This window comes from Pseudoalteromonas neustonica (genome assembly GCF_001653135.1).
Taxonomy (GTDB): domain Bacteria; phylum Pseudomonadota; class Gammaproteobacteria; order Enterobacterales; family Alteromonadaceae; genus Pseudoalteromonas; species Pseudoalteromonas neustonica.
This window is the reverse complement of record NZ_BDDS01000005.1, coordinates 57,672-173,014: the sequence shown is the minus strand read 5'-3', so window position 1 is coordinate 173,014 and position 115,343 is coordinate 57,672. Positions and strand designations below refer to the sequence as shown.

The following is a 115,343-nucleotide window of genomic DNA, read 5'->3' as shown; positions in this document are numbered from 1 at the left end:
GATGGTGTTATTAATTCATTGTCGCGCTCAGCACACTCCACTGAAAAAGAAATAATTCGTTTTGCCAGCCAAGTGAGTGACTGCGTTCATTCACTTGATGAAAATAACGTTAAGCAAAGCCGCTTAGCATTAGAGACGCTAAGCAAACAGACTGCCCATTTACTCACACAGCATAAGCAATTTAAGCGAGAGCTTATCAAAGCTAAACGATTACAAGAAAGAACCCAGCAACAACTCCTACAATTACGTAAACAACACATCACTGATCACCAAACTGGTCTGTATAAGCGCCACTACTTAAACCAGCAAACACAATTATGGTTAGGTAAAAACAAATCAGTATGTGCAATCGCCATTCAAATTGATAATTTAGATCACTTTATTGATAACTACGGCGATATGATTGGTGAAGTTATTTTAAATAAAGTTGCTAAACAAATTCAAAAGTACGTATTTGAAAGCGGTTTACCCGGACGTACAGGTAAAGATGCATTTACCATTTTACTTGCTGATATTGACCCAGAAACAGCCAATGTTATAGCTGAAAAAGTCCGCAATGGAGTCGAGAAGTTACGCTTTGTAAGCTCAAAAAATGGTATTAAACTTCCACCAATTAGTTTATCCCTTGGTATTGCTAAGCATCACGACGAGAAAGATTTTAATAAATTAGCGCGCAAAGCATCGAATGCTGCATATAAAGCAAAATCTCTTGGTCAAAGCAGCTTTATCGCTGGTCAATAAACCATATAAAGTTGTTACCTGCGAACAATTTAACCATATTCAAATTGCACCTCACGGTCACAATCAAGTACACTAGTCTTTATTGCCACGATAGAGATTAATCATGAACGAGAATCCAGAAAAGACCGCGCATTTTGGCTATAAAACTGTTGCCGAAACCGAAAAAGCTTCCATGGTCGCCGATGTATTTCACTCCGTTGCGACTAAATATGACGTAATGAATGATCTTATGTCTTTTGGTATTCATCGTTTATGGAAACGCCAAACTATTGCCAGCTCTGGTGTACGTAAAGGTCATTATGTACTTGATTTAGCCGGCGGCACGGGTGATTTAACAGCTAAATTTAGCCAACTCGTTGGTGATACAGGCCAAGTGGTATTAGGTGACATTAACTCATCGATGCTCAAAGTAGGCCGTGAAAAACTGCACAACTTAGGTCTTGTAGGAAATATCGACTACGTGCAAATGAATGCCGAAGCACTGCCTTTCCCTGATAATAGCTTTGATTTAATTACTATCGCATTTGGTTTGCGTAATGTGACCGATCAAAATAAAGCGCTGCGCTCAATGTACCGCATTTTAAAGCCAGGTGGTCGGTTGTTGGTATTAGAGTTTTCTAAACCAGAACATGAGTTGCTCAATAAAGCCTATGATTTTTACTCATTCAACCTGCTACCAAAAATGGGTGAATTGGTTGCTAACGACGGCGAATCATACAAATATTTGGCTGAATCAATTCGCATGCATCCAGATCAAGAAACACTCAAAACCATGATGAATGATGCTGGCTTTGAACAAACAACGTATCAAAATCTAACTGGTGGCATTGTCGCGTTACATCGTGGTTTTAAATATTAAGCGCTAGCTTGGACACTGAAAAAGGTAAAGGTGCTGTTATGTTAACGAATTTTCTAGTCGCTGTAGTTGAGCGTATTTTAAATACAGCGCTAGTGCTTGATAGTACTTTAATAGCCAAGCTAAAACCTGTCACTCAACAGCGTTTATTAATTGATATACGTGACTGGCAACAACAATTTGTAGTGGTGTTCACCGGCCAAAATTTACATTTATACAATACCAAAGAAACACTGTATGACTGCATGATCAGCGCTAATATCGATACCTTAATGGCATTACAAAATCCAGCGATGTTGACGCAGCTGATCCGCCAGGACAAACTCGATCTCCAAGGTGATTTAAATATTGCTCAAGGCTACAGTAATGCTTTTGCTGCAATGGATATTGACTGGCCTGAACACCTTTCTCGTTATATTGGTGATGTCCCTGCACAACAAGTTTGGCAGCTTATTACGCAATTGAAAAGCCAAGGCGATAAAACACAGCTTAAGCTTAACAATACGATTACTCATTTATGCCAAGATGAGTTAGCGGTCACCATTCACCCGATAGAGCTTGAACAATTTAAACAACACACCCGCCAATTAAAAGGCCAAGTTGCTCAGCTTGAAATGCGTATAAACCAATTACTTCAATCTAACTAAATCTGTAAGGATTATTTGTGTCAGCTGCTCGGTTATATTACATCACCCAAACCCTACTCAACTATGGTTTAGATGAACTGATCCCTGCCAATAAAATACCTTGGTATGCTAAAGCTGGCCGCTCATGCTTGTTCTGGCTTAAAAACAAACACACAGATAAACCAGCTGGATTACGACTGCGCTTGGCGCTGCAACAGTTAGGCCCTGTATGGATTAAGTTTGGCCAAATGCTCTCTACGCGTCGCGATTTATTACCGCTCGATATAGCAATAGAGCTTGCGCACCTACAAGATCAAGTACTCCCTTTTGAAAGTGCATTAGCACAAAAGCTCATTGAAGAAGCATTAGAGATCAATGACATTAGTGAATGCTTTAGTGACTTTGAACAAACTCCTTTAGCCTCTGCATCTATTGCACAAGTTCACACAGCGACCTTAATCGATGAACATCAACAACCGCAAGATGTGGTGATAAAAGTAATTCGCCCAGATATAAAAGGCCAAATTGATGCCGACCTAGCCTTGATGGAGCAATTTGCTAAAGTCGTGGCTAAATTAGTAAATGAAGCAAAAAGATTACGCCCTGTAGAAGTGGTTAAAGAGTATAAAAAAACCTTACTCGATGAACTAGATTTAATGCGTGAAGGCGCTAATGCTATTCAATTAAAGCGTAACTTTGAAGGTTCAGATTCGCTTTATATCCCTTATGTTTACAGTGACTACAGTCGTGTTAATGTACTCGTAATGGAGCGTATTTACGGTATTCCAGTTTCGGATACTGACGCATTAGTTGCGCAAAACACCAATATGAAATTGCTAGCTGAACGAGGCGTGGAAGTGTTTTTCACCCAAGTATTCCGTGATAGCTTTTTTCATGCTGACATGCATCCAGGGAACGTGTTTGTATCATACGACACGCCTGAAAACCCCAAATTTATTGGGATCGACTGCGGGATTGTTGGCACCTTAAACAAAGAAGATAAACGTTACCTTGCAGAGAACTTTATTGCCTTTTTTAATCGTGACTACCGTCAAGTCGCCCAGCTGCATGTTGACTCAGGGTGGGTTCCAAAGGATACCAGCGTTGAAGAGTTTGAGTTTGCGATTCGTACAGTGTGCGAGCCGATTTTTAATAAGCCATTAGCTGAAATCTCATTTGGTCACGTTTTAGTCAACTTGTTTAATACAGCTCGTCGCTTTAATATGCAAGTTCAACCCCAATTAGTTCTACTGCAAAAAACCTTACTGTATGTTGAAGGATTAGGGCGTCAGTTATATCCACAATTAGATTTATGGAAAACAGCAAAACCCTTCTTAGAAGACTGGGTAAAGCAACAAGTCGGCCCTTGGTCGGTACTTAAGCAGGTATATGCAAATTTACCTTTTTGGGCAGAAAAAATGCCCGAATTGCCTGATTTAATTTACCATAATTTAAAGCAGCAACAGCAGTATCAAGTACAGACTCCAATCACTCAGCCGTCGCACAAGCCATTATTACTTGGTGTATTTGCGGGAGCTGCAATGATAGTGTCGGGACTATGCTATTTACAGCACGATATGATAGCAGCAAGTATTGCAGCAGTTTGCTCGCTAAGTGGCTTTATCCTCGCTTGGCGCAATGCGTCATAAACTAAGTGCTATTTAGTGCTCGGTGAGTATAATCAATACAATAACTTTAATTCACAGTATTTAATTAAGTGGAGAACATCATGGGTTTTGGCGGTATTAGTATTTGGCAATTACTGATTGTTTTGGCAATCATTGTGTTACTTTTTGGTACAAAAAAATTACGCGGAATTGGTGGTGATTTAGGGAATGCTGTAAAAGGGTTTAAAAAAGCAGTATCTGAAGAAGAACAACCTAAACCTACTGATAACATAGAACAAAGTAATAGTCCCATTCAAAATAAAGAGTCTATTGATAAAAGCAAAGAAGACCATAAGGCTTAATTAAAATGGGCATGTGGGAACTTGTTGTTGTTTTAATCGTTGGGCTCGTTGTACTGGGGCCTGAACGCTTGCCCGTTGCTATTCGCACAGTAAGTCGCTGGATAAAAACTATAAAATCATTAGCTAACTCAGTCAAAGCTGAAGTTAACGAAGAGCTTCGCGTACACGAACTGCATCAAAATTTAAAAAAAGCAGAGCAACAAAGTATGCAAGATTTAAGTCCTGCGCTCAAAAGTTCTGTTGATGAACTGCAAAAAGCGGCCGATTCTGTCACTCATAGTTATAAAAAAGAATCTTCAGATCAAAACAATAAAGTGAGTAACGATGAACAAAAGTGAATTATTTTTGTTGTCTTTGGTCTACTCATTGGTAGCGAGTTAAGTTATGGCTGAACAAACACAATCTGGCTTCGTGAGTCATTTAATTGAGTTACGAAATCGTCTAATGAAAGCTTTATTAACTATTTTATTATTTTTTATTGCTCTCGTTTACTTTGCCAATGATATTTATAGCTTTGTTGCTGCACCATTAGTTGCTCACTTACCAAGTACAGCAACAATGATCGCAACAGATGTAACGGCACCATTTTTTGCACCATTTAAATTAACTTTATTTGTTGCTTTATTTGCTTCTATACCACTGATATTACATCAAATCTGGGGGTTCATTGCACCAGGTTTGTATCAACATGAAAAACGTATGCTGATGCCTATTTTAGCATCAAGCATTATACTTTTTTATGGTGGTATCGCATTTTGTTATTTTATCGTATTGCCGATTATTCTTGGTTTTTTTACCAGTGCCGGTCCCGAAATGATGACACTTGCACCCGATATCAGCAGTTACTTGAGCTTTGCATTAAAGTTATTCTTTGCTTTTGGCGTCGCCTTTGAAATCCCAGTAGCTATTATGCTGCTATGCTGGAGTGGTGCGACAACCACGCAAAGTTTAAAAGAAAAACGACCGTATATTGTCGTTGGTGTATTTGTCGTTGCTATGTTTTTAACGCCACCTGACGTACTCTCGCAATCATTATTAGCGCTTCCGATGCTAGTATTATTTGAAATTGGTTTAATTTTAGCGACTTTTTACACCGCTAAACCTGAACAACATGAGTCTAAGGAATAAAATGAAAAAACAACTACTACCATTATTAGCTCTGTTAAGTGTCCCTATCGCTAATGCTAATGAAGTTAACCTACAAGCATTGCAAGCGTGTACTTTTGTTGAAAATGACTTTAATCGTTTACTTTGCTACGACAATATCATGGCTGGTAAACCATTGAGTAAACCAGTAACAACGTCACAATCGTTAAAAGACGCAGCACCCGCCTCAATAGCTGAGTCTAAAAATACGGCAAAAGCAAAAAATGAAGATTTTGGCTTAGAGCACAAAGAAGCGGCTAAAGACAATGATGATGAAATTACCGCAGTGATTAGCAGCATAGAAGAAGCGCCGTATGGTGAATTAATCATTAACTTGGAAAATGGCCAGCAATGGCGTCAAGTGGGCTCTGATAGCATACGCCTGAGGGCTAACGATACAGTCGAAATCACACGCGGTATGTTCAATTCATTCCTATTGAAAAAAGCAGGTTATAATCGTTCAATTCGCGTTAAACGAACAAATTAATGTCAACAATGCTTATTGATGCGGGTGTAAACCTCACAAATCACCAATTTGATGCTCAGCATGAAGCTATCATCACACGCGCGAAAGCGCATGATGTTGGCCAAATGCTGTTAATTGGATGCGATGTTAGCACCAGCCAACAAGCACTTACGTTAGCTCAAGATTATGATCTGCTTGCTACCGCGGGCGTTCACCCGCATGATGCTAAATCTGTCGATGAGCAGCTAGAGACTCAACTTCGTCATTTAGCAGCAAACTCGAAAGTCGTTGCTATTGGCGAGTGTGGTTTAGATTATAATCGTGATTTTTCACCTCGGGATGTTCAGCGTTCAGTTTTACATCGTCAATTAACGCTAGCAGAACAACTTGATTTACCTGTTTACCTACATGAACGTGATGCTAGCGAGGATATGCTCGCTATTTTAAAAATGTATTCTGTTCGTGGTGTACTCCATTGCTTTACCGGTGATCAGCAGGCATTAGAGCAATACTTAGCACTAGGCTTACACATAGGGATCACTGGTTGGGTATGTGATGAAAGAAGAGGCAAAGAGTTACAGCAGCTAGTGCCATTGATACCACTTGATAAATTATTAATTGAAACAGATGCACCTTTTCTTATACCGCGCACTATTACACCTAAACCCAAATCTCGACGTAATGAGCCCTGTTTTTTACCTTATATTTGCCAAACTATTGCGTCACTGAAAAACATTGAATTTACAGCCGTTGCAGAGCAAACTACACTTAATTTTCAACAATTGTTCAACCGCAAGGGCTAGCAATGAAGTGTGCTTGGTTGTTTTTTGGTGGTTTTACGCTGCTGTTAATATCAGTTGCTTCTCACGCTAAAGGCATCACTTTAGATAAACACTTTAAACACCTTCAAGACATTTCTTTTGCTTACACACAGCAGCCTCTCACGCCTGAGCAAGCTAAACTATTACCCGCTAAATCATGGCAACAACTTAATCAACAGAGCCTAAACCTTGGCATTGCTAATCACGCTGTTTGGATTAAGTTTATAATGACTAACGCTGAGAGTTATGAATTACCAGCTTTGCTCTCTATTGATAACCCATTACTTGATAAAGTAACTGTGTTTCATTATCACAAAGGTAGCACCCTATTATTTAAAGAAATTGGTGATGCACTGCCGCTGGATAATCGCCAAATTAAGAACGAATCTTTACTGGTTAAATTAAGCTTGCCACCATTAAGCAGCAGTGAAGTATTTCTTCGGGTTGAAACTAAAGGCGGTGTTCGCGTTCCAATTAGCGTATGGCAGCACGATGAATATCTAAAATATAAAAGTAAATTTAACCTGTTGTATGGGTTGTTAATTGGTTTTGTTCTATCTCTGGCTATTACATGTTTTGTATTATTTGGTTTTTCTCGAAAAAGCTATTTTGCCTTGAGTGGCTGTATATTAATTACTTTATGGTTGCAACTCGTTTACTTGTATGGCTTTGGTTATCGCTATTTTCACCCATCAATACCGAGCTTACAACAACTTGCTATTCCTTGCATGCTCATAATTACAACAGGTTTGTTCCAACCTTTATTTAATCGCATGCGCCAATCTAACAAGTCTCCTATACAGTCTCTGCAACGATGGAGCAATCACTTATTATTAAGCAGCCTACTGGTTATCTGGCTACTACCAACAAGTTTATTAGTAAGTTACACCCTAATAGCTAGCTCTTTAATCATGTTAATCCATTGCACCGCAATCGTATATGACGTAAAGCAAAGCCGCAGCCATCCAACTAGTGCCCTATTATGTGGTGCCATCTCATTTTTTGCCGCACTGGTTTATCTCAATATTGTGGTTTTTGGTTTGTTTGATTTTAATACCCGCGGCCTGCCCTTCATGTTTATCAGCTTTTTAGTGTGCGCTTTGAGTTTAAGCTTTGCGACCATTAAATACTTTTTAATTGAACGTGATGCACAAATTGCTTCTCAGCAAGCACGTATTGCCCAAAGCGAGGCGCAAGATGCCTTATTACAAGAGCGTATTGAGCTGCAAGAACAGGCTCATTTAGATCTTGAAGCAAACATAGAAGAACGTACTTTTGAATTACAAGTTACCCTGCGAGAGCTAGAAGAAAAAAACCGCGCATTAGAACAGATGAATATGGAAGATGCACTCACGCAAGTAAAAAACCGCCGCTACTTCGATAAAAAACTGGTCATGGATTTACGCCGCTCACGCAGAGAACAAACCCCACTGAGCGTGATAATGTTCGATATAGATCACTTTAAAAAAATCAATGACACATACGGACATTTAACCGGCGATCAGGCCATACAAGCCGTTGCACAAATAATCAAAAGCCATTTAAAGCGTCCGCTTGATGAAGTCGCCCGCTATGGTGGTGAAGAATTTGTTGTATTACTGCCAAACACACCTCTCGATGGTGCCCTTGAGATAGCGCAGAATATACGCCAAGCAATCATGGATGCTGCGATAAAAGTGGCAAGCACAGAGATAAAATTTACCATTAGTGCGGGGGTATACTGTGCCGTCGCTGAAGATATAAATAACCCGGGATTATTCACTGATTGTGCAGATAAAGCGCTTTATCACGCAAAACAAAGTGGCAGAAATCGCGTGGTTAGCTTTCCAATTTTAGACTAGGAGCAAACAATGGCCCAATCAGGTCTCGACCTTTTCCCTTATACACGCATGCGTAGAATGCGCCGTAGTGATTTTTCTCGTCGTCTTATGGCTGAAAATCAACTCAGCGTCAATGATTTAATTTACCCTGTCTTTGTGCTTGAGGGTGAGAACCGCCGCGAAGCAATTGAGTCAATGCCAGGCATTGAACGCCTATCTATCGATTTACTTCTAGACGAAGCAAAAGAGTTGGTTGAATTAGGCATTCCTGCTGTCGCCATTTTTCCCGTTACACCTGTAGACAAAAAATCATTGCTCGCAGAAGAAGCCTACAGCGATGATGGCCTTGCACAACGCACTGTACGCGCACTTAAAGCTGCGTTCCCTGAGCTTGGTGTGATCACCGATGTAGCGCTTGACCCATTCACTGTGCATGGCCAAGACGGCATCATTGATGATGAAGGCTATGTCATTAACGATGTCACAACTGAAATACTTGTTAAGCAAGCACTTTCACATGCAGAAGCTGGCGCCGATGTAGTTGCACCTTCAGACATGATGGATGGCCGTATTGCCGCTATTCGTGAAGCACTCGAAGCGGATGGCTTTATTCATACCCGTATTATGGCTTACTCTGCAAAATATGCGTCTAGCTACTACGGCCCATTTCGTGATGCAGTTGGCTCAGCAGGGAATTTAAAAGGAGCAGATAAAAAAACCTATCAAATGGACCCTGCAAATTCAGATGAAGCTATCCGTGAAGTTGCCCTTGATCTGCAAGAAGGCGCTGATATGGTCATGGTAAAACCTGGTATGCCGTATTTAGACATTGTGCGCCGCGTAAAAGATGAGTTTGGTGTGCCAACTTTTGCTTATCAAGTAAGTGGTGAGTACGCGATGCACAAAGCAGCGATTGATAACGGCTGGCTCGCTGAAGAGGCAACCATAATGGAATCATTACTGGCATTTAAACGTGCTGGTGCTGATGGTATTTTGACCTACTTCGCAAAACAAGCAGCCCAGTGGCTTAAAAAATAAGCTTTCCCTTTGAAAAGAGTGAGCCCTCGCTCTTTTCACTTTCATTTTATTAACATTTTGTATTTTATTTGTCATAAAAAATCCCTAAACTAGTTCCCCCAATTGGGATCCACACACACGGGAATAAAATGATAAATACAAAAATAACACCTCTGGCACTTGTTATTGCAAGTCTCAGTGCACCAGCATCCGCTAATCTAATCATTTCAGAATATGTTGAAGGTGGCTCTAACAATAAAGCTATTGAGCTTTATAACAACTCAGGCGCTGAATTATCTCTTAACGGCTATAACATCTCTCTTTATTCAAATGGGAACGGCGATCTAACCAGTCCAAATAATACACTTGACCTATCTGGTAGTTTAGCTGCAAATAGCACCTATGTAATTGTTAACGCAGGCTCTGTAGACGAACTTAAAGCGAAAGCTGATATTGAAGCAACTGTTACCTATTTTAATGGTGATGATGCTTTAATACTTACTAAAGATGGCACTATCGTTGATAGTTTTGGTCAACTAGGCGTTGATCCTGGCCAAGAGTGGTCTGCCGGCGGTGTTGCCACTAAAGATAAATCACTGCGTCGCAATCTCAGTATTACAATAGGCCGTACAGATGCCACGGCAGAATTTGATCCAAGTGCACAATGGGTGCAGTTTGATAAAGATGACTTTTCAGGCATTGGTTTTCATGGCGAAAGCACAGAACCAACACCAGACCCTGATCCAGAACCGGTTACTCCATTAGAGTGCGGCGCTGCTAAAACTACGATTAACGCCATTCAAGGTGCCAGTGATGAAAGCCCATTGATCAATACCATCGTTGAGCTTGAAGGTATTGTAACGGCGGATCTACAGGCCGACGATCAACTCAATGGCTTTTTTATCACCTCGCTTGATGCTGATATTGACAACAACCCACTGACCTCTGAAGGTGTATTTATTTACGCTAATACTACTGACGTTAATGTGGGTGATCACGTTCGTGTTAAGGGCAGTGTCGCTGAATACTTCAACGCAACACAAATTGGCGACGTTAGCCAAATTAAAGTCTGTGCAGCAGACTTAACATCTACAGCAACAAAAATATCTTTACCTGTTGCTGATACGAATGATTTTGAAGCCTTTGAAGGTATGTTGGTCACATTAGAGCAACCTTTAGTGGTCACCAATAACTATGCGCTAGGTCGTTTCGGTGAAGTTGAACTCGCCACGGAACGTCTATATCAGGGTACGCAAGTTGCCTTACCTGGTGATGCAGCCAATGCCCACGAAGCTGAGAACCTTAAAAAACAAATTTTAGTCGATGACGGCTCAACGAAGCAAAACCGCGATCCAATCGCTTACCCGGGTGTTGGGCTTGATGCTTATAATACGTTACGTTTAGGTGACTCTGTTAATACGATTACCGGAGTATTGGGCTACAGCTTTAATCGCTACCGTCTTCACCCAACGATTGCACCAACATTTATTGCTACCAACCCTCGCCCAGATGCACCTGCATTAAACGAGCAAGCCGACTTACGTATTGCCAGCTTCAACGTACTTAATTACTTTAATGGTGATGGTCAAGGCGGTGGTTTTCCAACAAGTCGCGGTGCAGATAACGAAGCAGAATTTGTTCGCCAACAAGCAAAATTAGTCAGTGCAATTACAGCGCTTAAAGCCGATGTTATTGGTTTAATGGAAATTGAAAACGATGGTTTTGGTGAATTTAGCGCCATTGCCAGCCTAGTTAAAGCACTCAATGATGAAGATGCTGAAAACCAATACGCTTTTGTTGATTTTGCTGTAAATCAAATTGGTACAGATCAAATCACTACCGCATTAATTTACCGCGCTAATAAAGTAGAAGAAGTAGGCACTGCGGCCATAACAACGCAAACACCATTTGATTACAGTAACCGTGCGCCTATTGCGCAAAGCTTTAAATCACTTAGTACCGAAGAAGTATTTACAGTTGCTGTCGCCCATTTAAAATCAAAAGGCGGCTGTCGTAGCGCAGAAGGTAACAACGCTGATTTAGGTGATGGTCAAGCTTGCTGGAATGAAATTCGCGTTGCGGGTGCAAATGCTTATGCTGACTGGTTAAACAGTAAACCTACCGGTATCGATGATGAAGATATTATCCTTGTCGGTGATATGAACGCATATGCAATGGAAGATCCAATTCGCGCATTTGCTGATAAAGGGTATAAGAATGTTGTCGCCGAACTTAATGGCAACACTTTTAGTTACTCTTATAGCTTCTCAGGACGATTAGGTAGCTTAGATCACGCTGTAGCAAGCCCAACCCTGCTTGCAAAAGTAGTCGCTGCGACAGATTGGCATATCAATGCTGATGAGCCTATTAGCTTAGATTACAACCTCGAATCAAAATCAGACACACAGCAAGCAAGCTTATACGCAGACAACGCATACCGTGCATCAGATCATGATCCTGTCATTATCGATATAAAATCTGAGCCACCAGTTGAGCCAATCCCAGAACCACAAGCGCCTGTTTTAGCGCCTGAACAAACCTTTAGCATTGCAGAGAATAGTGCGGTAGGTGCCGTAATAGGCACGCTTAATTTTAGTGATGCAGATGAAGCATACACACCTGTAGTTAGCTTTGTTGTATCAGGTAATGATGCCGTTACAATTGATGCACAAGGTCAGCTTATTCTCGCTACAGAACTGGATTACGACCTTGAACGTAAAATTACCTTAATGGTACAAGCTCAAGATAGTGCCGGGAATTTATCAGCAGCACAGTTGGTATTTATTAATATAGATAAAGTGGATGAAAAGAAGAGTAACTCTGGCTCATTAGGTTGGTTAAGTTTGCTCGCTTTACCATTATTAGCAAGAAGGCGTATTAAAAAGTAACTTACTAAATCTACATAACGAAATAGACCGCTAAAAAGCGGTCTATTTAATCTCAAGAATCATCATCTTTACTTAAGCATTACAGCGTTGATTGCTTTCTTTTTTACTGCAAGCCAAACTACGCGCATACAAATCCAGAATGCCCTTCATTTGCTCTTCATTAAATTGCCAATTGTAGAAAGACTCAACCTTTCCAGATGCCAACTGAACTTTAAACTCAGTAATAATGCTATGTCGCTTAAAAGTAATGGCTGTTATTTCATCCGCATTAATATATTGCCGACCTAAAATACCAGAATAATAAATACCCGCTTTGTAGCAATGCAAAAATCGTAATTTCATTACATTAAACAAAGTAAGCACAAGAAAAGTGGGAATAATTACCATAGTAACTATTTTCAAATCCATTACAGCTACAACACTGTATGTTGTAACGAGGGCAAAAATAATTTTAATTGCTTGCAACATCCAGTTCGGACTTAATTTTACTATATTCATATTAAGGCTCTTTTGTTTGCACCCTCTTCTGAGGAAGGTTTCCTTTTTTATTAATAGTTAAAAACTATAAATCAGAAGAGAATTTTACCCTTATAGAAACAGGTACACAAGAGCATTTACACTACCTTTTACCTAGACCTAAAGTATTTATTCTAAGCCGTTAATAAGCCACAAGTTAATTAATTATCTTTTTTAAAAGCGAATCTCTAAAAATGAACTAGCTCAATCCTTTTAGTTGAACATATTAAAAACTATTAAACTAAAGTTCCAATAATCAACAAGTGAAGAAAAAAAATCAAGAAAAAGAGTTTCTCAAAAAAAAGTTGTACCAATCGTGTTAAGTTAATGACCATTTATAGCGAAAGATAAATACAGTGATAACAAGGCAGAAATTTTGACATGGTGTTGTTCTCGGCCATTGCTCCTGCATTGCTGTACCTCCTGCATCCATGCAGTCGTACATGAAAAACTTATAACGCTGTTAGCGCTTTATTTAGCCCGCTAGAATGGTTAAATATTTTTAGTGTTAGGCAATAAAAAACCCGCAACAAGTGCGGGTTTTTTCAAAGATTTAAAAGGCTAATTACTTAGCAGCTTTTTTCTCTTTTTCTGCAGCGATTACTGTATCAGCTACGCTTTGTGGACACGGTGCATAGTGTGAGAACTCCATAGAGAACTGACCACGACCTGATGTCATTGTACGTAGTGTACCGATGTAACCGAACATTTCTGATAACGGAACATCAGCTTTAATACGGATACCAGTTAAACCAGCTTCTTGGTCTTTCATCATACCACGACGACGGTTAAGGTCACCGATTACGTCACCAACGTGATCTTCTGGTGTGAACACGTCAACTTTCATGATTGGCTCAAGAAGTTGTGCGCCCGCTTTAGGGATCGATTGACGGAAAGCGCCTTTAGCAGCGATTTCGAACGCGATTGCAGATGAATCCACGGCATGGAAACCACCGTCGAAAAGTTCAACTTCAACGTCAAGTACTGGGAAGCCAGCTAGAACACCTTCGTTCATCATTGACTTAAAGCCTTTCTCAACTGCAGGCCAGAATTCTTTAGGTACGTTACCACCAACAACTGATGATTTAAACGTGAAGCCTGAAGCAATTTCACCTGGCTTGATGCGGTAGTCGATTTTACCGAACTGACCAGAACCACCAGATTGTTTCTTATGCGTGTAGCTATCTTCGATTTCACGAGTGATAGTTTCACGGTAAGCAACCTGTGGTTGACCAACGATAAGGTCTACGCCGTAAGTACGCTTAAGGATATCAACTTTGATATCTAAGTGAAGCTCACCCATACCTTTAAGGATAGTTTCGCCTGAATCTTCATCAGTCTCAACTTGGAAAGATGGATCTTCTGCAACCATTTTACCGATAGCAACACCCATTTTCTCATTACCGCCTTTATCTTTAGGCTGTACAGCAATCGAGATTACTGGAGTTGGGAATACCATTGGCTCAAGTGTTACTGGGTGCTTAGGATCACATAAAGTGTGACCAGTTTGCACGTTTTTCATGCCTACGATAGCAATGATGTCACCAGCTTGTGCGCTAGTTAATTCGTTACGGTCATCTGCTTGCATCTCAACCATACGGCCAACACGCTCAGTTTTACCAGTAAACGCGTTAAGGATAGTGTCACCCTTATTTAGTTTACCAGAGTAGATACGTACGAATGTTAATGCACCAAAACGGTCATCCATGATTTTGAATGCTAACGCTTTGAATGGTTCATCAGTAGATACTACTGCGAACTCGCCATTTTCATTACCTTCTTCATCCATAAGAGGTTGAGGATCAACTTCTGTAGGACACGGTAAGTAATCAACAACAGCGTCAAGAATTAGTTGCATACCTTTGTTCTTGAAAGCAGAACCACAGTATGTAGGGAAGAAAGCAAGGTCACGAGTACCTTTACGGATACAACGCTTGATATCTTCAAGAGAAGGCGCTTCACCTTCCATGTATGCTTCAAGAAGTTCGTCGTCTTGCTCTAAAGCAGTTTCAACAAGCATTTCATAGTATTCGTCAGTTTTCTCTACCATGTCTGCTGGAACGTCTGTGATCTCGTAGTTCTCTGGAAGACCAGTGTCATCCCAAACGTATGCTTTTTTAGTTAGAACATCTACAACACCAACAAACTCATCTTCGATACCGATTGGTAACGTCATGATTAGTGGGTTTGCACCAAGTACTTTACGTACTTGCTCAGTTACACGGTAAAAATCAGCACCCATACGGTCTAATTTATTTACGAAAATAACACGTGCAACTTCTGATTCGTTAGCATAACGCCAGTTAGTTTCTGATTGTGGCTCAACACCACCAGAACCACAGAATACACCGATGCCGCCATCAAGTACTTTTAGTGAACGGTATACTTCAACTGTGAAGTCAACGTGTCCAGGAGTATCGATAACGTTAAAACGGTGATCTTTCCAGAAACAGCTTACAGCCGCAGACTGGATAGTAATACCGCGCTCAGCTTCTTGTTCCATGAAGTCAGTTGTTGATTCACCATCATGAACCTCACCAGTTTTATGGATTTGACCAGTAAGCTTTAGGATACGCTCAGTAGTCGTGGTCTTACCCGCATCAACGTGCGCGAAAATACCAATGTTTCTGTACTTCGATAAATCTGCCATTATTTTACTCTTAATAAAGTCGAAAAATTATTCGGCGGGAGTATAGCATTACTTATAGCGAACATCACCATACATGTCGCTTAAAATGCAATCAATTTTATAATATTTCACTTTCTATGGGTTTTGAAGCCAATAGCTACACTAAAGCCGTGCTTTTTAGCCGTTTTGAGCATCCCTAAAAAAGCATTGGCGACCCTTCACATAGGTAGCTTGAATACTGAAATCATTTTTTAAAACAGCAAAGTCAGCCTGTTTACCACTCGCTAAAGAACCAACTTGGCTTTCAATATTAAGAAATTGTGCAGGGACAATACTGGCCATATTTATCGCTTCACGTAGTTCAACGCTGCCTAATAGGTGCATATTTTTAACAGCGCGTTCCAGCGTTAGCGTACTACCAGCCAAAGAGCCCGATGCCGTTCTCGCCACGCCATCGTGAACAAAAACATCCATTTTACCTAATTTATATTGTCCATCAATTAACCCACCTGCATTAATACAATCACTGATCAACGCGATTTTTTGCGGGCCTTTGAGTCTATAAATTAACTTTAAAATAGTAGGATGAAGATGCACACCATCAGCAATAACCTCCACCAGCGCATTGTCATCCATTAATACCGCCCCCGCGCAACCTGGATCGCGATGGTGAATGCCGCGCATGCCGTTAAATACATGCACACCACCACATGCACCATGCCCAAGCGCCTGCTGCGTTTGTTCATAAGTGGCATCACAATGACCTAACATCACTCTAACACCTTGTGCTGTAAGGTATTGGATCAGCGTATTGGCACCGGGTTTTTCAGGTGCTAATGCCACCACCTTTAAGCTACCGTTGGCCGCCTTAATCATCGCTTCTAAATGCGGCTGCGATAATTCTAAAAAATAATCTTGGTTATGCGCACCTTTATGTATTTCACTAAAAAACAAGCCTTCGCTATACCCCCCCAAAACCTGTGCACCACTAGGTTGCTGCGTATATGCTTGGCCAATTATAGCCATCGCATTAAGGGTTTGTTGCCAGTCAGTCGTTACCGTTGTCGCTAAAAACCCCGTCACTCCATGCTCTGCAAGTGAGCATGAAATTGTTTCAATGCTACTCATTTTACAATCAATGACATCGCAGCCCTCGCGACCATGAATGTGTAAATCAATTAAACCGGGAATAATCGCAGCATCACCGTAATCATGAATTGGCACATCCGCTTTGGGGCTTTCTGTAAAGTCACTAATACGACCATTATCAATTAACATTAGGTGGTCTTTCAGTACGGTCTCTTGGCAATATATAGTCTCTGCCTTAACGTAAAAGACTGGCTCAGTCATGATAATACTCCAACTTGCGCTTTAGCTAAAATTGCAGCGCCACGGGCACCGCTAGCATCACCAAACTCAGCTAACACAATTTTTGGCACGCGAATATCAGCAAAAACATACGGTACTATTGCCTCTTCTAAGTTACTTACTAGCTCGTTAACTAATGACATACCACCACCGATCACAATTACCTCAGGGTCATACGCCATAATGATTGCCGCAAAGGTACTCCCCATTAAATCCAAGTAACATGCAAAGCTCTGCTGACAAAATACATCGCCTTTTCGTAAGCCTTCCACAATTTCAAAGGTGGTGAGTTCTTTTCCTGAAAAGTGCCAATGGATTCGCGCTAACCCGGGGCCAGCGATATAACTTTCAACACATCCTGTTAAACCACAGCCACATTTTAAAATAGGCAACTGGTATTTTTGTTGTAGCACTGCTGAAAGTGAATAATGCCCATATTCGCCAGCAATACCTTGCGCACTTTTGTACAGCTCACCATCAATGCATAACCCGCCACCGGCCCCAGTACCAATAATTGCACCAAACACACGAGTATGTTGTAAACCAATCGTGCTTTTTGCTTCAGAAAGTGCAAAACAGCGGCAATCATTTTCAATGGCGACAGGCCGGTTTATTAATTTTGCTAAATCTTGCGCTGCATTTTGACCTGTTGCATGAGGAACATTTGCGGATAAAACCTCTTGGTTCGCATTAATAATACCTGGCATGCCAATACCTACTGCACCACAGCACTGATATTTATGATCTGCACTTGAAATCATTTCCACTAACGCAGTTAAAAAATCTTGGTAACTCGTTTGCGGTGTTGCAATACGCCATGACTCTAGTTGTTTTAATGAAGCGTCAAATACCGCAAGTTCAATTTTACTGCCGCCAATATCAATGCCATAAATATACTGCTTAGTCATTAATATCACCTTGTGAGAATGGATAAATAGTCACCCCTTGCACCACTCGGTTTACCTCACCGGTTGGACATGGGTTATCTACCGTAATACCTAGTTGCCACGCTTTATAGAAGGATATTATTTGTGCGCACACCATATAATACAGGCCATTAAAGACATCATCTAACTGCTCAGCAGAGGCCTCACTTGGCAAGGTTAATGTATGCACTGCAATCGCTTTATTATCGCTTTGCAGCTCATTAAGTAGGTCAATATCATATTGTTTTGTATAGTTATTATTTGAACCAAATAAGACGATTAACGTTTTATCATCAACTAATGATTTTGGCCCATGGCGAAAACCAAGCGGGGATTCAAAATACCCCATTACTTGGCCTGCACTTAACTCCAATAGCTTTAACGCCGACTCTTGCGCATACCCTTTTAATGACCCAGCCCCTAAATACACCAGCCGATGCATTGGCAACTCAGCCAACTCTTTTAATTGAGTTAACTTGCTCGGAATATTTTTATCAATACTGTCAGCCATCGTTAAAACGGCATTATCCACATCGCTAAATACCGCTAAGCCTGCCACCAGCATCGACGTAAAACTACTGGTCATTGCAAAGCTTTGGTCAAGTGTTTGTGTTGGCATCAATAACGAGAAATAGTGCTCATCCTGCGCCGCTTGCTTATTCAGTGCGCCATCAGGGTTACAGGTAATAAATAAATGAGCACAGTGTTTTACATAGTTATTCACTACATCAACAGCAGCAACACTTTCAGGGCTATTACCTGAGCGCGCAAAAGAGACCAATAACGTTGGCCTATTTTTTTGTAAATACTGCTGCGGGCAAGCCACTAGCTCGGTGCTACTAATACTGAGACATGGAATATCTAACTGTTGGTTTAAGTAACCAACAACCGCCTCGCCAACATACGCAGAGGTACCGGCCCCAGTAAAAACTATTTGCGCATTAGGCTTATCCAACACATTTGCAAGCCAAGCATCTAATTGCTTGCGTACAACACTTACCAAGCTGAGTGTTTCTCGCCAGCAGCCACTTTGCTGCATAATTTCTTTTGCTGTCCATGCACTATTTCTAGCTTCTAAAAGCGTTTCATCAATTGCTAAATAACTCGACATTGCTACCTCACTTACGTCTATTATTGTTTAAAGCACGCATCTGCGTAGCGACTGGTTACTTGCATTATGTGATGAAGTACCAAAGATTTAGGGTTGTTCTGAAGTGTTTTATTACGTACAGCTAGATACTGTAACGGCATATACTGGCTTAGTAGTGGCAAGGGGATCGACTGTTTTTGTAAGTTACTAAATAGCGTTTCAACCGCATTTTGATTGCCTTGCTGGCCCCAATAATAACGAATACGATCACTAAAGCTAAAGCGGCGATATAGCTGCTGCAGTGATTGTTCGACTTGATAAAAACGCTGCCAGTTTTTTGGAAACTGCTGCATATCGGCATCAACTACAGTGCGTAAATGCGAGCACTGTTCAGTACCTATGAGCGCATCTTCAATATGGCTTAATGCAAATAAAGCTTCACGTAGCGCAAATGTAAGCTCAGGGCCTACTTTTAAAATCGCGAAATGGTCATTCACTAGCTGCTGATATGCCACCGACGTTTGGTAATCCGTTGAATGCGCCTCAAAGGCAATACCTTCAACGGTTGTTATGTACTGCTTTAGTTGCTGTGCTTTACTGCTGTCGTAATCAAATACTTGGGTATTATCAAATTCAACCCCCGGCTGTACAACTAATCCCACTACACGCTGCCATGCAGATGATAAACCGAGCTGTAAAAATGCATCGTGATGCAGCGCTAAGGTACTTGCAACATGGGCAGTTTGCGTAACAGCGAGCGTGTCAATATGCTCATCTGCTCCACCTGGTGGGGGGACTTCAGTGCCTATCACGTACACCAAATCACTGTGACCAAATGTATCAACGGCTGTTTTTTCAGCCACAGCACACAACTGCGCCGCACGTATTGCCACCGTTTCATCTGCTAAAATTGCGTCGTCATCAGCGCAGCGCATACTGGTATCTAGGTGGATTTTTTTGAACCCTGCCGCCACATAACCAGCAATTAACTGCTCAGCCTTTTGCATCGCTGATCCAGCATCCTCGTCACACCAACACACTGGGCCTAAATGATCTCCACCTAGGATCAGTTTATCGACCGCAAACCCCTGCTCAGTCGCTAGCTGCTCAACAAATGCTATAAAATCAGTAGGCAACATGCCGGTATAACCGCCAAATTGATTAACCTGATTAGCAGTCGCTTCTATTAGTAGGTAACTGCTGTCTTGCTTGGCTTGCAATATGGCGGCTTCAAGCACCAATGGATGCGCCGAACACACGGCATAAATACCTTGTTTTTCACCGCGTTTATTCGCTGCGATTAATTGCTGTAATATCGTCATTGCAAGCCTCTATGTTGGTTAATCTTTTGTAGTTATGACTAAAGTCAAAGGTCAATTATGTGTAGCTGTACACCCGCATTCTCGATGGCCGTTTTAATCTCAGCTGGAATGCCACTGTCTGTTATCAATACATTTACTTCACTGGCGGCTATAATTTTATGCACGCCTTTACGGTTAAATTTACTGGAATCGGTAACAACAATGATCTCTCGCGATACTTCGCACATCACTCTGTTTAATAAGGCTTCCAATTCAAAATGCGTCGTGATCCCCACATCTTTTTCAAAACCATCAACACCTAAAATCAACTTATCAAAGTGGTACTGCTGCAAATGCTGCTCAGCTTGGCGGCCATAAAATGACAATGATTTTTTACGTAGCGTGCCACCAGTCATTAATACTTCAACGGATGGTGCATTCAACAGCGAATGTGCGACATTCAACCCGTTAGTCATCACCACGACACCATGGTGATTGGTTAAATTTTTAGCGACCTCTTCCGTTGTGGTCCCTGAATCTAAAATGATCGATTCACCATCTTTAATTAAGCTTGCAGCAAATTTGCCTAGCCGCTCTTTAATTCCGCGATTTGCGTCATGCTTCTCTTTTAATGACAACTCTTGCGTAAGGCGATTACTCATCACAGCACCACCGCGAGAGCGCACCAACAAACCTTTTTCATCCAATTCATTTAAATCATTTCGAATAGTAACCGTCGATACGCCAAACAGCTGAGCAAGCTCAGGAACCTGTACGCGTTCTTGCTTGCAAACTAATTGCACAATTTCATGACGTCTTTCGATAGTGTTAAGCATGCCCGCTCTCTTTCATTATTTACTTTCATTCATTGTACTCAGCTTTCACTTACTTTCAATTTAATTTATTTACATTTTTTATTTATTAACAATAAATAACACCAAACAACTGAATTAAAACAACTTAAATGAAAATTAAAATTACACACCGCCACAAATGAAAGTAAATGAAAGATTTTTATCTTGCTTTGATGTTTTCTTGGGTGTACAAATAAAAGCCTACGAAAGCGAATTCACAAATAATAAATATATAAGGGCAATGTCATGGGCGATCTCAACCGTAGACGGTTTTTACAATCAATGGCCGCAATTGCAGCAACAAGCGCAGCTTTAGGCTGTGCTTCGACAGTAAATCCCAAATCAATACTCAGAACGCCGCAACAAGGACGTTCAACCCTTGGCTTAACAGTGCCAAAAATGGATGTAGTAAGAGTGGGCTTTATTGGGGTTGGTGAACGCGGAGTTGGCGCTGTAAAACATTTTTGTCATCTTGATGGCGTTGAGATAAAAGCTATTTGTGACACCCATCAAGCCGTAGTAGACAGAGCTGTGAAAGTTGTTGTTGATAAAGGCTTTAAAAAACCAGATACCTACGGTAAAAGTGACCTCGATTATAGGCGTATGTTAGAACGCCAAGACATTGATATTGTCATTATTTCAACACCGTGGCAATGGCACACCCCCATGGCTGTCGATACCATGGAAAGCGGTAAACACGCTTTTGTTGAAGTGCCCGCAGCCGTGACAGTAGAAGAAGCATGGCAACTTGTTAATACCTCTGAGCGCACACAAAAAAATTGCATGATGTTAGAAAATGTTTGCTACGGCCGTGACGAGCTCATGGTGCTTAATATGGTTCGCCAAGGGGTTTTTGGAGAGTTATTGCACGGTGAAGCGGCGTACATTCATGAACTTCGCTGGCAGATGAAAGAAATTGATCATAAAACAGGTTCTTGGCGCACCCCTTGGCACGCAGCTGTTGATGGTAATTTATACCCAACTCATGGTTTAGGCCCAGTGTCCCAGTATATGAATATTAACCGTGGCGACCGTTTTGACTATATAAGCTCAATGAGCTCGCCATCATTAGGGCGCGCCGCCTACGCTAAAAAAGAATTTCCCGCAGATCATAGCCGCAATAAGCTTAACTACATTGCGGGTGATATGAACACCAGCATTATCAAAACAGTAAAAGGTCGTAGCATTATGGTGCAACACGACACCACCACGCCACGCCCTTACTCTCGTCACAACCTAATTCAAGGCACTAACGGCGCATTTGCAGGCTTTCCAAATCGGATCGCACTTGAGCAAGGTGGCAGTAAAAGCTACCACGAGTGGGATTACGACATGGCTGATTGGTATAACAAATACGATCACCCGCTCTGGCAAAAAATGGGCGCTGAGGCTGAACGTAACGGCGGCCATGGCGGCATGGACTTTTTAATGTTTTGGCGCATTGTGTTTTGCCTGCGCAACGGCGAACCACTTGATCAAGATGTGTATGACGCAGCCGCATGGTCTGCTGTTTTCCCATTATCAGTAGAGTCTGTCGCTGATCGTAGTAACAGCAAGGACTTCCCTGATTTCACTCGCGGCCTTTGGCAGCAAGCAAAGCCACTTGGCATTATTTCGTGATTTCCCCCAAGCGTACTGGAAAAAGACACCCAACACGCTTGGTAATAAACCAATAAAAAATAACCATCAACAAGTAAAATACAGGTAACTATTATGAAAGCACAATTAAAACTGTCCACCCTGTTTTTGTCCATGAGTGCCATTTTCAGTGGTGCTACGCTGGCTGCTGAAGAAGACAAAAAAAAGGAAAAAGAAGCCGAGACCGAGCAGGTAGAAGTAATCGAAGTCAGAGGTGTTCGCTCAAGTATTAAGGAATCCCTGTATTTAAAACAACAAGCCGTTGGGGTTATGGATGCCATAGTAGCAGAGGATATTGGTAAGTTTCCCGATCAAAATATTGCAGAGGCACTGCAACGGATGACGGGGATTGCGATTACCCGTAACGGTGGCGAGGGCCAAAATGTTACCGTGCGAGGTTTAGGTGGTGACTATAACGTAACCACCGTTAATGGTCGGCGCATGGCATCAGAGCATTCCAGCCGTAACTTTAATTTTGACTTAATCGCCCCTGAAATAGTCCAATCCCTCGAAGTATATAAATCCCCACAAAGTAAAACACAAGAAGGCGGCATTGGCTCTGTCATCAATATCAAAACCCGTAAACCTCTCGATTTAGACGGTTTTACTTTATCTGGCAGTGCAAAAGGTATTTATGAAGAGCGTACGGGTGATATAAACCCACAAGCATCCTTTTTGATTAGCGATACTTTTTTTGACGATACCTTTGGCGCATTATTTACCGCGGTTTATTCTGAGCGTACTCAACGAGCAGATTCTTATGAAGGCCAAGGGTTTTATGATCCAGACGAAAATGTAGACGTTCGTATTCCAATCGATAGCAATGGTAACGGTATACTTGAAGATAACGAGCAATCATATCCCTCGATCATTCCAGGCTACGTACGTTATTCAAACTGGCAAGATACCCGTGAACGCCTTGGCGCAAGCCTAGCGCTACAATGGCGCCCCTCTGACAAGTTTGATGTGAACTTTGATAGCATGTACTCACAGTACGAAACCAATGGCGAACAATATCAGATTTCATTTGTCACCTATGACGAATCATGGACTCCCGGCATTCCGGCAATCGGTGAAGTAAAATTTAATGATGATGGCAATGCAAATTACGTAGAGTTAGTTGATGGCGCAATGGCAGAACTGCTTAATGTATCTGTACCGCGTAATACCGATACATGGCAATGGGGCTTTAATACAGTTTGGTATGCCACAGAAAGCTTAACGGTTGATTTAGATATTTCACAATCACAAGCAAAAAATGTGAGTAACGGTAATAACCGCTTTATTGTTGCGCGTGGCTTTGTTGATGGTATCACTATCGACCAAACCGGCAGTAATATGCTACCAGATGTAACAATGACACCAGCGCTTAGTTCTGAGCAACCTTTTGGCGCACATTACAGCTACAACTCCGGCACTGATGTTAAAGACAAAATCGAAGAAGTACGCCTAGCAGCAACTTACATCCCTTCGTTTGAACTCGTCAAAGATGTGCAATTTGGTCTACATTACGGTAAACAAACTAAAGAGCGCAGCGTATTTAAATCTAAAAATGCCTCAATGTTTAGTAACGGCGGCGCTTACTTTAAAAACTCTGAGTACGATAGTTTTGATGACTCAAGTGTAGAAGAGCTTGGCGGCTTAAATTTATTCCGCTTACCTGCTGATGTATTAGTCCCTGCTAATTTTGATAACTTCTTAGATGGCGAACCCGGCAAACACCCTGATCCATGGGCAAGCTTTGATTACGACAAGCTGTATGCTTTTTATGAAACAATCAACCCACAAGCAGCTCAAGATAAAATTGTTGCAAAAAACAGCCCTAAAGATTCATTTGCACTAACAGAGCAAACCCTAGCCGCCTTTGTTGAAACAAACCTACAAGGCGATTTAGGCCAATTACCGTTTGCACTGAACATGGGCGTGCGGGTTATTAAAACCGATGTAACATCGGATGGTTACACCTTTGATGTTGAAAATGTTCGCTATAATGTGACTGAAAAAGATGGCGCATTAAGCTACCGTGTTGATGGTGATATTGACGATTATTATGCACGCTCAACCACAGAAGAAAGCTACACGGATGTACTGCCTAGCTTAAACTTCAAACTTAATTTACGCGATGATTTATTGTACCGCTTTAGTGCCGCAAAAGTGATCACACGGCCAAACCTTGGTTACTTATCACCGTACAGTTATTTAGATTTTAATAATGCTGAATACCATGCCTCTAACCCAGGTATCAAACCACTGAGAGCAAATCAGATTGATACCACTATTGAATGGTACTTCTCTGATTATGGCGCACTCACATTTGCAGCTTATTATAAAGACATAGAGTCTGTCATAGCCCGTGGCCGTGTAGGCACAGCACAAGTAGGTAATTACTTTAAAGATGGCGTTGCAGTAGACGGCCCTATTTTTACTAAAATTTCACCTACATCAGAAAAAGGCGCAACTATTTTAGGCTTTGAAACAGCTTATCAACAATCTTTTGATGAAATACTCCCAGCCCCCTTTGATGGCTTAGGCGTACAAGTAAACTATACTTTTACAGATAGTAGCTATGACGATGAAGAATTAAACGACCTTCCTTTTGTAGGAATGTCTGAGCATTCGTATAACGCGGTTATTTATTATGAGAAAGGTGATTACCAAACGCGTATTGCTTATAACTGGCGCGACGATTACCTTGTATACCCAGACGCATGGGGCGGCCCAGAATGGGCGGCTGATTATGGTCAATTTGATTTTAGTGCTAGCTACAACATTACTGAAAAAATGCGCGTTGATTTAAGCGTAACTAACTTAACAAACGAACGACAATGGTCGTATGTTAAAACTGAAGAACAGATTCGTCGCTTGGCGCGCTATGGTCGCTCGATTAGCTTGGGCTTTTCGGCATCATTTTAAGCTGATTAGCGCCGTTTATCGGCGCTTTTTTTATGGAACACACTATGAGATTTTTACTACTTGTTGCCTCATTAATAGGGAGCTTATTTTCTTCCTTTGTAACGGCGACTCAAACCACTGACTACTTCATTCCCAGTTATGGCAATAGTGCCACCAGCCATAGCATTAAAGAAAACAAAGAACTTATCAGCGATGAAGGGATTACGCATTGGCAAGACCCCACAATACCAATAAATCACTACTTTTACCTGCCAACAAAAACCCCTTTTAATTTAAAATTACGTGTAAAAGTGACCGATGGCAACAGTCAATTAAAAGTCGACTTTAATCAGCACAGCCAAATTATTAAACTCACAAACCAACAATTTCAAGACATCGATCTTGGGAAGTTCAACCCAGCTGATGTCGGCTATCAGCAACTCACGCTTAGCGGGTTAACTCGCAGCAGCAACACCTTTGCTGATATTCAAGGGGTTATTGTCACGCTAAATAAAGACGCTGCTGCCCCATTATATGTAAAAGATGATATTTATTGGGGTCGTCGTGGGCCATCTGTGCATTTAAACTACCCAGTAGCTGATACCACTAAAAACTATCAATGGTTTTATTCAGAGCTGACTGTGCCACAAGGCTACGATAAGCAAGGCTCTTATTTTATGGCCAATGGTTTTGCAGAAGGCTACTTTGGCATTCAAGTTAATTCAGCCACTGAACGGCGCGTATTATTTTCAGTGTGGAGTCCTTTTCATACCGATGACCCTGCTGCTATCCCTGTGGAAATGCGTATTCAACAACTTGCTAAAGGCAAAGATGTTTACACAGGTAAATTTGGTAACGAAGGCTCTGGGGGTCAAAGTTACCTCGTTTTCCCATGGCAAGCAGAGCAAACCTATCGCTTTTTACTTAAAGTTAATCCGACTAACAATCTTGCCAATCATACTGATTACAGCGCCTACTTTTATGATCCTATTGCTGCAAAATGGCTATTTATCGCATCATTTAGACGCCCAAGTACCAATACATATGTAACAAGACCACACAGCTTTTTAGAAAACTTTATCCCTGATGCAGGCCAGTTTGAACGCAAAGCGCTTTATAGCAATCAATGGCTTAGAGACACCCAAGGGCAGTGGCATGCACTAACTAAAGCACGTTTTACCTATGATGCAACCGCCGCTAAAAAATCGAGAATGGACTATCAAGGTGGCACTGAGAATACGGGGTTTTACTTACGCAACACCGGCTTTTTTACAGGACCTACTAAATTACACAGCGAATTTGAACGCCCAGTGAGTCAAGCGCCTGAGGTAAACTTAAACGCCTTGCCTAACAATTAAAGTTATTTCAACGTCGCGTTTTGTCCAATCCGCATATTTGTCGCTCCTTCAAGCGACAAATATACTATAGTACGTAATCGACAACTGGCCTTACACGAATGTTTACAATCGATTTTCCTGACGCCCGGTTACAAGCAAATACTGTGTCACTTAAAAATAAAAACACGATAAAATTAATAGTTTTTTCATTATTTCCCTTAATTTTTTTAGAATGAGACAGGTCAACAAAATGTAAGACCTGTTCCTAATATTTTGTAAAAGGCAAGATTCAAGACCTGACCCTATTCACTTTATTCTAAAAGCCCATATTTCTTTATAGGTTGTGCCATCAATAATAGTGTGTTTCTCACGATTGCGACCGAATGCACCAGTCCCTCAGGGTCAGGTCTTGTTTTTTGCCACTAATTACATAAAGACAAAATGCAAGACCTGACCCTAAATACCTCACTCATTCTATCTAATTCCTTCATCACTCCATAAAGTTCGAGAAATTAAAAAAAGATTATCACCTATTTTCGTATAGTCATCGCTTACATAATCATAATGCTCAAATATTAATACCCCATGCTCTAAGCTATAGAAGTAAGAACCATAGACCTTTCCTTCATCTATTAACTTTGGTCTTTCTCCAATAGTTATGAAGAAGCCCGAATAGTTATTACCACCAAGATCTAGTTCAGTTTTAGTTATATTATATTTCAACCTACCACCTAACACATTACCTGAACTATACTTCTCAAAACTTCCGCTTGGTAAAACACTTTCCCTCGGAATGGCAATTATTGTCGAGTCAAAAATAAAACACTTTCTGAACCCATCAATATTACAATTTGACAATGAATTTACACCACTCCCTTCTAAAACAATCTTACTTTTAAGATTTATTTCCAATACCTCACCATCTATTCTGTAATAGCGATAAGACTTATAACTACCTTCTGTATCAACCTCATAGCTACAGGCCGGAATTAAAAATAAAAGCATCAAAAGTAAAAGTTTAAATGAAATTTTCATTAAATTTAATCCTTCTTATGTTTAAAACTATTAAATGCGCACGATAGCCCGTTAGTGCACCAATTATTATAGTTCCCCCAAAAAATTTAAGTTGACACCCATCTTAATTATTCACCGAAAGCAAACTTTAGGATGGGTGTCATCTTTGTTTTTTCTTTTCCGATAAAATTAATAGTTTTTTCATTATTTCCCTTAATTTTTTTAGAAGGAGACAGGTCTGCAAACTATAAGACCTGTCCTTGAGATTTCATAAAAGGCAAAATGCAAGACCTAACCCTAACACTTTTTTAGTAGCTTTCGAACCATTCATAAGGCGAGACTATCCCCCAAGCCCAGTCACCGAAAAAAAATAAAAAAGCAGCTGAAAAAATAATAATTACAATTATTAGTATTATTATTAAATTTAAAAAAGCCAATCTGGTTCCTTTAAGCCTAGTTATAACCTCAATAAAAAAAGAAACAGAGCCAAATAGTAAAACGACTATTATCAAACCTATTAATTTTGAAAGCTCTTGCTTTTCAAATATAAATTCAGTTACTAGTAACCAAATTAAAAAATAGAGCGCTGAAATATCGAGTACTAAAGTTAAGTCTGTATTTTTCTCTAAAAATAATGAATCAAATTTATCCGTCGCTAACAAGTATATAAACACAACAAAAAACTTTAAGTAAAAGCTAATTGAATAACCGATCTCAAACTTATCAAAATTTAAAAGGTATAAATCAGCCAATAAAAAAAGCGATATAACTAAAACTGATTGTAATATCGCACTTTTGTTAAAGAAATCAGGTCGACTATTCAATTACATACTTCCCATCTAGTCTAACTTTCATTCTTGGCTTTCCAGAACCCATTAAAGGTATTTTCATTCCTTTTCCCTTAAAAAACCTTGAACTTTGCATTACTGCTGGAGCTAAATCTATCAAACTAGTTGGTCGGACAGTTGCATTTGTTAATGTGGTAATCTCTCCGACTAAGCCAAACACTGCCGATCTTTCAGTTCGCGACATAAATGATAATCGCCCAACTCCTTTTCCTATTAAACCAGCTCCTGAATAAACTGCTGATGCAGTAATAGCTGTATCTATGAAAGCATTATAAACATTACTTTGACTTTCCAAGTAGTTACTTCTAATAGCGGCTAAACCAATACTAAAATCAGGTAAATGATCGTTAATCTCATTTTTAAAAGCACTCCAATTATCACCACCTAATATACTTGATACGTCCAAATCACTAGCTAAATCTTTTATACTTTGCAAAGTAGCATGATATAATTCTGGATTTCTCTGCATTTCAGCAATTTGTTTGCCATCAACCGAAAATCCATTCTGAGGCGCACTTCCTGGTGAAGTTGACCCCCCTGCCTCCTGAATTACTTGGTTTATTAGCTCCTTCCTCTACTGTAAGTGAAGGTGTTTCATTTCCACCATCAGTCTTGGTGGTAGCTTGCTCTTTAGGAGACTCTGAAGACTCGGGTACACACCCAGCTCCCGCTGCCATATTCAACATACAATTAACAGCGGCCCCTTTTGCAAAGCTTTTTGCAAACCCACCCGCAAAGTTGGCCATGGCTGTCCCACCACCATCTATCGCCTGAGCAATCCCTATCGCCATTTTCGCATAACCATAATACTCATAAGCCGTCAATATACCACCTATTACCGTGGCTGCTGCCCCTGTGACTATGCCATTGGCAATCGCTGCTTGTAATGCCCAAACCACCAAGGTCGCAAAAATATACCCACTTGGGTCGGTTTTGTTCAGCGGGTTATTCACCACGTACGAGTAACGGTTTAAGTTTTGAATATTCTCAGGTGCTTGCACCATGGGGTCTGCTTGTAAAAAGCGCCCAAGGATTGGGTCATAAATACGCCCGCCCATGTGTACCAGCCCCACTTCGTCCATTTGCTCGTGACCGGTATAACCACGTAAGGTGATTTTACTGGTAAATTTCGCTTGGTCGCTGAAATCCCTTGCCCATGTTTTGGCATCACGGCGCGCACCAAACACATCAAAGCTCATGGTTTGCTCAAGCTTACCATTGGCATCAGCAATCACATGGGTTGAACCTAAGTGGTCGTCTAGCATGTAGCGAGTGGTGGCTTGGTTATTAACCGAAATCAAGGGGGCAAATAAGCTTTTTAGTTTTTAAGTAAAGGCAAAAAGAAAAAGCTGACCCCATTATTTCAAACCATCGTGCATATTCACACCAATCGACGTCATTACTGGATGTATAGTCATATTTAAAGTGAGTTTAAAAAGTAACAACACTTGGTTTTTTGAATAAAAAGATCAAGAAAACACAGCTGCCTGCTTGACCGGAACTTTCTAATGGGTGACCCTATTCACTCTTTTTCCTATTTCTAAAAGCTTAATCTATGCTTCAAAACATCCATATTTAGATATAACCAGGCTGTTACTTGAAAACTCTCTGTACTCACTATTTATTTTCACAAATTCCATAAGCGAAACTATATACTCCTCTTCTGAAATGGTTAATTTATAAATTTTCTCTATTGGGATATCAATAATGAAGATTTCACCGGCTTTAATTTCAACTTCGAAAGGAGTTATTTTTTCATGATGTTTTAAAAAAATTTTCATGAAACTATTTCTATTACCAGTGTTAATGGCTTGCTTATATTCATCGTATTTAAATAAAGCTAACCCACTGAAATCAGTATTGAATCTTATTTTTCTTGAATCTTTTAAATTGTTATTACTGTAGCCTACTAATAAATTAAATTCTTCATTTTCAAAGTTACAGCTTAAATTGACTTTAACATCGACTGCCCTACTTTTAGCACAAGATAAACATGTGAATATCATCAAAGTTACAATAGCTAGTTTTTTAATCAACATAATTTTTCCCCATAATACTATGTTCTAAAACATAAGGGTTGTGCCTCAAATGAGAAATAGCAGACTGTCTTTTACTCGGTGAAAACGATCTATGAGCTACAGAATTAAGAGCCTTTATATCCTTAATCCTTGAGCCAAAACTGGTATCTCCATTATGCACATGACCATAATCAAAACTTGGTAAATGTGATACTTCATGAATAATTGTAGTTTGAGGAACATCACCATATCGAAGGTTACTCTTAAAGTAATTGTTAGAAAACCCGATTTGAGTAGAGCCAGCCTCAGCAAAGTCACTACCTCCAGTCTTATAATGATAGAAGTCATCTCTTCCCATAGAATTCATTTTAGAAACCATACCTTCTAGATCTTTAGAAAGACTCTCAGCAACTGAAGCAAATGCCTCCGCATCCATGTCCATACTCGCATTATAACCATAGTTATACGCAATTCGTTTGTAATCCGCAGAAGTTGGATCTTTGTAATAATTTAAGTTGACACCCATCTTAATTATTCACCGAAAGCAAACTTTAGGATGGGTGTCATCTTTGTTTCCCCCTTGCACCATGGGTTCTGCTTGTAAGAAGCGCCCAAGAATAGGGTCGTAAATACGCCCGCCCATGTTTTGGCATCACGGCGTGCACCAAACACATCAGAGTTCATGGTTTGCTCAAGCTTACCACTAGCATCAGCAATCAAGACCTGACCCTATTCACTTTTCTTCACCTCATTTTAATTCTATCAGTAGCAATTATCGCTTGAGGTCAAAAGCCTGTTGGACCTAAAGACTTTAAAGTCGAGCGGATAACTATTTATATAAGCAGAAAATGTTAGGTATAACACGTATTCGTCGCCTGATTTTAATTCAAATTCTTTATCATAAAAAATATCAAACTCTCGCTTTGAATATGGAGCAAGGACTAAACTCGATATAGGGTCATTATCTTCATAACTAGAAAACTTGTTCTTTCTAGCATATTCCCAACGTGTGTAATGCTCTGAATATGATTTCTTTTGAACAACTTTAATGGCATCCGACTCCCAAATACCGAACTTGTCATTTGCACCTTCTATATTTACATAGGTGCCAGTCATATTGTGAAACTTTAAAGTAGCAATGCCTTTAACCACTGAACAAGTCACATCAATATAGACCTTATTATACAAATCAACACTATGTTCAGCAGCCATGCTGGACATAGTGTGAGATGATAAAATAGCCCCCCCCAACAGTATTAATTTATCAATCACTTATAACCTCTTATTTTGAAGCACAAAATCAAGTGTATAAACATTTTTATATAGAGCAGCTCTATCTAACCTTTGACTGTCTAACGCCTGAGTGTCTGTATAAAAAGGGCGATACCGAGCATTATTAGCACGAATACTAATATCCTTTTTATTAAAATGGTAACCTCCATTCGGATGCTCCCCGCCAAATGAATGTGAAATCTCGTGTATAAGACCACTCACTGAACTACCATTTATAATAATTTAAGTTGACACCCATCTTAATTATTCACCGAAAGCAAACTTTAGGATGGGTGTCATCTTTGTTTCTCTATTCACCTCATTTCTGTTTTCACCGTTCTCCTAGCTCGGCGAAAACATCCTTATTCAGATAGTTAATTTGACTATCTTTCATCCGGAAAAGGTGCTCTTCCTGATTAAAGACGCTCTCTCTTTTACTAAAGATTTCATTAATTATCTTTACTGAGACAGGATGTGATTCATTTGTATATTTCAATACCTTAGAGTTTTCATCTCTATACTCAGTTACAGCACAAGAGCTATGAAATAATTTAGACTCACTAGCTGGTTCAGTAGATAGAGCTCTTAACTTATCAAAAATCAATCGACCTTCTCCAACCTCTAAATTTTGAGACTTCCACCCTCCAAACTGAAAGAACTCATGCAACTCAAAGCGATTTTTCTTTTCAACAAGTAAATAATACATTAATGAATTTCCACCTGCTGTCTTAAATACAAAGTAAGAACCATCACTTATAATATTTGCACCTTTTTTTACTGGAGAGTTACTAAGCTCAAAAAATGAGTTTAAATTAGCCAACGTTAACCTGCACTTTTCTTTTTCTTTATAAGATTCAATAAAGAAAAAAGCTAAAAAAATAGCAATTAATATTGGTATAAATAAAATTTTAGTCAATTCTTGATTTCGCATCTTTATAACTATCCACAAAGCTATTTGAATTTTTACCTAGACCCGAATTTAAATTGACACCCATCTTAATTATTCACCGAAAGCAAACTTTAGAATGGGTGTCATCTTTGTTTTTTCTTTTCCTTAATTCTTTAGAGTGCGAATTTAAGTTGACACCCATCTTAATTATTCACCGAAAGCAAACTTTAGGATGGGTGTCATCTTTGTTTTATTTCTTTGTTTTTTCTTTTCCTTAATTCTTTAGAATGAGGCAGGTCTGCAAAATGCAAGGCCCGTCCCTATAAATAGCACTTAGTTTAATCATCAGGCAAGGTAAGTAAATCATCAACTATTCCTAACTTACTAAGCAATGAAGTGAATATTGACTTTTTTTGATCTATCACATATTGCGCATCCATAACTACCGAAAAAACAACGTACTCAATACCTTTTTCAAAATTCAATCTATCTCTTTTTATTAGCGTAGTGTAAGTTTTGACTTCAAGAGGTTTAAATATTACATCTCTTTCAAGTGGCGAAAACTCTACATTTTTAAACGATAATGGGTTGTCAAACGGATTATTCGTTGCATACACGTCTTTTGCTCTATAAAACTTAAAAGCATGTTCAGTAAAATGAGTTTCATCAAAATAATTTGAAATTACTTTAATTTCAAATGCCGTATTATTTCTTAAAACAACACTCGTATTGCAATATACCAAATCGCAAATAGTGTATACTACAGCTTCAATAGCTTTAGGCGGTTTTTCAATCGTATTTGAAAAGCATACCTGTGAATTAACTATTAAACATAATAGAGCTAAAAATCTATATTTTGACATTCTATTTCCTTGAAGCATTAGAAACTGACCATTCAAACCTATACGCAGAATTTTTTAGCCAATTGCGGTTATAACTAGTAATTTCAGCTGGTGTTCTTAGTAAACGTGCTTGAGAAGATATCACACGTAAGCTATCTCTTGCAGTACGAGAAGAACTTATTGTATGCCTTGATATGGGTGCATTATTTCCAGTTCCATCCACACCATCGGCATTAGCAAAAACTTTATGCGCATCTTGAAAACTTAAGTTAACACCCATCGCAATCATTCATTGGAAGCAAAACAACAAACACATCGCTTGAAGTCATCAGTAAGTGAACATTTTCGACATAATCACGATCTAAACACGGTTTCACTGAATTTGGCTAAATTCAAAAATGCAGGAGTCTACATTGCGGGCACATACGCTTTTCCCTTGAAGAGCAATTTTAGTTTTAAATGAGTGTTAACACTACGCCAGTAGTTTTTCGCAGTTGCTGAGGTTGCTGCGTCGTTTTCTGTTTAAATTTTCGCAGTAACCTGCGTGTGATGACGGTCTACCCACTGCGCCATGAAATACGCGGGTAAAGTGTGTGGTGAGTTTTAACCAGTTTTCAGGGGAGATATTGATGCGCGCTAAAAGTGGTAAGTTCGCCTCTTCAATGTGGCCGCGTTTGTCTTCACGCAAGCATCGCCCTGTGAGCTCTACTAATTCTAAGTAAGACTTTAGCTCAAACGGTAATCCTTTGGGCATGTGCTGCCTGGGCATCCCTGCAAAGCGCAGGAGTTGTTTGGGTTGTTTGCCGTCCTTTGCACTTTCAATGCGTTTTTGTACACTGGTGTGGGCTGACTCTTCTGGGGTATTCGCCATTTTGGCTCTAATTGGGTTTAAATCGACATAGGCCATGCATGCAGCTATGGCGGCTTCATCTAATAATGCGTGTGATTTGAATCTTCCCTCCCAGAATCGGCCTGTACACCCGTCTTCTTTATTGGCTTTGCGGGCGATATCTTCGTTTAACTGTCGCATAAACCAACTAATACTGGTTAAGCGTTCGCGGTATTCGGTAATGGTTTTATCTAAAAAGAACCGCTCGGCGTCGCTAATTTTTTCACCCTGAATGTATTTATTGGTGAGCACGGTGCCCTTACAGAGTTTATGCCAACGGATAATAATGGCTTTATCATTAAGGCGCTCTGCTTTTTTATCATCAACATACAGCACTAAATGCGTGTGGTTACTCATTACCGCATAAGCGCAAACGTCAATACAAAATACCTTGGCTAGACTGAGCAGTTTGTCTTCAACCCACCCTCTGCGATGCTCAAAAGACTTCCCTGTAAAACGGTCTTCACCGCACAAGAAAGCACGACGAACGCAACGTGAAATACAGTGATAATACTTTGTATCAACCAAACTTACTTGACGCTTTCTTGCAATTGCCATGTGACACCCTGATTATATTTTACACTAATTAAAAGTTAGTGAAAAATATAAAAAATACAAACTTTAGAATGGGTGTCACCTTTTCACTTTTGTTTTTTAATCTGTTGATTTAGGTGGTGGTACTTGCCTGCACTTCCCACTACTGTCGCAGTCTATAATTGTTACTGCGCCAACTCTAATACTTGTAGAAAACCCAAATCTTGAAAATGCACCAGATGCAGCCCCAATATTACTATGGTTGTTAAATTTGTATGTTCCAATATCACTTACTTTAAATGGTACGGTATTATTGTCACTATCTCTTGCTTCCAGAAGTTCTATAATAATTATTCCCCCATCTATCTTCATAGAAAAAAGTACCTTTCCTCCATTAGCAGTAGGTAACCAATATTTGTTTAACTCACCAGATAGAAAACCTAATTTTCTAGCTTTATCTTTTACTGCTTCGATTGTTATTGAACTAACCCAAAGTTGATCTTTAATATAGTCTGTTAAATTATTTTTATTTCTAGAATAATTTGGCAAATCCCAGACGTTATTAATGACATCTGGGGGGGCTATGCTTGAAGATGTATTATTTCCTAATTCATTAAGGGCATCACTAACTTCTTGAAATATTTTTTTATCCGTTTCCGAGGTTTTAACTCTAATAATTTCACGATGACTCACATACCCGTGCTCTTGATCCCATTCTGTGTAGTTTTCATAAGTTTCAATTTTTGATTGTGTAAAATCTAATACATTTATTGTTTGTCCGTGCTCACCCCAGCCTACATTTCCAGCTCGTATCTTCATATCATTGGAATTACAACCATGACAAGTCGTTGCTATTTTATCTCCAGCAAACACTGATTGAGAAAAGAAAAGCAAGATCATGAATATTTTTTTTAACATATTTAATTTCCTTATTTGCCCATTTATTAAAAACACTTCCCTAAGAAGATAGGCATAAATCAAAAAAAAGCGTATTGAACAGCACCTTTTTTTTGGGGGGGGTTATAACCCCCCCCCCAAAACGGCGTATATTATACAGCTCAAATATTACACTAAACAACCATACTGTAACCATACTGCAATGTTAAATTCACAAGAAAAAGCCAACTATTTTTATTCGTTTAAACAGCTTAGCGATAGATTACTTTTCAATAAAACGTGCACGAAGGTCTTCGCCAGTAAACTATAAACTAGACAGCCACTTTAATAGCACCAACACAGCTGCTCCTTTAAATTTACTTTTTAGGTTATGAGTTTATCTTTTACTGCTGCGTTACTTTCATTTCACCCATTAAATGAGTTACTTGTCCTCTTAAGCTTAAATTACACGCATGAAAATGACTGCATAGTTGCAGTTTTAACTTTTTACTGGGGACTTTTAACTTTATACCAGCAACTTTTCGCAGTTACCTATATTTGCTCGCCGTTTTCTGTGTAGATTTTCACAGTAACTTTCTTATGAAGATGCCCTGCCTACTACGCCATGAAATACGCGCGTAAATTGCGTGGTCAATTTTAACCAGTTTTCTGGGGAATATTGACTCTTTCTAGTAAAGGTAAATGTGTGCTTTCAATATACCCACGTTTGCCTTCTCGTATGCAACGCCCAGCAAGCAAAGCGCCAGAGATTAACCTAAGCGCTTTGCCACATCACTAACCCATTTTATAGCAACGTTCAGGCCGACCAATACTGCCATAGCTTTGGTCGGCGCTGACTTGTTCAGCCTCTAGTAAATATTCAAGATAACGCCTTGCTGTAGAGCGACTCACTCCCACTAAATCGCCCATTTGCTGGGCAGTAAATGGTGTTTTTTGATTATTTTTAAATGCATCCATAATCTTTTTCAGCGTAAGCTGATCAACCCCTTTAGGGAGCCTTACCACCGCTTTACTTTGCTCATTTGAGCCAAATAACGTATCCACCATAGATTGCGTGACTTCGTCTGCGTCTGATAGGCAACGTTGACGCGCTTCAAAACGCGCCAATGCTTGATCAAGGCGATTGAGCATCAGCGGCTTAACTAAAAAGTCACAGGCACCAAGCTGCATGGCCTTTTCAAGAGTTTCGACTTCTTTGGCTGCAGTAAGCAACATAACATCACTTTTTATTGCACGTCGGCGTAAGTCACTTAATAACTCAAGGCCATTGCCATCTGGTAAATGAATATCGAGTAGAATAAGGTCTGGCTCTATCGCATGCAACAAGGCCGTTGCCGTGCTTAGGTTTGCAGCAATACCCACAACCTGATACTGGCCTTGACGCTGGCTTTGCCTTGCAGCTTGATTACCCGCCACACCATTTGGTAGCAATAAGTATTGCGCCAAAAGTTGTGCGACTTCTATTTCATCTTCGATGATAACTACTGAATATGTCATTGTTTATTACTCATTTTTAGCATTGCTAATGTGCCGCATTTCGTTTTATTATTATTTGCTTTACCACGGCTTGTTACCCTAAATTACGTTATTTAGGAATATAAACGCTTAGTCGTGCGCCTTTTAAATCTGATTCACCAATTTCTAAACTCCCTCCACAGGAGTCCAAATTGGTCTTTACTAAATATAAACCAATACCGTGTTCTGCCCCGGCTTTAGAGCTGTATTGTGGCGTAAATATCACTTCGTGATCATCGCCAACACCAAAACCACTGTCTTCTACATCGAATAACAGCGTTTTACTGGTTTCATCAACGGTCACTCTTACATACGGTGTGCGTTCGTTACTTGCTCTAATTGCTGCATCAATGGCGTTATCGATCAAATTACCCAGTATTGATACCACTCGTTCGAGCATCTCGGTACGGGCTATTGCACCGAGTAGACTATCTGGGTTTAATTCCAACGTAACATTGAGTTCGCGCGCTTTGTGGTATTTACCCACCAACAAACCTGCGAGCACGGGGTCTTGAATATGCTCTAACAAATGGTGTATTTGTGCTTGCGAGCCTTGACTTTCTTGGCCGATCAGCTCAATTGCCTCATCGCTCTTTCCCATTTGGATCAGTGCGCCAATTAAATTTAATTTGTTTGAATAGTCGTGTGTTTGTACACGTAAAAGCTCTGCAAACGCTTGTACCTTAGTCAATTGCTGACTTAAATACTCCAGCTCATCGGCAGGACGCAATGTTAATAATATGCCATCTGCCTGACCTTGTACTTGCAATGAAAACCGCGACAATACCAAGCGTTTATCCGCTGCAAACAGTTCAAAACCAACCATTTTACGACGTTGATTACGCAGCAAGAACTCAGCATGCTCAGGGAGTAAGTCACTTAGCATTAAATCTTGATTTATACAGGCGGTAGGTTTGTCTAAAATCTCGCAAGCTCTTTGGGTTAATTTGCGCACTCGACCATCGGGGTCTAGAGCTATGACACCGCTGCGCATGGTGTTTAAAATGGCATCTTGCTCTGAGAATAACCGCGCAATTTCGTCAGGCTGTAAACCAAATATGGCATTTCTAACGCGCCGCCCAATAAGCACCGCCGCTATAATGCTCAAAATAACCAGTAAAACTCCCCAAATCATCACCTCTACAATGCGTTCTTGAATCAAAGGTTCAATCGATTGCACCAAGAAACCAACAGACACCAACCCGATAATATCCCCCTGCGCATCATACACAGGCACCTTGCCACGAATTGACTCTCCCAAACTCCCTTTAGCAATGGAGATATAACGCTCTCCCTGCAAGGCCGCTTGGCTATCACCACCAACCATGCGCTTACCGAGTTTATTGCTATCTGGGTGAACAACTCGATGGGCATTTTTATCGCCTATAACAATAAAATCTGCGCCAGTGAACTGGCGCAGATTTTCGATCTCTTGATTGATAGCGGTTAATTTTTGCGGATTATTTAATGCTTGAACAACATTGTTGCTCGCAGCAATACTGGTCGCCACCGCAAGGGCTTTATCACCTATGTGGTCGTTTAAGCTTTGCGCGGTAATCTGATACACCAATCCACCAAACATCAATGCTTGAAGTACGCATAACCCGGTTACCCAAATAATTAATCGCGTTTCTAAGCGCTTGGGCTTTTTAACCATGCTTTGCAATGGATTTAGTTTTTTGGTGTATTTCATCATTACCTCAGCCTACCTCACGATGCATGCTCTGATTTCACTTTAAGCGCGGCTTTATCTGCACGACGCTGGGTTATAAAGTCTTTTAATGGGAATAACAACACTAATATTGAAATAACAAAAATACTCAATGTCAGCGGGCGCTCCCACAAAAAGCTTAACGAGCCGTCAGAAATCATCATAGAGCGGCGGAAATTACGCTCAATCATGTCACCTAAAATAAAGCCTAGTAGTAATGGTGCCATTGGGAAAGCCAGTAACCGCAAGACTAAAGCGACAATAGCAAAGCCCACCATCATAAATAAATCAAAAGTATTAAAGGAGACGAGATACACGCCAATTAAGCTAAAGAACAAAATCATCACAGTCAAAACAGACTTTGGCATTGCCAGTACTTTTGCAAAATACGGGATTAACGGCAAGTTCAAAATAAGTAGCACAATATTGCCAAAGTACATGCTTACAATCACCGCCCAAAACACGCTAGGGTTTTCTTGCATTAACATAGGGCCCGGTTGAATACCGTAGGCAATTAATGCACCGAGCATAATCGCAGTTGTACCTGAACCTGGGATGCCTAATGTCAGTAATGGTACAAATGATCCCGTACATGCTGCATTATTGGCAGACTCTGGCGCTGCTAAACCGCGCAATGACCCTTTACCAAATTTCTCTTTTAGGCCTTTAGGCGCTAAGTTTCGCTCAGTTGCATAAGCCATAAAGCTGGCAATCGTTGCACCTGCGCCCGGTAATACACCTACAATAAAACCAAGAATAGACGAGCGACCAATAACAGGGGCTATATCTTTAATTTCTTCTTTAGTTAATTTGGTTGAGCCTATTTGTGGTGTGTCTGAATCATTAATGCCCTTAACGTCTTTTTTCTCCGGACGTGTAACATTAATAAGTGCTTCAGCCAGAGCAAAAGTTGCCATAGCCACCAATAAAAAACTAATACCATCAAGTAAATCAGCTTGGCCTAAAGTAAAGCGCTCAGTACCTGAGGACGGATCAATACCGACTGTTGCCAACATAAGACCAAATACGGTCATCATCATGGCTTTTAAAAATTGCCCTTTATTTGAAAATGCTGCGATTGCTGTTAAACCTAAAAACATCAGCACGACATAATCGGGAGATTGAAAGCTCAGCGACACTTTTGCCAACAGCGGCGCGGCCACCATTAATAATATTGCGCCAATTGTGCCACCAATAAAGGAGGAATAAGCAGCAATTGCCAATGCTTTACCAGCGTGGCCTTGCTTTGCAAGTGGGTAGCCATCAAAGGAAGACGCTACGGTCCCAGCAACCCCTGGTGCATTTATTAAAATAGACGAGGTTGAACCGCCAAATATTGCGCCGTAATACACTCCAGCCATTAAAATCATACCCGAATCAGCACCAATGCTGTAAGTAATGGGGATCATCAATGCAATAGCGGTAATAGGGCCCAAGCCCGGCAACATGCCGATAAAAGTACCAACAAAACACCCTATGATCACATAAAGTAAGTTGTTCCAGTCGAGTACGGTCGACAAGCCCAGCATAATTCCATCAAACATAACTTAACTCCACAGGTTGCCAGGAACCAAATAAATGCCCAGCACTTGGGTCATTAAAAACCAAAACACCACAGCAACAGGAATTGAGGCCAGTAATAAAACTGCTTTACGGCGCTCGCCCATCACAAAAAAGCCTATTAACAAAAACGCACTGGTTGAGAGTAAAAAACCAATTGGCTCTAGCATAGCGCTGTATAACACCATTAAAATTAGCAATGCCACTGTGCGCAGTACATTCGATTTTTCAAGTGTTTGCTGCTCATCACTTGGTTGCTCTTTTGGCTTTAGCAAGGTTGCTGCTATCGACAGTAAACACACAATAATACCAAATGCCGCATACACCTTAGGTAAGGTGGCTGAGGTCACTGTTTCATACTCTTCAAATGGGAGTAACGGAATTTGCCATGCAATAATGGCGTATAGGGTAAATAGCGCCAAGAATAAACTTGGCCCTAGTAATTCGCGGTTCAACATTGGCGCCTCGATTAACGTAATGTGCGAATAAAACCAAGCTCTTCCATCACGACTTTGAGCTGTGCTTCTTGTGCTTCGAGTGACTTAATGAATTGATCTTTTTCTTGAAACAGGTTTAACCAACCATTACGCGCACGGACCACTTCCCACTCAGGTGTTGTTTGTAGCTTACGTAATTTTTCAGTGTATTCTGCCAGTTTGTCGGCTGGTAAATCGGGAGCTGCAAAAAAGCCACGCCAATTCACAAATTCCATGTCATAACCTAGTGATTTAAGTGTTGGGATTTCAGGGTAATCAGGTAGTGCATCCCCTGAGGTCACAGCTAAAATACGTGCTTGACCGCCATTAGCCACTTCTAACGCTTCGCTTAGACCCGTTGAAAGCAAGTTAACTTCGCCAGATAGTAAACCAGCTTTTGCTTTACCGCCTGCATCATAAGGAATATAACGTAACCTGCGCCCATCAAGGCCTGCGGCTTTAACCGCTTGCGCTGCAACTAAGTGATCCATGCTGCCACGCGCCGAGCCACCGGCTACCTTTACCGAGCTTGGGTCTTTTTTCATTGAGGCGATCACATCTTGCCACGTTTTAAATGGCGAATCATTACGTACAACAAATGCACCATAATCGGCGATCATGCTGGCAACAGGCGTTAGATCGCGATAGCTATACGGAATTTTACCCGTTAATGCACGCAACACGATAGGTGTTGAGTTAACCATTAAAATATCGCCTTTTTTAGTCCCTGACTCAATCAAATATGCGATTGCACGGCCACCACCGCCACCCGACATATTTTGAAAAGAGGCATTATCTTCAATACCTGCTTTTACTAAGCCTTCGCCTACACCACGTGCTGTTGTATCCCAACCGCCGCCAGGACCACCGGGTACTAAAAAGTGAATATCGGCCAGTGCAAATGGACTGCTTAATATGAGCGATGCTGCAAGCACCGTCGTTTTAACTGATTTAAATGATTTGAATAAATTCATGTTCCGCTACCTCTTAAAATAAGTACTGCATACGTGCGCTAAAGCCCATACCCGAATCTTCATCACCTACAAGCGCAATTGTTCCTGGGCCTTCTACATCGCTGTAAATAAGGTTACCCATAAATTTAATATCGCTGCTAATGTAGTAAGAAGTGCCTAATGTGTAAGTTGTTACTTCAGTGCCTTGCGTACTGCTTGTTGCGTCCATTTGCGATACACGAGCAACAAGTTCCCATGCGTCTTTAACGCCTTTAGGCTGTACAAATAACGCAGAACCCGCTTTGTACTGGCGCTGCTCGCCCCCTAGAAAGTAACTGGCTGATACATGAAAACCATCAAAGCGCTCACCATCAAGGGCGTCGGCGCTATTTACGGCATCAAGTGAACGACTGGCGTATTCCGCCTCAAGAGTGAGTGAGTCAGCTTGAAAAGCAAACTCAAGACCTGTTTGCGATAAACTATCTAATGCGACAGCATCACCACCAACAGCGTAATCCACCAAGCGCACATTGGTTTCGCGAATTTCACCACGGGCAAAACGCGCCCCTAATTCATTACCACCCATATCACGATATGAATGCCACGCACCTAGGTGAATAACATCGCCCGGCGACGCGCTCGACCACGTTAAACGCCCTGTTGCGGCAAGTGTTAAGTTATCATCTTCATCATGGCCTGATGCACCAAATGCATCGTTTTTATACACACCAACGGCATAACGCACGCCACTGTCTTTAAAATATTGATAAGCCGATACACCCCAACGGAAAAACGGTGAGAAAGTATTTGCTAAGGTACTACGCTCAATCGTGTTGATATGCTTAGAACTCGTTAACGCATTAAGCGACATATCTTCACGGATTTTACCCACCTTCACTTTTAGGCCGTTATCGAATGCATAACGCACACGCGCCATCACGATTTCAGCTGTGCCCTCGCCAAACTCAAGCAATAATTTGTGATCCCAATTACCGTGCTCACTTTCCACGTACGTACGAATACGGCGCGGGAAAAAATCACTGCCAGCATCACCGTCATTATTTGCGTTATATGCACCATTAAAGTAATTGTAATCAAGCTGAACGCGGCCACCAAACTCAAGGTCAAATGCTTTGTTGCCTTTCATTGAGTCGACTTCTTTTTGTAGCTCATCCAATTGCTGCTGTAGTTTTTGTGTATCGTTGTCGGCCAACACAGAGGTACTTGCTAACGCTGCTGCAACAGCTAACGCCAGTTGTGTATTACTTGCTTTCATTGTTTTACTCCACACCAATTATTTTAGTTTTGTTGTCATTAAGATGAGCTACTGCACACTGCCATCTAACTTCGAGCATAGTGTTAACGTGAGATTAACGAAATGTTTAGAAGTTAAGCTGCATTGATCTGTTTAAAATGCATTTAGCGCATAAAAACCACGCACAATATGCACAAAAAGAACGAGCAATAACTCATTGATAGTCATCTATTATTTAACGGGGATTAGCTAATTTAAGCGGATTAAGGGGCAGCATATACTCAAGCCCCTTCATTACTTATACTTTGAAGTTGCTTACTAAGTTGTCTAGCTGTTGACACTGCTGCGCCAATGCTTGGCATGCACGTTCAGCATGATCTACTTTTTCGAGCATATTACCGCTTGATGTAGCGATGCGCTGCACATTGATATTCACGTCTTCACTCACTTGGCTTTGCTGCGTCGCCGCTGTAGCTATTTGCATGTTCATATCATTAATGATGGTGACGGCATCATTAATGCGCTGCACCGATTGCGCCGCCCCGCGAGAGTGCTCAATAGTTTGCTGCCCGCTTTTAGTGCTCGCTTGCATTGCACTAACGGCCTGATTAGTCCCTTGCTGAAGCTTTTCAATCATGGCATTAATTTCACCAGTGCTGTCTTGTGTACGACTCGCTAACGAGCGCACTTCATCAGCAACCACAGCAAAACCACGTCCTTGCTCACCGGCTCTAGCGGCTTCAATGGCTGCATTTAGTGCGAGTAAATTTGTTTGATCGGCAATCCCGCGAATAACATCAAGCACAGTGGCAATGTTCATCACATCTTGCTCTAGGGTGTTTATTACATCACTTGATGCTGAAATGTCGGTTACAAGTTGATTAATTAACGAGATAGTTTCTTCGATAGTCGCTTTTGCCACGTTTGCATCGTTATTTGCGTTACTTGTAGCGCTAGCTGCATCGTTAGCATTATGGCTAACATTATCGCTGGTGGTACTCATTTCATTAACCGCCGCAGCCACCTGCTCACTTTCAACTTGCTGATTACTGGCTTCGTTTAGCACACTGGCTGTAATAGTACGTAAGTTTGCCGTTTCAGTGCGTACCTGCTCAGCCGAACCAACAACTGCAAGTACCGTGTTATGAATTTTACTTATAAAAGTATTAAATGAACGCGCTAATGAACCCATTTCATCTTGCGATTCAATATTTAAACGCTGGGTTAAATCACCTTGCCCGCAAGCTATGTTTTCAAGTGCGAGTTGCATTTGCTTTAATGGCGCTAAAATAACGCCTGATAACAACCACGTAGCAGCAATCGATAATACAAAACTTAATAACATGCCAAATTGCAGTGCATAACTTGCCGAGGTTTGTTGCTCGTCAATCTCAATGAGTGAATTTGAAAGTTTAGCGTCTATTTCATCACGCATGGTAGTAACGTTTTTGCGAATGCGGCCAAGCACCGTTTCCATATCTTGTTTATGTTCAGCTAAATAACTTGCTGCTAAAGCATGATCACTAAATAACCCTTGATAATAACGAGACCAAATAACTACATCGGCTTTTATATTATCGATTCGCTGTGCATTTATCGCATCGATGTAACCTGAATCAACCAACTTTAATGGACTTGAAAGACGAGCATCTACACGCGCTATATTGCTTCTATACTCGTCTTGCTGAATTAAATAGTTTTGCTTATCACCTTGGCCTAACACCATGCTTAAGCCAGCGGTTTTTACTTGGAATAGATCGCGATAACCATCTTCTAGATCATCAAGTACAGTGCGCACTTCTAAACTTATAAAGCTATTAAGACGTGCCTGCTCTTTAAATGTATAAAGAACATACCCTGACAACACAGAAAATATAACTAGGGCAACAACCACAGGAATAGCAAATTTAACCCTAAAGCTAAGGTTATTTATTAATTGACTCATTTTTGATCACTTATTGATTTACAGGCAGAAGGAAATACGAGGACAGCAATAAAAAATAACGTTATGTACCTGAAAAGACAAATAAATTAAATGAACAAAAAGCCCAAAAAGAACAAAACAACAGCCATTTTGGAAAGATTAATTTTGAGGGCTGAATAAGGCCGCGACCACATCAATATTTAAAAATCACTTTACTCCCATTTTTAAATTCATATTCCCATCGATGGGAAAACCCATGCATCCATAAATATTTAATTTATTTATTTTCAATAAGTTAACCTTTGGCATAAAACTGGCTTTATCTGGTTAATTATTTTTGATAACGAATAACACATACCATGGATATAGACAGCACCTTAGCGCGAAGTAATAAACCAACGTCGCGTAAAAAGCTCATTATTGGTTTATTGATTATTGGCTGCGGATTAATTGCTTTTGCTTTACAGCAGTGGCTTGCTCCTCATTCATTAGCGGCCAGTCAGCTGCAAATTGTCAGCGTAACCCAAGCTGACTTTGTGGTAAAAATTCGTGGGTTTGGCCGCTTAAAATCAAAGCACCAGCGTTACTTAACCAATACTGATACCGCCATGGTCGAAGCAATTCATGTTTACCCTGGCACGCGAGTTAGTAAAGACACGGTTATTTTAAGCCTCGTAAATCCACTTCAAGCGCAGCGTTTATCAGTCGCACGGTTAGAGTTAGCGAGGCAAAAAGCCAGCGTTAACGAACAAATAATCAATCAAAAAAGTCAACTGCTAGAGCGCGAAGCAAACCTGACTATTTTAAAAAGCGATCTTGAAAGTGCCCAGCTGCGTGCAGAGGCCGAAAGTAAATTGATCGAGCAAGGTATTGTCTCTAGCCTTGATTACAAACGCAGTTTATTAACCGTTAAACAGCTAGAACAACGTGTAGATATTGAAAAACAGCGCTTAGCCCAATTAGCCGATATGCACCATGAACGCAGCAAAATTCAGCAAGAGCTATTGAGCCAATTTGAACTAAATTACCAAGTACAACAACAAGCTTTTAATGATTTACAAATAACCGCAGGGATTGATGGCATGCTGCAAGCACTTAATGTAGAGCTTGGTCAAAATCTCACGCCGGGCACACGGCTTGCCGTCGTTGGCTCTGATGCAGTCCTTAAGGCTGAATTGAGTATTCAACAAAGTGAAGCTGAAAAAATAGCGTTAAATATGCCCGCTAAAGTAAATACATTTAGCGCAGGTGAAAGTAGCGAAGTATTGGCTAAAGTCACTCGTATTGACCCTATCGTCAGTGACGGCCGTGTAATGATTGAGCTTGATTTAACAGGTACGCTGCCAGCTAACGCTCGCCCCGACTTAAGCATTGAAGGCTATGTAATAAGTCACATCATACCGAACGCTCTGACCATTAATTTACCCATAAAAGCACAAGCAAATAGCAATGCCATGCTTTTTAAGCTCAACCCCACCACTCATTTAGCCCACCCAACTAAAATTGAATTTGGTACACTCAGTGATAACAAAATTCAACTTTTAAGCGGCGCAAAAGTGGGTGAACAGCTGATCATTTCAGATCTCTCTAAATGGCAGCATTTGGCAACTATAAAAATAGAACAGGAAAGTTTATGAACGCAAATACGCTTATCTCATTAAAAAATATCGCCAAGGTTTACCGCAGCCAAAGTGTTGAAACCTACGCTTTAAAGAATATTGACCTTGCTATAACGCAAGGCGATTACATCTGCATTAGTGGTCCATCAGGGTGTGGTAAATCAACGCTACTGTCTTTACTTGGCTTACTCGACAGCCCTACCGAAGGGCAATATTTAATTAAAAACGTCGATACTAAAACCCTTGATATGGACCAACAAGCAGAGCTACGTAATTTACACATTGGCTTTATTTTTCAGTCTTTTAATTTAATAGATGAACTCTCGGTGTTTGATAACGTGGCGCTCCCGCTTACTTATCGAGAACCAGCTATGAGCCAAGCCGATATTCAAAGTGCGGTAAAGCATGCGCTTGATGAAGTTGAAATGGGGCATCGTGCTCAGCATAAACCAAACCAGCTATCTGGTGGGCAACAACAACGTATTGCCATTGCCCGCGCCCTTGCCGGTAAACCAAGTATTTTATTGGTCGATGAGCCAACCGGTAACCTCGATTCTAAAAATGGTGATGCAGTGATGGACTTACTTGATGCGCTAAACCAAAAAGGCACCACCATTTGTATGGTAACCCATGATTTACGTTACGCAGGACGTGCAAAAACTCAGCTAAAATTACTCGATGGCGAAATTATCTCGTATTCGCAGGCGCGCCAAGATGCACACACTGAAAATACCAGCGCTGTACCCGCTAATACTGCCGAGGTAATTTAACATGAGCCGTTTAACTAAAACACGTAGTCAACTGCGCTTGGCGTGGGCATCACTGATGAACGCACCGGGGTTTGTTACCGCCGTTGTTGCCACCTTGGCGCTCACTCTCGCAACGTTATTTGTAGTGCTAAGTCTGGTTAATAGTTACTTTTTAAAACCCCTTGATGTGTTTGACGAAACCCGCATGGTGGTGGTTGAGCAAAGCCTAACCTATGACGACTATGATGCGGTTGGCTTTCAAAGTTACCAGTCAATTGTGCATTGGCTTAAAAACAACCAAAGCTTTGAACAAGCTTTTATGATGAATGCCGCTGAAAATGTTTTTTTATACTTAGACGGCCAACCAAAAAAGGATGTGCTGTATGTGGGTGGTGAATATTTTGAGCTCCTACATACTCCTTTTTTACTCGGACATGGCTTTAAAAAGGGCGGAACTTTAGAGGAAGCTGATAATAGCGCGGTCATTTCAGAGAAGTTCTGGAAAGAACATTTTAATAGTGACCCTGATGTAATTGGTAAGTCCTTAAAAACAGCCAGTGAGATTGAAGGTGATGGGCATATAATAACGGGGGTTGTAGCGGCTAATTTCAGCCCACCCTACATGATTAAAGCGGGCTCTGTTGATGTGTGGTATCCAACCAGTTCTGACCGTCGATTTTTCCATAATGATGACTGGCAAAGCCCGTGGACCAACACCTTTAGAAACTTAAAACTGATTGCAGTATTAAAACCTAGCGTCACTAACGAGCAAGTAAAAACCGACTTAAAAGCTCAAATTGATACGATTAAATCCCAGTGGCTTAATAATGGCGGTATAACTGATGTAAAGCCCGTTGTTACACCGTATCGCGAAGTTGAACTTGGTAATAATGATCAACTTAGTTTAATGATGCTTGCAGGTGCAGTAGGGCTATTGATCATCGCTGTACTGAACGTCAGTACCTTGTTTTTCTCGCGCGCATTAGCACAGCATAAAACCTTAGCACTGCAAGCCGTACTGGGCGCAAAACGTAAAACTTTATTTAGCAGCATTTTACTGCAATCACTCATTTTAATGAGCATATCGGTCAGTATTGCTTTGTTTTTATCTATTTGGGGTATTCGGTTATTTAAAGTACTTGCAGAAGGACGTTTACCATTAGTAAACAGCTTGGCTGTTGACCTTAATTTGGTGCTGATTGCGGTAGTTATGTGCATTGCTCTCGCATATATATTTTCGATGATTACCGCACGTTTAGTTAACTACAAAACCTTAAATAACCAAGTGCAAAACAGTGGCAAAGGCGGCGTGTCGCAAGTATCTGGGCGTACTGTGCGTATACTAATTGGCACACAAATGTTTGTGGCCGCTTTATTAGTTAGCTTTTCAATTATGATTGTTAGCAAAGCACTCGACACCATTAATCGCCCACTGGGTAGCGACACTCAAAACCTGTACTTTGCACAGTTATTTCAAACCAATAACAATGCAACACTGGCTGAGCGCTACGAGCAAATTAAGCAGTATCAAAAAGTATTACAAAATAGTGAGGGCATTAAAGATGTTGCTATTGGGCAAAGCCCGGTATCCGCAAGGCAAAATGCCAATACCTTGACCGATGTTGAAGGTAAAAGCTCAATCTTCTTTCCAAGCCAGTGGGTCGGGCCTGATTACTTTGATTTAGTGGGCACAAAAATACTCGCTGGGCGTACTTTTAGTGAGCAAGCAATGCGCGGTGAAACTAACGAGCTATTGGTATCTATCAGTGTCGCTAAATGGCTATTACCCGATCAAGAGTACACAAATGTTATCGGTAAAAGCTACAAAGGCCTTGAAGATAAAATGTTTGAAATTGTCGGCATAACGGAGGATTTTAACCATCCTAAATATTATGATGAATCATTTGGTCGGCATATGTGGTGGCCGGCACAGCCTTGGAGCTATATGTTTGTTATTGAAACAGAGCAAGGTGTTGAGCTTACCAGTAAGCAAGTTTTAAGTTTATTAAGAAAAGCCAATAGTCACCTAACGTTATGGCAATTTAGAGACTTACAACAAGAGTACGATGATTTATTGTATATGAGCCACCTAACCGTTGCACTATGTAGTACCTTGGCATTATTTACTCTATTATTAGCAGCAATAGGCATCTTTGGCGTGTTGAGCTATAACTTAGGCCTGCGCCGTTATGAGTTTGGTATTCGCATGGCGCTCGGCGCTAAAAAGATACGCTTATTTAAACTCATGAGTAAAGAAGCTGTTATTCCCGTACTCATTGGCTTTATTCTGGCCATAGCAACCGTATTGGCGGGTTACTTTATGCTACAAGAACAGCTAATATCGTGGTTAATTATGGACGTGCGACTACAATTAATAGCATGGACAATTACCTTGATTATTGCCATGTTTGCCTGCTTTAGACCACTATTGCTGTTAATTAAAGCCAAACCTATGGCCGCGCTTCGTAACGACTAAGCGAATATTGTTTACCCACCAAGCAAAAGCAAAGCAATTTGCTTTTGCTTGAAACAAGAAGAACAAAATGGACACAATTTTAGTTATCGACGACCAAGCCGATGTGCGCATGGCCGCCATCGTGGCGTTAAATCAAATTGGCTATCAATGCATTGAAGCACAAGGCCCAGAGCAGGCAATGGGCCTAATTAATAGCAGTACTATTAGCCTGATATTGCTAGATATGAATTTTAAACTCGACACCACCTCAGGCGACGAAGGGCTGCGATTTTTAAAACAACTACAGTCGCTTGGCTCAACAATACCCGTGGTGGTAATGACCGCATGGGCCAGTGTTGATGTTGCCGTAAAAGCAATGCAATTAGGCGCGCTAGATTTTATAGAAAAACCGTGGAACAACTTGCGCTTAACGGCGGTAGTACAACAGCAACTCAAACAGCAAAAAACCAGCCACGACAATGCTTGTTTAAAAGCCTTAAACACCACTAAAAATGCCGATTACATTGCCAATTCCCCCGCTATGCGGCAACTACTTACACGCGCTAAACGCGCAGCAAAAACCGATGCCAGTATTTTAATCACCGGTGAAAATGGCACCGGAAAAAGCTTATTAGCACAGTATATTCATCAGCATTCTAACCGTTGTGAACAACGTTACGTGAGCGTAAATATTGGCGCTATTGCCCCCTCATTATTTGAAAGCGAGTTATTCGGCCATAAAAAAGGCGCGTTTACCGATGCCAAAGAAGACCGCCTAGGCCGCTTTGAAATAGCCAACGGCGGTACCTTATTTTTAGATGAAATAGCCACCCTGCCGCTTGAACTGCAAAGTAAAATGCTGCGTGTGCTAGAAAGCCAAGAGTTTGAAGTATTAGGCTCAAGCCAAACGCAAATAGCCGATGTACGGATTATTGCTGCCACCAACGCACAGCTTGCCAAAGCGATTGAAGAGGGAGAATTTCGCCGCGATTTACTATTCAGGCTCAACACTATTGAGCTACATATTCCACCACTGCGCGAACGAGTAGAAGATATTATTGAGCTGGCAAACCACCTACTCACAACTCATGGTAGAAAATATAAACGCACAAATATGACACTTACGACACACGCAATGACTGCCCTCACGCAATACAGTTGGCCGGGCAATGTACGCGAACTTAGCCATTGTATTGAACGCGCCGTGATCATGAGCGATAACGACAACATTACAGCCAATGATTTAATTTTAGAACAACCCAGCAGTGAGGTCAGTCATAGTGCAGCAGGTGATAAATCATTACCTTTATTGCCACTGGAAGAGCTTGAAAAACAAATGATTCAAAAAGCACTGGCCGAATTTAATGGCAATGTCATTGCCGCAGGCGAGTTTTTAGGGCTCAGTAAGTCGGCCATATATCGTCGTATTGATAAGCATCAGCTCGATTTAAAAGAAGCAGACAGTTAATGCCAAACGTGCTCTCATTTGAACAACGTATTAAGCGGTATATTTATTTAGTTGCCGCAGTCTTACTCTTACTGTGCGGCTTGCTCGCCATTGCATGGGATGTTGATTGGTTTACCAGCGCCAGCATTTTATTACCAATAGCAGCGCTTGCGATAGGCGGTTTAGTTAAATGCTACCGACTCATTACTGATGTGATAGATCGCTTTGGCCTGCAATTAGATGCGTTAGCGAACGATGAAAGTAACAGCTGGCATTTAGCGCAATATCAAGGCGGGCGTATTAGCGGTCTAAAAACTGATTTTAATAAGCTCAGAAACAAAATTGCTAAAAATAAACGCCATTATATGCAAACCGAAGAGTTTGTATTTGAGTTTGTTGGCATGCTTGATTTACCCATTGTTATTTTAGACCCTCACGGGCTTATATATTTTACCAATCAAGCATTTTTAAATAGCTTAACCAACTCAACCATTGATGGTTTAACAGCTAACAATCTCGGCCTCACTTACAGCCAAGGCAATTGGCAACAAAACGATGAATCACGCTTTGAGCAGCGTTTTCATATTTCATCACAAACTTTTTGGCGCGCCGGGCGAAGCTATGAACTACTCACTTTATTTTCTATCGAGCAGCAATTACGTGCCAATGAAAAGCAGGTATGGCAACGCTTAATTAGGGTTCTTAATCATGAAGTAAGAAACTCTCTAACCCCTATTTATTCAATGAGCCAATCATTGCAACTGATGAAACAGCAAGGGCAGATCAATAAAGAGCCTGACTTAGCCAGCGACATGCTGCTAGTAATTGAAAAACGTGCTCAGCATTTACTCGACTTTGTGGCCAGCTACAGCGCATTTTCGCAGTTACCTGCAGCAAAAAAACAAGCGGTGACGAACGAGACAATTAACCTTAGATTACATGCTTTATTTCCACAGCTCGTCATTAAAGCCGCTGAGATTCAGCACTTTAATGTTGATCTTGGGCAGTTAGAACAAGCACTAATAAACCTAATTAAAAACGCTTTTGAAGCAGGAGGCAAACACGCACCAACACTTAATTGGCAGCAGCAAAGTGATAAGGTCATTATTGAGCTGCTCGATAGCGGTACTGGTATTACAAATCCCGACAACCTATTTGTGCCCTTTTATTCAACTAAAGAACAAGGAGCTGGCATAGGCTTAGTTATAAGCCGCGAACTTATTCGTAACCAAAGTGGTCAACTACAGTTATTAGCCAATCCTCATTGCCAAGGTACACGTGTATTAATTACCTTACCGAAATAAAGAATCCTCTTCATTTTATTGGCTTAAAAGCAATAGCTTGGTAATCTAACGCCTATAGGGAATACCAAAAACCAACCAAAAGAAGAACAATAATGAAATGGACTCAGTTAACCAGCCTCGCTCTTAGCGTGTGCTTTTTAGTTATAAGTTTTTATAGCACCAGCCAAGAATACCAAATACAAACTGCCGATAGTTGGGTAAAAAAACACCCCCTCATTGAAACTGACATTCCCGTTAACCAAATTATCGATGGTACTTACTATTTACTCCTCGATACCCAAATCAACGTTTCACAGCAGCAACCCACGCAACGCTATACGCGCACAGTTATGCAGGCCGTGAATCAAAGTGGTATTGATTATATCAGCCAACTAAATTTAGATTTTGATCCCAGTTATCAAACCCTCACCCTGAATGGGCTGGGCCTTATTCGTGATGGCCAATACATAGATAAACTCACCAGCGCGCAATTTAAGGTTTTACAACGAGAAACTGAATTAGCCAATGGCATCTACAACGGCAGCCTTACTTTAAATATTATTGTTGATGACATGCGCGTAAACGACAAACTCGACTACAGCTTTACGATTACAGGGCGTAATCCTGTTTATCAACACTTTAGCGTGTCTCGTACGTTAAACTGGTCAGTGCCCGTTGCACAACAATTTATGCGTGTGCTGTGGCAAAAATCAACGCCACTTTATATTAATACTGTCAATGGTGAGACTGATATAAAAGACACTCCGCTTGCTGTTGGGCATGACTATCAAATCAGCTTACGTAATCAAGCAACTGTTGCATCTTCAAATCAAACACCACGTTGGTATAGCCCTTATAAACAGGTTTTTTTCTCTGAATTAAACACATGGCAAGAGGTCACCGAGTGGGCTATTCCTTTATATCAATCTGCCATTGAGGTCACTGCTAGCGTTGCGCAAGTTGCCGATGATATTACTATGCAGAACCTCCAAGTCACTGATCGCATTGCCGCAGCCTTGAAGTTTAGCCAAGATGAAGTGCGTTATTTGGGCTTGGAAATGGGCACAAACTCACACCAACCAACACCCGCATCAGAAACTCTTGAACTGCGCTATGGCGACTGCAAAGACAAAACAGTGCTCCTTATATCATTACTCAAAGCGATGGGGATCCCAGCTTACCCAGCTCTGGTAAACACCGAAGAGGGCAAGCGCTTAAATCGGCTTCCCCCTTCTGCGAACCAGTTTGACCACGTTATTGTTACACTTGAATATGCGGGACAACGTTATTGGTTAGACCCAACGATAAGCTATCAAACGGGAAGCTTAGAGCACCTAGCTCAACCAAACTATGGCTATGCATTAATCATTAAACCTTTTGAGCAGCAGCTCACAAAAATGACGCCACCTGTTGACGGTCTGAGAATTAAAACCACTGATAACTACACCATAGCGCAAAACCGTGAACAACCAGCAACCTTCCAAACTAGCTATTTGTATAGCGGATTTGAAGCCATAAATAGACGCAGCTCACTAGCACGCAACGGCCTTGATCAAATAGCCAAAGACTACCTTGAGTATTACCAAGGCTACTTTAAAGGTCTAACTATTGATCAGCCGATGACAGTGACTGAAAATGCCAATAATGGTGAACTTTTAAGCAATGAGTTTTATTTGATTGATGATTTTTGGCAACCTGCTGACCCAGATCTAAGAGCTGATTTTTATGCCTCAGAGATTCAAAACAGTGTTTACGAACCAGATCAAATTACGCGTACCGCTCCGCTCTATTTCCAGTACCCAAATAACATTGAAACAACCATTAAAGTTAAATTTGAAGAACAAAATTGGCAATTTGATAACGAACAAGTCGAAGTTGATAACCCTTTCTTTTACTTTAAAAAGAATATTCACTTTGCTGAAAACACCCTCACGCTTAATTTTTCATTTAGCGCCAAACAAGACCATATTCCAGCGGATCAAATCAAGCTATACCTTGATGAACGAGAAAAACTGATCGATCACACTCACTTTGGCATTATTAAATATATTGATGGCGAAGCGACTACAAGTGATTCTGGCGGGTTGGATCTCGAAGACAGTTGGATCATTGTTTTGCTATGTGTGTACCTTATAGGCATGGTGTTCTTTATAGTGGCATGGCGCATAGAATCAGCAAAACGCCCAACCTTCAATAACACTCATTTTTACCCTGTATCGAACGCTAAATTTATTATTTATAGCATATTTACCTTAGGGCTATTTATTAACTACTGGAGCTACCGTAACTGGCTGGCGATAAAAGCACAGCAAGATAGCCATATAATGCCGATTGCTCGTGGGATTTTTGCACTGTTTTTCTTCTACTCTTTATTTTTAGAGCTACTTGCACACAGCCAAGAGCACCATAAAAAAAATAAAATCATGCCAAATGCACTAGCCTTAATTGGCTGGTTACTACTTATAGTAATTACAGCCACTACACGTTTTAGTGACTATGCAACTATTGGATTATGCATTATCCCACTCATTTGGCTACCGCTGGTGAACTATATTCAGCATATAAATCAATCATCTGAAGCACTGATATATAACTCTAAATGGCGTATAAGAAACATCGTTATCAGCATAATTTGGGCACCAATTTTATTTTTAGGGCTGCTGCAAGAGGCTTATTTATTACCCGGCGCATCAATTGTCAAAGGTGAAAAGCTATGGCCATTTCAGGTGCAATTTTTACAACGCCAACAACTAATGCCCATTGATGAAGATATTTTATATTTTTACAGTGATGCTTTTTTTGATTTTCGTAGTGACGGTAATGGCATTACTGACAACTATATATTTAGCTATTGGCAAAATGAACAAGGGCAGCTTGAATCACGATTAAAGCACTTTAAAGATATTACGAGTATAGAAGTAACCTATGGAAAAACGAAATTTGATAACACCGTGATTAAGGTTATCGATACTGAGCAACAATACTTTTTACTTATCATCGATAGCGAAGGGCAAACAGATAAAGAGCTTGCAGAACAAATAAATCGTCGCCTTGACCATTACAAATCACTTTAGCTCCATTAGGGCTAACAGTAACTCTTTGCTTTATTTGTACTTTTTACAAAAAACAAAATAAATGAGAATTATTTGCAAATGGGTGTTGACAGATTTATAGATCTAACTGATAATCAATATCAACAAGACGGCAAAGTACTACGACTTGTACGGAATAAACTGATTTGTTTCTCGACCCTGAAACACGTGTGGCGCACGTAAACAGCCAAGGTTACCTGTTGCTAACCGCAACGCCCCTTGATGTTGACGACAGATAACCGCCCTACTATTTTACTTGCTACATTGCTCATATCGGTGACGGTAGATATGATACTAAAAAGCCCTTACGGGCTTTTTTTATGCCTGAAATTCAACAGCAGCACAGCACCATAAACTCCCCGAAAACCTTCTTTTTTAATGTTAATTAAAATACCAACATGATAATGAGAATAATTTTCAATTAGGTGTTGACACTCATTTAAATCTAACTGATAATCAATATCAACAAGGCGGCAGCGCACAACGACTTGTACAGAATAAACTGATTTGTTTCTCGACCCTGAAACACGTGTGGCGCACGTAAACAGCTAAGGTTATCTGTCACTAACCGCAACGCCCCTTGATGTTGGTGACAGATAACCGCCCTACTATTTTACTTGCTACATTGCTCATATCGGTGACGGTAGATATGATACTAAAAAAGCCCTAACGGGCTTTTTTTATGCCTGTTAATTAATAGCTTATTATCACAAAAGGTCGACACGCCCTAATAGCTTATTCAGCTTTGAATAATAAAATAAGCAGAATTATTTCTCGTTCTTCACTCCAATACTAAAATGGAGTAAACTCTGCCGCTATTGTTATTCATGGCGCTTATTACATTGAATAAATGAATTATTTAATTCGCTAAAATAGTCATATTCTAAATAGAATTAGTATGATTATCGACTCTAAGGTATGGATGCTTTTTATGTTACTGATGCGCAAAAAATACAATACCATCTTGCTCGGCTTCCTACTTTGCGGCTTTATACTTACCAGTTGGTTAAGTTTTAACCTCGCCCATAACTCAATTAGTAAAGAGACAGTCAACCCACTCTCCCTGACTCAAGATACTGTCTACTCTGAAATACAAGAAGATTTAATGCAGCCCATTTACGCTGCTAAAAATATGGCTAACAATACTTTTTTAAGGCGCTGGGCAGTCCAAGGGGAATCTAAACCTGAACTCTTAATTGAATACCTTAAGTACATAAAACAAGATATAAATATCGACATCAGCTTTTTTGCATCAAGCCAATCTGGGGTTTTTTATCATGATGGTGAGGGTGTTATCAGTGGCTCTGAAAATTTCACTCAGCAACAATGGTTTATTGCCGCCATTAACTCCCCCCATGATTACGTTATTAACATTGATCAACATCATTTAACGCCCTCAAAATATACTTTGTTTATAAATTACAAAGTGGTTGATGCACACGAAAATATAATTGGTATTGCAGGCGTTGGGATCACACTTTCAAAACTAAAAAAAATCATTACCCAGTATCAGCGTCACTATCATCGTAAAATCTATTTTATTGATGAGCAAGGCTCTATAACACTCCAAGCGAGCTCTGAGCCGACAAAACTCAACAACATACATCAAAATGATGAGTTATTACCTTATCTAGATAATATATTTTTAAAGCAACAAACTGCATTTGAATTTGAATACAATTCACAGCCAGCCATTTTACATAGCCGCTGGGTGGAGCAATTAGGATGGTATTTAATTATAGAGCACCATAACAAAGGTACGTCGTCATTGGTAAGCCAAGAGATACTCTCCAGCTTATTACTAAGTGGGTCCCTCATTTTACTCGTGCTATGTTACGCCCATCGCACATTTGATAAGTATCAGCGACAAATAGAAGCGATAGCATCCTTTGACAAGCTTTCTAACGCACTAAATCGCCAAGCTTTTGATCCATTATTGACTCAACACGTCATACAAGCCCAACAAAAACAACAACGCCTAAGTTTAATACTGCTAGACATTGACCACTTTAAACATATTAATGATAGTTACGGACATTTAGCAGGAGATAAAATAATTCAGCAAGTTGCCCTTACTTGTCAACAAGTAGCGCAAGATAATGATGTGGTTTGTCGATGGGGTGGTGAAGAGTTTATTGTACTCCTACCGCACAGTGATCTCGCTAAAGCACAGCAAACAGCTGAGCAAATAAAACACCAGCTAAAAAACATGGTTCAAGTACAAGAAATTGCAGTGACAGTCAGCTTTGGTGTAGCGCAATATCAAATAAAGGAATCTGACGAGTCTTTTATTTCTCGTGCTGATAACGCCCTACTCCAAGCTAAAAGACTAGGGCGAAACCGTATTACGTTAGCAAGCTAACGCTTAACAACTAGTTAACGGCGATTTTTACGCGCACGCGCTCGACGTTGTTTTTTCTCTTCTTCTTTAGCCGCTTTTTTAGCTTCAGCTGCTGCACGCAAGCCTGCAACCATTATTTCTTCTTCTTCACGCATGGCTGGCGTTTCCATAGTGATACGACCAATAATGCCATCACGTAATTCATTAATTAGAATTTCAGACATCTTATAAGTATCTATTTGATTACCACCACGAATACAACCACGCTTTTTGCCAGCCATTTCAACAAATTCCCAATCACTCTCTGGTAATTCATCAATTTTATAGCGTGCTTTTAAAAGTGCCGGGTAAGCACGTAACAAGTACTCAGCCGTATAACTTGCCACTTCTTCATACTCAATCGCGGTATCACGAATAGCGCCAGTTGCGCCCAAACGGTAGCCCGAGTTTTCGTTTTCTACTTTTGGCCACAACATGCCTGGCGTGTCGTAAAGCATAATGCCATCTTCAAGCTTAATACGTTGCTGGGCTTTAGTAACTGCAGGCTCGTTACCTGTTTTTGCTACAATTCGACCTGCTAACACATTGATCAAGGTAGACTTACCAACGTTAGGTATACCCATAATCATGGCTTTAATTTGCTTATCAGCACCCACTTTATGCGGTACTAACTTTTTACACAGCTCGTTAATACGATGAACCTCAGCCGCTTTATCGTTACCAAACGCAATAGCCTTTACGCCATTTTCCTGCTCAAAATAATCCTTCCAAATTTGCGTCATTTTAGGATCTGCTAAATCGGCTTTGTTCAATATTTTGATAACCGGCTTGCCTTCACGCAACGTCGCCACCATCGGGTTTTCACTGCTGTAAGGAATGCGCGCATCAAGCACTTCAATGATCACATCCATTTGTGGCATTATTTCTTTAATTTCATTACGGGCTTTATTCATATGCCCAGGGAACCACTGGATAGCCATTTTAAACTCCTACAGATAATTTAGTGCTATTTTAACTGGCTCGGCGAGTAATTGCGCTATACTGGCGCAAATTTTTTCAAATAAACTGTTATGGCTCTTAAATCTACGATTATTAAAGCGCAATTATCGCTTAGCGATATGGACCGCCACCTTTACCAAGATTTTAATTTAACCTTGGCGCAGCACCCTTCTGAAAACGATCAACGCTTGATGGTTCGCTTACTTGCGTACGCACTTAATGCGTGTGATGGCCTTGAATTTACCAAGGGGCTATCGGCTGACGATGAGCCAGAAGTGTGGCATAAAAACTACAGTGACGAGATTGAGCTGTGGATTGAGCTCGGTTTACCTGATGAAAAACGCCTTAAAAAAGCCTGTAATAAAGCTAAAAAAGTGGTGCTGTATACATATGGTGAAAATAACCAAGCAATTTGGTGGCAAAAACACCAACCTAAGTTGTATGATTTTAAAAATTTAAGTATTTTTAGTTTAGATTTTACTGCCACGCAGGCGCTTGCAGCATTAGTTGATCGTAACATTTCGCTGACAATGACTGTTCAAGATGGCGAAGTATGGGTAAGTACCGATAATACAAATATCGAGATAAAACCACAGCAATTAATGTAAGCATTATTAAATAAGGGCGTATATGGCAATTCAACAAGTTGTAGTATTACATGGTTTGTACATGTCAGGCTTTGTAATGCGCCCGCTGTGCTCTCGTTTAAAAAAGTCAGGCCTAGATATTCTTAACCTGTCTTATAATACGCTCAGCCCTGATCGCGATGCTATTTTTGCTCAAATTGATACTTTTATAGATAATAAAAATACGGCACTGGTGTGCCATTCAATGGGTGGGTTAGTGGCGCGCGCTTATCTTGAAGCAAATTCGCACCAAAGCCAAAATGTGAAGAAGGTTATTACGCTGGGAACCCCGCATAAAGGCAGCCATATTGCAGAGCAAATGCAGCAAAAAGGGTTTGAAGCATTTTTAAAAAACAGCGTTGAGTTTTTACTCTCTAAAAATGGTGATTGGCCGTTTAATGCTAAACTTTATAGTATTGCTGGCGATCTGCCTATTGGGTTAATGCCGCTTATTGCTAAGGGCAGCCAATCAGATGGTACTGTATTGCTTGATGAAACTAAGCTCAATGGCATGGCAGAACATAAGGTGTTTCACTTAAGTCACACCGGTATGATCTACTCACGCCAAGTAATGAAATACATTGTTGGGTTGCTCATTTAATCTTCTGCACTCGCTGCTACTTTGTAAGCAACAAATGCGATAATCCCTAAAATCAACGGTGTTGGTGCTGCGATATAACCAAATGTATCAAAATTAGCAAAGCTAGCACCCGCTAAGTGGCCTACCACCCCGACAACAAATGCCAGTAAAGCGATACCCACAACAACCAATTCCATTTTGCTTTCTTTTTGTGTTTTAGCCTGCATGTGAAATCTCCTAGTAATTAATCTAGTTTGATTATGCGCCGACTGTAAATGCCGATTTTGACCTAAATCAAACTATTTACCTGCCTTATTACTCAGCAATATAAAGCTTGTTCTAGATCATCTTTTTGAGTTTATTTTAACCAATAAACGACTATTTAACTCCTGGGGTAGTTTTTCTTAAATAAGCCCCCAGTTCATTAATTAGGGTCGCTTTTATTGAATTTTCAATCAGCGCCACATTAATAGGTAAAAACTATCAACATTATCGATTTCAACCATTTTACAGATTACAAAAAATGGCTGATACTCTTTATCAACAGCTCGAAAGTATCTTATTAATTTGTTCAGGAGAAAAATATGTCACAGGTAAATGCTATTGGCCTTAACAGTGCAAAAAGTGAAGATATCGTAACGTCACTTAATACACTGCTAAGTAGTTACCAAATTCAGTATATGAATGCGCGTGGTTTTCACTGGAATATTAAAGGTCGTAATTTCTTTGAACTACATGTGAAATTTGAAGAAATTTATAATCTATTACTTTTAAAAGTAGACGAAATTGCAGAGCGTATTTTAACGCTTGATGGCGCACCACTTCATGCGTTTTCTGACTACCTTAAAATTAGTGAAATTAAAGAAGCTAAAAACATCAGTGATGGAGTAGCCGCAGTAGAAAACCTGCTAGCAGGTTACAGCACACTGATTAAAATGCAGCGCGATATATTAGTCCAAGCTGGTGATGCTGGCGATGAAGGGACAGCGTCACTAATGGGCGATTACATTACCGAGCAAGAGAAACTTGTTTGGATGTTAAAAGCTTACTTAAATTAAGCCTTTTGCGGATAGATAAAAGCCCTCGTTAGAGGGCTCAAGTAGGGATAAATCGTTAAATAATAAGCGATTCAATTTGTATACTACCCTTTAACTAAATAACAACAACGCCACTGTTACCAGTGGCGTTTTTTTAGGTTTAAACGGCAAGCGTGTACGTAACCACTTATTCATAAATAACAAAAAGCCTCACAATAGTGAGGCTTTAGCTAAATCTTAAAAGTTAAATTAAAAGTCCTGTTTATAGTTCAAAAACCATGTTCCACCAGGAATATCATGAGCAGAATAGAATGAGTTAGCAAATGGATTTAAGGCAATTGGAGGCTCTTTTCTAAAGACATTACGCATACCTACACGCACACTTGCTTGCCAAGGTAGTGTATAGCTCGCTGATAAATCATGGTAAACAACACTTCCGATACGATTGAACCCAGCTTCATTTTCATCACCAGGATTGCCACGTTGATTACAAAGCTCCCGCGTTGCCAAGCCATCATCAACAAAATTATCAGGTATAGTGCAAGATTCTATCAAGTTACTGGTATATCGCATACCCCAAGTAACTGTTAAATCATCGTAACTCCATGTGGTATTAAAGGTACCACGCCAGCGTAAAATATCACTATTAATTGATGCAACTCGGTTATTAGCACTATTGATGTTTTCACCTACGCCTGCTGAGCGGTATTTATCTGTATATGAGCCATTTAAGCGAAACACAAAATTACCTAAATCTTGCGTATCAAAGCGGTAGTTAGCATTAAAGTCATACCCTTCAACTTCTAATTGATCTAAGTTAAATTGTGATGTGCGTACAGTCGCTATTCGGCCATCTTCACGGCGCTCAATGAAGCCACAAAACTCTTCTTCACCTTGAACATAACAGCGATCAAGCATTCCCCCTGCTGATATAGATGAGAGTGCGTCCTCTAACTCTATTTTGTAATAGTCGATAGTCATATCAAAACCATCAAGCCAACTTGGGTTATAAACAATACCGAATGTTTTAGTATTACCCTCTTCTGGTTTAAGTTCAGGGTTACCACCATTTAAAGCACGTAACTGGCCTGTAGGTTGAGTTGAACCTCCACTTGGTACATTATCCGCTAAGCAACGTGCTTGAACATCTGGTAACTGCAGCCCAAATTGCGTTGTATTACATGGATCTTGAACTGATGGAAAACCTTCGCCGCCACCTGCAAATAAGTTATCTACTGAAGGAGCTCTAAATGTATCTGAATAGTTACCGCGTAACATCAGATCATCATAGATCCGCCATGTAAAACCAACTTTAAAACTTTCGTTATCAAAATTTGAAGTTACTGGGTCAACACCTACAAACCCGCTATTTTCAAAATCAGCAAAACGCCCTGCAAGGCTAATATCCAGCTGTTGTACGCCAGGTAAATCAGCTAATAATGGTACTGCAAATTCAAAATAGGCTTCTTCAGCTGTTTGACTACCGTTGGTTGGTTCTCTGAAATTACTTGAACTTAAACCCGCAGCGATTAATGCATCAGGACTATCAACGAAAGTATTTGTACGTTTTTCTACTCCCGCTGCAAACCCTAACCAACCTGCTGGTAACTCAAATAACTCACCACTAATATTTGCAGCAAAGTTAGTCGTGCCAGTATTCACTTGATCATTCAATTCATAACCAATGTAATTAGCCATTTCGCTTGTAAAACCAGTTTCCCCATTAAAAATATTCAATGGTACACAACCCGCAATTGTATTATCAGCGGTACCGCACTGTGCAACACCATCTGCGATAAACGAGGGTCCCACTGCATTTCTTAAATTTTGTAAATTTACGTAGTTTTGACCTTTTACACTGCGACTTGAGTCACCTCTGGACATTGACACATCCCAAAGCAATACTCGATCTGCAACTTCAAACTCACCTTCAAAACCGCCCGTAATAAAGTATGTATCGTAGTCTTGAATATTTGTACGCGGGCCAATTGGGAGCGTTCTAAAACCAAAGGACGCCAAATCTTCACCGAATGGGTTATAGATACTATCTTTGCTGAAAGGTATTTCCCACTGTGGCCCTGAAAAACCTGCGGTAAGCGGCACTGCTGCAATTTGCGTTACAGATTTTCGTTGGTTATATGTAAAATCAACAAAAGCTCTCAGCGAGTCTGAAAACTCGTGGTTAACCTTTGCGAAAACGTTAAACCTATCAGAAGGGGTTTTTAAATAGTTAGTTGGTGCAAAATTATAACGGTGCTTTGTCCCAAATGGTTCGAAATCATCGGCGGTGCGAATACCATCACCTTCTTTTGCTGGATCTAAAGATAAGTTTCCGTCTGAAGTACCAAAAATACCATAAAGACCAAAAGCACTACCAAAGCGCTCTGGTATATAAGCAACAGGATATTGTGATATTTCTCTATCGCCAGCGCCTATTTCTTTTTCTTCTGATTTTGAGATATTCAAAAATAACGAGGTATTACCTTTTATTGTACCAATCGAAATACCCGCTTGCTTGTATTCCCCATCACCTTCAAAGTTTGCACCTATGCTTGCATCTAAGCTAACACCTTCAAATCCATCTTTAGTAATTATATTTACTACACCTGCGATTGCATCAGTGCCATATACTGCAGACGCACCATCAGCCAAAATATCAACACGCTCTACAATCGCTATTGGGATTTGTGAAATATCGACTTGCCCACCACCTAAAGCTAAAAATCGACGGCCATCGACTAAAACGAGTGTTCGGTTATCCCCTAGGTTTCGTAATGAAATAGTTTGCGAGCCATCATTACCATTAGTGTTATTCGTTAATTGTGTTAGTCCTGATAGATCGGCCTGAGCAACTGTTTGTAATAATTCACCAATGTTCTGAACCCCTGAAGACTCAATAGCTAAACGACCAATCGACGTAACTGGTGATGATCCTTCAATGTCCGCTCTTTTAATACGGGAGCCTGTAACCTCGATACGCTCGACTTTTTCAGCGGTCCTTGCCTCGGCCGCCACACCTTGAAATGATAAACCGCTAAATAAGGCTGCACTTAGCCCGATTGTTAATGACGATTTTTTAAATGCAACCGCATGAGCTTTGTTTGTTATTTTCATATTAATTCCCCTGAATTATCGTTTTTCTAAGTAACGAAAATGTTACTAAGCGATAACACTAAGGAAATAAAAAAATTCACTCTATCGTTATTACGTCAATCGCATAGTTGGTGGTGCAACAGGCGGGTTTGATGTGATCGAGCAATAAAACACATACAACAAAATTAACATTTTAAATTTAATATGAATGAAATTGGGATAATTCAGGTCTTCTTTGTTAAATATATAATGAGAATATCAAATGTTTACTGCTTACTTTAATGCCTTAACACTCGTTAACGATGAAGAATTCAATGCTCTGCTTGATATACAGCTTGATGGCAACAGGCATTTTTATTCCCATACATCAACAACCTTAGAGCAATTAGAGAAACTTGATACAAGCCAATTTAATGTCATATTGCTGCAACTATCCGAGGCACCACAACCGACCCTACTGATCCAACTTGTTGACCTGAGTAAAAACGCTAAATTAGTTATTATTGCTGACGATCCAAAGCTCGCGACTTTAGCTTTTGAGATAGGTGCCGTCGATTTTATTACTACACATAGCCCTATTTCACGGCTAAATAAGTGTTTTGAAAAACTTATCCATCTATGCCCTTTAGCAAGTGCGATGGAGCAAGCACATCAACTTACAAAACCATTGCTAAATTCACACCTAATAGTTAAAGATGTTGGGAAAGTGAGGCTCATTGAAATAGACGACATTATTTGGATTAATGGCGCAGGAAATTATGTCGAGCTGCATTTTTGGCAACAAGATGCCGCTGTATTACACCGTGAAACGATGAAAAATATTGAGCAACAGCTCGCCCCTGCGGGGTTTATCAGAGTTCATCGTTCAACACTCGTAAAGCAAGCTGTTATTTCTGAGCTGACAGCCACCGATAGTGGTGACTATAAGCTAAAACTAAAAAATGGCGTGCAACTCAATCTCTCAAGGCGTTATAAAAATAGCTTAGCGACGATATTACAAACCGCTTAATTAAAGCCAGTTTTTTACATAAATATGCTCTGGATATTGCTGCGTATATTGTTGCAAGCTAGCGTGATACCGTACATCCATACCACTTTCACGCCAAATGTTCTCAAGCAGGCTTTGAGCTATTAAGTTTGGTTGAATATAATCAACTTGCTTATAGCCTCGCGCTTTTACACCATGAAAATATGCCTGTGCGACCTCCAAGCTATCGGCCGTTACTAATTCAAAGTCTGCTAAATTAATGACGGCATGCTCTATTGAATTAGGTGGTAACTTGGCTAGGTCATCAAACACTTCTTTAGTGAACGCAATCACACCTTCACGATTAAAGCATCCACTGATTTTAATATAAATTATTGGAGGTTCAATGGAGTATTGCCAATTACCATGCGCGCCAAACATTTTAGTACCTCATATGGTAGTTAAATTTTAGCTAAGCTAATAAAAAATGCCATTTCCAGCGCTTTTTCTTCTAAGCTTTTAAAGCGTCCAGATGCACCACCATGGCCTGCATCCATATCCGTTTTAAATACTAAAATATTATCATCTGTTTTGTATTCTCGCATTTTAGCCACCCACTTCATTGGCTCCCAGTATTGAACCTGAGAATCATGCAATCCTGTCGTGACCAATATGTTTGGGTATGCTTGTGCCTTTATATTGTCATACGGTGAGTATTTATCAATCACATTATAATAGTCAAGGTCATTTGGATTTCCCCATTCATCGTATTCGTTAGTGGTCAAAGGGATTGATTCGTCAAGCATCGTTGTCAGCACATCTAAAAATGGCACGTGGCAACCAACCCCTAAGTAAAGCTCTGGTGCTTGATTAACGACGGATCCCATTAATAAACCACCTGCACTACCACCTGAGGCAAAAACCTTATCTTGTGCTCCATAACCTTGAGCTACCAATGCGTTAGTTGCATCAACAAAGTCATTAAAACTATTTTGCTTATGCTCTTTTTTACCTTGTTCATACCAATCTCGCCCCAGCATTTCGCTGCCACGCACATGGGCTATTGCATATACAAATCCACGATCTAGCAAACTAAGTGAAGTGCTCGAAAAGCTAGGATCTATGGTGTAACCATACGCACCATAACCATATTGAAAAAGTGGATTGGTTCCATCTTTATTAAATGTGTCTTTACGATACACTAGAGATATGGGTACTTTTACGCCATCACGTGCTGTTATCATTAATCGTTCTGAGGCGTAATTTTCAGGATCGAAGTCACCTAAAACTTGCTGTTGTTTTAATAAGGCCTTTTTACCGTTATTTAAATCGACTTCATACAGCGAACCCGGTGTTGTCAGGCTTGAATAATAAATACGTGCCACGTGCGAATCATGCTCTGGGTTCATTGCGATAGCGGCATAGTAACAAGGGTCATCAAATTCTAACGTCATTCGTTGCTGTTGTTTATTAATAACAATAAAACGCGTTTGTCCTTGCTCGCGCTCAGTCAGCACTAAAAAATCGTTAAATATTTCAACACCTTCTAAAAGTACCTCTGCACGATGGGGCGTGTGCTCAAGCCACTGCATCTTATCCGCAATAGTGGTGGCGGTTGCCGTCATTAAACGAAAGTTTTTTGCCTGCCAATTAGTAACAATATAAAATGTGTCATCAAGTTTATCGATATCAAATTCATGACTTTCTTCACGCGGCATCAACTGAGCAAATTCGCCCCAAGGCTGATTAGCATCTAACACCCACATATCATTAGTTTCAGTGCTCGCTAAATCAATAATAATTAAGCTTTCATCGCGGCTTTTACCTAACCCCATAAAAAAGCTGCGATCTTGTTCTTCATACACTAATACGTCGTCAGATTGTGGTGTACCTAATACATGGCGATAAACCTGATACCCCAACAGGGTTTTAAGATCTTTTTTAACATAAAAAACCGTCTTATTGTCGTTCGCCCAAACAACTTGGCCTTCGGTGTTTTCTAATACATCCTCAAGCAAACCATCGCTATCAATTTTTTTAAATTTAACCACATAAATACGACGACCATCGGTATCTTCAGAGTAAGCAAGTAGTTGTTCATTTGGGCTAATCGCCACCTCGCCTAACTCGTAAAATTCAAAACCTTCAGCAAGTAGGTTTACATCTAATAGCAATTGTTTATCTGCCGTAGTCATTGAACGACTACGGTAATGGCGAGAGTATTCGTCATCGCCACGTACTTCACTGTGGTACCAATACTCGCCATCTTTTACCGGGTAGGTATTGTCATCTTTAACAATTCGCCCTTTTAGCTCCTCAAACAATTGTGTTTGAAAAGGCTTAATTTTTGCGAGTTGCTGATCGCAATAATTATTTTCGGCTTCTAAATGTTTAAGTATCGCAGGCTCAGAGCGATCATCATCACGCATCCAATAGTAATCATCAATTCGTGTTTTTTGATGTGTTGTTAAAGTATGCGGCTGCTTATGTGCAACCGGCGCATTTGAAAGTACAGACAACGATAAGTTTGATTGAGCCACAGAAAAACCAATAAAAAATTTTGAGAATCTGAGTCTACCATAATTTTTAAATGCGCATAAAAAAGCCCACTCAATGAGTGGGCCAAAAAATGCCAAATAGCATTAGGGGGAAACTTGCTGCCAAGCTAAATTCCAACTTTGGCCAACACCAGGCTCATAAAGTGGGTTATTTTCTTCTTTAACTTTGCAAAATTGACTGAAAGGCCAAGGCTTACATTTATAAATTAAACCTGTTTTTGGCTGTAATACTTTAACGCCGGCATTATAGTCATTACTTTTTTCTGGGTAAACATAATCATATGCTGGTTTGTCTGTTTTTATGTCATCGCACTTTGCAATGCAATGAAACGTTATTTCAGCACGTTCAATTCCACACCCCTCAAGGGCGTAAATTTGATTTGACCGATAGGCAACGATTAGCCCTTGTTCGGTCATTTTACCTGCTTCAACTAGCGGTATATGTGTATTAATGTATTCGGCAATAAAACGCGGCCAACTGTGTGGCTCACCCTGCTCAGCGCTGGTGATTTGGTAGTTAAATGATAAACCGACTAGCTCTCCTTGCATGTCAAAAAAGGTTACCGTCACCCTATCACCCACAAATAATTGGGTATGGTGATTTAAGCAACCAATTGGCATCCATTTTCCGCAAGCCAATGACGTATGCATAAACAAAGCAACACCTTAAGAATCACTAATAGGTACTATCCATCATTTGACGGATAAAATAAATACTTTTTTATTACTTTTAGGACAAATGGCACACAGTGAGGGTGTAATAACGCCGTGCGACGGCTCCGCTATCTTAGTTTTAGCACGCTAAAACCTTAGACCGGAAACTTTGCGTCCTAACCTTTCGATTAGTTTGCCAATACAGGTGGATTATAAAGTGAGCTGCATCACAAATCAAACAAAAGAATGTAATCAAAATAAAAAACCAACCCTTAACACCTATAAAAATTAAAAACCGACTGTTAAAGGTGGCCTGAGTATCGATTTAAAAAGCAAAAAGCCAGTGCGTAATGCACTGGCTTTTATAACTCATTAGATTTGAGTTGTTTTTCTTTAGGCAAGTTGTTTCCTACGTGAAAATAGGCCTTTTATTTTTCTAAATAGGCCTCTAAATACGCCACCTACGTCACTCATTATAATGTACAAACACGGTACTAATAAGAGTGTAATCAGGGTTGCAAACATAACAGCAAAACCAAGAGCAACCGCCATTGGTATTACGAATTTAGCCTGTAAACTGGTTTCAAACATAATCGGTAATACACCAGCAAACGTAGTAATTGAAGTAAGTAAAATAGGCCTAAAGCGCGCACAACCCGCTTCAATTACAGCATCTTTAATACTCACTCCAGCACGACGCGCTTGGTTTACAAAGTCAGTCATAACCAATGAATCATTGATCACAACACCTGCGGCAGCAATTAAGCCAAAACCTGACATTAAGCTAATATCTAAACCAAACCAGTAATGACCCCAAATTGCTCCCGTTAAACTAAACGGAATAACCGACATTACGATAAGAGGCTGTGCGTAACTTTTTAGTGGAACCGCTAACAAAATATAAACTAAAAACATGCCTCCAATAAAGAACATGATCTGCTCATTAGCTTGTGCTTGTTGTTCCTCTATAGCACCACCTAGCTCAGACTTAACACTTGGGTATTCTTCTTTAAGCTGCGGTAGTAGGTTTTCTTTCACTTGCTTAACCACTTCGTTTGGCTCTATCACTTCTTCGTCGATGCTGCCATATATGTATACTGTACGGTAACCACCTTCTCGGCGAATATAGCTGATACCTGGCTTTTCTGTAAGCTCAACCACATCACCAAGTAATACTTCTCGGCCTTGCGGAGTTGTGATCACTGCATGCTTAAGCGATGAAAAAGCTTCACGAGTGAGTTTTGGGTAACGCACCATTACACGTACTTCTTCACCACCGCGAATAACACGCTGCGCTTCACCACCATAAAAACTCGCCCCAACTTGATTAGCAATCGATGCTAAATCCAAGCCTAAATCATAGGCAACTGGCTTTAAGCTCATTTGCACTTCTTTGCTCGCAGGGTCAATGGTTGAGCTGATATCAAACAATCCCTCTTGTTGTTGCAATAATTGAATAAAGCGACGCCCAGCTTCATTAAGAGTGTTGATATCAGAACCAAATAATAGATAACCAAACTCACCATCACCACCGCCACCATTAACGTCATCTTGGATTGTGAGTGATTTTACACCGGCAATATTTGGCATAGCATCACGCCAGCGACGTGAAAGCTCAAACGCATTGTATGGGCGTAAATCTTCTTCAACCAACGGTGCAAGTAACTGGGCTTCAGTACGACCTTGATTAAATACTAATACGTCACGAACAATCTTTTGGCCAAACTCACGCTCAGTTTGTTTATCAACTTCTAGTACCATGGCTTCGATTTCACGAATAGCAGTAATCGTTTGAATATCAGAAGCGTTATCGTTCATCTCTAGGTTAATTTGTGGAAAATCGTGCGGTACTTTTGGTGTAGGAACCATGCGTACTTGGTTTGATGAAATTAATCCAAAGGTAAAAATTAACATCCCGATAAAACCAAACAGTACCACCCAACGCCACTCAACACAGCGCACAACAAAGCGCTTATAAGGGCCATTTACAAAACCAAAAAAGCGATTATTAAAACGCGCTCGCCAACCATTCGGATCGATAGGCGGAAAGTTCGTGTGTGCAATATGCGCTGGCAATATTAGCTTTGATTCGATCAAACTAAATATTAAACATAAAATCACAATGACGGCGATACCATAAAAGAAAGCACTCTCAGGACCACTTGATAACGTAAACGGGGCAAATACTGCAATGGTTGTTAAAACGCCAAAAGTTGCAGGGGTCGCCACACGTTTTGCGCCGTTGACTACATTAACTACACCGCCACCTTTTTTCTCTATTTCAGTGTAGGCACTTTCACCGATGACAATGGCGTCGTCCACCACAATCCCTAGCACCATTATAAAGGCAAAGAGTGAAATAATATTTATGGTCACACCAAATAATGGCATCATCATCATCGCGCCAAGGAAGCAAACTGGCAAACCAATCATTACCCATAACGCCAATTTAAAGCGCAAAAATATTGATAACATAATCGCGACCAATACCGCTCCTTGCAATAAATTGGATAGCATCATGTCTAGGCGGGCATTTAGGTAGTAGGTCATATCCATTAACGGTTCTAGTCGAACACCTAATGGAAGATTTTTATTTTTTTGATCAATATACGCTTTTACAGACTCTGCAACTGGGATCATATTTTGATCTTCGGTTGCCTTTACTGATAAGTAAACTGCATTTTCACCGTTAAACTTAAAGTAACGTTCGCCTTCAGTAAATTGGTCTTTTATTACTGCAATGTCTTGCAGTAATACTTTAGCACCATTTTCACCTATTTTAACGGGGATCTGACGGAACTCTTCACCTGAATAAAATTGGTTTTCAACTCGTACTGAAATAACACCCGAGTCTGTTTTTAACTGCCCAGCTGAAAAATTAGCTGAATAACGACGTATCGCACCTGCGACGTCAGTTAACGTTAAATTATACTGGCGCAATGTGTCAGGTTCGATTTCAATCGCAATTTCATCAAGCGGTACATCATTAACAACCAACGACACATTTGATAACTGCAGTAATTCGCTTTCAATACGATTGGCAATCGGCTTAAGCTCGCTCAATGGTAAGTCAGCAACTAAAGTCATACCAATCACATCTTGGCGGAATTCTATTTGACTTATGGTGACCGGTTCCATTCCTGCAGGAAAAGTTGCAATACCATCTACGCGCAACTTAACTTTATCAAGCACTTCACTTAATTCAGCATCAGTATTTATTTCTAATTGCGCGCTACCGCCATTACGAAATGAGCGATAGACACCTTTTTTGATTTCGGTAATATCCTTTAAAGACTCTTCAATCTTAATTAAGATACTTTCTTCCATTTCCTGAGGTGACGCCCCCGGGTAATTAGCATTAATAGAAATATAATTGATTTCAACGTTTGGGAACATCTGGCGTTGCATCGTAAAAAAGCTTATAACACCCATCAAAATGATAAAAAACATCATTAAATTTGCGGCAACGGAGTTATTCGCAAAGTAGGCAATTATACCTGTTTGCTTCTCTTTGCTTACAGGATCAACACTTGGTTGATCTGAGCTGGGTAATTCAGTGTTATTCATAACGCAGTCACCCTTTTATAATTTTTCTGTGGCTGCACTATCTAGCGCATCACTTTTTTTAACGTCTGGAACACCCGCAACTTTTACTGCCATACCCTTTTGTGGGTACTCAGGTAAAGTAACAACAAGTTGATCATCCGCTTCTAATCCATCGCTGATATAAAAGTATTCACCCTCTTCGCGAATTACTTTCACTGTACGTGACTCTAATTGCTGCTCTTCATTTACAATCCATACAGTTTGATTATTAACCAGCTCTTGCGGTAAACGATAAATATTCTGCAACATCGTCCCTGCAAAGTTTACTTGTACATAACTGCCAAATTTAATTGCTGGTTGTTTATTTGTAAGGCCATATGGGTCATCAATACGCACCACTAAACTACTCATACGCGTTGCGTTATCAATCACACCAAGATCTCGATCTATTACTGCTTGGCGAGTAAAACCATGTAAACCTGTTTTAATCACTGTTGCTGTAATACCTTTTACGCGCTCAGGTAAAAATACATTATCAAAACCAGCGATAGGAATGATGATTTCTGCTTGTTCGATATTATTTAATTCTCCAATTTGAGAACCCATATTAATATATTGGCCAACACCAATATCACGGCTAACAATAAGTGCGTCATAAGGGGCTGTTACATCACAATTATCTAAATCACGTTGCGCTCGCTTTAAACGAGCTTGAGCTGATTTAACAGATGCTTGGGCACTTAATACTTGTGGTTCACGTAAAAATAATGCGGTACGCACTTTACCAGGGAAACGCTTTGCTTCATCGCCAGCAACCTGAGCTTGCGCCTGCTCTTCAATTAGTTTCGATTGCGCTTGGGCCAGCTCTGCTTCAGCCTGTAATAAGGCTGCTTCGTAGTTATCTTTTTCGATACTAAACAATGTTTCACCGCGGGCAACTATGCCACCTGCAACAAAGTTTGGATGCCAACTCACCACTTCACCCGACACTTGTGCAGAAAGGCGTGTGCTTTCAAGTGGCTTAACTTCGCCATAGCTATTAATAACCACTTGGTGATTGTTAGCCGAGACAGGCTCAACTTTTACAGTGGGTCGTGTATCTACGATTTCTTTCTTATCTGGCTCTTGTGCGATTGCATTTATTCCCACAAAGCCGACAATACCTATGCCTAGTGCGACAAAAGGAAGTATCCATTTCAATATACCTGTACGCATTATTATTATTCCCCTTAAAATTTCACTGACAGTATAATAACAGAGCTAAATGAAACATTAACGTGACATTTGTAAGCAACTGTTACAATTCATGTACCAAAACAGGAACGCTTATATTTTACTCTGTTTATCTTTTAGAAATCATTTTTTGAACATTTTGTTACAATAAAATAAATATTAAAATCAACACATTACATTGAACGCAACAGCATTCATCGCGGTTCTCTTTTTTCATTAATTTTATTCGGTACTATTACCTAAATTTTTTACAAGCTGAATGAAATATAAAAATGAAATTAACTACACTCACATTAGCACTGAGCTTAGCATTAGCAACCAGCGGCCACACATTAGCTGCCGATAAAAAAGATGACAAAAAAAGTAAAACTATTGCTGAATTAATTAAAAACAAAACTGAATTCGCTGGTATTTTTAGCTTATACCAAGACGAAAAAACTGGCGATCACTTAATGGTGATTAACGAGTCGCAACTTGATACGCCATTTGTGTATTTCGCACATACTGTTGATGGCGTGACTGATGCTGGACATTTTCGCGGCGCATACCGTGAAACCAAGCTAATTGAATTTAGAAAGTACTTTGACCGTATTGATATTATTAGTAAAACACCGCGTTACCAGTTTGATGCAAACAGCGCAATTGCAAAAGCAGCCGATGCCAATATCAGTGAAGCGGTACTCGCTAGTATTAAAATTGAAAAACAAGAAGAAGGCAAAATCGCTTTTAATGTAGATAAGCTTTTTCTAAGCGAAGCGCTACATAAAGTATCGCCATGGCCAAACCCAAACGACAAAAACGCTAAAAAACGTTTTAAAGTCGGCAAATTAAGTGATAAAAAATCGCGCATTATAAAACAACGCCCTTATGCTAATAACTTAGATATTGTTGTAGATTATGTATTTGAAAATGCTAACCCAAGTGTTCGTGGCTCAAGCGCCGTTAGCGACCCTCGCAATGTATCTGTAAAAGTACAACATTCATTTGTAGCTTTACCTGACAATAACTATCAACCGCGTATTGATGATGCTCGCATTGGTTACTTTACTAACCAATTTGATCAAATGACTTCGCCAGATTGGGCACCATATAAAGATGTGATAAAACGCTGGGATTTACAGAAAAAAGATCCAAGCGCCGCATTATCAGAGCCAGTAAAACCGATCACATGGTGGATTGAAAATACCACACCAGTTGAATGGCGTGACACCATTGCAAAGGCAACGCTTGCATGGAATACATCGTTTGAAAAAGCGGGAATTAAAAATGCCATCGTAGTAAAAATACAACCAGATGATGCTGATTGGGATGCGGGCGATATAAATTATAACGTACTACGTTGGACTTCATCACCTAAGCCTCCATTTGGTGGTTACGGCCCTGCACTTGCAAACCCGTTAACCGGCGAAATCCTCGGCTCAGACATCATGCTTGAGTTTGTGTTTATGAAAAACCGCTGGATTTACGACACGCTCTTTACTCAAGGCACTATGAGCCACAGTAATGAACATGCAAATACCGGTGAACTAAACTGCTCTCTTGGTCATGAAATTCAACAAAATATGATGCTTGCAAATAGCCTATCAACAGGTGCCAGCATTGAAGATAAAGAAATTTTGCGCCAGGGTCTTACACAGTTAGTTTTACATGAAGTCGGCCACACACTGGGCCTTAACCACAACATGAAGTCATCTATATTGTGGAATGAAAAAGACGTACATGACAAAACAAAAACGCAAGGGATCGTGACGGGTTCTGTTATGGATTATGCCCCAGCTAATATCGCACCAATTGGCATGACACAAGGTGACATTTTCCAAACTAAGCCTGGTCCTTACGATGATTGGGCCATAGAATTTGGTTACAGCCAAGCCAAACCAGATAATACTGCTGAACAACAACGTCTAGAAGCCATCTTAGCCCGCTCAACAGAACACAAACTTGCCTTTGGTAATGATGCTGATGATATGCGTGCGCCAGGTCGCCATATTGACCCACGCGTTATGATTGGTGATATGTCGTCTAATCCTGCAGCATATGGCGCAGACAGAATGGCACTAATCAATAAGCTGTTTACTGAACTTAAAGATAAAGCCCGTATTGAAGGTGAATCGCATCAACAACTGCTAATCTCGGCAAACAGCTTGTTTGGTCAATACAGAACACAAGCTAATGTGATTTCTCGTCAAATTGGTGGTGTGTATGTAGAGCGTGCTGTAGTAGGTGGGAATGAGGCGGTTGCACCTTATACACCAGTGCCACTTGAACGCCAACAGCAAGCGATGCAAATTTTAGCTAAAAACGTATTTGCACCGGACGTGCTAACTAGCATGAAGCCACTTTATAGCTTCATGCAACAGCAGCGTCGTGGTTTTAATCATTACGGTAAAAATGAAGATCCTAAACCGCATAAAATGATTTTAGGCATGCAAAAATCAGTGTTATCGCAGCTGCTACACCCTGCTGTAATGCAGCGTATTTCAGACACCGCACTTTATGGTAACCAATACAGCCTTAGTCAATTTATGGAAGAGTTATCAGCCAGCATTTTTGTCGATAGTAAACGAGCGAACTCAATCAGCCACAATTTACAAATTGAATATGTAAATCAGCTAATTGCTATTGCCGGACTGGGCAAGACAAGCAAGCACGATAACCTAGCTAAAACAGCCGCACTTTATCAACTAACCCAAATTGCTGATCTCAGCACTGCGTGGGGAGCAGATACGGCAACTAAAGCACATAAAAAGTATATAGACCGCTTAATTAGTAAAGCACTAGAAGCATAAGTCGTTAGACCGTACCTTTATTATATGATCGTCTTGATCAATATAAAAAAGTACGGTCTTTTTATAACACCAAATTATTGATATTTATGCGTAAATTAACCTAACAACATTACTTTCACTTACGCGCCAGTAAATACTCGGTAATTAAATGACAGGAATAGTTATGACTGGTTTGTCTCGGTTCCCCCAAACTTGGTTGCAAAAAAATAAAATTCATTTTAGCCTCGCCCCCTTAGCACTCGCCTGCTCTATTAGCCTTTTTTCTCAACACACTAGCGCAATGGAAGTTGACGGCCAATTAAATGAAGTGCAGTGGCAAACAGCGCACACATTAGTATTAAATAAAACAATTAGACCTTTTAGTCTCGCGGCTGCGCCAGTTGCCTCTGAAGTGAAATACTTTACGAGTGAAGAAGGCATTCACGTTGCAGTTATTGCTCAGCAACCTAAAACACAGCAAACAGCCATGCGTACAGCCCGCGATAGCAATCTTGAAAGTGACTATATTGAACTCATCATTGATTTTGACAACAGTAAAAATACCGCTTATGGCTTTATTCTTGGCAACGGCGGCTCAATGCGTGATGGCATTTGGCAAAACAATAATAGCTTTAAAAGCGACTGGGACGGTACGTGGTTTGGTAAAACCACACAAACTGATAACAGCTGGACTGCTGAATATCTAATCCCTTGGTCAGTTGCCCCCATGGCACAAGCAAGCAGCGCACAACGTCAGCTTGGCCTTTTTGTCCGTCGTCACGACGTCAAATCTGACAGTAGCTACAGCCAAGTGCCTACATCTCGTGAGCAACCTGATTTTATCCGCGAGTTTGGTACTGTTAGCGTTGATAATTTTGCCAGTTCATCACTGGAAATATTCGGCTCCGCAATGTATCAACGAGATATGTTGAACAGCAAAAATAGCAGCAATCTGAGTCTTGATATATTTTGGCGACCAGATGCGAGCCAGCAATTAAGCGTGGCGCTAAACCCTGATTTTGGCCAAGTTGAATCTGATAACCTCGTCGTTAACTTTTCACCATTTGAAACATTCTTTGCCGAACGTCGCTCTTTCTTCACTGAAAACCAGTCACTGTTCGACTTGCAAGGTAATGCAGGGTTGCGATTAGTGCATACACGGCGCATTGGTGTTGATGGCGATATTGATGCTGCAGTAAAATACACCCGCAATGGTCAAAACATAGATTTTGGTGCCATGATGGTTATCGAAGACGATACTCACAGCGGTTTAGACGCAAGTCGTTTTGCTACAGCCAGAGGTCAATATAAGTTCGCAAAAGCACAAGTTGGTTATTTAGCCACTTACGCAGATAGAGCCAGCGAAGGGCGAGAAGCGCAAGTACACACTATTGATTTTAGAACAGATGTCAGTGACAGCATACAAATACAGGGTCAGTTCAGCGGCAGTTTTATTGATAATAAACACACACAAGAGCCTGACACACAAGGCCAAGGCGCATGGTTTAATGTGGTGCATAAATTTAATGATAACTGGCAGCAACGACTTAATTTAACGCGCTACACTGATGATTATGACGTTAACGATCTAGGCTTTTTATCGCGCAATGATTTACAGCGTATTTACTACTCTAATGAGCGTTATTTTACAGACTTTAGTGCCGATGATTCATTAAAGCAGCGCCGTGTTGAACTTGCTGCGCGAGTTGATTACAACAGCCAAGGCGATCATCTAAAAAGCTTTATATTTCTCAGCGGTAATGAAGAATACAAAGATACCTCATTTTTGTTTTGGCGCGCTGAATATATCACCTCAGGTAAAGATGACCGTACTAGTCGTGGCAATGGTATATTCAATACCGAGTCAGGTTACGAATTTTTTACTGAATATAACTTTGGTAATCAAAACAAGTTTCGCCACCATATTGGTTTAGGGTATGAAGACACTTTTTCTGACGGCCAAGCCACCAGCTTACATTACCATCCCAGTTATTACTTCACTGATAATTATCGTATATCGTGGAGCTTGTGGGCAGAACAGGAAAAAGACAGTTTACTGTGGATAGATAATCAACTGGCTCGCTATAACTTTAAAGAGCTTAATAACAGCATTGATTTTGATGCCACTATTGATGATAAACAAGAACTAAGAGTACGCTTTCAGTGGATCAGTGCCACAGGTACAGATGGCCAAGCACAGCGTATTAATAGTAACGGCGACTTATACGCTAGCAATGCGGTAGCCAATGACTTCTCGCGCTCTACCACTCGTATGCAAATTCGCTATCGTTATGAGCTGTCGCCACTATCAAATATATTTTTAGTCTACAGCCGAGGCGGACGTTCGGTGAATGACTTAAATCAGGCTAACTTGGAGTTATTTAGTGAAGGTTGGGGAGAGCGCACTGGCGATAATTTTGTCGCAAAAATCCGCTACCGCTTTTAAGCCTACTTAATCAGCACTCTGATTACTCACCCCAAGCCTGTTAACTAAGCCTGGGGTGAGTAACGCGTATTCAAAACCGAACACAGCCGTGTTCGATATCGAACACACATCTACTAAAAAACACCACAAAAACAACCAAACCATTGAAATATAAATAAATTTAATTTTGGCATCAAACTTTCATTAACTACAGTATCAACCAAGATGATGAGTAGATAATGAATATCAATATTGACCAAAAAACAAAACCGAACACATTAAAAGTTGTGCTAATTATTGCAGCGCTTGTGGCTGTCACATGTATCGGTTATTTCACTATTAAACCGACCACACCACAGCTTAGCGCTAACACGCTCAATGTAGTTACTGTACAGCAAGGCGATATTGATATTATGACGCCAGTGTATGGTCAATACGCATCGCGCTATGAACGCCTGATCAGCGCACCAGCAACAGGGCAAGTGGGTGAGATTTATTTACGAGCAGGTGCTGATGTAGAAGCAACAACTATTATCGCGAAGTTAGTTAATCCTGATTTACAACAGCAATTGTTTGAATCACAGGCCAAACTTGAGCGTATGCATTCTGAATTTGCCTCATTTAAATTTCAAAAACAAAACGAGCAATTAACCTTCCAAGCCGAATTGGCTGATATTGATAGTCAGATACAAGGGGCTAAGTTAGATGTTGACGTAAACCAGCGCCTATCGGATCAAGGTATTGCTGCCAAAATTGATTTAGAGCGTGCCATTCTTAAACACAATCAACTTAAGAAACGCCTAGAATTTGCAAATTACCGCTTTGAAAAACAAAAAGAAATGCACAAGTTAGAACTTGAGCAACAGAAAATTCTATTAACACAGCAACAAAAACAAGTCGATTTAGTCAGCAACAAAGTTGCGGCATTAACTATCACCGCTGGGATTGCAGGCACCCTACAACGTTTAGATATTGAACTTGGAGAGCGGGTAAACCAAGGGCAAGCAATGGCGCGCGTTGGTTCAAAAACACAATTAATGGCAAGACTGAATATCCCACAACGTATTGCTGAACGTATTCAACTTGGTGCTACGGTTGAATTAAAGCATCCCAATGGCACGCTAAAAGGCACAGTTAAACAGCTGGCATCTGTAGTCGAAAATGGCTTTATTGTAGCCGAAGTACATCTGAGCGAACCACTACCTTCAAACCTACGCCCAGCACAACCAGTCAATGCATTGGTATTCGTTGAGCGCAAAGAGAATGCATTATATGTGAGCCAGCAACCCGGTTTAAAACCACTTGGCGCACAACGACTATACAAACAAATTCCCAACCAACCACAACTACAACAACAGCAAATCACCTTTGGCGAATTAACAGGCTCTGAGCTGTTAATTACCACCGGGGCTATTGCGGGTGAAAAAATTATCACAAATGATTTAAGCCAATGGCATACTTACACCCACTTGGCCCTAGATACTTCAAAACTTTAAGGAAAACCTCATGACAGCACTCGTAACAATTAACAATATCAATAAAGTGTACAGTAAAGGCCAAGTAAAAACACATGCCCTACAAGATGTATCTTTAACTATCAATAAAGGTGAATTCATCGCTATCTCAGGGGCTTCAGGTTGTGGAAAGTCAACCTTGCTCAGTATATTAGGCCTGCTAGATACGCCAACTGATGGCCATTATCAATTAGCCAATATTGATACACATAGCCTTAAAGTTGATCAACGCTCTAGCGTACGTAACAAGCATATTGGCTATGTATTTCAGTCATTCAATTTAATTGATAGCCTAACTGTATTTGAAAACGTGGCATTGCCATTGGAGCACCGCGGCACATCTAGCAAAGAAATAAAAACCGCAGTGGAGAAACAGCTAGCAGCGGTAAACATGAGTGCACGCTTAGATCATAAACCAAACCAGTTATCTGGCGGACAGCAGCAGCGCGTTGCAATCGCTCGCGCATTAGTAGGCAACCCTGACTTACTGCTAGTAGATGAACCAACCGGTAACTTAGATAGCCAAAACGGCGATGCTGTAATGCAACTGTTACTTGATTTAAACAAGCAAGGTGCCACCGTTGTTATGGTGACGCATGATGAACGTTACAGTCAAATGGCACAGCGTCAAATCCGTTTATTTGATGGTAAAGTATTGGTTGAACATCAGGAGGCCGTTGCATGAGTTTTTATCTACGCGCATTACGTCACGGTGTTTTACGGCTATTTACATTGCCACGTTTGTCACTGCCAATTCTACTTACGTTAAGTTTAACGTTGGCAGCGGTGCTTGCTGTTGTCGCCATGAGTAGCCATCTTATTTTTAAACCTTTACCTGATATAAAAGACGAAAACAGCCTGTATGTCATTAACCGTACCATGGCGGTTTCACAAGACATGCGTGTTTCTATGTTTACCGCTAAGCGCTTGGCACTATTAGCTGAGCAATACAAAGGATACGGCCGGTTTGCTGCATACCAAGCTGACGAAAGTGCGGTAAAAGTGCATGAAACGAATTACCCAGTGTCACGTTTTGATGCCAGTAATAACTTTATGACCATGGTCGGAGGAACCCTGCTACTAGGTGAACAACCAAACAAAGTAAATACTCAAAACTCTGTGTGGATCTCTGAGAGTTTATGGCAAAGCGCATTTCAAAAAAACGTAAATGCAATAGGTCAAACATTACAAATAGACGCCACATCGGTGCAAATTCGCGGAGTGGTCAGTGACTTTTCATCGTTTAATTCCGATAACGATGAAAAATATACTCAACAAGTTTGGCGTTATTATGATTTAGCCGAAAAAGCAGCAATGCCTACACAAATGACGATAGATGGCAGCCTGCAGCCCCTATTTCGCCAAACCGAACGTGCATTTACGGCCGATGACATGGAGAGTTTTTGGCAGCAGTATTATCTTGACCAAGGTGAACAGCTTGGCCCTATGAAACAAATGTTTGAGAGCATGGCCCCAGAAAGCACGGCAACCTTATATCGCGATAACCTGATGGAAGATCAGCAAACCATGCTGTTGTTTTTATTAGCAACTGTGGTCATCTTACTCGTAATGGCAAGCCTCAACCTACTAAACCTATTTATTGCCCATTACCAACAACGCGAACAAGAATTTGCCACACAGTTATGTATGGGCGCATCACGCAACAAATTATTAGTAATGAGCTTTTTAGAAAACCTGAGCACCTTTTTACTCGCCGCAGTATTAGGTTTGTTAGGTGCCGCTTGGCTGATTAGGCTATTACCTATCATCAGCGGTGGTAATATCGCGATGCTTGAACTAGTGCAAATTGATGCAATAACTATTGCTGTTGCGGTTGCAATTGTGCTGACGATAAATTTATTTTTTGCATTTTTATCAACCCGTCAGTTTGATCAAACACAACTAATTAGCAACCTTAATAACGGTAATAAGGGTGTCAATGCAGGTAAAGTGACCCGTCTTAGTCAAGTGTTATTTATTGCACAGTTAAGCTCCGCTGCGGTTATTTTAACGGGCACCGCTATGCTGGCAAATACCGCCTACGATAAGCTAAATATTCACTTAGGTTTTGAGCCAGGAAATACACTAATAGCCAATGTACGTCTACAAAGTAACGATGATCCGATTTTAGACAGTGCTGAAATTGAGGAAAAAGTAGCGCAAGTCGCACAAGATCCTGAGGCCGCAGAGCAAAAAACTAAGCAACGCTATCAGGGGGCGCTCGAAATAAAAAATCAACTTGAGCAAGCAATCCTCCAAGTGCAGCCCAATATCACCCCACTACAAAGCCAAGGCGAACCCTTTAGTTTTAATACCGTCATAAATATGACTGAGGATGAGCAAACACAAGAGCGCTTTACCTATATGACGATTAATATTGCGCCTGATTATTTACAGACCTATAAGCTCAATTTGCTAGCAGGGCAGAATATGACTCAAACGCAGTATCTAAATTTAGAGCCTGTGGCATTGATCAACGAAACCTTTGCCAAGCAATTGTCCACAGATGGCACGATTGAATCGGTAATAGGTAAAAAAGTTTCTAATCGTCAAGTTATTGGAGTAATCGCAGACAATTACACCATGATGGCAAAAGATCAGGGCTATCCAACTATGCTTTACAGTTATTCGCACGATAATGCTAATTTTGGGATCAATATTGCTATGCAGCTACCACCAGGGCAGAGCTTTGACAAACATGCCATTATGCAAGCGATTCAATATGCTCACCCACAAGTGGTTGAAGTAGATGCACGCACACTTGATGAGCGCTGGGCAGAACAAACAATGCCGCAGCGCGTACAGTTTTATTTTATCAGTGCGTTATCTCTATTAACTTTACTACTTGCAGCCGTAGGTAGTAATGGTATGGCGATGAGCTTTACAGAATTAAAACGCTTTGAACTTGCAATACGCATGGCAACCGGCGCAAGCCGTATTAACCTAATGAAGCGAACATTAAAAAGCTTTAATGGCTTACTACTGAGTGCGCTAGCTATTGCTATTACCCTCGCCTGCGGTCTTTATTTAGCGCTACAAAAAGCAATTCCTATGTTGCCAGCATTTTCTTGGCAAGCACTAACAATATTCACTAGTTTATTGATTGCTATCGTCTTTATTGCCATTGTTTTGGTAGTATGGCGTATTATTAATGCTGACCCTATGCGTGCGCTTAGAGAGCAATAAACTTTTAAGGAGATGGCAGCATACGCTGCCATTACAACCACAATGACCCCACACACTATTTTAGTTGTTGATGACGACGATGACATTCGCTTTGCCCTATCACTACTTTTAGAGCAGGCAGGCTATCGTGTGGTTGAAGCTGATGGACCAAGCCAATGCATGCAATTGCTCTGTCGGTTAACGCCTGCGCTGGTGTTACTGGACATGAACTTCACCCGTGATACAACTTCAGGAAAGGAAGGTCTTGCACTACTAGAGCAAATCACGCCATTGGATATTCCCGTTATGCTAATGACTGCATGGGCAAATATTGAACTTGCAGTAACCGGGTTACAAACTGGCGCTAAAGATTTTATTGAAAAACCATGGCGAAAAGAAAAATTACTCAGCCAAATAGCTAATCACATTAAGCCTATTACTACGCAGCCGACACAAAGTGATTGGATAGCATACTCCAGCGCGATGCAATCGCTCAATACCCTAATAACACAGCTTGCACCAACCGATGCTAACTTATTAATTTTAGGAGAAAACGGCACGGGTAAATCACAACTAGCCAAGCGTATCCACCAATTAAGCGCACGCAGTGAAGCCCCCTTTGTGAGCCTAAATATGGGTGCTGTTGCAGAGTCTCTATTTGAAAGTGAGCTATTCGGTCATCATAAAGGCGCGTTTACCGACGCTAAGCAAGACCGCACTGGTGCGTTTAGCCGCGCCAAAAATGGCACCTTATTTATGGATGAAATAGGCACTTTACCGTTTCATTTACAGCCTAAATTATTGCAAGTACTCGAAACCGGTGAATTTACACCGCTGGGCGCAAACAACAGTGAGCAGGTTAACGTACGCCTAATTGCAGCAACCAATCAAGACTTAGCCAGCGCGATTACAAACGGGCAATTTCGCCAAGATTTATATTATCGCTTAAACACCTTTGTGATCACGCTCCCAGCTCTGCGTGAACGAAAAGACGATATATTGCCACTCGCCGCACATTTTATTAATCAGTTTGCTGGTAAATATAACAAGTCGCCTTGCACATTATCCCAAAGCGTTGAAGAGCTGCTATGCAACCATAGCTGGCCCGGTAATATTCGTGAGCTAAGCCATGTAATAGAACGCGCTATGTTGATTTGCACGCAGAGTGTCATCGAATTAGCCCATATAATGCTGGATAGCCAAACAAGTAAAAGCCAATTAATTCCACAACTCACACTTGAAGAGCTTGAAAAACAAAGAATCACTGACGTACTACAACAGCATAACCAACAAATAACTGCGGCGGCAAAAAGTTTAGGTATTTCACGTAATGCGCTGTACCGACGGATGGAAAAATACCAACTAGAGGGGTTTGATGAGTAACTTTAAAGTGAGTCATAAAGCCAAGGTAATTAGCACGTTCACTGGTATTTTTTGCGCTATTATTGTGCCAAGTACAGGCTGGATTTACCAATTCAGCCAAGACGTACTGCTAACTACCACTTTGGCTATTTGCCTTAGTTACCTGCTTATTATGTGTATCTACAGGCTATTTAACGCTTATTTTTCGCCTGTTGCTCAGCTGCAAGCCTACATTGATGCAAAACAACAAGGGCAAAGTAACCTTAGCTTAGGTTACAAAGATCCAAGCTCACCATGGACGGCTCTCGGTGCACAAATTGAAACGCTATTTAACAAGCCTGCACCACAATCAACGCATTTGATCGACGGGCTATTTCAACACTGGCCCCATCCAGTAGCCCTATTTAACGAGCAAGAGCAGCTTATTTTCTTCAATCATCCGATGTATCAGCAACTTAAAACGCCGCTACTACGGGGTATGAGTATGGCTGAATGCGGTTTTACAGTTAAAGATAAACAATGTAGTCATGCTAAATTAAATCAAAATTGGCAAGTGCAACGTATTGCGCTCAATGATACAAAACAAACACTTATTACCGCCAGTTATATTGGTCATCAACTGCAAGATGCAAAACGTCAATCCCAAGCTGATTTAATTCGTATTTTATCGCATGAGTTAAATAACTCGCTGACCCCCATGGCATCTATGACAGATACACTACTAAGCACAGAAACACTAAATGAAAAACAAACAAGACAAGTATTAACGCGAGTAAAATCACGCAGTGAATCACTGCTGCAGTTTATAAAAGCCTACTCAGAATTAAGCCGCTTGCCTGCAGCAAAGCCACACTACTTTGATTTAAAAGTCTTGGCGACTCTCAATGCTGCCGAGCAAAATATTCAACTTAATTTTGCAGGCGAGTCGCAATGCTTTGCTGATAAGCTACTTATTGAGCAACTGTTAATTAATGTATTTAAAAATACATTTGAGGCCACTCACAGTCCTGCATGTATAACCTTACGTTGCTTTCACCAAGCCGATATACAAATACTGCAACTGACCGACAACGGCCCAGGTTTTGCTAATCTAGAGCACGCAATCCAGCCTTTATACACCACTAAAAAAACCGGCAACGGGCTTGGACTCGCACTATGTAACGACATAATACAAAAGCACAACGGCCAGCTACAGTTAGCAAATACCGAACATGGCGCGCAAATCACCATTAAACTTCCGCAAGGCAGCACCAAATAGCAGTTATAAATAGCAGTTATAAATATCAGTTATAAATAAATCGTGCCTTGCATATAGCGTACAGCCCGCCCTGTTAAAGTCACTGTATGATCACCTACATCACATTGCATATGCCCACCCCGGCTTGAAGCTTGATACGCGCTGAGTGACTTTTTACCTAATTGCTGCGCCCAGTAAGGCGCAAGACCCGTATGAATTGAGCCAGTTACAAAGTCTTCATCGCCACCACTTGCAGGCCAAAAATAACGTGAGATAAAATCATATTCTGAACTTTTAGCCGTCGCAACTACATCTAACGGATATAAGGTTTTGAGCAAACTAGAGTCTGTTTTAAGGTGAACGACATCTTCCTCATTTTCATAAATAACAAAGTAAGCCTGCTGATTTTTCAACACCTTAATTGGTTGTATAGACAAGCCATCAAACAACTCTGAAGGTATATTCTCAGCCTCACTCGGTGCTTGCTTCGGGAAGGTCATAGCAAAGCTAGCATCATCATTTTTATTGATAATTAGCTCACCTACCGCAGGTGCATGAAACGTTACTTGCTTTACATCATGCTGTTCACACAACACAAAAGCCGCGGCAAGTGTGGCATGGCCGCAAAAATCAATTTCCATTAATGGTGAAAACCAACGTATTGCAAAGCTTCCATCGGCTTGTTTGCACGTAAACGCGGTTTCAGACACATTATTCTCAGCGCCTATTTGTAGCATAAGCTCATCACTGAGCCACGCTTCAACATCGATTACCGCAGCATAGTTACCTTTAAATAATTCACTGGTGAATGCATCAATTTGATGAATCGTTAATTGCATCTGCTTTCCTAATTAATGAGGTATTTATAACTTAATGTTTAAACACGAAGAGGGCAAAATATCTTTAGGGACTGTGGTTTTATTCTCCCCTATCGCTTGCATACCAGTAACAGGTTTATCAAACCCACACAGCCAAGCAATCGGGCTTGTTGGGCTCCCCATCACAACCGCAGGACGAAATGTAAGTACCGTATTTTGTAAAGGCGCAGAAGCTTTGTTACCTAAGCTAATATGAATGGCGCCGCCATCTACGCTGATCCCAGTAACGCGATTACCAATTAAAAATTCACTCGCGGGTACGCCTGCCTGTTCATTATTTGCAGGAAATCGCCCTTGCTCTAAATAAAAAGCAGTGACGTCTTCGCGAATTGCAGCCGCCATTGCCAAGGGGTCAACCAATTCACTGCGTTGTAAGTATTTACTATATTGCGGCAATGCAATAGACGCCAAAATACCTATAATAGCCACAACGACCATTAACTCAATGAGTGTAAATCCTTTATGCCTCATACTATTTCTCCAATAATAAAAATAGGTTTGTACGCTTGTTGTAAAAACAAATAAATAACTAAAACCAAAATGGCGCTAAATAGGTAAATAAGTTTGTTGATCTGTTTTTTTGCTGCATCATTTAATAACCGTAATTTTTGCTCAACTAAATATGCAAACTCGTCGCCCAGAGCAAGGCCATGCAACTGGCAGCTTTGTAGGTGCATTATTTCAGGTAAGGTCGCCTTGTTTTTCGAGTCTTGCTCAAAAAAGCCAAAAATTGCCATCAGTATGGCGTATTGCTGCTTGATCTGCTTTGGTATGATGACACCAAACATCCCTGTAAATGGCTCTGTAGACGCTAAGTTGCAGGCATCATGAAGTTTAAGAATAGTGATACACACAATGGTAAATAACATAGCCAACAACACAATAGCAACATACCAATACTGCGCGTATTGATTTAAAGAATGTGGCAAATTGATATTATGAGTGCCGAGTATTTCTATAAACGCGGGGATCACAAACACTTGATAAATAGCGCTAATAACAATGAAAATACCGAATAAAACCGCTAAATAGCCGAGTTTATTTTTATAATCAAATGAAGGCGATGTAATGATGCTCGGCAGCTTTGCATAGCACGTTGAAAGTTGTTTTTGCTGACTCGGATTTGGATTATCGACCAGCTGCTTAGCCAACTTTGTTGCAAGCTGGCTTTGCGGTTGACCCTGTTTATAAATATTTAAGTGCGTCGCGGAGCGTAATTGATTTTGCTCCGAGTCACTAATTTCATTTGCAGATGAATATATTCGGCATAAATAACCGAGCTGATCCCAATTCATTCTCTATCCTTGTTTCATTGAAGATAGGATAATTTGCCATACAATCAGCTGGTTTGGAATTAATTGTTGACTATTCAAACACATTTTAGATTATTGCAGGGCGCATTTTATAGTATTGAATACAGCCCAGTTGTGCGGCATTAGTAAGTAGTATCATCACAAATGTTAAGATATGCGAAGTGCTTGGTACAACCATCGCCAATTCTGCAAATAAACCACACACACCCGCTAAAAATTGCAGGCTAAAGTAACGCGCACTTAAGTTACTTATATCGCCACTGCGTAGTGTTTTATAAGTTTGTGGCATTACCCTTACCGAACTCATAATTAGCCCTACAAACGTTAACCACGTCAGCACTTTTGCAATCTCAAGCTCAGGGTTTAGTAAGAGTAAAAATGGTAAAAGTGAGAAGCCAAGCATCGCTGCTAATTGAATTCGCTCCTCTCGCTTTGCGTTATAGCGGGCAAAATAGTACAAAATCAAGCCGCTTAAACCACCAGTCACTACAAACGGTAACACCATGTAATACCGCTCAAAGTATAAATTAAAAGTAATAAAGTAGACACTTTGCGCAACACCAAATGTCATCATCAATAACGATAACCCTGACACACTGCGATTTTTACGTATTTTATTAAGTAACGGTAAAAAACTAAATACTAGAATAAATGATGATAATATCGGCAGATAATGCGCCAAAATAAACCTCGCTCGTTATTAATTGGTTAATAAGTTATCAGACTTTAAACAAAACAAATTAAAATTGTAAATCACTGTTTTTATTTGTTTTATGTAAGGCGCGGCATTGTATATAACTTATTTTCGCAAGCAACTATTGATGAAAAAAAAGACAAGCTTTGTTGGCAAGTTTACATTACAGTATAAACGGCTTTTACACATGTTTAGCATCAAATTGAGTAAGGAAGAGATGGCAACCCAGGCTGATTTTCTTGCTTGATTATAAAGTGCGCTTCAGCGTAATTTAAGAATAAGCGGAGAGATTATGAAGTTTTCTTTTATATTTTTTTTAGGTTTACTGGCGGGGTGCGCCTCAACTACAACACCCAAAGCCCCCTCAACTCAGGAGCCCCCCTCACTAACGCAGCTGATTAATCATTCGCTATTCACACTTGAATTCGTGCCTGCTCAGCAGCAACTTTTTCAACTTCCACAGCAAGAACAGCAAAAATTTATTGCTTACGTAAAGGCGAACCGCTTACTAGGCGAATCTGACGAACTCATTTTATATAATTACATTGAAAGCAGTTTAGACGGGTTTACTTACCATGGTGATACGTTAACGGCTTCGCAAGCGCTCGAGAAAGCCCACGGCAATTGTATAAGCCTAGCCATTGTGACTCAAGCATATGCCAATGTTATTGGGCTTGAAACAGCCTTTCAAGAAATGACCAGTGAGCCTGTTTACGCCAAAGAAGGTAATTTGGTATTTATCGCAAATCATTTTAGAACAAAGCTGTATAAACCACTTAAAAAGCAAGAAGGTAAAATCGCTTTTATCCGCCCTGGTGTCATCGTTGATTACTTTCCATCAAGAGGGAGTTTTTACTCTGGTAGTGCAGACATTAACGATCTCATTGCAAAGTATTACAGTAATCTCGCAGCAGAAGCGCTGTTGCAAGAAAACTACAATTTAGCTTATAGCTTATTAACGAAAGCCAATACGTTCACGCCTGATGACCCTGAGTTGTTCAATTTAGCCGCTATTCTTCACAAACGCGTGAATGATCAAGCAACAACTCATCGTATTTACCAAAGTGCATTTGACCATCAACTAGAAAGCTTAAACTTATTAAGCAATTACAAATCATTGGCTGAAGATATTGGCAATGAGATGCTGGTTGAACAGATTAACCAAAAATTAGATCTAACGGAGAAAGATCCTTATCAGCTAATTGTGTTAGGTGAAACTGAGGCATTAAGCGGGCAATATCTGCCTGCTAAAAAATATATCAATCAAGCCATAGATAAAGCCCCTTACTTATCAGAGCCCTATGTAGCATTAGCAAAAATTCGCTATCAACAAGGTCATTTAGGTGCCACTAGAAGGCTGTTGGAGCAAGCTATAAAGCTTGAGCGAGATGAGACGCAGCGCAGTGTATATGCTGCAAAGCTGGCGTCAGTTTTTACTAAAAAGAAATGAGCCCAACCCAAACAAATTCAGCAAGAGTATCGGCGGTTTGAAGTCGGTTAAGTAAAATGCCTTGAAGTACATCAAGGCATTAGCGTAATAAAGGAGAGTAATAAAAACCTAACCATCCTCTTAGCTCACCCTCGAAGCTATCGCCTTCTACTTTTTACCAAACCAAAATCAACATGAAGATCATTGATACCCGCACTTGCTAGGCCAAAGCCAATTGAGTCTTACCATTTAATGCCATAGCTCTGTGCGAACACTTCACTGTCAACTTGATGCTAACGATAACCCTGACACGCTGTGATTTTTATTAAGTAACGGTAAAAAACTAAATACCAGAATAAATGATGATAATACCTGCAGATAATGCGCCAAAATAAACTCACTCGTCAACTGGCAAGTTACCATTACAGTTCCTGTTATCTCCCGCTGGTTTACTGCTGTAAATGTTAAAAAACAATAACAGCAATTGAAATAACATTGCGAATTGTTATCATACGTCATTATTTACTGTTGTGATTACTGGGTTTATGAGAAAAACACTGTTTAAAGTTCATAGTTGGTTTGCTCTTTGTGCATTGATCCCACTGATTGTGATCAGCATTACTGGCAGCATATTAGTATTTAAAAGTGAAATAGACGGTTTACTCATGCCTGACAGCCACTTTGTTGTGCCGTCGTCCTCTGAGCGAAAGCCAATCGATAGCTTAATTACCATTACCGAAAATGCATTCCCACGATTCGTGATCGGGAGCTGGGAAATATTTAGTGATGATACTGCTGATCGGGTTTATTTAGTTGAACGCGGAACGGGGATTTGGCATAAATTTCATTTAAATCAATATACAGGTGACATTCTCTCTCAACCGGTAGGCACTAGTCACTATTTCACTGATTGGTTTTTAGAACTACATTACACTTTTTTACTCAACGACATAAAAGCACTGCCAGGGCAAACGGGCACTGTTTTAGGATTTTTCTTCGCATTGTTTTTACTTGTACTAGGTATTACAGGGTTAATTATTTATCGTAAATTTTGGCAGCGTTTATTCTCAGTGCGCTGGCGTGCAACGTTACAAATAGTGCTGAGTGACATTCACAAAATGACAGGTGTGCTTGGCTCGCCGATTATTTTAATTTTAGCGATCACGGGGGGTTATTTTAACTGGGCTGTGTGGTATCACGAGGTGATTGAACATGCAGAAGAAGAACACTTTGTACTGACCAAAAACCTGCACAGCGATGCCATTAATTTTCAAGCTATTCTTGATGATAGTAAAAAGCAAATGCCAACGTTTAATACCACTTTTTTAGTTATGCCATTAGAGCCTGATGAAAATATTACCTTATTTGGTGAAGTTGATAGCAACAACCCATTAGCCAGTGAATACGCAAATACTGTTACTTACAACAAGTTAACCGGAAAACACATGGCTAACTGGGATATTCGCGAAGTAGCCGTAGGCTGGAAAGTTATTGATAGTTTTAGAAAATTACACTTTGGCTACTTTGCAGGGTTAATCAGTAAAATTCTATGGTGCGTGATTGGTTTAAGCCCTGTATGGCTTGCAGGTACTGGCTTTTACCTATGGTTTAGCCGCAGAAAACGTAAAAAACAATCGCAAAAAAACCGACAGCAAAAGCAACAACACCCATTAAACACATAACGAATAGATAAGCTGAAAGAGGCCTTTAAAAGCCTCTTTCACTATTAAAGAGAATAATAAAACCCTAACCAACCTCTAAGCTCATCTTCAAAGCTGTCACCTTCAACCCTGACTAAACCAAAATCAAAATTAAGATCACTTAGGCCCGCAGGGCCTAAGCCAAAATTGAAAGGGCCTTGCCACTTCAATCCATAGCTTTGTGCGTATACTTGGCTATCCACCTGGTGCTGTTTATAGTAAAGCCATGGCATTCCCTCTTCCAAGCTAATACCGCCGCCATACCCCTGATAACGTTGACCTACAGTGCTATAAAAGGGAAGCTCGGGTGAAAATACAATGTCACTGTGCGTTTTAGCTGAAATCAGCGATGAACTAAAGCCACCTATTACAAGGTGTGTATCATCACGATATTGCTGCTGATAACTAACGTACATTGGTACATCATAGGCTTGTCCAAACACCTTCGCAGCTAAATCATAACCTTGCCAACTCTTTGCTTGTGCTTTGCCTGTGTACCATCGGGCATTAACCTCCTGGCCAATAGCAAATACTTGCTGATCATAATGCCATGATTGCTTCACACCTGCTCGTAACCATTGGCTAGCATTATCTTTAAGGGATTTATCTGCATACTCATAATCGGTGTAGTTATATGCCAACTCCGGCTCTAGCTTAAATTCGCCAAAGCGTAGTGGCAGATTTGCAGACAGATAACCCCCAGTTGCAACATAATGCGCACTTAAGGCTGTTTGATACTGCTTTTCGGCATTAAGGTCATACGAAAATAACTCGGCATTAATTTTAACGGGGAGTGCACTGTATCGCACTTGCCCAAACGCCCCTTTAAGTGCAGAGTCATGTAGATCAATACTGTATCCTGCTTGCCAATCTAACTGCTTAAGTAAGTCACTGCCTTTTACACTTAGACTAAATAACGATGCTGACGCTGAGTTATATTGCTCCCCCAGTGCTAAAGTGGCTTTTTGTTGCCAAATATCATAGTTAGTTTGCTCACCTATCGGCTGCATATAAACTTTAGCATCAGGCAAAGTATGCTCATCAACAACCAACTTTGGGGCTATACTATTTGGCGCAAAATCAGTGACCAGCTCTGCATTATCACCGACTCTTAGTTGCATCACATCGGGGCCATCGCTGCCAATAGAAAAATACAGCACTGAGTCATCCAGCATAGCAAGTGGGTTAGCAACAGCCTGCTGCCCTTGAGTTAATTTGTGTAAGCTTTCATCGGCTAAATTGTAGCGATAAATATCTGTAGCACCATTTAATCCAGCAACAAAAAGTACCGAAGTTCCATCACTGCTCCAACTCGGCTGAGAAAGATATTGATAACCTACGGGCATGGGCACCGCGACCGTTTTAGCACCATGCAAATCTTGTATATACAACTGCCAATTATGATTAAACTCGGTTTTTATAAACGCTAACTGCTGCTGATCTGGACTAAGGACTGGATAGTCATAAACAACTGCTAAATCTTTCTCAAATAATGCGTGACTTACACCTGTTTGGACATCAAATCGAACTAATTCAGAATAGCCACCACGCACTTGCTCTGCATAGAGTGTTTGGCCATTATCAGTAATACTAAAACGTCTAATACCTGCCAAGTTAGTCAGTTTCTCAATGTCACCGGTTTGCGTATTCCAGCTAAAAACATCTGCAACTCGGTTGTTAGCGCCCTCCTCCTCAGTACTAAAAGCGCCAAAATAAATTACCTCATCATTTAACCATTGTGGATTTTGAATACCCGCATGATTAATCTGGTTAAGAATGTGCTTTTGCTTACGCTTAAATACACTTGGCGCAGTATCTATAATATCGTTTGGATCATCAGCTAATAGCGCTTGCTGCTGCTTATTAAACCTCTTTGATGCCTCTTCGTTATCTTGCGTGCTATAAACTTTAAGTTGAGTTTTACCATCACGGTCGCGTTCAACCACAGCTAACTGTTGATTGTTTGGTGATAATGCAGGGTTACTCGCGTATAAATCTAGTTCAAGCCACAGCTTACTTGTAAGCGCCTGTTCGCCCTGCTCTTTGCTCATAGCTTGAAAAGTATATTCAGCAACAAAACGTCGATAAAGTTTGCTCGGTGAATCACCAAAAACGCCCGTAAACGCCTCTTCAAATTCACGGTTTTTAACGCCTTGCATCCGCGTCCATACTGCATCGAGCGTTTGCTGCGAATAATTAATCTCGAGCCAATTCAAATAGCGCACACCCATTAAATACGCCATTGAGCCAGCCATAAAGCCACCTTCAGTGCTACTTAACTGTCCATAAGTTGGTAATGCGCCTTGCTGTGCAAATTCAATTAGGATTGCTTCGCTATAATTATCAAAGAGCCGCCCGCGCCCGGTCATTTTAGATTCAAGCAAAGTTGCATACCCTTCAGCTGCCCAACGCGGTATTTCGCTATGCGCGATATCATATACATCCCATATATCGCGCAATTCTTGGCGCCAATGACTTCGCGTTGGCTGCGCTAAATGAACTAAATGAATATATTCATGCAAAACAAGAAGCTGTTGCCAACCACTGCTATTTGAAATAACGGTATCTGACTGCGGGGGGGTGGTAAAAAGCGCCATCAATGGTTTATTAGATACTGGTAATGCAAAACCATTGGCGGCATTAAGAGGATCAAACACCACCACATCGACGGTTTCGTCAAGCGCCCGGTTTTGTTGTTTGAGTACTTTACTACGAACAATTTCGAGTTCATTGGCTGCTGAGCGAGCCCAATCAGCACTTTCGGGGCTAAAGTGAACATTAAAATGCTCAGTATGAATAGTTTGCCATTGCACAGCGGCCTGTGCGTTAGTAGCAACTAATAGCGCTGCGGCAAGTAAGGTCTTTTTCATCATGATCCCTGAATCTTTATATTGGCGTTATTATGGCCATAACCAAGATAAAAAGAGAGCATTAAAATGTAAGAAAGCGTGTGCTACTTTTACAACTAATCAAGCTCCAGCGGTCGCACTAAACTGACCAGCATACTGACGATAAAAATTGAGATAACAAACACAAATACGGTACGTAATACCCCTAATCCTGCGCTATACATGGCTAAAGTGATCAAGCCTCCAATAACGAACACGCCACAACGGGCACATAATTGTGATTTTTTACTCTCGCAACGCACATTACACATTAGTACCAGCACACAGCAAAAAGCAATTAAACAAAGCGTTAATGCCATCATAACCTCCAATGAATGAGATAAGGTGGCATTAAGTATAGTGAGAATTAAAAATAGATCAATGCAATTGATAACTATTTGCAATTGGGTTTATTTAACTACATCCAACTGCGTTGATCTGATTCAGCTTGAAATAAAGTAAAGTCAATTATCTCATTTGCTACATCTGCCTTGAGGTATGGCATTGAAACAGTGCCTGCCGCAAGTTGTATATACATGCTTTTCAAGCCGCTTTTACGCATAAAATAAGTGCTTACACTATACGTACTTTGTGCTTTGTATAATTCAAACACACGGTATTGAACACCGATCATACCACTGCGAAATACACCGTAATAGCGACCTTTATATTGATAGAAATAGTAGCCATAACGCTTATAAGATAAATAAACTAACATGCTGAGTAGGGTAAAACTAAGCGCACTATAAAAGGGGTTTATTACTTCATTAAAGTAACCAAATATAGCAAAGATCAAACTCGGCAAAAATGCATATAAGAATAGATTTTTAATCAATAACGCCTTTTCGACTCCTTTAAAATTCAACGTTTTAAAATCAAATCCCTCGGTATTAATCCAAGGATGCACCCATTGGCAAGCTTGCTTTACCTGCTCCAGTGTTAGCACCGGCATGACTAAGCTTTGCTTACTCTTAGCGCCCGCAGTAAACCCACCGCTGGTTGCTTGCAAGCATTGCACTGTATAGCGCTTTAATAAACGTGCGACAAGGTTTTGTTTAATAAGCATAGATTGAACTTTATCAAGACTCACTGATAACTGGTGACGCTCTAATAGCCCAGATATACGCTTAAATTTTCCACCATGAAAGTACAGCTCATAATTATAAAAGCGGATCAACGACATTAACACCGACAGTAATACTGCGATTAGCACAATAAATACGAATAATGAAAAAACAGCGAGTGCAGCTGCATTTACCAGCATGCCTACTTCTTGTTGATAAAAAGACTCAAGACGGTTAATGACTGCTTTTTCTAAAAACTCAAATACAACATTCATAAAAGGCGCAAGCGCTGCCAGCGCTAAAATCGCCATGTTCGACATCAGACCAAACTTTGCGACTTCTTTATTGCTTAATGTAAGGCACTGGTGTGGTTCACTTGCATCTAAATCATCCGCCTCTGGCGCAGTGGCATCTGGTTGTTGCGTTTGTTTGTAAGCCAGTACACGCTCACGCATCTGCTCTGCATAATTAACGGTAACGCCAGGCAAAACGGCCTCTTGGCTGGTACTCCCTGCGGCATCAAAAATGCAATTAACTAAGCCTAGCGGTTTAAAATAAAATGGTTCAGCGATATTAACGTTTTGTACACGCAAAAAATTAAGCGTCAGGCGCTCTTTTTTAAATACACCTTTGTTGAGTAAGATTTCGTGATCATCAGAAATGCAATATCGAAAATTTATATAATAAGCAAACGAATAAACGAGTAATCCTACAACAGCCACCGATCCCGCTATTTGACCCCAAAACAATTTGTCCTGTACCTGTGTGACAAATACAATGCCAATAGGCAAAAGGTTAAATATACCGTCTTTTACAAAACGAAAAGCAAAGTGCAGCACAAAATAAACCAGCGCCCAAGGCGATACTCGCTGCCATTTTAGATTACCCATTTGACTGCTCATTACCAGTGTCGATAACTTTTTCAATCACTAAATCTTCACTTTCGGTCGCTTGCCTGTCTTCGGTGTATTTTTGGATAAACTGACGGATATCTTTACAATCATCATGGCTTAACCCGCTAATATTTAAATCAGCGCTCATGCCACCTGCACTGTATAAACGTAAACTCGCAAGCCCTAGCCTTCGCTCCAACGGGCCCCTGTGAATTTCTGTGTGCTGTATGCGAGAAAGCGGTAAAATTGTTACTTGCTGCCAAATAACCCCTTTTTGATAAGCAATATCATGAGTACGTACTGCCACGCCCCTCAATCGCACACTTATCACATTGTAAGCTAACGAGATCAGTAAAATAATCGGTAAGCCAATCAATAAAGGCGTTTGTGCAAAATTAGAAAAATCGTCATTAAACACACATACACCAGCCAATACAGCCATAACTGGTACATAAAAAAGCAACCAACTAAGTTGTGTATAAAGTAATGCTTTGTCTGCAAGGGGTTTAAAGTCAATAATATGGTGTTTTGGTAAAGTATCTAGCTGATGGTTTTCGAACACAGTGGTTAAATCCTTAAAAAGCCAACCCACATAGTGAGTTGGCTTAAATGAGGTGAGTAAATAGACTATACCCAGCTAATTGTCGTAGCTAGGGTATGACTTTCACCGGGCGCAACAACCGCGCTGTCATTCATTACATTTGCGGCTTCTAAACAAAGCATTGTGTGATACTCATCGTCAGCAAAATTAGATAAGCGCTTTGATTTATCAATCCATGGATTCCACAATACACAAGAGCTTGAGTTCTCACGGCCGACTTCAATAATGCCATCTGGCGTGATAATACGCTGTGTTTCTGATGCTTGGGTATAAACCATGTCTGTTTCACGAGCAAAACCAACTAGTTCATTTTGATCAAATGGCCCTTCGTCAAACTCTATATACTTCGAACCTTGCAAGCCATCAACCTTAGTATCAACAATTGAAGGGGTGGGGAAATAAGTGTGTAATGCTTGGGTAAAGGTAATGGTTTCGCTGCTCAAATTTGTAGTCGTCAAACGCACTTCAAGTTTTGACGTTAAGATAAACTCAACTTTTAATTTAGATTTATGCGGCCAATAAGTTTCATCCACCTGTGCCATTGGTAAAGTTAAGCTCACTTTAATTTCATCATCTTGCTCAGCCACTTCATCTGCACGCCAAAGACTAGTGCGCGCAACACCATGAATCGGCCATTCTGGGTTAGGGTTTACGCCAAACCATGGCCAACAAATTGGAATGCCACCTCTAATGCCTTTACCTTCTTGGTAATCTTCCTCACTCGACACCCAAATTAATGGCTTTTTGCCGCTAGGTGTAAATTCAGTGAGTTGCGCACCTTGCAAGAAGATTTTAGCACTGCAAAACTCGCTTGCTACATTGATATATTCTAAGCCTGAATCAGTTTGTTCTATGCTTACAGATGGAGATAACTTCATAATACGTCCCATAAAAATGAAAAGCCTGTCACACCTTACCCAATACCTAACCAGTTAGTAAATATTATTTAGTGAGTTTTTATGTCAAATTTACAATTTCTCACTCTGTCACTGTCTTTTAGCAAGATGAGTACTCTAAACAATTAATTAAAATGCATTGAAATGAAGTAATTTTGATTTCAACTCAAATTAAATAAAAAGCAATCATAGACCACTGTAAAGCTATTAATACGCCATTAATCACCTACATCTATTTGAACTCTATTTATTAGATGTGTAATATTTATTGATTGCGCTCGTACCTTGGCCGTAAATCACCTTCTAATGAGATAAAAAATGCAAAAATATGACGAGTTACTAGTTTCTTTACGCAAAGTGATCCGTGCGATTGACCTTCATTCTAAACAATTAAATAAAACATCAGGCCTCACCGGACCACAATTATTGATCATGACTGAAGTGGCGCAAACAGATGGCATTACAGCAAGTCGCATCGCTCAAAATGTAAATTTAAGCCCTGCCACGGTTACCAATATTTTAGATCGCTTAGAAAACCGAGATTTAGTCAGCCGTGTACGTAGTCAGCTAGATAAGCGCAGAGTAAGCCTCTACCTTACCGAAAGTGGTGAAACTATTTTGCAAGCCGCACCGCAACCGCTACAAGAGCATTTTATTGAGCAGTTTTCCGCACTTGAAGAATGGGAGCAAAGTCAGCTACTCTCATCAATGCAACGAATTGCAACCATGATGGACGCCCAAAGTCTCGATGCAGCCCCCCTGTTAGAAGTTGGAATAATAACTCGCCCAGCTGAAGGTAAGAGCTCAACTCAAACTAGTTAAAACAGCAACTTAAGATTATTCGATAAATTGAGATATTTGGGTTAAATTAAGAAATAGTTTATTCTATATATACTCATTTCGAATTTAGCGATTTATCATGCTTAAACTCTCACAGTTAGCCCTCGCGACCATGCTAGGCGCAACAACTAGCACTGCAAATGCATCTGATATCGATGCCATGCAAGCTCAGCTTAATCTGTTACAACAACAAATGCAGCAATTACAACAGCAACTTGCTGCTGAAAAAGCGAAACAAGCAAAGGTTAATCAACAGCTTGAAGAGCAAAATATAACCATCGCCAAGCAAGCTGAGAACAACACCGAAGCAGCCCAATCAGGTGTTAAATTTGGCGGCGCAATTCGTACTAATTACAGCCATACATCGTACAGTGATGGAAATAAAAATCGCGGCGGCGATTTTGACTTTGATATTTTCCGTTTAAATGTATCTGGCGAGGTTGGCGGTGTATTAATTGGCGGTGAAATTCGCTTTTTTGATTATATGACCGCAATTAAATCTGCATGGGCTGGTTATCAATTTGCTGATGATTGGCAAGTACAAGCTGGTATTACCAAAGTCCCATTTGGTAATGACCCTTATAACTCACATAACTACTTTTTTAGTACCAATTACTACATTGGTTTAGAAGACGATCATGATTTAGGCGTTATATTTAAACGCCAAGTCGCAGACAATTGGCAGCTTGACTTAGGTTTTTTCAAAAATGATGAACTTGGTGGGGTTGATGGTTATGTTGAAGATCGTAGTCACCGCTATTCATATGATATTGTAGGGAGCCGTCCTGTTGACGAGGGCATTTACGCACAGCCAACAAAAGAGCTTGGTGAATACAATACCTTTACAGGCCGCTATGCCTATTATTTTGACCATGGCGAAGGCATGACCACCGAAGTGGGTCTCTCAGCTCTAGCGGGTGGTTTACATGACGGCCAAGATCGCGCGGGCAGCTACAACGCCTGGGCGTTACACCTTAATAGCACCATTAATAAGTGGAATATTCAGCTACAACATGGCGAATACGACTATAACCTAGATGAAACCAACCGCATTGCTGTTGGTTCGTATGCGTTTTATGACTCGATTGCCGCCAGCGCAACCACGAGCACATTCAACGTAGCGTATAGCGTGCCTGTTCAATGGGGACCGGTCAGTAACCTGCAATTTTATAATGATTACGGCATGATTTACAACAAGTCTGATGAGAGTGCAAACACCTGGATGAATGTAACGGGTGTATCTGTCGCCGCTGGTGGCTTATTTACTTACTTTGATTTAGTGCACGCACGTAATCAGCCATTTGTTGGTGGTTCTAGTGCTGGCGACAGCGATGAAACAGAACGCCGCTTTAATATCAATATTGGTTACTATTTCTAAACCTCACTTTACTTAAACACCCAGTATGCATACATACTGGGTGTTCACTTAACTTTTTTTAATACGTTATAAACTACAACTATAAGCCCTTTGCTTTGTGTGTACTTGAACACGCAAACGATAACAATTGTCATTACTGATATAAACTGCTAGCATCCACCTCCTTTTTTAGAAACAAAACAGGTGTGAATTGGAACGATATTACGCTGAGGTCTTAAGCTTTATTTCTCGTTCAGTAGGCTGTCGAGATAAAGCGGAGAACATAGTTCAAGAGGCTTACACTCGCCTACTCAGCAACCGTACTAATAAACAAAGCCAAGACGATAACCATCAACGGGCGTTATTTTTTACTACCGCCAAAAATATTGTTATTGATCACTATAGACGTAGCAAAAAATTTGCAGAACCTGTTGAGATTGAACTGATCGCACCTACTGATTTTGAGCCTGAAGCAAAATTAGCCAGCCAGCAACAACTCAATTTACTTTATACTTGTATTGATCAGCTGCCACTTAAAACTAAACAAGCATTTGTGCTTTATAAATTTAAAAATTTGAGTTATCAACAAGTCGCTGATCAAATGGGTATTTCTGTCAGTATGGTCGAAAAACATTTGGCAATCGCCATGCTGGCATGTCGCGATACACTAAAAAAATAATTACGAGAAAAATGAAAATGGATCGTCATCAAACACAGTTGCAACTTCAGCAGCAAGCAAACGCTTGGCTTGAACAACAAAAAACTGGGCTTAGTAAAAACCAACAGCACGCATTTTTAACATGGCTTAATACCAACCCCGAGCACCTGGCGGCATATCAACAAAGCCAGCAAGTAGATCAGTTATTAACACAATTTTCTGATAGTGATATTACACAACTTAATATATCAACCACCAAGCGTGTATCGCCATTGTGGGCGATTGCTGCGTGTGTGGCATTATTTATGGTCAGCATAACTAGTTATCAATTTTGGCCGCAAAATGACACCAGTGCACATTACAGCGCACAGTATCAATCAGCCCGAAGTGAGCAATTTGATGTTGCGCTACCTGATGGTTCGCAATTAAGCCTTGATGCGCAAACTCACCTGACATTAGCTTTCGATGCTAATCAACGGGTAAATAACCTCATCCAAGGCCGCGCGTTATTTGATGTTGCCAGCGATCCACAACGCCCTTTTATTGTCATCGCTGATAACACAAAAATAACCGTACTTGGGACACGCTTTAGTGTTGATAAAAAACAAAATAGCACACGAATCAGTGTCGAACACGGGCGTGTCAAAGTGCAAAACAAGCAACATTTAATTGAGTTAGTACAAGGCCAGCAAGTACTATTTAATGAGCAAGGTATGGCTGTACAAAACGTAAACCCACATCTTGTTGCTGCGTGGCGTGATGGGCGCTTAATATTTAATAACGCACCTTTAGATGAAGTGTTTGCTGAGTTTAATCGTTATCATGATACTCATTTTGAATTTACTGATAGCACGGTAAGCAATATGATGTTGTCGGGGACTTTTAGCGCAACAGATCTCGATAACTTTTTAAATTTACTCCCTCACGTTTTACCTGTTGAAATTAAAAATACTAATAATCATATAGTTATTAGTAAAATTTAATTAATTTTATATTTTTATAACTTTTTATTGAGGGATTCTCATTATCATTCGTTTTCATATAAACCAATTTGTTTTATATGGAACGATTACAATGCCAAAATACCAGCCTTACCATGCTAAGTTAACCCCGCTTGCCTTCGCATTGGGACTTGCTTTGAGCCTACCAACAATGGCTCAAAGCTCATCAACTATTGTAACCTTCAATATTGCGCAGCAGCCATTAAGTCAGGCACTCAATCAATTAGCAAAGCAAGCAGATATGAGCCTAATTGCTGATGCCGCTATTTTGCGAAATTTACAAGCACCTGCAGTGTATGGCCAAAGAACAATTCATGATGCGTTATCACATACATTGCAAAATACAGGCATTAACGCGCAAATTATAGATAACACCATTATCATCAAAGCCGATATCGCGGCTGATACATCATCTCAAACACCTGATTTAAGTAAGACCCAGATCAATGAAAAAACGACAATAACAGACGATCAAAATATTGAAGTAATCGTGATCAATGGCGATAAAATAAACCTCAATCGCCATGAGCTTGACCGCAACAAAGGGAGCTCTAATTCAGACATATTTTCAACATTTACCGGTATTGATGCTAATAATTTACGCAATGAAGCTGGCGCATTAGATATAGGTATTCGTGGTGTGCAAGGCGAAGGTCGGGTACCCATTTTTATTGATGGTAGCTTGCAATCAACCCATACCAATCGCGGCTATATGGGCACTTCAGATCGCACTTATATCGATTCAGACCTGATCAGCACTGTTGCTGTAGAGAAAGGTTCGGCCATTAAAGGCGCTGCATTTAGTGCTGGTGCTATTGGCGGAACGGTTAATATTACCACCTTAAATACGAGTGATATTCTAAAGCCTAACGCCGATGCTGGCGCATTAATAAAGCTCAAAACATACAACAATAATCACACACCAACCGTCAGTGATGATGCCAACCAGCAGCTGTATTATCAGGTCCGTAACCACAATAGCACCAGTGATTTTGATAATGGCGGTATTCTACTCGCGGGTGCATTTAAAACGGATCAATTAAATGCAGTGCTTGCCTATAGTGATAAAAAAACTGGTAACTACTTTGCTGGTAAGCACGGTTATGAAAATTTTGTTGAAACGTATCTGTGGGGGCAAAGATTGCCACCAGTAAATCAAAATGGTGAAGTAGTAAACACCAGTTTTGAAAGTGAATCTTATCTTGCAAAAATACAGTATGCTTTTAACGACGAACATAATATTGAGCTAAATACACGTCATCACCAACAAGAAGCGGGTGAAATGCTTGCATCATACTGGTTCAAACAACGCGAAGGGGATTTCTGGATACTGCCTGATGGTGAATATGGCACAATCCCTGTTGGCATCGAAACTATGCCACAGTGGCAGCCGGGGTCTGCACTCGTAAATAGCGCAAACTTACTCTATCGTTTTTTGCCAACTAACAATCCATTAATTGATTTGAAAGTCAACGTATGGACAACCAACGCAAAATTACGACAATATAACGCCTTGGCCAGTAATTTGGGCCCTAATGCACTGCAATACTTTCATGAATACAGTAACCAGCGCCATGGCTTAGGTGCTTATAATACCTCTGCTTTTAATGTCATTTCAGTGCCAACTACATTGATGTATGGCGTTTCTTTACAAAACGAAATCCTTAAACCTAAAGAAGGGTCCCTAAAGCACTTTTACGGAGATAAAACCACCTCTCGTGATGGCAAACAAACAATCCGTAGCTTATTCGTGAATGCACAGTTTGATTTAGATCCAATTGAGTTAACCGTGAACCTTAACCACCATGACTCACAGACTAAAGATAACCAAAGTGAACTGGCGCTAGATTTCGATCCAAAAACAGATTTTACAGCGCAGCTTTATTACAGCTTATTTGATAATACAGCACTAAAAGCGAAGTACAGCAAAGCGTACCGCATGCCAAACATATACGAAACGACCGTTTCAAATGAAGTGTTTTCATATTCGCCTGACTACCCTGTCACGCCCGAAAACAGCAACACGTTTGAGCTAGGAATTGAAAGCCACTTTAGTGACACGTTAATTAAGGGTGATAGCCTAACGCTATCAGCTAACTATTTTGATACCCGAATTGAAAACATGTTGGCAACAGCGCAATTGCCAAACAAAGATCCTAATGCTCAACCATGGCAAGTAAAATATACCTTTACCAACTACGACAGCTTTGAATTACCGGGTATTGAACTTAACCTTAATTATAAAAGCGATTTATTTTACAGTACTATTTCATACACCAATTACACAAATATCAAAATATGTTCAGCGCTCATTGCAGGTATTGAAGGGGTTAATAACTGTAACAATCAAGGTTTTTCGGGCAGCTTAACGCCTCTTCGTATTCCACCAAAAAGAAACATCGTCGCCACGGTTGGTACGTCATTTATCAATAATCGCTTCGATATCGGCTTTACTTATAAAGGGCACTCCGAAAAACACCACCCAGCTGGATTCTTAAGTGGAACTGGCGCAAAAGCTATCAGCAAAATTCCTGCTAGCTACCAGCTTGATTTTTTTGCTAATTATAAATTTAACAACACATTTAGTGGCTATACCACTATCACTAATCTAACTGATAGATACACAGTGTCATCAGGCTCAATTGTTGCTATGCCTGAGCCAGGACGCACTATCACAATCGGCCTCGAGATCAAGCTATAACCCAATGATGGCGGCTAGTTAGCCGCCACTTTGTACTTCACATTTCCAAATAAATATTTATAAACCGTCAATCCCATTAAGGAATCAAACAATGACAGCAGTAAGCGCTCCATCTAGGGCACTAAAACTTCGCCAACACACCGCTGATTTACATGACAATATCGATAAAAGTATTATGGAAAAAGACCCATTCGCTAGCGTAGATAACTACGTGCAGTTTTTATCATTGCAATATCACTTTTTAAAAGATGTAGCGGCTTTATATGAACACAGTGAATTAAGTGAACATATTGATGACTTGGTAGCACGTCGTCGCTTAAGTTTATTAGAGCAAGACTTTATTGATTTAAGGCGTAAATTGCCAACTATTACACTCAATCCTTTAGTTGATAACACTACAGATTTGGCAACCGCACTTGGTTGGTTATATGTTGTTGAAGGCTCAAAAGTAGGCGCAGCAATGTTAGGAAAACAAGTGCAAGTTCGTCTACAATATAACGGAGACTTTGCTGCTCGCTACTTAGCAGGACCAGGTGCTGGGCGTGGTAGTGCGTGGCGTCATCTAGTACAATTAATAGATAACATTGAGCTAAGCGATAAACAAGAGCAGGCACTTATCAACGGTGCTCGTCAAGCGTTCAGCCGCTTTCAACTATATCAGGCACACGTCTATTCATGAGCTTAAAGGTAACGTTAGTCGCGTATAAAAATGCTGGATACCAACTTCTCGGCTTAGCCCTAGTTGGGCTGGGGATCATTGGGATTGTTTTACCCGTTATGCCCACCACTATTTTCTTTATCTTGGCGCTGGCTTGCTTTACACGCTCATCACCTAAACTTACGGCATGGTTACTTAATCATCCAAGATATGGCGCAACACTGCGCCATTGGCAAGAACATAAAGTTGTGCCTATAAAGGCCAAATGGTTTGCAGGTATTGGCATGTTGTGTGGCTTCGTCTTATTGGCTATGTCATCACCATCGGGTTGGGTTCTCTACATGGTTGCCGTAATTGAGTCGTCAGTCATGATTTACTTATTGTCTCGACCATCCCGCCCAAGTCAACCCAAAGAAAAACAAATATCACAACAACAAGTTAAAATATTAGCCGCTTCAATTGCAATGCTAATTCATGCTGTCGTATTAACTGTTTTTATACATCAAGCAACTTCAGTGTAATTTTATAGTAAACCCACATCGGCACTGCATAGTTAGCTTGGCATGCTTCTTCAGTGCCGCTTTATAGTTCGCTAGCAGCCTGTGCCAAATATTGCCAAAATAACTCTACCTGCTGCGTGTTTTCCTGATAAAACACTTTATTAATTGGTAGATACAATTTTATTTCCATCATGTTGTGTTTAGTTATTGTCAGTTGCTCAGTTAAATTCAATTTTTGGATGTAATGCTGAGCAACCTCACGCTCAAAAATGTACCCATCTAACTTATCTACAGCGACCAATTGCAAGCCACGTTCAAGCGTGAGCTGTGAATCAGCAAGTAAGCCCGCTTGTTGGAATGACTCATATGATAAATAGCCAAAAGGTGCTGATAACCCAAAACGCATATTAGCTCGATATAATAATTCGTTAAGTCCCTGCTTATTTACCAAAGGAGTGACTAAATGATCCCGATCAAATACACCGCCTTTTTTAACAATCAGCGGGTAGCTAGCTTTGGCTAAATAGGCTGCAACAGGTGGAAATTGATACTCGCGCGCTCGCTCATCTGTGCGCGCCATTGAAAATAATCCTTGGGACTTATTTTGGCTTACATTTTGCTGACATTTTAACCATGAGCTACGTTGGTATTGTACTTTTAAATTGGCGTGTTTAGCGGCGGCATTAATATTATCAATAATACTGCCTGTGGGTCTTTTCTCTATATTTTGCCCTAAAACATAAGGCGAAAAATCTTTTGCCTCTAGGCATAGCTGCATCAATGGTTTGGCGGCCACTGCAGGTATAAATAAAGCACATGCTACTAGTAAATAATACTTCATCACTAAGCCTCTAGAATATTATCTCTATCATTATAACATCTTACTTCCTTGGATTTGATAAGCCTCTAGATGGATTTTTAATCACTATCCTAGTAAACAGTGTAAAGTTCGTAAATAATGTTGTGATAGCTAATGCAAATCATTACCATGTAGATAATATTGCCTTAACTACTTAATTATTTATGCCGTTAATAAATAAACGAACCTTATACAGCACTAGCCGTGCGTTACATATTTATCTATCTACAGCGTTGCTATTTTTACTTATTCTATTTTGTGTCAGCGGCATTGTGCTTAACCATGTTGATTGGCTCGAAGGCGATAAAAGTGATGGGCAATTAAATACGCCAATTCCCACGGATTTACTCGACAAAGCACAGCAAAATTTAACAACCTTACCTGCTTTATACCCTGAGATAGAAGCCTATCTAGCAGCGCAATATGGGTTAACAAAAGTGAAGAGTATCGAGTGGGAAAAAGAAGATGCATTAGTCATGCTCGACTACCCTCTCCCCGCAGGTTTTGCCTTTGCTGAGCTCGACTTTACCAGTGGCGAATTGAACTTAGAATACCAAACGGGTGGAATTTTAAGCCTAATAGGTGATTTACACAAAGGTCGCCACACCGGCGAGGCGTGGAGCTGGGTTATTGATATCTCAGCGGTATTGATGATCTTATTTTCCATCACTGGAATGATTATTTTATTTCAAAATAGAAAAAAACGCTTAGTAGGAATATGGCTAACAGTGCTTGGGGTCGCAACACCTGCCGTCATTTATTTATGCTGGGTACCGCAACTAAAAGGAGTGTCTTAATGCAAAAACTTAACACCTTAATTAGCGCCGTAATCTTATTTACAGCGGCTTTGTTTCTACCTCATGTTACTGCTGCGCAGGCTGAGCTTGAAATTGAAATAACTCTACCTGATTTAGACGTACAGCCATACCACCGCCCTTATGTGGCTGTTTGGTTAGAAACCCCTGAACGAAAGCATGTAACAACACTCGCATTGTGGGTAGAAAAAGCAGAATGGTTTAAAGATTTACGTCAATGGTGGCGTAAAGCTGGTAAAAGCGACGCCAACTTTGACGGCATAACAGGCGCTACAAAACGCCCCGGCACTTACACCATTAATTGGCACGGCAAAGATTTGGCTAACAATGCAGTTAAACCAGGTAAATACTTGCTAAACCTAGAAGTTGTTCGTGAAGAAGGCGGCCGTGATTATACCCGCGTTGCAATCGATCTAACAAAAGATGGCAAAATAACCATTGATGGTACTAATGAATATTCACAAAGTTTCGTCACTATTATTGCTAAGTAATACGTAAGCAAAGCAGCTACAACAATTTAAATAAGGAAAGATTATGAAAATCAATTTACTTAAAAGCGCGCTAATTGGTGCACTTACTTTCACTGCTCTTGCATCAAGCTACGCCAGCGCACATGCACAATGGTTAGTGCCATCGCACACCTCTTTATCAGGCGATAAAGCGCATTACGTAATGGTAGATGCGAGTATTTCAAATGAAATTTTTGCACCAGATAAAGCATATCGTCCAAAAGAAAAAGGCGCTGAATATGACGATAACTTAATTATGGCGATTGGCCCTGACGGTAAACCTGTTAGTGACAAAATTCGTGCTTATTACCTAAAGCGCAAAAACTCAGCAGCTGTGAAGCTTGATGGCGAAGGGACTTACCACATTGCCATGACTCAAAAACCACGCTTAATGACATTCTATAAGAATAAAGATGGCGACCGTCGTCGTGTATTTGCTGGTAAAGACAGCAAGGATATTCCAGCCGATGCAACCGATATCAAAACAACGAAAGCAATCTCTACCGTTGATACCTTTGTAAGTCGTAACGGTACATCAAAACCTGCTCTGCTCGGTAAAGGTTTAGAAATAAGTGGTCCAACGCACCCTAATGATTTATTTGTTGGTGAACAAGCGCGTTTTCAACTATTAAAAGCAGGAAAACCTGCGGCTAACGTAGAACTCGCAATCTTAAAAGGCGATACACGCTATCGTAACGAACGTAATGAAGTAAAAATAACCACCGATAAAGAGGGATTTTTTAGCGCAACGTGGCAACACCCTGGCTTATACCTAATTGAAGCCAGTATCAGTGAAGAATCGACTGAAAAAGGCATTGATAGCGTACGCTATTCGTTATTCACGACACTTGATGTAGCGCCAGAGTAACCTCTTTTTATAACGCAAAAAATAAGGTCAAGCTGTTTGCTTGGCCTTTTATTTGCTGTGCTCGCACCAACAATTTTCTATATTTATACACCGAACCATAAAACTAAACCTTTTGATTTTAAATCAAAAAACACTAATCAACGCCAAATCATTTATTCCTAAAAAAAACAACAATTACTATAACCTAGTTGTGTTAAGTTTTTTGTGACGAAAAAAAATACAGTTAATTAACGCAATCCACTTGCTTACTTGTATTTTTAGGTACATATTAAATACCAGTTTTGAATAATTACTTTAAACTATATTTAACGGATATAAATAGTATGGAAATTGGATTTCATTCCTGCATGAACAATGTAATTACTTACCCCATAATAATTATATCCACCCCACATCCTTAAAATAAATTTACACAACAATATTACCGATAAGGAAATTGATATGACGTGGAAGATCTTAATTCCGTGTGCTTTGGCATTTACACTCACTGCATGTGGCGGCGGCTCCGGTTCACCGACAGGCAATACAAACCCAGGTAAAACAGCACCAACAAACACCAAACCAACCGCCATGATTAATGCCCCGGCAGGTGAAATGCGTGTAAATACAACACTCATATTTAGTGGCACAAACAGTAGCGACCCTGAGAACGATACTTTAACTTACCAATGGCGCTTAACCAGTGTTGACGAACAAACTGAATTTGCCATTGCTGTAAACAATCAAAGTAAAGTCGAAATATCCGTAACTGAAGCACAAAGCTATAAGCTCACTTTAATCGTCAATGATGGCAAGCTTTCGAGCACACCGGTTGATAAATTAATTGAAATTAAAACCGCTCCCACGCAATTAATAGCCAAAGCAGGACAGCCTCAAACAGTAAAACAAGGTGATGTAGTTTTATTAGATGGCGCACTAAGCAGCACCTCAAACGGTGTGATCAATCAATACAAATGGCAATTTAATACCAAACCACTTAGCAGTAGTGCAACAATAGAAAACAATAATAGCGTTAAAAGTCAATTCATTGCAGATAAAAGTGGGAGTTATGCAGTAAAGCTAACAATTACTAATTCATTAGGCGAAACAGCAAGTAATGAGGTATTGATACAAAGCGAACCGCTCGATGATAATTCAGCTCCTCAAGCTGTTATTAAAGTGCAAAATAAAACCATCGCACCTAACAGCATAGCCACACTTGATGGCACGCAAAGTAGCGACCCAGATCAAGGTGATACCCTGAGCTATTTATGGGCCATTACCTCACAACCTGCCAATAGCAACCCAGCACTAACGGATAACTTAACCCACACAGCTGGATTCTCTTCCTCAGTACTTGGCCAGTACACGCTTTCATTAACAGTTAAAGATCAACACGGTGAAGCAAGTACAGCCTCAGTAACGTTAGCGGTAGAGGCGACTAATCAAGCCCCAATTGCGCAGCTTGTAGCTGAAAGAAGCATCATGTTAAATGACTTAGTCACGCTACAGTGCGCGCAGTGTAACGATCCTGAAGGGCAACCTTTAAGCTACCTTTGGAAATTACAAGGCAAACCAGAAAACAGTATCGCGCAACTAATCCAGCACACAACAGCAACACCTTCGCTTAGCGCTGATATTGAAGGTGATTATGTGATCACATTAATCGTATCAGATGGACAACTTAGCTCTGAGCAAGCTACAACCGTGTTACACGCGCAAGCTAATGAAAAACCAACAGCCATTATTAGTGATGTACCATCTATTTTAGTCGATGAGGAAATTCAACTTGATGGCTCACAAAGTACAGACCCTGAAGGCAAAGACCTTACCTATGAGTGGGAAATTGTATCACCGATAGGTCGTGCTACGCTTTCTAACACCGATGTTGCTAAGCCTTTATTTAAAGCATCAATGGCGGGAGAGTTTGTTGTTTCGCTACGTACCAACGATGGCGCTAAATACTCTGATACGCAAACTATTACCATCACTGTTAATCAAAATGCGCCGCCAGTGCTTATTTTTGAAGGACTGCAAACCCGCATAGCTGTTGTTGGCAACCCCGTTACGTTTGATGTTAGCCAAAGTTACGATCCAGAAGGTACCGCGCTTAATTTTACTTGGGTACTTATTAAGCCTGATGGTTCAAATGCAGCTTTAACAACTACAGATCAAAGCACCACACAATTTACACCTGATATTGCTGGCATCTACAGCAGCGCTATTGTTATTGAGGATGCTGATGGTAATTCGAAAAATATGCTTTTCATCACCTCAGCAACAGACACAGCAATACTTACAGGTACTGTAAAAGGGCAAATTACTGATACCCAAAAAATAGGTATAGCTAATGCTAAGTTGCTAATTAATGGAGTAGAGCATACAACGGATGCAAGCGGCGTGTTTGATACAGTAACAGCGTTAGAAGAAGGCGCAAAAACCACAATTACAATTGCAGATGAAAGGTTAGCAAGCGGCGAATATAAGTCGGTAGCAATTACACAAAATGACTTTACCTTAAATTTAGGCCAATCAAGCTTACCGATAGTGCAAGATGTTGAAGTATCTGTATTCGTATGCCCAGAGTTTACTGGTCCTGATACAGTAAATTTACGCTTTAAAATGGTTGATACTATTTTAACTTCAAGCAGCTTTGAGTTTCAGTTTGACGAAACAAAATCTTTGGTATTGCCAAAAAGTAATGGCACCTACCTAGATGCCACCTTGAATATTGCACTTCCTAGCAGCGCAATTTATGAGGTAACGGTCACTGAGGATACTGTGAGTAATACAACTGGTGCAAACACAACTATTTACTACTCTCAAGCCACTCCAAACCTAGCAATAATAAGTATTTGTAATATCTAAAATAATCATCTAAGCCACTTTAACCTTTGTTGAAGTGGCTTATAAGCCTTCTCTATCGACCCCACAATATTAATAACCACTCGAATTTAGTCCATTTGACCAATTCTTCGTTATGCTTATCAGCAATGAAAAATTAAAACTAATAAAAACAGCTTGTTAAACTTTGGCTTTATTTTTGCTATTAAAATCATAAGCTGTAAATCTAATTAAAAAAATGAGAACCAATATAATGATCAACAAACGTCTGTCTTCGCTAACTAAAACCCTTCCTATTGCCGCTAGCCTATTATTGCTCAGTGGCTGTATTGTGCATATTTCAACCTCAGGCTCCAATGTACAACAGCAACAACAACTCTCACTGTCAGCAGCGCAGTTACAGCAACTTTCTATTGATGCTGAATCGGGGTCATTGCAAATAATTGGCTCAAGCACCGCCACTGAAATCACCGTAGATGCGACTATTTATACAGCAAAGATAGATGACGCTTACACACTCACTCTAGAACAAGTAGGCAACAAAGCAGTATTAATTGCAAAAGACTACAACCCAACAGGCATGGTTGTATACCAAGGTAATTCGCCAAGTATCGATTTAGTTGTGACTGTACCAAGTGCATTTAACCTTGATATAGATGATGACTCTGGCGATATTAATATAGCTAGTGTGCAAGGCAATATCGAAATAGACGATGACTCAGGCAGCATCACTATTAATCAAGGGCACAATGTTACGATTGATGATGATTCTGGGGATCTCGATTTGCAGAATATCACCGGTAATATTGAAATCAGTGACGACTCAGGCAGCATCAATATTCGAGATGTACGTGGTAACCTGGTTATCGAAGATGACTCTGGCGATATCACCCTGACCAACATCACCGGCAGTGTCGATATTGACGATAACTCTGGCAGTATTAATGCCAAAACTCTAGGCAATTACATCACAATTGAAGATGAATCTGGCGACATTTATGTTGAACACGTTAATGGCCTAGTCACGATTGAAGACGGCTCAGGCAGTATTCGCGTCAATGACAGTAAAGGCCTAACTATTATTGAAGCTGGCTCAGGCGATTTAAGCATTGATAATATCAACGGCCCAGTAAAACTAAATTAATACTAAGTTTTTATAGCCGGTGCTTCGAATATTACAAAACGAAGAATTGGCTAACTTTAGCCTATAATTACCTGTTTTTAGATTTTAATATTACCCACTAATGCCCAGCATACGATTGCTTCCGCCCTTATTGCACCCAGTATCACTTTTTCAGAATACGGATTGGCATGATGTCTAAGGCAGCCTCAGCACAACCCTATTTATAGCCCCTTAGAATAAAACCACCCCTAATCATTTTGAGGTTGAAGATTGAAGAAGAAACAAATATTCTTTGGATGTTTTTCCTACTTTTTTATTACACATTAACAAGTAGCAATTACTTTATATCGCTTTACCTCTTAATGCATAGAATCAAAATACTCGCCTTTGTGCTGATAGATCGTTCAATTTTAATTAATTGAGTAAATAATAAAAATATAATATTAAGGAATAATATGATTAAAAGAACAGTTGTTCACTTAGCTTTATTGGTATCTTCAAATAGCGTATTCGCTCAAACTCAACCTTCATATGCTGAACAAATAGACGCACTTTTTAGTGATATATCTGACAATATCCCTGGTTGTACCGTTGGCGCTATTAAACAAGGAGAGCTCATACATCAAGCTGGATATGGGTCAGCAAACCTTGAACTAAATGTACCTTTAGATGGCAATCATATTCATCGTATCGCCTCTGTATCAAAACAATTCACAGCGATGGCCGTATTACTTTTGGCTGATGAAGGAAAAATAAAATTAGAGGACGACATTCGTGAACACTTGCCCGAATTACGTGATTATAAAAACAAAGTAACAATTAACTCGATGCTTGGGCATTTCTCGGGCATGGGTGATTACGACTTTGTGGATGACCTAACAGATGAAAAGGCAATGGATTTACGCTCTTCCGCGGGAGGGCCATTTAGGCTTGGCAATCAAGATTACCTGAGTATTAAAGAGTTTTACGATTATGTAAAAACAGTGCCATTAAGAAGAGCACCCGATCAACAATGGGAATATAGCAACTACGCGTATTTTTTACTTTCGATGCTGGTCGAAAAAGTTTCAGGGGAATCATTAAGAACATATTCCGATAAACGTATATTTAAACCTCTTGGTATGAAGCATACCTTTTTTAGTGATGATAGCACTGAGATAGTCGCTAATAGAGCCAGTGGGTACAGTAAAAACAAAAGTGGTGAATACTTTACAAATATGACCAATTTATTTTGGGTCGGCGATGGTGGCTTACATACAAATATTGAGGATATGCTGCTATGGGATCACTATTTTTATAGCCCTACTTTAGGCAAACAGCCGCATGCTTTACTTAAGCATTTTAATACGCCTAATAGCCAACATTTAACAAGAGGCTCTTTGTATGCAAACGGGCAAGGGGTTGAAGAAAAAGACAACGGTAAAGTTTTTTCCCACGGCGGTGGCTGGCTAGGTGTAGCAACGCACTATCAACGCATCCCTGACAAGCAACTATCCGCAATAGTTTTTTGCAACGATGACACGCTTAACCCTACTGAATATAGTAAAAAGATTATAGAAATTATTTCTAATTAACCATTAAATGAAGCACAAGCGACCTAAAGTTAAGACCTTATGTCGCTTGTTTAACCAACTCTCAGGGCTTATTCTGCGCTTCCTACCCAAGCCCTCGAATAGCAGCTCAAAGTAATCAATGCGCTGAATTCTACATACTGGGTGGTTTAAGCACTTAGTTAAGAGCCACACGAAACAAGTGACACTTCACGCTAGTTTCTTAGTTTTTACTGCGCTAAACTAGCGATAACTAAGTAGAATGAGCGTTTATTTTGTCAGCAAACTTACCACTTCGTCAGCCCTTTTCTGTGCTGGTGGTTATTTATAAAAACAATAAAGACTGTTTATTGATTCAACGCACTGACGACGCTAATTTTTGGCAATCAGTCACAGGTGGCATCGATGAAGGCGAAAGCCCTACAACAACCGCCTACCGCGAATTACTTGAAGAAACCGGCATTGATGCACGGTCAT

The 115,343-nt window shown here is 40.4% G+C and carries 91 protein-coding genes, 2 pseudogenes and 1 riboswitch (2 of these 94 cut by a window edge); of the genes and pseudogenes, 49 read left to right on the top strand and 44 right to left on the bottom strand.

Going from position 1 to position 115,343, the window contains the following annotated elements; genetic code table 11:
* The 12 genes from A7967_RS09515 to A7967_RS09460 form a co-directional block, all read left to right on the top strand.
* Positions 1-741: the 3' portion of a GGDEF domain-containing protein gene (locus A7967_RS09515; protein WP_054205295.1), read on the top strand. The gene continues 246 nt to the left of window position 1, outside the view; the window shows 741 of its 987 coding nt (coding positions 247-987); the start codon falls outside the window, past its left edge; its stop codon occupies positions 739-741.
* A 103-nt stretch (positions 742-844) separates the two neighbouring features.
* A complete protein-coding gene (gene ubiE / locus A7967_RS09510) occupies positions 845-1,600 on the top strand; it encodes a bifunctional demethylmenaquinone methyltransferase/2-methoxy-6-polyprenyl-1,4-benzoquinol methylase UbiE (protein ID WP_054205296.1) in 756 nt (251 codons plus the stop codon).
* Between the two features lie 38 nt (positions 1,601-1,638).
* Positions 1,639-2,244: a ubiquinone biosynthesis accessory factor UbiJ gene (locus A7967_RS09505; protein ID WP_054205321.1), complete on the top strand. Its 606-nt coding sequence runs from the start codon at positions 1,639-1,641 to the stop codon at positions 2,242-2,244.
* Between the two features lie 17 nt (positions 2,245-2,261).
* On the top strand, positions 2,262-3,872 hold the full coding sequence (gene ubiB, locus A7967_RS09500; protein WP_054205297.1) for a ubiquinone biosynthesis regulatory protein kinase UbiB: 1,611 nt from the start codon (positions 2,262-2,264) through the stop codon (positions 3,870-3,872).
* 80 nt (positions 3,873-3,952) lie between these two features.
* Positions 3,953-4,192, top strand: a complete 240-nt coding sequence (gene tatA, locus A7967_RS09495) for a Sec-independent protein translocase subunit TatA (RefSeq protein WP_054205298.1) — start codon at positions 3,953-3,955, stop codon at positions 4,190-4,192.
* 5 nt (positions 4,193-4,197) lie between these two features.
* Positions 4,198-4,530, top strand: coding sequence for a Sec-independent protein translocase protein TatB (gene tatB / locus A7967_RS09490; RefSeq protein ID WP_054205299.1), 333 nt, complete (start codon positions 4,198-4,200; stop codon positions 4,528-4,530).
* Positions 4,531-4,576: 46 nt separating this feature from the next.
* Positions 4,577-5,320, top strand: coding sequence for a twin-arginine translocase subunit TatC (tatC, locus tag A7967_RS09485; protein WP_054205300.1), 744 nt, complete (start codon positions 4,577-4,579; stop codon positions 5,318-5,320).
* A gap of 1 nt (position 5,321) precedes the next feature.
* Complete coding sequence (locus A7967_RS09480) at positions 5,322-5,825, top strand: hypothetical protein (protein ID WP_054205301.1); 504 nt, start codon at positions 5,322-5,324, stop codon at positions 5,823-5,825.
* On the top strand, positions 5,825-6,607 hold the full coding sequence (locus A7967_RS09475) for a TatD family hydrolase (RefSeq protein WP_054205302.1): 783 nt from the start codon (positions 5,825-5,827) through the stop codon (positions 6,605-6,607). The genes A7967_RS09480 and A7967_RS09475 overlap by 1 nt, the downstream gene beginning before the upstream one ends.
* 2 nt (positions 6,608-6,609) lie before the next feature.
* The gene (locus tag A7967_RS09470; RefSeq protein WP_054205303.1) at positions 6,610-8,466 is read left to right on the top strand and encodes a sensor domain-containing diguanylate cyclase; all 1,857 of its coding nucleotides are present in this window, start codon (positions 6,610-6,612) and stop codon (positions 8,464-8,466) included.
* Between the two features lie 9 nt (positions 8,467-8,475).
* The gene (gene hemB, locus A7967_RS09465) at positions 8,476-9,483 is read left to right on the top strand and encodes a porphobilinogen synthase (RefSeq protein WP_054205304.1); all 1,008 of its coding nucleotides are present in this window, start codon (positions 8,476-8,478) and stop codon (positions 9,481-9,483) included.
* A gap of 128 nt (positions 9,484-9,611) precedes the next feature.
* Positions 9,612-12,350: an ExeM/NucH family extracellular endonuclease gene (locus tag A7967_RS09460; RefSeq protein WP_054205305.1), complete on the top strand. Its 2,739-nt coding sequence runs from the start codon at positions 9,612-9,614 to the stop codon at positions 12,348-12,350.
* A gap of 72 nt (positions 12,351-12,422) precedes the next feature.
* Here the strand turns inward: A7967_RS09460 and A7967_RS09455 are convergent, their stop codons facing one another.
* The 7 genes from A7967_RS09455 to agaR form a co-directional block, all read right to left on the bottom strand.
* A complete protein-coding gene (locus tag A7967_RS09455; protein WP_054205306.1) occupies positions 12,423-12,848 on the bottom strand; it encodes a hypothetical protein in 426 nt (141 codons plus the stop codon).
* Positions 12,849-13,431: 583 nt separating this feature from the next.
* Positions 13,432-15,516 carry an elongation factor G gene (gene fusA / locus A7967_RS09450; protein ID WP_054205307.1) on the bottom strand — a complete coding sequence of 695 codons (2,085 nt, stop codon included), beginning with the start codon at positions 15,514-15,516 and terminating at the stop codon, positions 13,432-13,434.
* A gap of 156 nt (positions 15,517-15,672) precedes the next feature.
* On the bottom strand, positions 15,673-16,845 hold the full coding sequence (nagA, locus tag A7967_RS09445) for an N-acetylglucosamine-6-phosphate deacetylase (RefSeq protein WP_054205308.1): 1,173 nt from the start codon (positions 16,843-16,845) through the stop codon (positions 15,673-15,675).
* Positions 16,842-17,771, bottom strand: coding sequence for an ROK family protein (locus A7967_RS09440; protein ID WP_054205309.1), 930 nt, complete (start codon positions 17,769-17,771; stop codon positions 16,842-16,844). The genes nagA and A7967_RS09440 overlap by 4 nt, the downstream gene beginning before the upstream one ends.
* The gene (locus tag A7967_RS09435; protein WP_054205310.1) at positions 17,764-18,900 is read right to left on the bottom strand and encodes an SIS domain-containing protein; all 1,137 of its coding nucleotides are present in this window, start codon (positions 18,898-18,900) and stop codon (positions 17,764-17,766) included. Before A7967_RS09435 ends, A7967_RS09440 begins: the two co-directional genes overlap by 8 nt.
* A 20-nt stretch (positions 18,901-18,920) precedes the next feature.
* Positions 18,921-20,201, bottom strand: coding sequence for a D-tagatose-bisphosphate aldolase, class II, non-catalytic subunit (locus A7967_RS09430; RefSeq protein ID WP_054205311.1), 1,281 nt, complete (start codon positions 20,199-20,201; stop codon positions 18,921-18,923).
* 44 nt (positions 20,202-20,245) lie between these two features.
* The gene (agaR, locus tag A7967_RS09425; RefSeq protein ID WP_054205312.1) at positions 20,246-21,016 is read right to left on the bottom strand and encodes a transcriptional repressor AgaR; all 771 of its coding nucleotides are present in this window, start codon (positions 21,014-21,016) and stop codon (positions 20,246-20,248) included.
* A gap of 264 nt (positions 21,017-21,280) precedes the next feature.
* Between agaR and A7967_RS09420 the strand changes: the two genes are divergently transcribed.
* From A7967_RS09420 to A7967_RS09410, 3 genes are all read left to right on the top strand, one after another.
* A complete protein-coding gene (locus A7967_RS09420) occupies positions 21,281-22,654 on the top strand; it encodes a Gfo/Idh/MocA family protein (RefSeq protein WP_054205313.1) in 1,374 nt (457 codons plus the stop codon).
* A gap of 93 nt (positions 22,655-22,747) precedes the next feature.
* Positions 22,748-25,585 carry a TonB-dependent receptor gene (locus A7967_RS09415; RefSeq protein WP_054205314.1) on the top strand — a complete coding sequence of 946 codons (2,838 nt, stop codon included), beginning with the start codon at positions 22,748-22,750 and terminating at the stop codon, positions 25,583-25,585.
* A gap of 44 nt (positions 25,586-25,629) precedes the next feature.
* Positions 25,630-26,922, top strand: a complete 1,293-nt coding sequence (locus tag A7967_RS09410) for a DUF3472 domain-containing protein (RefSeq protein ID WP_231659042.1) — start codon at positions 25,630-25,632, stop codon at positions 26,920-26,922.
* 453 nt (positions 26,923-27,375) lie between these two features.
* On the opposite strand, the gene A7967_RS09405 is transcribed toward A7967_RS09410, so the two are convergent.
* The 19 genes and pseudogenes from A7967_RS09405 to A7967_RS09300 form a co-directional block, all read right to left on the bottom strand.
* Positions 27,376-27,936 carry a hypothetical protein gene (locus A7967_RS09405; protein WP_054205316.1) on the bottom strand — a complete coding sequence of 187 codons (561 nt, stop codon included), beginning with the start codon at positions 27,934-27,936 and terminating at the stop codon, positions 27,376-27,378.
* Between the two features lie 287 nt (positions 27,937-28,223).
* The gene (locus A7967_RS09400) at positions 28,224-28,739 is read right to left on the bottom strand and encodes a hypothetical protein (RefSeq protein WP_064435643.1); all 516 of its coding nucleotides are present in this window, start codon (positions 28,737-28,739) and stop codon (positions 28,224-28,226) included.
* A complete protein-coding gene (locus A7967_RS09395) occupies positions 28,732-29,232 on the bottom strand; it encodes a hypothetical protein (protein WP_054206955.1) in 501 nt (166 codons plus the stop codon). The genes A7967_RS09400 and A7967_RS09395 overlap by 8 nt, the downstream gene beginning before the upstream one ends.
* A gap of 19 nt (positions 29,233-29,251) precedes the next feature.
* A complete protein-coding gene (locus A7967_RS09390) occupies positions 29,252-30,064 on the bottom strand; it encodes an RHS repeat domain-containing protein (RefSeq protein ID WP_064435642.1) in 813 nt (270 codons plus the stop codon).
* Positions 30,065-30,316: 252 nt separating this feature from the next.
* Positions 30,317-30,802 (bottom strand): hypothetical protein, encoded by a 486-nt coding sequence (locus A7967_RS09385; RefSeq protein WP_054205894.1) that lies wholly within the window; start codon positions 30,800-30,802, stop codon positions 30,317-30,319.
* The gene (locus A7967_RS09380) at positions 30,792-31,307 is read right to left on the bottom strand and encodes a hypothetical protein (RefSeq protein ID WP_054205893.1); all 516 of its coding nucleotides are present in this window, start codon (positions 31,305-31,307) and stop codon (positions 30,792-30,794) included. Before A7967_RS09380 ends, A7967_RS09385 begins: the two co-directional genes overlap by 11 nt.
* Positions 31,308-31,543: 236 nt before the next feature.
* The gene (locus A7967_RS09370; protein ID WP_054205891.1) at positions 31,544-32,053 is read right to left on the bottom strand and encodes a hypothetical protein; all 510 of its coding nucleotides are present in this window, start codon (positions 32,051-32,053) and stop codon (positions 31,544-31,546) included.
* Positions 32,054-32,384: 331 nt separating this feature from the next.
* Positions 32,385-32,984 carry a hypothetical protein gene (locus tag A7967_RS09360; protein ID WP_054205889.1) on the bottom strand — a complete coding sequence of 200 codons (600 nt, stop codon included), beginning with the start codon at positions 32,982-32,984 and terminating at the stop codon, positions 32,385-32,387.
* A 296-nt stretch (positions 32,985-33,280) separates the two neighbouring features.
* Positions 33,281-33,805 (bottom strand): hypothetical protein, encoded by a 525-nt coding sequence (locus A7967_RS09355; protein ID WP_054205888.1) that lies wholly within the window; start codon positions 33,803-33,805, stop codon positions 33,281-33,283.
* A 451-nt stretch (positions 33,806-34,256) separates the two neighbouring features.
* Entirely contained in the window at positions 34,257-35,231 is a 975-nt protein-coding gene (locus A7967_RS09345) for a transposase (RefSeq protein WP_054205886.1), read from the bottom strand.
* A gap of 96 nt (positions 35,232-35,327) precedes the next feature.
* Positions 35,328-36,125 (bottom strand): hypothetical protein, encoded by a 798-nt coding sequence (locus tag A7967_RS09340; protein WP_054205885.1) that lies wholly within the window; start codon positions 36,123-36,125, stop codon positions 35,328-35,330.
* Positions 36,126-36,609: 484 nt separating this feature from the next.
* Positions 36,610-36,839, bottom strand: a pseudogene (locus tag A7967_RS23335) (hypothetical protein); the annotation flags it as partial.
* A gap of 39 nt (positions 36,840-36,878) precedes the next feature.
* On the bottom strand, positions 36,879-37,601 hold the full coding sequence (locus A7967_RS09330) for a response regulator (protein WP_054205883.1): 723 nt from the start codon (positions 37,599-37,601) through the stop codon (positions 36,879-36,881).
* Between the two features lie 88 nt (positions 37,602-37,689).
* Positions 37,690-39,312 (bottom strand): ATP-binding protein, encoded by a 1,623-nt coding sequence (locus A7967_RS09325; protein ID WP_054205901.1) that lies wholly within the window; start codon positions 39,310-39,312, stop codon positions 37,690-37,692.
* Positions 39,313-39,329: 17 nt separating this feature from the next.
* On the bottom strand, positions 39,330-40,874 hold the full coding sequence (locus tag A7967_RS09320; RefSeq protein ID WP_054205882.1) for a tripartite tricarboxylate transporter permease: 1,545 nt from the start codon (positions 40,872-40,874) through the stop codon (positions 39,330-39,332).
* Between the two features lie 3 nt (positions 40,875-40,877).
* Positions 40,878-41,348 carry a tripartite tricarboxylate transporter TctB family protein gene (locus tag A7967_RS09315; protein WP_054205881.1) on the bottom strand — a complete coding sequence of 157 codons (471 nt, stop codon included), beginning with the start codon at positions 41,346-41,348 and terminating at the stop codon, positions 40,878-40,880.
* 11 nt (positions 41,349-41,359) lie between these two features.
* Positions 41,360-42,340, bottom strand: coding sequence for a Bug family tripartite tricarboxylate transporter substrate binding protein (locus tag A7967_RS09310; RefSeq protein WP_054205880.1), 981 nt, complete (start codon positions 42,338-42,340; stop codon positions 41,360-41,362).
* A 13-nt stretch (positions 42,341-42,353) separates the two neighbouring features.
* Positions 42,354-43,595: an OprO/OprP family phosphate-selective porin gene (locus A7967_RS09305; protein ID WP_054205879.1), complete on the bottom strand. Its 1,242-nt coding sequence runs from the start codon at positions 43,593-43,595 to the stop codon at positions 42,354-42,356.
* 277 nt (positions 43,596-43,872) lie between these two features.
* Positions 43,873-45,519 (bottom strand): methyl-accepting chemotaxis protein, encoded by a 1,647-nt coding sequence (locus A7967_RS09300; protein WP_054205878.1) that lies wholly within the window; start codon positions 45,517-45,519, stop codon positions 43,873-43,875.
* Between the two features lie 338 nt (positions 45,520-45,857).
* On the opposite strand from A7967_RS09300, the gene A7967_RS09295 reads away from it, so the two are divergent.
* From A7967_RS09295 to A7967_RS09265, 7 genes are all read left to right on the top strand, one after another.
* Positions 45,858-47,135, top strand: a complete 1,278-nt coding sequence (locus A7967_RS09295) for an efflux RND transporter periplasmic adaptor subunit (protein WP_054205877.1) — start codon at positions 45,858-45,860, stop codon at positions 47,133-47,135.
* Complete coding sequence (locus A7967_RS09290; RefSeq protein ID WP_054205876.1) at positions 47,132-47,887, top strand: ABC transporter ATP-binding protein; 756 nt, start codon at positions 47,132-47,134, stop codon at positions 47,885-47,887. Before A7967_RS09295 ends, A7967_RS09290 begins: the two co-directional genes overlap by 4 nt.
* A 1-nt stretch (position 47,888) precedes the next feature.
* Entirely contained in the window at positions 47,889-50,342 is a 2,454-nt protein-coding gene (locus A7967_RS09285; RefSeq protein WP_054205875.1) for an ABC transporter permease, read from the top strand.
* A 67-nt stretch (positions 50,343-50,409) separates the two neighbouring features.
* Positions 50,410-51,789 (top strand): sigma-54-dependent transcriptional regulator, encoded by a 1,380-nt coding sequence (locus tag A7967_RS09280; RefSeq protein WP_054205874.1) that lies wholly within the window; start codon positions 50,410-50,412, stop codon positions 51,787-51,789.
* The gene (locus tag A7967_RS09275) at positions 51,789-53,072 is read left to right on the top strand and encodes a sensor histidine kinase (protein ID WP_054205873.1); all 1,284 of its coding nucleotides are present in this window, start codon (positions 51,789-51,791) and stop codon (positions 53,070-53,072) included. The genes A7967_RS09280 and A7967_RS09275 overlap by 1 nt, the downstream gene beginning before the upstream one ends.
* 92 nt (positions 53,073-53,164) lie before the next feature.
* Positions 53,165-56,125 carry a DUF3857 domain-containing transglutaminase family protein gene (locus A7967_RS09270; RefSeq protein ID WP_054205872.1) on the top strand — a complete coding sequence of 987 codons (2,961 nt, stop codon included), beginning with the start codon at positions 53,165-53,167 and terminating at the stop codon, positions 56,123-56,125.
* A 949-nt stretch (positions 56,126-57,074) separates the two neighbouring features.
* On the top strand, positions 57,075-58,505 hold the full coding sequence (locus A7967_RS09265; protein ID WP_054205871.1) for a sensor domain-containing diguanylate cyclase: 1,431 nt from the start codon (positions 57,075-57,077) through the stop codon (positions 58,503-58,505).
* A gap of 14 nt (positions 58,506-58,519) precedes the next feature.
* Here the strand turns inward: A7967_RS09265 and ylqF are convergent, their stop codons facing one another.
* Positions 58,520-59,464 carry a ribosome biogenesis GTPase YlqF gene (gene ylqF / locus A7967_RS09260; protein ID WP_054205870.1) on the bottom strand — a complete coding sequence of 315 codons (945 nt, stop codon included), beginning with the start codon at positions 59,462-59,464 and terminating at the stop codon, positions 58,520-58,522.
* Positions 59,465-59,554: 90 nt separating this feature from the next.
* Between ylqF and A7967_RS09255 the strand changes: the two genes are divergently transcribed.
* Both A7967_RS09255 and A7967_RS09250 read left to right on the top strand, forming a co-directional pair.
* The gene (locus A7967_RS09255; protein ID WP_054205869.1) at positions 59,555-60,091 is read left to right on the top strand and encodes a YaeQ family protein; all 537 of its coding nucleotides are present in this window, start codon (positions 59,555-59,557) and stop codon (positions 60,089-60,091) included.
* 22 nt (positions 60,092-60,113) lie between these two features.
* Positions 60,114-60,710 carry an alpha/beta fold hydrolase gene (locus tag A7967_RS09250; protein ID WP_054454354.1) on the top strand — a complete coding sequence of 199 codons (597 nt, stop codon included), beginning with the start codon at positions 60,114-60,116 and terminating at the stop codon, positions 60,708-60,710.
* Here the strand turns inward: A7967_RS09250 and A7967_RS09245 are convergent.
* A complete protein-coding gene (locus A7967_RS09245) occupies positions 60,707-60,916 on the bottom strand; it encodes a hypothetical protein (protein WP_054205867.1) in 210 nt (69 codons plus the stop codon). The two genes, A7967_RS09250 and A7967_RS09245, sit on opposite strands and share 4 nt — an antisense overlap.
* A 357-nt stretch (positions 60,917-61,273) precedes the next feature.
* Between A7967_RS09245 and A7967_RS09240 the strand changes: the two genes are divergently transcribed.
* Positions 61,274-61,747, top strand: a complete 474-nt coding sequence (locus A7967_RS09240) for a Dps family protein (RefSeq protein WP_054205866.1) — start codon at positions 61,274-61,276, stop codon at positions 61,745-61,747.
* 228 nt (positions 61,748-61,975) lie between these two features.
* Here the strand turns inward: A7967_RS09240 and A7967_RS09235 are convergent, their stop codons facing one another.
* Positions 61,976-64,840: a TonB-dependent receptor domain-containing protein gene (locus tag A7967_RS09235; RefSeq protein ID WP_054205865.1), complete on the bottom strand. Its 2,865-nt coding sequence runs from the start codon at positions 64,838-64,840 to the stop codon at positions 61,976-61,978.
* Between the two features lie 241 nt (positions 64,841-65,081).
* Here A7967_RS09235 and A7967_RS09230 point away from each other — a divergent pair, with 241 nt between their 5' ends.
* Entirely contained in the window at positions 65,082-65,828 is a 747-nt protein-coding gene (locus A7967_RS09230) for a LytR/AlgR family response regulator transcription factor (protein ID WP_054205864.1), read from the top strand.
* On the opposite strand, the gene A7967_RS09225 is transcribed toward A7967_RS09230, so the two are convergent.
* From A7967_RS09225 to A7967_RS09205, 5 genes are all read right to left on the bottom strand, one after another.
* Positions 65,829-66,227 (bottom strand): hypothetical protein, encoded by a 399-nt coding sequence (locus A7967_RS09225; protein ID WP_054205863.1) that lies wholly within the window; start codon positions 66,225-66,227, stop codon positions 65,829-65,831.
* A gap of 20 nt (positions 66,228-66,247) precedes the next feature.
* Entirely contained in the window at positions 66,248-68,326 is a 2,079-nt protein-coding gene (locus A7967_RS09220) for a S9 family peptidase (RefSeq protein ID WP_054205900.1), read from the bottom strand.
* 102 nt (positions 68,327-68,428) lie between these two features.
* Positions 68,429-68,995, bottom strand: coding sequence for a hypothetical protein (locus A7967_RS09215; protein WP_054205862.1), 567 nt, complete (start codon positions 68,993-68,995; stop codon positions 68,429-68,431).
* A 118-nt stretch (positions 68,996-69,113) separates the two neighbouring features.
* Positions 69,114-69,206: riboswitch (cyclic di-GMP riboswitch) on the bottom strand.
* Between the two features lie 185 nt (positions 69,207-69,391).
* A complete protein-coding gene (locus A7967_RS09210) occupies positions 69,392-72,565 on the bottom strand; it encodes an efflux RND transporter permease subunit (RefSeq protein WP_054205861.1) in 3,174 nt (1,057 codons plus the stop codon).
* Positions 72,566-72,580: 15 nt separating this feature from the next.
* A complete protein-coding gene (locus A7967_RS09205) occupies positions 72,581-73,759 on the bottom strand; it encodes an efflux RND transporter periplasmic adaptor subunit (RefSeq protein ID WP_054205860.1) in 1,179 nt (392 codons plus the stop codon).
* A 290-nt stretch (positions 73,760-74,049) separates the two neighbouring features.
* Between A7967_RS09205 and A7967_RS09200 the strand changes: the two genes are divergently transcribed.
* The 7 genes from A7967_RS09200 (at position 74,050) to A7967_RS09170 (ending at position 86,269) form a co-directional block, all read left to right on the top strand.
* Positions 74,050-76,566, top strand: a complete 2,517-nt coding sequence (locus A7967_RS09200; RefSeq protein WP_054205859.1) for a zinc-dependent metalloprotease — start codon at positions 74,050-74,052, stop codon at positions 76,564-76,566.
* A gap of 163 nt (positions 76,567-76,729) precedes the next feature.
* Positions 76,730-78,991 carry a DUF5916 domain-containing protein gene (locus A7967_RS09195; protein WP_054205858.1) on the top strand — a complete coding sequence of 754 codons (2,262 nt, stop codon included), beginning with the start codon at positions 76,730-76,732 and terminating at the stop codon, positions 78,989-78,991.
* A gap of 218 nt (positions 78,992-79,209) precedes the next feature.
* Complete coding sequence (locus A7967_RS09190; protein WP_054205857.1) at positions 79,210-80,466, top strand: HlyD family secretion protein; 1,257 nt, start codon at positions 79,210-79,212, stop codon at positions 80,464-80,466.
* Positions 80,467-80,476: 10 nt separating this feature from the next.
* The gene (locus tag A7967_RS09185) at positions 80,477-81,169 is read left to right on the top strand and encodes an ABC transporter ATP-binding protein (RefSeq protein ID WP_054205856.1); all 693 of its coding nucleotides are present in this window, start codon (positions 80,477-80,479) and stop codon (positions 81,167-81,169) included.
* Positions 81,166-83,670 carry an ABC transporter permease gene (locus A7967_RS09180; protein WP_064435641.1) on the top strand — a complete coding sequence of 835 codons (2,505 nt, stop codon included), beginning with the start codon at positions 81,166-81,168 and terminating at the stop codon, positions 83,668-83,670. Before A7967_RS09185 ends, A7967_RS09180 begins: the two co-directional genes overlap by 4 nt.
* Positions 83,671-83,682: 12 nt before the next feature.
* Positions 83,683-85,032, top strand: a complete 1,350-nt coding sequence (locus A7967_RS09175; protein WP_231659061.1) for a sigma-54-dependent transcriptional regulator — start codon at positions 83,683-83,685, stop codon at positions 85,030-85,032.
* Entirely contained in the window at positions 85,025-86,269 is a 1,245-nt protein-coding gene (locus A7967_RS09170) for a sensor histidine kinase (protein ID WP_054205854.1), read from the top strand. The genes A7967_RS09175 and A7967_RS09170 overlap by 8 nt, the downstream gene beginning before the upstream one ends.
* Positions 86,270-86,298: 29 nt before the next feature.
* On the opposite strand, the gene A7967_RS09165 is transcribed toward A7967_RS09170, so the two are convergent.
* The 4 genes from A7967_RS09165 to A7967_RS09150 form a co-directional block, all read right to left on the bottom strand.
* Positions 86,299-87,087, bottom strand: coding sequence for a PhzF family phenazine biosynthesis protein (locus tag A7967_RS09165; RefSeq protein WP_054205853.1), 789 nt, complete (start codon positions 87,085-87,087; stop codon positions 86,299-86,301).
* Positions 87,088-87,111: 24 nt separating this feature from the next.
* The gene (locus A7967_RS09160) at positions 87,112-87,597 is read right to left on the bottom strand and encodes a pilin (protein WP_054205852.1); all 486 of its coding nucleotides are present in this window, start codon (positions 87,595-87,597) and stop codon (positions 87,112-87,114) included.
* Positions 87,594-88,421 carry a hypothetical protein gene (locus A7967_RS09155; RefSeq protein WP_054205851.1) on the bottom strand — a complete coding sequence of 276 codons (828 nt, stop codon included), beginning with the start codon at positions 88,419-88,421 and terminating at the stop codon, positions 87,594-87,596. Before A7967_RS09155 ends, A7967_RS09160 begins: the two co-directional genes overlap by 4 nt.
* 85 nt (positions 88,422-88,506) lie before the next feature.
* Positions 88,507-89,121, bottom strand: a complete 615-nt coding sequence (locus A7967_RS09150; protein WP_054205850.1) for a PQ-loop domain-containing transporter — start codon at positions 89,119-89,121, stop codon at positions 88,507-88,509.
* Positions 89,122-89,425: 304 nt separating this feature from the next.
* Here A7967_RS09150 and A7967_RS09145 point away from each other — a divergent pair, with 304 nt between their 5' ends.
* Positions 89,426-90,583 carry a tetratricopeptide repeat protein gene (locus A7967_RS09145; RefSeq protein WP_054205849.1) on the top strand — a complete coding sequence of 386 codons (1,158 nt, stop codon included), beginning with the start codon at positions 89,426-89,428 and terminating at the stop codon, positions 90,581-90,583.
* A gap of 524 nt (positions 90,584-91,107) precedes the next feature.
* A complete protein-coding gene (locus A7967_RS09140) occupies positions 91,108-92,244 on the top strand; it encodes a PepSY-associated TM helix domain-containing protein (protein WP_054454328.1) in 1,137 nt (378 codons plus the stop codon).
* A 44-nt stretch (positions 92,245-92,288) separates the two neighbouring features.
* Here A7967_RS09140 and A7967_RS09135 read toward each other — a convergent pair whose 3' ends face one another.
* From A7967_RS09135 to A7967_RS09115, 5 genes are all read right to left on the bottom strand, one after another.
* Complete coding sequence (locus A7967_RS09135) at positions 92,289-95,132, bottom strand: TolB family protein (protein ID WP_064435640.1); 2,844 nt, start codon at positions 95,130-95,132, stop codon at positions 92,289-92,291.
* Between the two features lie 95 nt (positions 95,133-95,227).
* Positions 95,228-95,473 carry a hypothetical protein gene (locus A7967_RS09130; protein ID WP_157601505.1) on the bottom strand — a complete coding sequence of 82 codons (246 nt, stop codon included), beginning with the start codon at positions 95,471-95,473 and terminating at the stop codon, positions 95,228-95,230.
* 95 nt (positions 95,474-95,568) lie between these two features.
* Positions 95,569-97,104, bottom strand: a complete 1,536-nt coding sequence (locus tag A7967_RS09125; RefSeq protein WP_082916327.1) for a PH domain-containing protein — start codon at positions 97,102-97,104, stop codon at positions 95,569-95,571.
* A complete protein-coding gene (locus A7967_RS09120) occupies positions 97,097-97,669 on the bottom strand; it encodes a PH domain-containing protein (protein ID WP_054205898.1) in 573 nt (190 codons plus the stop codon). Before A7967_RS09120 ends, A7967_RS09125 begins: the two co-directional genes overlap by 8 nt.
* Before the next feature lie 65 nt (positions 97,670-97,734).
* Positions 97,735-98,586 carry a D-hexose-6-phosphate mutarotase gene (locus A7967_RS09115; RefSeq protein ID WP_054205844.1) on the bottom strand — a complete coding sequence of 284 codons (852 nt, stop codon included), beginning with the start codon at positions 98,584-98,586 and terminating at the stop codon, positions 97,735-97,737.
* Between the two features lie 336 nt (positions 98,587-98,922).
* Here A7967_RS09115 and A7967_RS09110 point away from each other — a divergent pair, with 336 nt between their 5' ends.
* From A7967_RS09110 to A7967_RS09080, 7 genes and pseudogenes are all read left to right on the top strand, one after another.
* Positions 98,923-99,426: a MarR family winged helix-turn-helix transcriptional regulator gene (locus tag A7967_RS09110; protein ID WP_054205843.1), complete on the top strand. Its 504-nt coding sequence runs from the start codon at positions 98,923-98,925 to the stop codon at positions 99,424-99,426.
* A gap of 97 nt (positions 99,427-99,523) precedes the next feature.
* A complete protein-coding gene (locus A7967_RS09105; RefSeq protein ID WP_054205842.1) occupies positions 99,524-100,822 on the top strand; it encodes a porin family protein in 1,299 nt (432 codons plus the stop codon).
* A 190-nt stretch (positions 100,823-101,012) separates the two neighbouring features.
* Positions 101,013-101,480, top strand: coding sequence for an RNA polymerase sigma factor (locus A7967_RS09100; RefSeq protein ID WP_054205841.1), 468 nt, complete (start codon positions 101,013-101,015; stop codon positions 101,478-101,480).
* 11 nt (positions 101,481-101,491) lie between these two features.
* Positions 101,492-102,442, top strand: a complete 951-nt coding sequence (locus tag A7967_RS09095; protein WP_231659060.1) for a FecR family protein — start codon at positions 101,492-101,494, stop codon at positions 102,440-102,442.
* 91 nt (positions 102,443-102,533) lie between these two features.
* A complete protein-coding gene (locus tag A7967_RS09090; protein WP_054205840.1) occupies positions 102,534-105,161 on the top strand; it encodes a TonB-dependent receptor in 2,628 nt (875 codons plus the stop codon).
* Between the two features lie 91 nt (positions 105,162-105,252).
* Complete coding sequence (locus tag A7967_RS09085; protein WP_054205839.1) at positions 105,253-105,840, top strand: biliverdin-producing heme oxygenase; 588 nt, start codon at positions 105,253-105,255, stop codon at positions 105,838-105,840.
* A pseudogene (locus A7967_RS09080) lies at positions 105,837-106,220 on the top strand (YbaN family protein); the annotation flags it as partial. The gene A7967_RS09085 and the pseudogene A7967_RS09080, both read left to right, overlap by 4 nt.
* Positions 106,221-106,401: 181 nt before the next feature.
* Here A7967_RS09080 and A7967_RS09075 read toward each other — a convergent pair.
* Positions 106,402-107,160 (bottom strand): transporter substrate-binding domain-containing protein, encoded by a 759-nt coding sequence (locus A7967_RS09075; protein WP_054205838.1) that lies wholly within the window; start codon positions 107,158-107,160, stop codon positions 106,402-106,404.
* A gap of 182 nt (positions 107,161-107,342) precedes the next feature.
* Between A7967_RS09075 and A7967_RS09070 the strand changes: the two genes are divergently transcribed.
* The 7 genes from A7967_RS09070 to nudB all read left to right on the top strand — a co-directional run.
* Positions 107,343-107,975 (top strand): PepSY-associated TM helix domain-containing protein, encoded by a 633-nt coding sequence (locus A7967_RS09070; protein WP_054205837.1) that lies wholly within the window; start codon positions 107,343-107,345, stop codon positions 107,973-107,975.
* The gene (locus tag A7967_RS09065) at positions 107,975-108,484 is read left to right on the top strand and encodes a DUF2271 domain-containing protein (RefSeq protein ID WP_054205836.1); all 510 of its coding nucleotides are present in this window, start codon (positions 107,975-107,977) and stop codon (positions 108,482-108,484) included. The genes A7967_RS09070 and A7967_RS09065 overlap by 1 nt, the downstream gene beginning before the upstream one ends.
* A 43-nt stretch (positions 108,485-108,527) precedes the next feature.
* On the top strand, positions 108,528-109,370 hold the full coding sequence (locus A7967_RS09060; protein WP_054205835.1) for a DUF4198 domain-containing protein: 843 nt from the start codon (positions 108,528-108,530) through the stop codon (positions 109,368-109,370).
* Positions 109,371-109,811: 441 nt separating this feature from the next.
* Positions 109,812-112,217 (top strand): PKD domain-containing protein, encoded by a 2,406-nt coding sequence (locus tag A7967_RS09055; RefSeq protein ID WP_054205834.1) that lies wholly within the window; start codon positions 109,812-109,814, stop codon positions 112,215-112,217.
* A 229-nt stretch (positions 112,218-112,446) separates the two neighbouring features.
* Positions 112,447-113,337 (top strand): DUF4097 family beta strand repeat-containing protein, encoded by an 891-nt coding sequence (locus tag A7967_RS09050; RefSeq protein WP_054205833.1) that lies wholly within the window; start codon positions 112,447-112,449, stop codon positions 113,335-113,337.
* Between the two features lie 434 nt (positions 113,338-113,771).
* Positions 113,772-114,890, top strand: coding sequence for a serine hydrolase domain-containing protein (locus tag A7967_RS09045; protein ID WP_054205832.1), 1,119 nt, complete (start codon positions 113,772-113,774; stop codon positions 114,888-114,890).
* A gap of 251 nt (positions 114,891-115,141) precedes the next feature.
* A protein-coding gene (gene nudB, locus A7967_RS09040; RefSeq protein ID WP_054205831.1) for a dihydroneopterin triphosphate diphosphatase crosses the window boundary here: on the top strand, positions 115,142-115,343 show its 5' portion. Its footprint extends 242 nt past the window's final position; the window shows 202 of its 444 coding nt (coding positions 1-202); its start codon is at positions 115,142-115,144; its stop codon lies off the right edge, out of view.

Excerpts from the sequence above, each read along its gene's own strand:
- ubiE (WP_054205296.1), top strand. The coding sequence starts at position 845 with ATGAACGAGAATCCAGAAAAGACCGCGCATTTTGGCTATAAAACTGTT.
- A7967_RS09505 (WP_054205321.1), top strand. The coding sequence starts at position 1,639 with ATGTTAACGAATTTTCTAGTCGCTGTAGTTGAGCGTATTTTAAATACA.
- tatA (WP_054205298.1), top strand. The coding sequence starts at position 3,953 with ATGGGTTTTGGCGGTATTAGTATTTGGCAATTACTGATTGTTTTGGCA.
- tatB (WP_054205299.1), top strand. The coding sequence starts at position 4,198 with ATGGGCATGTGGGAACTTGTTGTTGTTTTAATCGTTGGGCTCGTTGTA.
- tatC (WP_054205300.1), top strand. The coding sequence starts at position 4,577 with ATGGCTGAACAAACACAATCTGGCTTCGTGAGTCATTTAATTGAGTTA.
- A7967_RS09480 (WP_054205301.1), top strand. The coding sequence starts at position 5,322 with ATGAAAAAACAACTACTACCATTATTAGCTCTGTTAAGTGTCCCTATC.
- A7967_RS09475 (WP_054205302.1), top strand. The coding sequence starts at position 5,825 with ATGTCAACAATGCTTATTGATGCGGGTGTAAACCTCACAAATCACCAA.
- A7967_RS09470 (WP_054205303.1), top strand. The coding sequence starts at position 6,610 with ATGAAGTGTGCTTGGTTGTTTTTTGGTGGTTTTACGCTGCTGTTAATA.
- hemB (WP_054205304.1), top strand. The coding sequence starts at position 8,476 with ATGGCCCAATCAGGTCTCGACCTTTTCCCTTATACACGCATGCGTAGA.
- A7967_RS09460 (WP_054205305.1), top strand. The coding sequence starts at position 9,612 with ATGATAAATACAAAAATAACACCTCTGGCACTTGTTATTGCAAGTCTC.
- A7967_RS09455 (WP_054205306.1), bottom strand. The coding sequence starts at position 12,848 with ATGAATATAGTAAAATTAAGTCCGAACTGGATGTTGCAAGCAATTAAA.
- fusA (WP_054205307.1), bottom strand. The coding sequence starts at position 15,516 with ATGGCAGATTTATCGAAGTACAGAAACATTGGTATTTTCGCGCACGTT.
- nagA (WP_054205308.1), bottom strand. The coding sequence starts at position 16,845 with ATGACTGAGCCAGTCTTTTACGTTAAGGCAGAGACTATATATTGCCAA.
- A7967_RS09440 (WP_054205309.1), bottom strand. The coding sequence starts at position 17,771 with ATGACTAAGCAGTATATTTATGGCATTGATATTGGCGGCAGTAAAATT.
- A7967_RS09435 (WP_054205310.1), bottom strand. The coding sequence starts at position 18,900 with ATGTCGAGTTATTTAGCAATTGATGAAACGCTTTTAGAAGCTAGAAAT.
- A7967_RS09430 (WP_054205311.1), bottom strand. The coding sequence starts at position 20,201 with ATGACGATATTACAGCAATTAATCGCAGCGAATAAACGCGGTGAAAAA.
- agaR (WP_054205312.1), bottom strand. The coding sequence starts at position 21,016 with ATGCTTAACACTATCGAAAGACGTCATGAAATTGTGCAATTAGTTTGC.
- A7967_RS09420 (WP_054205313.1), top strand. The coding sequence starts at position 21,281 with ATGGGCGATCTCAACCGTAGACGGTTTTTACAATCAATGGCCGCAATT.
- A7967_RS09415 (WP_054205314.1), top strand. The coding sequence starts at position 22,748 with ATGAAAGCACAATTAAAACTGTCCACCCTGTTTTTGTCCATGAGTGCC.
- A7967_RS09410 (WP_231659042.1), top strand. The coding sequence starts at position 25,630 with ATGAGATTTTTACTACTTGTTGCCTCATTAATAGGGAGCTTATTTTCT.
- A7967_RS09405 (WP_054205316.1), bottom strand. The coding sequence starts at position 27,936 with ATGAAAATTTCATTTAAACTTTTACTTTTGATGCTTTTATTTTTAATT.
- A7967_RS09395 (WP_054206955.1), bottom strand. The coding sequence starts at position 29,232 with ATGCAGAGAAATCCAGAATTATATCATGCTACTTTGCAAAGTATAAAA.
- A7967_RS09385 (WP_054205894.1), bottom strand. The coding sequence starts at position 30,802 with ATGTTGATTAAAAAACTAGCTATTGTAACTTTGATGATATTCACATGT.
- A7967_RS09380 (WP_054205893.1), bottom strand. The coding sequence starts at position 31,307 with ATGGGTGTCAACTTAAATTATTACAAAGATCCAACTTCTGCGGATTAC.
- A7967_RS09360 (WP_054205889.1), bottom strand. The coding sequence starts at position 32,984 with ATGCGAAATCAAGAATTGACTAAAATTTTATTTATACCAATATTAATT.
- A7967_RS09355 (WP_054205888.1), bottom strand. The coding sequence starts at position 33,805 with ATGTCAAAATATAGATTTTTAGCTCTATTATGTTTAATAGTTAATTCA.
- A7967_RS09345 (WP_054205886.1), bottom strand. The coding sequence starts at position 35,231 with ATGGCAATTGCAAGAAAGCGTCAAGTAAGTTTGGTTGATACAAAGTAT.
- A7967_RS09340 (WP_054205885.1), bottom strand. The coding sequence starts at position 36,125 with ATGTTAAAAAAAATATTCATGATCTTGCTTTTCTTTTCTCAATCAGTG.
- A7967_RS09330 (WP_054205883.1), bottom strand. The coding sequence starts at position 37,601 with ATGACATATTCAGTAGTTATCATCGAAGATGAAATAGAAGTCGCACAA.
- A7967_RS09325 (WP_054205901.1), bottom strand. The coding sequence starts at position 39,312 with ATGAAATACACCAAAAAACTAAATCCATTGCAAAGCATGGTTAAAAAG.
- A7967_RS09320 (WP_054205882.1), bottom strand. The coding sequence starts at position 40,874 with ATGTTTGATGGAATTATGCTGGGCTTGTCGACCGTACTCGACTGGAAC.
- A7967_RS09315 (WP_054205881.1), bottom strand. The coding sequence starts at position 41,348 with ATGTTGAACCGCGAATTACTAGGGCCAAGTTTATTCTTGGCGCTATTT.
- A7967_RS09310 (WP_054205880.1), bottom strand. The coding sequence starts at position 42,340 with ATGAATTTATTCAAATCATTTAAATCAGTTAAAACGACGGTGCTTGCA.
- A7967_RS09305 (WP_054205879.1), bottom strand. The coding sequence starts at position 43,595 with ATGAAAGCAAGTAATACACAACTGGCGTTAGCTGTTGCAGCAGCGTTA.
- A7967_RS09300 (WP_054205878.1), bottom strand. The coding sequence starts at position 45,519 with ATGAGTCAATTAATAAATAACCTTAGCTTTAGGGTTAAATTTGCTATT.
- A7967_RS09295 (WP_054205877.1), top strand. The coding sequence starts at position 45,858 with ATGGATATAGACAGCACCTTAGCGCGAAGTAATAAACCAACGTCGCGT.
- A7967_RS09290 (WP_054205876.1), top strand. The coding sequence starts at position 47,132 with ATGAACGCAAATACGCTTATCTCATTAAAAAATATCGCCAAGGTTTAC.
- A7967_RS09285 (WP_054205875.1), top strand. The coding sequence starts at position 47,889 with ATGAGCCGTTTAACTAAAACACGTAGTCAACTGCGCTTGGCGTGGGCA.
- A7967_RS09280 (WP_054205874.1), top strand. The coding sequence starts at position 50,410 with ATGGACACAATTTTAGTTATCGACGACCAAGCCGATGTGCGCATGGCC.
- A7967_RS09275 (WP_054205873.1), top strand. The coding sequence starts at position 51,789 with ATGCCAAACGTGCTCTCATTTGAACAACGTATTAAGCGGTATATTTAT.
- A7967_RS09270 (WP_054205872.1), top strand. The coding sequence starts at position 53,165 with ATGAAATGGACTCAGTTAACCAGCCTCGCTCTTAGCGTGTGCTTTTTA.
- A7967_RS09265 (WP_054205871.1), top strand. The coding sequence starts at position 57,075 with ATGTTACTGATGCGCAAAAAATACAATACCATCTTGCTCGGCTTCCTA.
- ylqF (WP_054205870.1), bottom strand. The coding sequence starts at position 59,464 with ATGGCTATCCAGTGGTTCCCTGGGCATATGAATAAAGCCCGTAATGAA.
- A7967_RS09255 (WP_054205869.1), top strand. The coding sequence starts at position 59,555 with ATGGCTCTTAAATCTACGATTATTAAAGCGCAATTATCGCTTAGCGAT.
- A7967_RS09250 (WP_054454354.1), top strand. The coding sequence starts at position 60,114 with ATGGCAATTCAACAAGTTGTAGTATTACATGGTTTGTACATGTCAGGC.
- A7967_RS09245 (WP_054205867.1), bottom strand. The coding sequence starts at position 60,916 with ATGCAGGCTAAAACACAAAAAGAAAGCAAAATGGAATTGGTTGTTGTG.
- A7967_RS09240 (WP_054205866.1), top strand. The coding sequence starts at position 61,274 with ATGTCACAGGTAAATGCTATTGGCCTTAACAGTGCAAAAAGTGAAGAT.
- A7967_RS09235 (WP_054205865.1), bottom strand. The coding sequence starts at position 64,840 with ATGAAAATAACAAACAAAGCTCATGCGGTTGCATTTAAAAAATCGTCA.
- A7967_RS09230 (WP_054205864.1), top strand. The coding sequence starts at position 65,082 with ATGTTTACTGCTTACTTTAATGCCTTAACACTCGTTAACGATGAAGAA.
- A7967_RS09225 (WP_054205863.1), bottom strand. The coding sequence starts at position 66,227 with ATGTTTGGCGCGCATGGTAATTGGCAATACTCCATTGAACCTCCAATA.
- A7967_RS09215 (WP_054205862.1), bottom strand. The coding sequence starts at position 68,995 with ATGCATACGTCATTGGCTTGCGGAAAATGGATGCCAATTGGTTGCTTA.
- A7967_RS09210 (WP_054205861.1), bottom strand. The coding sequence starts at position 72,565 with ATGAATAACACTGAATTACCCAGCTCAGATCAACCAAGTGTTGATCCT.
- A7967_RS09205 (WP_054205860.1), bottom strand. The coding sequence starts at position 73,759 with ATGCGTACAGGTATATTGAAATGGATACTTCCTTTTGTCGCACTAGGC.
- A7967_RS09200 (WP_054205859.1), top strand. The coding sequence starts at position 74,050 with ATGAAATTAACTACACTCACATTAGCACTGAGCTTAGCATTAGCAACC.
- A7967_RS09195 (WP_054205858.1), top strand. The coding sequence starts at position 76,730 with ATGACTGGTTTGTCTCGGTTCCCCCAAACTTGGTTGCAAAAAAATAAA.
- A7967_RS09190 (WP_054205857.1), top strand. The coding sequence starts at position 79,210 with ATGAATATCAATATTGACCAAAAAACAAAACCGAACACATTAAAAGTT.
- A7967_RS09185 (WP_054205856.1), top strand. The coding sequence starts at position 80,477 with ATGACAGCACTCGTAACAATTAACAATATCAATAAAGTGTACAGTAAA.
- A7967_RS09180 (WP_064435641.1), top strand. The coding sequence starts at position 81,166 with ATGAGTTTTTATCTACGCGCATTACGTCACGGTGTTTTACGGCTATTT.
- A7967_RS09175 (WP_231659061.1), top strand. The coding sequence starts at position 83,683 with ATGGCAGCATACGCTGCCATTACAACCACAATGACCCCACACACTATT.
- A7967_RS09170 (WP_054205854.1), top strand. The coding sequence starts at position 85,025 with ATGAGTAACTTTAAAGTGAGTCATAAAGCCAAGGTAATTAGCACGTTC.
- A7967_RS09165 (WP_054205853.1), bottom strand. The coding sequence starts at position 87,087 with ATGCAATTAACGATTCATCAAATTGATGCATTCACCAGTGAATTATTT.
- A7967_RS09160 (WP_054205852.1), bottom strand. The coding sequence starts at position 87,597 with ATGAGGCATAAAGGATTTACACTCATTGAGTTAATGGTCGTTGTGGCT.
- A7967_RS09155 (WP_054205851.1), bottom strand. The coding sequence starts at position 88,421 with ATGAATTGGGATCAGCTCGGTTATTTATGCCGAATATATTCATCTGCA.
- A7967_RS09145 (WP_054205849.1), top strand. The coding sequence starts at position 89,426 with ATGAAGTTTTCTTTTATATTTTTTTTAGGTTTACTGGCGGGGTGCGCC.
- A7967_RS09140 (WP_054454328.1), top strand. The coding sequence starts at position 91,108 with ATGAGAAAAACACTGTTTAAAGTTCATAGTTGGTTTGCTCTTTGTGCA.
- A7967_RS09135 (WP_064435640.1), bottom strand. The coding sequence starts at position 95,132 with ATGAAAAAGACCTTACTTGCCGCAGCGCTATTAGTTGCTACTAACGCA.
- A7967_RS09130 (WP_157601505.1), bottom strand. The coding sequence starts at position 95,473 with ATGATGGCATTAACGCTTTGTTTAATTGCTTTTTGCTGTGTGCTGGTA.
- A7967_RS09125 (WP_082916327.1), bottom strand. The coding sequence starts at position 97,104 with ATGGGTAATCTAAAATGGCAGCGAGTATCGCCTTGGGCGCTGGTTTAT.
- A7967_RS09115 (WP_054205844.1), bottom strand. The coding sequence starts at position 98,586 with ATGAAGTTATCTCCATCTGTAAGCATAGAACAAACTGATTCAGGCTTA.
- A7967_RS09110 (WP_054205843.1), top strand. The coding sequence starts at position 98,923 with ATGCAAAAATATGACGAGTTACTAGTTTCTTTACGCAAAGTGATCCGT.
- A7967_RS09105 (WP_054205842.1), top strand. The coding sequence starts at position 99,524 with ATGCTTAAACTCTCACAGTTAGCCCTCGCGACCATGCTAGGCGCAACA.
- A7967_RS09095 (WP_231659060.1), top strand. The coding sequence starts at position 101,492 with ATGAAAATGGATCGTCATCAAACACAGTTGCAACTTCAGCAGCAAGCA.
- A7967_RS09090 (WP_054205840.1), top strand. The coding sequence starts at position 102,534 with ATGCCAAAATACCAGCCTTACCATGCTAAGTTAACCCCGCTTGCCTTC.
- A7967_RS09085 (WP_054205839.1), top strand. The coding sequence starts at position 105,253 with ATGACAGCAGTAAGCGCTCCATCTAGGGCACTAAAACTTCGCCAACAC.
- A7967_RS09075 (WP_054205838.1), bottom strand. The coding sequence starts at position 107,160 with ATGAAGTATTATTTACTAGTAGCATGTGCTTTATTTATACCTGCAGTG.
- A7967_RS09070 (WP_054205837.1), top strand. The coding sequence starts at position 107,343 with ATGCCGTTAATAAATAAACGAACCTTATACAGCACTAGCCGTGCGTTA.
- A7967_RS09065 (WP_054205836.1), top strand. The coding sequence starts at position 107,975 with ATGCAAAAACTTAACACCTTAATTAGCGCCGTAATCTTATTTACAGCG.
- A7967_RS09060 (WP_054205835.1), top strand. The coding sequence starts at position 108,528 with ATGAAAATCAATTTACTTAAAAGCGCGCTAATTGGTGCACTTACTTTC.
- A7967_RS09055 (WP_054205834.1), top strand. The coding sequence starts at position 109,812 with ATGACGTGGAAGATCTTAATTCCGTGTGCTTTGGCATTTACACTCACT.
- A7967_RS09050 (WP_054205833.1), top strand. The coding sequence starts at position 112,447 with ATGATCAACAAACGTCTGTCTTCGCTAACTAAAACCCTTCCTATTGCC.
- A7967_RS09045 (WP_054205832.1), top strand. The coding sequence starts at position 113,772 with ATGATTAAAAGAACAGTTGTTCACTTAGCTTTATTGGTATCTTCAAAT.